We start from the raw sequence: 115,343 nt of genomic DNA on the forward strand, positions 1-115,343 counted from the left end.
CCATCTGACAGATGAACTGTATGAAAGTAAAATTGTGTATCGTACGGAAAAGTTTGAAGATAAGGTAAGAACATTTTGCATGAATCCCTACGGTATTGTTGTAAATGAGAATACAAACGGAATTGTGACAGTAAACGGTCATAGTTATGAAGATCCGAAGAAGCAGACGGAAAATACAAATTTTGCTCTTCTTGTGGCGAAACATTTTTCGGAACCGTTTAAAGACAGCAATGGATATGGAGAAAGCATAGCACGCTTATCCAATATGCTCGGCGGAGGCGTGATCGTGCAGCGCTTCGGAGATCTGACAAGAGGAAGGCGAAGTACGGCAAAACGTATTGAAGAAGGATTCGTGCGCCCGACACTGTCAGCGGAGCCGGGAGATTTAAGTCTTGTTCTTCCGAAACGTATTTTAGACGGAATCATTGAGATGATCTATGCTCTTGATAAGATTGCGCCTGGTACGGCGAATGACGATACGCTTCTCTATGGTGTGGAAGTGAAGTTTTATAATATGGAAGTGAAGTTAGATGAGCATCTTGAGACAAATCACAAAGGATTATATGTGATCGGGGATGGAAGCGGAGTGACTCACTCTTTGTCCCATGCTTCTGCCAGCGGAGTTTACGTTGCGCGTAGTATCGCAAAAAGGAAGTAAGAGATTATGATAAAATTACTTGCAATCGATATGGACGGAACATGTTTAGATCAGAGAAGCCGTATGACGGACAGAACGCTGGATGTACTGCGAAAAGCTGCGAAAGCCGGGATTACGGTTGTTCCGTGTACGGGACGAAATTTAGGGTGTATTCCGCACAGGCTGGCGGCAGGTGTGCTAAGGGAGAGCAAAACCGAAGATGACGAAAAAAACAAAGATCTGTTTCGTTATGTGATCACTTCAAACGGAGCTATGGTGACAGATGTAAAAGAAAAGAAGACATTGTTCAGGGCTCTGATAAAAAAAGAAGATGCGCTTTCGATCCTTTCCGACTGCCGAAAAGAAAAATTCGGCATTGCGGCGCATGTAAGACACCGCTATTTTGCTCAGGGAAAGCTTTTTACTTCGGCAGGCCGCATTGTTTACGGGAAAGATGCAGCGGCGGTTTGCTGCGTGAGAAACATGGAAGAGATTCTTTCAAAAAGTGATTGTGATGTAGAAGAACTTCAGTTTTATTTTCCTACGTCAAAAGAAAAGGAAAAATTAAAAGAGATCCTTTCGGTGTATCCTCAGGTGAAAGCTGCGTATACCGGGATTTATGCCGAAATATTTTCAAAAGATGCGTCCAAGGGGAATGGCCTGAAAGCGCTTTCTGCTCATCTTGGCATAGAGAAAGAGGAGATTGCCTGCATCGGAGACGGGGAAAATGATTCATTCATGTTTGAAGAATCCGGTTTAAAAATTGCTATGGGAAATGCAGAGGAAATGTTGAAACAACGAGCAGATTATGTAACGTCGTCGAATCGCCATGACGGAGCTGCGGAGGCGATTGAAAAATATATCTTATGAAAAGTTGGTTCTATAGTTGGATCAGGGTTCAGGCGGCAGTTTTTTATCGCCTGAACCCTGAACTGGCTTATTTTACGTTTAAAATAGATTTGACATGTTCGATTTCCTGCATAGATGCTTTTTCGGCAGGAACATAATAACTTTTTCCCGTGCGGCAGTGTACATTTTTTCCTGTGCCATCTCACACTGATTGCGGATCTGTTTTAAGCATTGTTTTAATTCTTTGTTTTCTGTCTGTGGGATCATATCTCCGAACATTTTCAGTTCACCGTTAATTCCTACAAGAGCATCTGAAACCAGTGTCTTTTCATCCATTGTGTTCACCTCGTTCTGTAATGATTTTGATTGTTTGTCTCATGAAAATTGTGGAAGATTACAGGAATTTCATCAGTTCCTGTTTATTTTTCATAGCGGAATCAGCCGCTTCCTGAAAAAGCTTTTTGATTTCCGGATCTTCGGCTTTTGAAGCATAATCTGTCATTTTACAGTGGGTAGTGGAATATCCGCCGATAAGATGACGAAGGTTTTGAAGATCAAGGATTGATATTTCTGTCATGAATATAACCTCCTTTATAAATAATATTTCAGGAAATAGTATGTCCGGAATCTTTGCTGTTTATAAGTGAATGTGCAATAAATTCATGGAAAAGAGAACGCATTTCAGGCGAGGTGCGATACATGCACTCGGGATGCCATTGAACTCCGAGGGCGAAAGGATGTCCGGAAAGTTCGATTGCCTCAATGACGCCGTCCGGGGAACGGGCGCTGACACAGACGTTTCTCCCGGGTGTTTTGACAGATTGATGGTGGAAACTGTTCACATAAATGCACGAGCCTACAAATTGTTTGAGCTTTGAGCAACGTTCGATTTTGATGCGGTGGCTGACATCTCCTCTGGATGCGGACTGCTGTGTGTGGTTGAGCGTCGGCTGTGGGATAAGGGAAAGATCCTGCCAGATTGTTCCGCCGCAGGAAACATTTAAAATCTGCATTCCTCTGCAGATTGCAAGGACAGGTTTTCGGGAAGCCAGAACGCGCTTCATGAGACGGATTTGAAAAAGGTCTACCGTAATGTCTGTTTTTCCGTTTCCGTTTTGCGGTTCTTCTCCGAATAAAAGAGGGGTGATATCTTCGCCTCCGCAAAAGAGAAATCCGTCGCATAAACTTACATAGTCATCGATCATCCTGTCGCTTCGCACAAGAGGGATGAGGAGAGGGATTCCTTTGGCGTAACGGACGGATTGAATATAAACATTTGGTACAAACTGCCGATTCTCATTGAATCCGCATATGATGATGCCGATTTTAGGATGCATATAGTCTCCTTTTGATGTATTATTTTGCAGAAGGCCGCCGATTGTACTGCGCTTGTGCTATAGTCAGAATATGTAAAAAGAGAACTGCTTATACATAAGAGAAGAAAATAAAAATTTGAAAAGAGGAAAAGCTATGAGATGGATCGATATGCACTGCGATACGGTGAGCGAGATTTATAAAAACAGAAAAGGAACGCTGATGAAAAATACATTGTGCGTAGATATGGAACGGCTTGAAAGAGCGGGAGCGCAGATGCAGTTTTTTGCGTGTTTTGTAAATTTAAAAGATTACAGAACAGATCTGCGGTATGCAGATGAAAAGAAAACAAAGAATCCGGGTATCTATATACAAAATGCAGATGGAACAGGTGAAGATAAGGAAAGTGAAGACAGAGCATATAAGGCGGTTCGCCGGATGATCTCATATGCCAAGGAAGAAATAGACAGATGTAATCAGGCGGATCGGAAAATAAAACAACAAAATACATGTTTTTTGAACCCTGTGCTGACGGTAGAAGAAGGCGGTGTCCTTGGAGGAAAAACAGAGCGGATCGATGAATTGTATGAAGAAGGCGTCCGTCTGATGACGTTGACATGGAATTATGAAAATTGTATCGGCAGTCCAAACAGTGCTAATAGAAAAGTGATGAGAAAAGGGCTGAAACCATTTGGAATAGAAACTGTCAGGAGAATGAATGAGCTTGGCATGATTGTGGATGTGTCACATTTGTCGGACGGAGGTTTTTATGACTGCGTTAAGTACAGTGAATTTCCGATCGTGGCATCTCATTCAAACGCAAGATCTCTTTGCCTGCATCCGCGGAATCTGACAGATGAAATGCTCCGCCTTCTTGGAAACAAAGGAGGAGTGGCAGGAGTGAATTTTTATTCTGCATTTTTAAGAAAAGAAGGAAGAGCGGAAATTTCTGATATTGTAAAACATATTTTGTACATGATCGATAAAGCCGGAGAAGATGCGGTTGCGCTTGGGACGGATTTCGACGGGTTTTCAAAAGAAGCGCTTCCGGGAGAGATTCGGGATGTGGAAGATATGTGGAAATTGTGGGAAAGGCTGGAACGCGCGGGATTGACGGGGAGACAGATTGAAAAATTTGCATCCGGAAACATTTTGCGGGTTATGAATGACGTGTTGCGGAAAAAGTAAAATTAAAGAAAACTTAGGATTTTGTTTAAAGAAAAGAAAGCTGTTTGCGGATATACTTTACGCTGTGAAGAAAAAACAGTAAGAGGGCGATAAAATGCGGAAAGAAAGCTTTGACAGAAAGAATGAAAAGTACGGTGCAGACAGAAGATTCCGAACACATCCCGCAGACAGAACAAAACGGCGGAACGTCGACGGAAGATATGAAGAGCAAAAGCCTAAGAAACGAAATGCAGATCGGGGCAGAGTAAACGAAAGCAGAAGAATAAAAAAACTTCGGAAGAGGAAAAAAGCAAGATTTCTGAGAAAAGCAGTGGCAGCAGTATTTTGCGTAGCTGCGGTCATAGCGGCAGTACTTTTTCTGAAAGAACGATTTTTGGATGAAAATTACAGAGCAGGAGGCTTAGGTCAGGCAGTCAATGGATTTCTGAAAGAAGGAAAAGAAATGTATAAAGCAAAAGAGGCTTATCAGTCTATTGACAAAACCGATGAGAATGCGGATACTCTCAAAGATCTCCTTGGTAAAAATCCTGAAACTTGGGAATTTGTAAAAAATTATTCTAAAATGAAAGATGCTTCTCCGGCAGATACGATCGGGGAAGTGGCTGCAGGAGAGATTCCGCTCCTGTTACAGTGGGATGAAAGATGGGGATATTCTGTTTATGGAGATAATATGATCGCAGTCAACGGATGTGGACCGACGGCGGTCGCTATGGTTGTTTCCGGACTGCTTTGTGATCCGTCCGTCACACCGTATAAGGTGGCAAAGTTTGCAGAGGAACAAGGATATTATGCGGGAGAGTCGGGAACAAGCTGGACGCTTATGTCGGAAGGTGTTCAGTCGTTCGGAATATGGGGCGAAGAGCTTGGTCTAAGCCGGTCGGAAGTATTTTCGGCATTGGAAAGCGGCTGTCCGATCATATGTAGTATGCGGCCCGGAGACTTTACGACGACAGGACACTTTATTGTGCTTACGAAGGTCGAAAACGGAAAAATAAAAGTGAATGATCCGAACAGCAGGATCAGAAGCGGGCAGCTATGGGATTATGAAAGACTGGAACCGCAGATTCAGAACTTATGGGCATTCTCGAGGATGTAGAGAGAATGAATAGAAAGACAGCGTTTTGCTTTGAAAATATTAAAGCAAGACGCTGTCCGATTTTATGACATAAACAAATTGTCGTATGGATAAATTTTATTTCTCGAGTTCCTGCATTTTCATTGCACGGACTTTTAACGGAAGACCGAACAGGTTGATAAATCCTTCTGCATCGTGGTGATCGTACAATTCGCCAGTTGTAAAGCTTGCGAGGGATTCGCTGTACAGAGAGTACGGAGATGTTTCGCCTGCTTTGATGATGTTTCCTTTATATAATTTGAATTTTACTTCACCTGTCACATATTGCTGTGTAACATCGATAAATGCCTGAATTGCTTCACGAAGCGGTGTAAACCATTTTCCTTCGTATACAATCTGTGCAAATTTATTGCCGAGATCTTTTTTGACTTCGTATGTAGCACGATCGAGAACAAGTTCTTCGAGTTGTTCGTGAGCAGCCATAAGGATCGTTCCGCCCGGTGTCTCGTATACGCCGCGTGATTTCATTCCGACAACGCGGTTCTCGACAATATCAACGATGCCGACACCGTGTTTTCCGCCAAGTGCATTCAGTTCGGTAATGATTTCGGAAACTTTCATTTCCTTTCCGTTCAGAGTTTTCGGAACGCCGGCTTCAAATGTCATTGTCACGTACTCGCCTTCGTCAGGAGCTTTTTCCGGAGTTACGCCAAGAACGAGCAGATCATCGTAATTCGGTTCGTTTGCAGGATCTTCTAATTCCAGTCCTTCGTGGCTGATGTGCCATAAGTTTCGGTCGCGGCTATAGCTGTGTTTTGCGTCAAACGGAAGATCGATTCCGTGCTGTTTACAGTATTCAATCTCTTCTTCACGAGACTGCATTGTCCAAACGTCAGTCATTCTCCACGGAGCAATGATCTTCAGATCCGGTGCGAGCGCTTTGATTCCGAGCTCAAAGCGGATCTGGTCGTTTCCTTTTCCTGTTGCACCGTGACAAATAGCTGTCGCGCCCTCTTTACGTGCTATTTCAACAAGTCTTTTTGCAATGACCGGACGTGCCATCGACGTACCGAGAAGATATTTATTCTCATAAACGGCGCCGGCTTTCACGCACGGCATTACATAATCGTCGCAAAATTCATCGATGATATTTTCAATATATAATTTGGAAGCGCCTGAAAGTTTAGCTCTTTCTTCCAGTCCGTCCAGTTCTTCGCCTTGTCCGCAGTCGATGCAGCAGCAAACTACATCATAGTCAAAATTTTCTTTCAGCCATGGAATGATTGCTGTCGTATCAAGACCTCCTGAATATGCAAGTATAACTTTTTCTTTGCTCATTTTAATTGCCTCCTGAAATATATTTTTCTTATTTAAAAGTTTGTTTTTGCTTTAACTATCCATACTATACACCTGATTTTATAAATATGCAATAGAAAAATGAAAAATTAAATAAAAATGCATAAAATATACAATAGATGCATAAAAATGCAAAAATGGAGTGGTAAATATACAAAAGATCACAAGTAGTATTATAAAAATGTAAAAATAGGGAGATTCAGAGGCGGAATTTGTGTTTCTTCTATATTAAATGTGAAAAAATGTAAAACAAAAGAGGTTGATTGTAACTTTTGTGATAAAAAAATAAAAAAAGCATAACTTTTTCATTAAAATTATCTAATGCAAAAATGCAAATGGATAAATAAAAAGTGCAAACTAATCAGGCGGGAATTTGGTATAATAAACTTCGTAAGCAGATTTACTCTTTAAGTGTTTTATTTTCTTAAAGAGAGCTTGTTGAAACGGCATGAGGAAAGGGGCTTTGACCTGTCCGATGAATGCTAATCTTAATAAGGAAGGAGGACACGAAAAATGCCAGATATTCGATTGACAAGAATTGACAATCGTCTGATTCATGGTCAGGTGGCAACACAGTGGTGTGGCGTTGTAGGCGCGAACTTGTTGCTTGTTGCGAATGATGCGGTTGCCGCGGATGAATTCCGTCAAGGTTTGATGAACATGGCTGCTCCGGCTTATGCGCAGACACGTTTCTTCACAATCGAGAAGACAATCAATATCATCCACAAAGCTTCTGCAAATCAGCATATTGCAATTATCTGCGAATCTCCGCAGGATGTGCTTAAGCTCGTAGAGGGCGGCGTACCGATCAAAAAATTAAATATCGGTAATATGCACATGGCTGAGGGTAAACGTCAGGTGGCAACTTCGGTTGCAGTTGATGACGACGATGTTGCAACATTTAGAAAGTTGCAGGATCTCGGTGTGGAACTGGAAATCAAACGAGTTCCTGATACACCGGCAGAAAGTACAGAAAAATTATTCAAATGATAATTAAGTTTTATCGGTTAATTGGAAAGGAGTAAACATGGGAGATATTTCAATCATCCAAGCTCTTCTGGTCTTCGTAGTAGCCTTTATCATGGGTATTGACCAGTTCAGCTTCTTAGAGTCCCTGTACCAGCCGATCGTTACTTGCCCGATTATCGGAGCAATCCTTGGTAACTTTGAGCTTGGTATCGTAGTAGGTGGTGCTTACCAGCTTATTCAGATCGGAAGTATGCCGATCGGTGGAGCACAGCCGCCAAACGCAATTCTTGGTGGTATTATGGCAACTATTTTCGCAGTTTCACTTGACATGGAAGCTACAGCAGACGGTGTAGGCGCAGCAATGGGTCTTGCAATTCCGTTCGCAGTATTCGGACAGTATGCAGTTACACTGACATTTACATTTATGTCCGGTATGATGGCTAAAGCTGACAAGTACGCTGAGGAAGCTAATGTTAAAGGTATCCGCAACATCAACTTCCTTGAGATGGCAGTACTTGGATGTCTGTTCGGAGTTCTTGCAGTAGCAGGACTTTACGGCGGAACAGCTCTTGGTGAAACACTGAAAGACTTCTCTTACCAGTTCTCATGGGTAATGGCAGGTCTGGATGCAGCAGGCGGCGCTATGAAGTTCGTTGGATTTGCTATCCTGATGAAAGTTATGATGTCCGGAGAAATGTGGGGATTCCTTCTTGCAGGTTTCGCAATGGCACTTATTTGTGCAGCAAACGCATCAACAGCAGGAGCAACACTTCTCCTTTGTGCATTCGTAGGTGCAGCTATTGCAATCTATGACTTCACAACACAGACAAAGATCAAACAGAATGCCGGCGCAGGAGCAGGCTTTGTAGGAGGTGACCAGGATGGCATATAATATTCCAGAGAAATATCAGGATTTGACTCCGGCACCACAGCTGGATAAAAAAACTTTGAACAAAATGGTTTGGCTGTCCTGTTTCTTACAGGCATCCTTCAACTATGAAAGAATGCAGGCTTGTGGATGGCTTTGGGGAATGCTTCCGGGTCTTCAGAAAATACATACAAACAAAGAAGACCTTAAAGCTTCCATGGCACACAACCTTGACTTTTTGAACACTCACCCGTTCCTCGTAACATTTGTAATGGGTATTGTTCTTTCACTTGAGCAGAACAAGGCTGATACAGCTACAATCCGTTCCGTACGTATTTCCGCAGCAGGACCGCTCGGTGGTATCGGTGACGCTCTTTTCTGGCTGACACTTGTTCCGATCACAGCAGGTTTGACAGCAAACATGGCGATGGAAGGACAGATTATCGGTGCGGTTCTCTTCCTTATCATCTTCAACGCTGTTCAGTTTGCAGTTCGTTTTGGTCTTATGTACTGGTCTTACGGACTTGGTACAAAAGCAGTTACACTGTTGACATCAAGCGCAAAAGAGTTTACTCGTGCAGCAAGTATCCTTGGTATCTTCGTTGTAGGTGGACTTATTGCTAACTATGGTGGAACATCACTGCGTATCGTTGTTGGCGATCCGGCAATCAACATTCAGGGACTTCTTGACGGAGTACTTCCGAAATTGATTCCGTTGTTGATCACACTTGGAATTTATGTTCTGATCAAAAAAGGCTGGACACCGGTTAAATGTATCATCCTTATCCTTGTAGTAGGTATCCTTGGTTGTGCATTCGGTATCTGGACAGGTGATTCTAAAGCTATGGACGCTGACGGAAACACAATTCCGGGAGGATATACACCGCTTGTTGAGTGGTATCAGCTTCCGGAGGAGCCGGCTGAATAAGTCGATTCATTATGAAAATGCCGATATAAATCTATATCGGGTATAAGTAAGGGGAGGGATTTTAATCCCCCCCTTACATTATTTTACAGAGAAATTAGGTGGCTGTTTGAACACAATAACAATTTTTATTATATTGATTGCCGCTGTCGGATATATTATTTTTCAGGGCATCAAAAATTTTCAACTGCATAATATGAATGTCGGACTTAAAAACAAGGACAGTGTCCTTGTGGAAAAAACGGCAGATATGTGGATCACGAGAAAACTTCTTGGAGAGTATGTCTGTGACCTCTATAAATTAAGAGTGTTATATGTGACGAAAGACGAAGAAAAATTCGAGAAAATGCTCATACATATGCTGGATACGACATATCCGCGTCCTGATGATAAGCAAAGCTTTTTGGAAACGTATTTTCATACATTCCTGATCAAAGGTAACAGGAAATATGCGGACTGGATCTTAAAGGAAATTAAGAAAACAGGGGACGAGGCATTTATTCATTACAACGAGAATGCATATGCGGTCATGCTTGACGGCAGAACAGATCTGATCGAGGAGATGGACGAGGATATCAATTCAAAGCGGTACTATGGATTTGCACTCGGAGTGATCTTGGTTATGATTTCAAAGCAATATTCTGCTCTGGGGGATGACAAAAATGCACTGATTTACATGCAGAGTGCAAAAGCTTGTTTACATCCCAAAGCTGTTTATATGCCCGTTGTCGATCGTTATCTTAGAGAGGCTGAGGCTCAGGAGCAAGATAGTTAAAGCAAAATACTGCAGAAAATGCAGACAGTAATATAGAACAGGAGAGATATTATGATAGGATTAATCGTTACAGGACATGCAAATTTTGGTTCGGGTATGACAAGCTCTGTGAATTTGATCGCAGGAGAGCAGGAAGCATACCGTTATGTAGATTTTCTTCCGACATATGGAACAGAAGAACTGACAGAAGAGATTGCGAAAGCAATGGATGAGTTGAAAGATTGTGAAGGAATTATTATCTTTACAGATCTGATGGGTGGATCGCCGTTTAACGTTGCTGCTTCACTCGGACACGGAAAAGAAAATGTACGCATTGTTGCGGGTACAAACCTGCCGATGCTCGTAGAGATCGTAATGTCGCGTAAATTCATGGACGATCTGGACGGACTTGTGGAGTCTGTACTTGAGACAGGAAAAGAGCAGGTAACAAAATATGAATTCAAGCAGGTAGTACAGGAAGAGTCTGAAGACGGAATTTAAATCGACTTTTTATAATGGCTGATATTCGCGGAAAAGACGATACAGCCGTAAGTCTGAATATTAACTGCATACTATAAAACACGCTGCAAAAAGCAGCACGAAAGGAGATAAATCATGAGTACAATTTTTGGTATTACAGAAGACAAAATGAAAGAAACATCTTCAACATTTACATTAACGGAGATCTATCAGCAGCCGGCGACATGGGAGAAGACATGCCGTCAGATCGAGGAGAACAAAGAAGAACTTCAGAAATTTATCGATCAGGTTATCAAATGTGATGATTTCGATGTGATCCTTACAGGAGCAGGAACAAGTGAATTTGTAGGAAATGCATTATTTGCACATCTTTCCGGTCTGCTGAATCACAAAGCAAAATCTTACGGTACAACAGATATTGTCGCTACGCCGGAAGCATATTTGTCTCGCACGAAACCGACTCTTCTGATCAGTTTCGGACGTTCGGGAAATTCACCGGAGTCTGTCGGAGCGGTAGATGCGGCAGAAAGCGTATGTGATAATGTTTATCACCTTTTTGTAACATGTAATAAAAACGGAGCTCTTTCCAAACGTGCGGCAGAGACACATAACTGCTACGCAATCAATCTGACAGATGAGACACATGATCAGAGCTTTGCAATGACATCAAGCTATTCTAACATGTATCTTGCAACATATCTTTGCTTCCACCTGAACGAGCTGGAAGAGACAGTTGAAAAAGTTCGCAAGATCGCAGCAGCAGGACAGAACTTCCTTGACAATCATTACAGTGTCGCTCAGCAGATCGTTGATGAATACAATTTTGAACGTATCGTATATCTTGGAAGCAACACATTAAAAGGAACATCTCAGGAATCTGCCCTTAAAATGCTTGAACTGACAGCCGGACGTGTTGTTACAATGTATGACACACCGATGGGATTCCGTCACGGACCGAAATCAATCGTTGACGATACAACATTAACAGTTGTATATTTGAGCGATGAAGCTTATACAAGACAGTATGAAGTGGACCTTCTCAAAGAAATGAGCGGACAGAGAAAAGGAAACAAGATCGTAGTTGTTATGAGCAGTGCAGATGAAGCTGTTTCAGCACTTGCAGACTACACAGTTGTATATGACATGAAAGAAGAGAATGAAAACATTCTTCTTGGATTGGATTATATCTTGTTTGCACAGACACTGGCAGTTCTTAAATCACTTTCACTTGATATCACACCGGATAATCCGTGTCCGACAGGTGAAGTAAACCGAGTTGTAAAAGGTGTTACACTTTATCCGTATACAAGAAAATAAGACTGACCGAAAGAATTACCGGAAATGCCAAAAGGTATATTTCGGGATTGTAAGCGGTCGCCAAGGTTTTGGAAAAGTCCGGACTTTGGTTTGTCACCGTTACAAAAAGAACATGGTTTGCCGAAAGGCAGACCATGTTCCGATAAGGAGGATAAAATATAATTATGGCTATTAACAGTGAAGTTATCATATGGACTTGTGTTACAGTTGCGGTACTTGTCGGCATCTGTGCAATCGTTCTGATCGCAATGTCTTCAAGAAACATGAAGAAAAACCGCGAAGCGATGCGCGATCTGCAAGGTGCAATCAAAGTTGGAGCGCGCATCATGTTCGCGGGTGGTATTTACGGAAAGATCGTTAAGATCAAAAACGATGTGATCGATGTGGAGATCAACAAAAGCACTGTGATCCAAATTTCCCGATACAGCATTCAAAACGTAATCACAGACTAAAATATCATTCAGATGTGATCAGGGTTTGTTTTGGCGGTTTTGGTTTTCGGCTGCTTTTCTGGCATAGTCGCTTGGCGTTGTGTTAAAATATTTTTTAAACAACCTCGAAAAGTAGTGGATAGAGCTGAAACCGAGTCTGTATGCGATCTCGCTGATTGTGTATTGATTCTCGCGGATCAGCTCTTTACTTTTTTGAAGTTTAATATTGAGCAGATAGTTCTTTGGCGAGGTGTTCAGGTGAGTCTTGAACAGCGCTTGCAGAGAAGAACGTGAGATAAAAAATTCATGACAGATGTCTTCTATCGTGAGCGGTTCGGTAAGACGCTTGTTCATGTAAGCAAGAATCTCAGACAGAAGGTCGTTTTGAGCCGATTTGCTGTCAGTTAAGAGTGTTTTATGGTTCATTGTCTCATAGAACTGCATGATCAGCAGGAGAACTTCCTGAAGATAGCAGACCATTAAAGTATGAGTATAGTAGGAATGTTCTTCGCTTTCGATCAAAAGTTTCCAAAGGATCTGCTGCATTTCGCTTGTACAGTGAAATGTATGATTAAGGATATGCAGAGAACGCCTGTGATTTACTTCAAATACGACTGTGAGATATGAGCAGCCGTTTTGTACGGATAAGTCGGCTTTGTCAGAGCGGTATATGATCAAGTCATGAGGCTGAAGTGTGTTCGTTCCGGAAGAGAGGGTGATATCCAGACTGCCTTCGTACACATAGATCAGTTCATATGATTTGTGTGCAGGCTGTACAATGTGGCATGCTTTGGACTGCTTTGTAAACCAGCAATCAAGGATTCGCCTTAAGTGGAACGGCACAGATACAGGCTGATATGTATACGGAGTTGACAGTGGTTTTGTAAAATCTGTCAGTTGCTGTTCTTTACAGCAGTTTTTCCCGATAAGGATATTCCACGTAAGAGAAGAGGCCAGTGGAATCACATTAAATGCGGTATTCGGAGCAAGTTTTAAATTGTGACGCAGAGGAAATGTTTTTAACTCCGTCATGTCAGGATCTGTAGCGATAAGCAAAAGTCCCAATCCGGCGGGGCATTCTATATATACTTCGCACGGAAAAAGAAAGAGAGTATCTAGTTTTTTTGAAGATGCAGAAAACTCCCATTGATTTAAATTATGTTTTTGAGTGTCGAGCGGTTCATCATAAAACGCCCCAAAAGGTTCAAATTTATTTGTTATCTGTTGATTTGTCATGATGGGATACCTCGGTTGTAAAAAACGATTTGTACTTTTTAAATAATACAACATTTTTTAACAAAAATCAAGATGTGGGATTTGTATGTCCCGCGAAAGACAGGAGGAATTGTAATGATTATTCAAAGTAAAAAAGTTTGGTTTGCAGATCAGTTTGTAGAAGCACAGATTGAAGTGAAAGACGGAAAAATTGTCGATATCTATGAGTACGGAACTCATCCGGTAGATTGTGATTACGGAGATAACCGTATTTTGCCGGGATTCATTGACGTGCACTGTCACGGAGCTTACGGCTTTGATACGAATGATGCGAAAGAAGACGGACTTCGTTACTGGGTGCGCAATATTGTAGATGAAGGAGTGACGGCTCTTCTTGCGACAACTATCACGCAGAGTGAAGAAGTGTTGACAAATGCCTTGAAAAATGTGGCGAAAGTTGTTGAAGACGGTTATGAAGGAGCAGAGATTTTAGGAGTTCACTTTGAAGGTCCGTATCTTGATATGAAGTACAAGGGAGCACAGCCGGAACAGTACATTGTAAAACCTACGGTAGAGCAGTTTAAGAAATATCAGGAAGCGGCAAATGGATTAATAAAATATATTACGATGGCAACAGAGACAGATGATGATTTCGCATTGACACGTTACTGTGCGGAAAACGGGGTAGTTGTGAGTATCGGACATTCGGCGGCAACGAGCAAAGAAGCGGTACAGGCATTTGCCCATGGCGCAAGATCGATGACACATGTATATAACGGAATGACACCGTTTAATCACCGTGCGAACGGACTTGTAGGCGCTGCATATAGAATGAAGAGCATGTATGGCGAGATTATTTGCGACGGCAATCATTCAACACCGTTAGCACTCCATCAGTTCTTTGAAGCAAAAGGACCTCATTACGGAATCATGGTCAGTGATGCGCTTATGGCAAAAGGATCACCGGCAGGATCGAAATTTATTTTCGGAGGAAACGAGATTGAGATTTATGAAGACGGAAGCGCACATCTGACGTCTTCAAAAGGTTTGGCGGGATCGACTCTTCATATCAATGAAGGACTGCGTATTCTGATCGAAGAAGCGCTTGTTCCGGTAGATACGGCAATTAACTCATGTACAAAGAACCCGGCTGCCTGCCTGAAGATCGATGATCGCAAAGGTTCTATTAAAGTGGGATTGGATGCGGACCTTGTTGTTCTTGACCGTGATTATCAGGTACTTCAGACATATTGCATGGGAAAAGCAATGTTAGATAAAAACTAGAAAATGAAAGATTGTGGAATGATTAAAAATGGCTAAGAAAAAATCGAAACCGGTGGAGAAGATCCGCCTTTCAGGAAGAAATATTTATACAGATAAAAAAGGACGGGTTATTTTTTACGATATGATTACCAAAAAAGGGTATCTCGTAGATAAAAAACATGAAAACTCGGCTCTGTTTTTTAAAAACCGTTTTGTTGTACTTTTGTTTGCGGCAATTTTGTTTGGGGCAACGTTTTTGACATGGCTTCAGGCTGCGGTTGCCTGGGCAGTGATGATGGCGATTGCGGAATTTGCTTTTCGGCGGGGATTTTTGAAAAAGCTGGAAGTGGTAAACGATGTGGATTTTGAACGTCGTGTTTCAGCGCTTCAATACATCGTGGAAAACAAAGCAAAAGGAAAAGTGATCGTTCTTATTGTTTTGTATCTCCTTTTAGCAGTGCTTGTAATATTAAATGCATATGTAGAAAAGTATTCTGTTGGGTTATGCGTACTCAGCGGAGGAATCGCACTTGTCGGTGTGTACTTTGCGATTTTGCATATCGTTGCTCTGACTAAAATGAAATAAATGTAGAGAAGATGAACATAAAAATACAGACCGGAGAAGTTTGAAATCTCCGGTCTGTATTTTTATGTTTTTGCAAAGGAGAAGCTTATGATTAAGCCTGTCCTTCAGATCCGCATACGCTGATTTTTTCTTTTACGAGAGCTGTAACATTTTCCATACCTGCAGCTCCGTATTTTTTCGGATCGAAACCGTCCGGATTTTCCGCAAGGTATTTTTTCACACCGTCGCTGTATGCGATACGAAGTTCTGTAGCAAAGTTTACTTTACAGATACCAAGGCGGATGGATTCGCGTACTGCGTCGTCCGGTACGCCGGAAGCTCCGTGAAGTACAAGCGGAATAGACACAACTTCGCGGATTGCCGCAAGGCGTTCAAAATCAAGTTTTGGTGTGCCCTGATACAGACCGTGTGCTGTTCCGATTGCAACTGCAAGTGAAGTTGCGTTTGTACGTTCTGCAAACTCTTTTGCCTGCTGAGGATCTGTATACGGAGAATCATTCTCTGCTTCAAGGTCATCTTCTTTACCGCCGACTTTACCGAGTTCAGCTTCTACGCTGATCTGAGAAGGAAGACATGCGTCTGCCACTCTGCGTGTCAGGGCAACATTCTCTTCAAAAGAGCCGTGAGAACCATCGATCATGATAGAAGTATATCCTGTGCGAAGAGCCTGCATTGCCAACTCAAAGCTGCTGCCATGGTCAAGATGGATCGCTACCGGAACGCTTGCGCGCTCAGCCGCTGTTCTTACCATTGCAAGATAATAATCAAGTCCTGCATATTTTACTGTGGATGGAGTCGTCTGCATGATGACCGGGGAGTTCATCTCTTCGGCTGCTTTAATAACCGCCATGACCATTTCCATATTTTCCACGTTGAATGCGCCTACTGCGTAATGTCCTGCCTGCGCTTTTTTCAGCATTTCATTTGTTGTAACTAATGGCATAATATCAACCTCGATTCTTTAGAATTTAATGTAATGATTACATTATTATTAATTATTTTCGGTATAAGTATAGCACAGAACATGTGATTTCGCATTTTCATTTTGCACTTTCTTAAAAAATGCAAATGATTGTTTAATTAATCCAAAGTAGGCGCAAATTGAAAGTGCTACGATAAATATAACAAAGCAAATTGAAAAGGAGAGTTTATCATGCGTCAAAATCCATTAAAAAAAATTGTTGAATTGCAGAAACAGGGTAAAAATGTCGGAATCTATTCTGTGTGCAGCGCTAACGGATATGTTATCGAGGCGGCATTTAAAAGAGGACTTTCAGACGGATCCTGTGTTTTGATTGAGAGTACGGCAAACCAGTGTGATCAAAACGGCGGATATACAGGTATGACACCTGCCGATTTTAAAAAATTTGTTCTTGAGATTGCTGATCGTAACGGATTTGACCGTAACAGAATCTTCCTTGGAGGAGATCACTTAGGACCGCTTACATTCGCGTATAAAGATGAAGCAGAGGCGATGGCTGATTCGGAAGAACTGATCCGTCACTATGTTGCAGCAGGATTTACAAAGATTCATATCGATACAAGTATGAAAGTAAACAGCGATCCGGAAGACGTTCGTCTGTCCGACGAGATCATTGCAGGACGCGGCGCTCATCTTGCAAAAGTTGCGGAAGAGACATATAAAGAGCTGTTGGAGCGTGATCCGGAAGCAATTCCGCCGGTATATGTAATCGGAAGTGAAGTGCCGATTCCGGGAGGAGCTGTCGGAGCGGAAGATAACGGAGTTCAGGTGACGAAAGTAGAAGATTTTAAGAACACAGTTGCGGCATTTGAGAAAGCTTTTGCAAAAGAAGGTCTTGACAAAGATGTATGGGAGCGTGTAATCGGAGTTGTTGTTCAGCCGGGTGTAGAAGAAAAAGACAGCGGATGTACAGAATATGATCGTGAGAAAGCAAAAGATCTGATGGCTGCGATCAAAGATTTCCCGACATTGGTATTTGAAGGACATTCTACAGATTATCAAACAAAGATCAAACTGCGCGAGCTTGTAGAAGACGGAGTCGGCATTTTGAAAGTAGGTCCGGGACTTACATTTGCTATGCGTGAAGCAATGTTCGCACTGGAAAATATCGAAAAAGAGCTGATATACGGAACTGATACAGAGCCGAGCAAATTTGCGGAAGTTCTTGATGCGGAGATGCTTAAAAACGATAAAAACTGGAAGAAACATTATCAGGGAACAGAGCTTGAGATCCGTCTGAAGAGAAAATATTCTTTCTCAGACCGCTGCAGATACTATATGCCGACACCGGCTGTAGAAGCTGCCGCAGATCGTCTGCTTACAAACTTGCGTACACTCGGAATTCCGCTGAACCTGCTCAGCCAGTTCATGCCGATTCAGTATACGAAAGTACGTGAAGGATACTTGAAAAATGATCCGGTAGAACTGATCGAAGACCGTATCATCAATACGATCGACGAGTACCTTTACGGAACACATCAGAACGAACTTCTCTAAAAAGAAGAACAGAAAAATAACGAAGCGTCTTGGAACAAAAAGTTTTGTTCCGAGACGCTTTTTTGATAAGAGAAAAACTCGACAGCTTTGACCTTAAAGACTCGAAAGTAAGAAACAGGCTGGCTTTGTGATAATATCACTGTCTCATATATGAAAAATATGTTATAAATTATTTAAAAAGAAAAGAAAACGTACAAAGCGAAGCAAGTACAAAAGAAAGACGGAAAGAAAAGATAAATAATAAAAAGAATGGAGAGAAACATATGGGATTTTCGATAGAAACCGGGATTTCGGCTTTTACAGTTTTTATGCAGGGGCTATTAAGCTTCTTTTCCCCTTGCGTATTGCCGTTAGTACCACTTTATCTTGGCTATTTGTCAGGCGGTTTGAATACTGCGGTCAGAACGGGTGAAAACAGTGAGAAGAACAAAGATCGGCTGAAACTGTTTTTAAGAGTTTTGTTTTTTACCGTAGGCATAGGAAGCGCATTTTTTATACTCGGTCTGGGCGCGTCGGCGGCCGGAAGTTTCTTCCATGAGCAGAGGATGCTGTTTGCCAGAGTCGGGGGAATATTAGTCGTATTATTTGGTCTGTATCAGCTTGGAGTATTTGGAAGTTCCAAAGTTCTCGGATCAGAACATAGATTTCCGATTCGGCTTGAAAAAATGACGATGTCGCCGATCACAGCTTTTATTATGGGATTCGCATTTAGTTTTGCATGGACGCCGTGTGTAGGCCCTGCGTTGACAAGCGTTCTCCTTATGGCTGGAAGTGCAGAGTCGGGAGCGAAAGGTTTTCTTTTGATCGGAGTGTATACGATCGGATTTATTTTGCCGTTTTTATTGGCAGGCATTTTTACTGCACGGCTTTTAGATCTTTTCAAAAAGCATATGAAGATCGTCCGTTATACAGTGAAAATCGGCGGAGTACTCATGGTGCTGATGGGACTGCTTATGTTTACAGGGAAAATGAATGATATTACAGGATATTTGTCTTCGGCAGGGCAGAAAACAGAATCGGGAAAGCAGGAAAACGGTAAAAAGCAGGATGAAAAGGATGCTTCAGGAGGGGATGAAGAGCAGACATCCGGAAAAGATACGTCCGGAGAAAATGCAAGTGGGAAAGCAGATAAAGAGGAAAAAGATCAGGACCCGGAAAAAGTCCGTGCACATATGGGTGAATTAAAAGATCAGTTCGGAAAATCTCATAAGTTGGAGGATTACAAAGGAAAGGTTATCTTCTTGAATTTCTGGGCAACGTGGTGTGGACCATGCCGCAGCGAAATGCCGGAAATACAGAAACTGTATGAAGAATACACCGTTATGGGGAATGATTCGGAAGTGGTGATCTTAGGAGTCGCGGGACCCGGAATCGGACAGGAAGGAACCGTTTCGGATATTACGAAATTTATGGAGGAAAACGGATATACATATCCGGTACTTATGGATGAAACGGGAGAACTGTTCGAGTGGTACGGAATTTCAGCATTTCCGACGACATATATGATCGATCGTGACGGAAATTTATATGGATATGTGACAGGACAGCTTACGGAAGATATTATGAGAAGCATTATAAAACAGACGTTAGAAGGAAAAGCACCGTAAGGAAAAGATAAGGAAGAGACGATGGTTATAATAGAAAAAGAAAATTTTTCCGTGTCGCAGATTTGTTCTTCGGGTCAGTGTTTCAGACTTGATCCGGCAGATGAAACGGGAAAAGTATACGAATTGACGGCGGGAGACAGATATTTAAAAATCGAGGTGGCGGAAGATCAGAAAAAAGTAAGATTTTACTGTACACAAGAAGAATTTGAACAATTTTGGAAAACGTATTTTGACCTCGATACATGTTATGCAGATTATCTTTCGCTTATAAAAGACGATGAATATTTAAAAAAGGCGGCAGGATTTGGAAGCGGTATCCGTATTTTGCAGCAGGATTTATGGGAAATGATCGTAACATTTATTTTATCCCAGCAGAGCAATATACCGAGGATCAAATCGATGATACAAAGAATCAGTGAACGGTATGGAGATAAAAAAGAAACCGGCGAAGGACATGTATATTATGCATTTCCGAGAGCAGAGCAGCTTGTACAGGCGTCCGAAGAAGAACTTCGGGCGCTTAAGCTCGGTTATAGAAGCAAATATTTATGCAATACTGCGGAAATGGTGGCAGAGGGAACTGTTAATCTTGAAAAAATAAAAGAGATGTCTTATGATGAAGCAAAGAAAGAATTGCTGAAACTTTCAGGTATCGGAAGCAAGGTTGCCGATTGTATCTGTTTGTTTGCACTTCATAAGCTCGATGCATTTCCGGTTGATACACATATACAAAAAGTAATTGACACCGTATATGCCGGGAAGTTTCCGTTTGAGAAATATAAAGGATGTGCGGGTGTGATGCAGCAGTATATTTTTTATTATGATCTAAAAGGAGGAAAGAAATGATGGAAAATTTTCAATATTATGCGCCGACAAAAGTTGTGTTTGGAAAAGGTACGGAAAATAAAGCAGGACAGCTTGTCAAAGAGCAAAACTGCCGGAAGGTGCTTATTCATTACGGGAGCGGAAGTGTAAAAAGAAGCGGCCTTCTTGATCGGATCTTCGCATCGCTTGATGAGGAAGGGATTTCTTATATTTCTCTTGGAGGCGTCGTTCCGAACCCCAGATTGTCGCTTGTATATGAAGGAATCGATCTGTGCCGGCGAGAGGGCGTAGATTTTATTCTGGCAGTCGGAGGCGGAAGTGTGATCGACTCGGCGAAAGCGATTGGATACGGCGTTGAGAACGAAGGGGATGTATGGGATTTTTACGAGAGAAAACGTCAGGCTTGCGGATGTCTGCCAATCGGAGTTGTACTTACGATTGCGGCGGCAGGTTCGGAGATGAGTGATTCGTCTGTGATCACAAATGAAAACGGGTGGCTGAAACGGGGATACAACAGCAGTTATTGCAGACCTAAATTCGCGGTTATGAATCCGGAACTGACAATGACGCTTCCGAAATATCAGACTGCAAGCGGATGTGTGGATATCATGATGCATACGATGGAGAGATATTTTAATCATTGTGACAATATGGAACTGACGGATGGAATCAGTGAACATCTACTTCGTACAGTGATGAAAAATGCGAAAATCCTCATGGATGAACCACAGTGCTATAAAGCAAGGGCAGAAGTAATGTGGGCGGGAAGCCTTTCACATAATGGTTTGATGGCGTGCGGAAATGATGGCGGAGACTGGGCGTGTCATCAGCTTGAACATGAGCTCGGAGGAATGTTTGATGTGGCGCACGGCGCAGGACTTGCAGCGGTATGGGGAAGTTGGGCGCGTTACGTTTGTGACGCTCTTCCGGATCGGTTTGAACAATTTGCGGTTAATGTTATGGGCGTGGAAAACGGTGATGACAAAAATGCAGTAATACAAAAGGGAATCGAAGCTATGGAAAACTTTTTCAGACAAATCGAAATGCCGACGGATCTTGGCGGATTAAACATTGAAGTAAGCGAAGATCAGATGAAGGAACTTGCTTTAAAGTGCAGCCATTTCGGAAAGAGAACAATCGGATGTGTGAAAAAATTAAATCAGGAAGATATTTATCGAATCTATCAAAAAGCCGCGGACTGAACGATTACGTTTAAAGATTGTTTTACGAAGAAAGGGTGGCATAAAAGTGTGATAGGTGATACAATAAGAAAAATTTGTAGTAGCTAGCCATAATAATGCGTACTGCCTGATGTCGGGCGGGAAGAAAGGAGCATATGATGGAATCATATATGGAAATGCTTGCAAACCATGCAAAACATGCGGCTGTCGCAGCGGCAAAACTGGGAACAGCGGAGAAAAATAAAGGACTTTGCGCAGTGGCAGACGAGTTGATCATGCAGCAGGAGCTGATCCTTGCCGAGAATCAGAAAGATCTGAAGGCAGCAGAGGAAAAAGGTGTGAAACAGTCTTTGATCGACCGATTGGCGCTTTCTGAAAAAAGAATTGCAGATATGGCGGAAGGACTCCGGCAGATTGCCTCTCTTGACGATCCGGTCGGAGAAATATTATCGATGAAAGTTCGCCCGAACGGACTGCGGATCGGGCAAAAGAGAGTTCCGCTCGGTGTTGTGGGAATCATCTATGAGTCAAGACCGAATGTGACAGCAGATGCTTTTGGCCTTTGTTTTAAGACCGGAAATGCAGTGATCCTGCGTGGCGGAAGCGATGCGATCTATTCAAATCAGGCAATCGTGCGCGTGATCAAAGCAGGATTGCGCAAAGAAAAACTTTGTCAGGATCTTGTTCTTCTTGTTGAGGATACAAGCCGGGAAGTTGTGAATGAAATGATGAAGATGCACGGTTTGATCGATGTGCTTATCCCGAGAGGAGGCGCAGGTTTGATCGCAAATGTTGTGGCAAACAGTACGGTTCCTGTTATTGAAACAGGAACGGGAAACTGTCATGTGTATGTGGATGAGACGGCAGATATCAGTATGGCGGCAGATATTATCGAAAATGCAAAGACACAGAGGATGGGAGTCTGCAACGCATGTGAATCGCTTGTAATTCACAGCGGTATGTTGGAAAAGGCGCTGCTGCCTATCGTTAAAAAGCTGAGTGAACACGGGATCGAGATCCGTGGAGATGAAAGAGTTCGTGAAATATGTCCTGAGATCAAAGCGGCTTCGCAAGATGATTGGGGAACGGAATATCTCGATGCGATTATTTCGGTCAAGACAGTGGATTCGATTGATGAAGCGATCAGTCATATTAATAAATATAATACAGGACATTCTGAATCGATCATCACAAATGATTATAATCATGCGTTGAAGTTTCAGGATGAGATCGATGCGGCCGCTGTATATGTGAATGCATCTACACGTTTTACAGACGGTTTTGAGTTTGGTTTCGGGGCTGAGATCGGTATCAGCACACAGAAGCTTCATGCGAGAGGACCTATGGGACTCGAGGCGCTGACTACAACAAAATATATTATATTTGGAAACGGTCAGATCAGAAAATAATTATAGCTGTTAAAACAAAAAAGAGAGTTAGGGCGCCTTCCTTGAGGAAGGCGCCCTAACTCTCTTTTATATTGCAAATGTCATTGGCTGATCACAATGCAAAATCAATGTCGAGCAGGAAAGAGGATGGGAAATTGGCATGTATCAACTGCCATAAATACATATCGACTTCATAAATGGATATTATTATAATTAGTGTAACAACAGCGAAAAGGTATGGAAGGAGGACAAGAGCTTGAAGATGCAGGAAAAATACAAGCAGTTATTAGAGGCTCTGTTGGAATCCTCAAAAGAATTTTTGAATTCACAAGAACTTGGGGAGTTGGCTGGAATTAGTCAGCGGACAGTAATCCGATATATGAAAGAATTAAAAGAACAATCTTTAAAATATGGATTTTTTATTCATACCGTAAAAGGAAGAGGGTATCGGTTAGAGATTATTGAAGAAGAAAAATTCAGGGATGCGTTGGCGGTTGAAGAAGATGTGGAAGTGACGAAAGTACTTTTTAAATTGTTTTTCGAGCGGACATGTAAGTTGGATGATCTTGCGGAACTTTTGCATTATAGCAGATCAGGTATGTCCAGAATTATAGAAAAAGTAGAGAAAAAGCTGGAAAGAGAAGGGCTCAGACTCTTAAACAAACCGTATGTAGGTTTTTTTATAGGAGGCAGTGAAGTTTATATACGAAACTATTTGTATAAATTGCTGAAGAAAAAGTCATTAGAAGAAACGGAGAAGATTTTTCGTGTTCCAAGAGAAATGCTGGCAAAAGTGAGAAGTGAGATTGATGCGGAGCTTGCGCAAAAATCAGTGCATAAAAGGAAAGAAAATGAACTGTTCTTTTTGAAATACTTACTGATACAAAAGCAAAGGATTGCGATAGGAAAGACGATTAAAACTGACTATTTTGCAAATATCAGTCAGACAGTTCATTTAAATCATGATATGGAAGTTGTTCGTAACATACAAAAGAGAATTGAAACATCAGTGTGTCCGAAATCTGATGAGGAAATAGAAAATATTTATCTTGCTCTTGTTTACAGGCAGGCTTTTTGGCAAAACGGATATGTAGACAGCATTAATGAAAAAAATCTTCAATTCTATCAGGATATGACAGAAAGAGCATTTCAGAGGATTAAAAATGATTACAAGGTAGATCTGTTTCAGGACGATATTTTAGTAAACGGACTGGTGCTTCATCTGGCATCGAATTTCAGCAGATATCTTTTAGGGATGGAAACAGAAAATCTGTTTTACAATGATGTCTTGGAAAGTTATCCGACAGCGTATTACTATGCGATGGAAGTGGCAGAAGAAATTTCGGTATGGACGAAGCTTTCATTAAGTAAATATGAAATCAGTTTTTTGGGCATGCATTTTGCATCTTATTTGGAGAGAAGTCTAAAGTCGAAAAAGTGGAAATGTGCGATTATTTATGGAAGCGGAATCGGATCGGCAAAATTATTGGAAAGCAGACTGCATAATAAATATCCACATCTCGAAGTAATAGGAACAGGCCTTTTGGAAGAGGCGGGAAAAAAAGCGGAAGAAGCAGACTTTTTTATTACGACATTTCCGGTAGAAGAGCCTGAAATTATGGGAAAACCGTGGGTGAGGCTGTCGCCGATGTTGGATATTAAAGAACAGATTGCATTGGAACAGCTTGTCGGAAATTTAGCGCGTCACCGGAAGTGGAGATATGAGAGCGTCTCAAAAATGTATTTGTATATTGATCAATATATGGAAAAAATCGAGCTGTTGAATTATTTATGTGACTTATGCAGAGAAAAAAGATTTATTACGGAACAAGAAGCAGAGGGAATTGTAGGACGCGAAAATTTGGTATCAACAGAAATAGTGGAAGGAATCGCAATGCCTCACGGTTTGATCGAAGGAAGCAGCTTTCTTGTGTTTGCATTATTGAAAGAACCGATTATTTGGGGGAGAACATCGGTAAAGTTAGTTGTTATGGGATGTTTTCAGCGGGGAGATGAGCGTATGAAAGAAGAATTAGAATATATATTTCATCTCTTTTTGAACTTAGAAGATAAGAACAGATTGTTGTCCTGTAAATCGGCGGAAGAGATAGAACGCTGTATGGAGGTGTATTATGGCAAATAGATTGAAAAAGATGCTGACGGAAGAAATGGTACGGTTAGATCCGCCGCTTTTGTCTACACCGGAAGAAGTGATCGAATATTGTGGGAATATTCTTGTAGAAAATAAAAAAGCAAAAGCAGGTTATGTAAAAGAAATGATCGATTCTTATCAAAGGTTCGGACCGTACATGGTAATGGCTCCGGGATTGGCATTGCCGCACGCAAGACCGGGCGGAAATGTAAAAGAACCGTGTATTAGTTTTGTGAAGTTAAAAGAACCGGTTTGTTTTCATCATCCGTGTAATGATCCTGTTTGGGTTGTGTTCGCGCTCGGAGGGGTGTCAGATGATGGGCATATTGAGCTTTTGCAGGATTTGAGTTCTTTGCTGGCAGGTGAACGGATGATTGAAAAACTGGCAGCCTTGAATACATATGAGGAACTGGAAAAATTAATGGAAAAGGAGGCGAGAAGATGAAAGTTGTAACAGTGTGCGGAATGGGGTTTGGAACAAGTCTTATGTTGTTGATGTCAGTGAAAGAAAGTGGAAGAAAGTATGGGATTACAGTAGAAGGTGAGGCAACAGATCTAGGTTCTTATAAAGGAAAAAGCTGCGATTTGATTGTGGCATCGTCAGAGATTGCAAAACAGATCGAAGCAGATGTTCCGGTGTTGGCAATTACAAATCTCTTAGATAAAGCGGAAATCGAAGAAAAGATCAGACCATATTTGAATAAGTAAGGAGGCGGTATATTATGGTGAATTTTTTTGTTAAATTTTTAAGTGAGCCTACAGTTGTATTAGGATTAGTGGCGATGATCGGTCTTATTGCAATGAAAAACAGACCGTCAACCGTGATTCAGGGAACGATGAAAACAATGTTGGGTTTTCTTATCTTGAGCGCCGGATCAAGTTTGATCGCATCTGCGCTGACACCGTTTAGCACAATGTTCAATGCAGCATTTGGAATGTCAGGTGTTGTTCCGGAAGATAACGCATTAGTAGCGGCAGTTCAGACAGTGCTTGGATTTGAAACGCCTATGATTATGCTTTTATCGTTTGTGATTAATATTATTCTGGCGAGAATTACTCCGTTTAAGTACATTTTTCTGACAGGGCATATGATGTTTTCGTTTGCGGGAACTATGGCGATCGTGTTGGATCAGATGGGGATTAACGGATGGATGGCAGTTGCCATAGGTTCTGTTGTCCAGGGAATTTGTATGGTCGTATTTCCTGCAATCGCTCAGCCTTATACAAGGAAAATTTTAAAGACGGATGAAGTTGCATTTGGATTTTGGGGAAGTTCCCTGATTGTTTTTAGTGGATTTGTAGGTCGGCTGGTCAGAAAGAAAAATCGTGATGAAGAAACAGATACATGGGAAAAAGTGAAAGTATCGAATAAACTGGACTTTTTAAAAGATATGTCGATTCTTATGAGTATCGTCATGATAGTAGTTTATATTTTCACGGCTTTGATGGCAGGAACAGAGGTTGTTTCAGAATTGGCGGGAGGACAAAATATAATAGTATATGCTGTTATTCAGGCAATGACATTTGTAGCGGGAGTACTCGTACTTCTTCAAGGTGTCAGAATGTTTCTGGGTGAGATTATCCCGGCGTTTAAAGGAATCAGCGAGAAGCTTATCCCCGGTGCAAGACCTGCTTTAGATGTTCCGATCTTTTATGCAAGCGGTCCGGTTGCTACAACAGTCGGTTTCCTCTGCGCGATGGTAGGCGGGATTCTTGCAACTTTGATTTCAACTCAGTTGAAAGTTGTCGTATTACCGGGAGTGATCGGATTGTTTTTCATGGGAGGCGCTGCCGGAGTATTTGGAGATAAATTAGGAGGAAAAAGAGGATGCGTCGTTGCTTCATTTCTGTTAGGATTTTTATTTACGTTGATAGTTGCGTTGGCATACCCGTTAATTGATGTGACAGGATATGGAGTGGAAGGTCTGTGGTTTGCATCAACAGATGCAATTCTGGTAAGTGTATTTATGCGTTTAATAGGAATGATTGCAGGAGTTTAAAAGAAAAGCGGAAAAATGAAGAAAGGCGGTATGAGAATGAAATTTGCAAGAACAGTTTGCGGAGATATTCAGGCAGAGGAGATGGGATTTACATACCCACATGAACATTTGTATGCAGTTCCGCCGACATGTCAGAAAGACAGGGATTTGGAAGTGAGCGATTATGAAGGCAGCGTAGCAGAATTAAAGCTGTTTAAGTCTGTAGGCGGACAGACATTAGTAGAGGCGTCTACGTTAGATTATGGGCGCAATCTGTCTCTTTTAAAAAAAATGTCTGAAGAGACAGGAGTTCATGTCATTGCAACGACCGGATTTAACAAACATATTTACTATCCGAATTGGGTAGAAGAAAAAAGTACAGAAGAAATTTCCGATATTCTCGCAGACGATATTTTGGAAGGGAGAGACGGAATCAGAGCAGGATTCATAAAAATAGGAACATATTACAATATGATCCATCCACTTGAAGAAAAGACGGCAGTTGCTGCGGCACAGGCGCAGAAAAGGTGTGGAGCGCCGATCTGGGGACATACAGAAGCAGGAACAATGGGAATGGAATTGTTAGATATTCTTGCTCGGGAAAATGTAGATTTTTCCACTGTTGCTTTAGGGCATTTAGATCGAAATCCGGATGAATATTATTTGTTAAAACTTGCTGACCGGGGAATCTATATTCAATTTGATGGACCGGGAAAGGTAAAATACTATCCTGACAGTATCAGAGTTGCATTAATTAAGTCATTGATATCTCACGGATATGCTGATCAGCTTCTTATTTCGGGAGATATGGGGAGAGCCTCTTATCTGGAAGGATACGGAGGAGGTCCGGGATTTCGATATATCAAGACAAAATTTATTCCAAGACTTCTGGACGAAGGGGTGGATGAGGACGTGATTCATAAAATTTTTGTTGAAAATCCAAAGCGATGGCTGGCAGTTTATTAGGGAGAAAATGATGTTAGAAAGTGCAAGACTTGTCTCGATTATTCGGGAAGTGGAAGAAAAAGAAATTATTTCGATCATAGAAGGCCTTGTGGAAGAAGGGATCAGATGGTTTGAGATTTCGCTAAGTGACGGAGAAAACGGCATGAAGTGTATCCGAACAAGCAGAAAGTATTTTGAAGGTCGGGATGTTTATATCGGTGCAGGAACAGTTAAGAAAAAAGAGGAAATTGATGTACTTTCAGATATGGGAGTGCCGTATATTCTGACTCCCGGATTTGATGAGCAGATTGTTCGATATGCATTGGAAAAGAAGATAGAAGTTTTACCCGGAGTGCTGACACCGTCTGAAGTTCAGGCAGCGGTAAATTGTGGAATCCATCTTGCAAAATTATTTCCTGCCGATGCGTTTTCCGATCGTTATATTAAAGCGTTAAAAGGTCCTTTCCCGGAGATGGATTATGTGGCGGTTGGCGGGGTAACACCGGAAAATGCAGTGAATTTCTATAGATTAGGATATAAAGGTGTGGCGGCCGGAAGTAATCTTGTTCCGAAACATGCAAAGAGGAGTGATTTGAAAAAGATCAGAGAAACAGCGCGAAAGTATGTGGAGGTGTCCCAAATATGAGCAATCAAGTAAAAGATATGACATGGCGGGAAGTGCAGGAGCGGTTACGTGAGTTTCCGGTAGTAATCGTTCCTATTGGATCAACGGAACAGCATGGGTATCATCTTCCTATTGGAACAGATGTTTATTTGGCGGAAGCATTGGCTGAAAAGACAGCAGAAAAAACGGGAGCGCTTGTGTATCCAAGTATTCATTTTGGGTATTCTTGGAGTTGGCGTGACAGAATCGGAACTGTAACGATCCGACAGGATATTCTTCGGGAAATATTGAAAGATGTTGTTCGTTCTGTAGAAAGATACGGGGTAAAAATTCTTATTTTTATGAACGGACATGAGGCGAACAGGTCGGTGATAAAATATGCGATACGGGAAATACAAGATGAAACAGATGTGAAAGTGTTGGGGATGTTTTATCCGGGAATGGAAGAAATTTATGATAAATATATGGAAACTCCGACATGGGGAGGAATGTTTCATGCCTGCGAGTTTGAAACGTCACTTATGCTGGCAGTAAAGCCGGAGACAGTTCATATGGAGCGGGCAGTGCAGGAATATCCTGTCAGACCGACTACGTACGGAATGGACAACACATCGATCGGAGAGTTGAGCGTTTCGGGAACATACGGAAATCCGGTACCTGCAACAGAAGAAAAAGGAGAGATGATGCTAGAACAGTTTACAGAAAATATATCTGCTGTTATAGAGGAATGTGTGAAGAAACTGGTTAGAGAAGAAACATAGAAAAAAATAATAGAAAGAAATATAAAAATATCGGAAATCGAACCGTAAGCTGAAGTTTAATTCGGAGAGCGTCTCGATTTCCGATATTTTTTGTAAGTGGATATAAGTTAAATACAGATTAATGTATTTGATAACAGAAAAAACTTGCATATTATGCAAGAATGATGTATTATTATGCAAAAAGAATGCATATTCATTTTATTTTTTGTGAAGAAATATTGAGACAGGGCAGGTTTGTGAAAAGCAAACAGCAGAGAGGAGCGAATAGATTATGATAAAAGTTGGAATTATCGGTGCAACAGGATATGCCGGAGGTGAACTGGTCAGAATATTGACAGGGCATAGAGAGGCGGAAATTAAATGGTACGGTTCGAGAAGTTACATAGATAAAAAATATGCGGACGTATATCAAAATATGTTTCAGATCATAGATGCGGTCTGCATGGATGATAATATGGAAGAACTGGCATCACAGGTAGATGTGATTTTTACGGCTACGCCGCAGGGATTATGTGCGTCTCTTGTAAACGAAGAAATTTTGTCAAAGACAAAGATTATAGATTTAAGCGCGGATTTCCGTCTGAAAGACGTAAAAATATACGAGGAATGGTATAAGCTCGAACATAAATCCCCACAGTTTATTGAAGAAGCGGTGTACGGATTATGTGAAGTTAATCGGGAAGATGTGAAGAAGGCCCGTCTCGTGGCGAATCCGGGATGCTATACGACTTGTTCCATTTTGACGGCATATCCGTTGGCAAAAGAAGGGCTGATCGATATGGACACCTTGATCATCGATGCAAAATCAGGAACGTCAGGAGCGGGAAGAGGAGCAAAACTGCCGAATCTTTACTGCGAAGTGAATGAAAATATTAAAGCATACGGAGTGGCGACACACAGACATACGCCCGAAATCGAAGAACAGCTTGGATACGCATCCGGGAAAAAAGTCGTTCTTAATTTTACGCCGCATTTAGTTCCGATGAACAGAGGAATTTTAGTTACAGAGTATGCAAAACTTACGAAAGAAGTAAGCTATGAAGACGTAAAGGCTGTATATGATAAATATTATGGCGGTGAAAAATTTGTGCGTGTGCTTCAAAAAGACGTATGCCCTGAAACGAAATGGGTGGAAGGAAGTAATTATGTCGATATCGGGTTTAAGATCGATCCACGGACAAATCGGATTATTATGATGGGAGCGATCGATAATCTGGTTAAAGGAGCGGCAGGACAGGCGGTTCAGAATATGAATCTGATGTTCGGACTTCCGGAAAGTGAAGGCCTTGAGCTTGTTCCGATGTTTCCTTAAGATGTATATCGTGCAAAAAGCAGCAGGGCAGAAAGTAAAACCAAACGGGAAAAAACAGAGGAGATGATGCAGTATGGTACGGATCATGACGATAGAAGATTATGAGGGGGTATATGCCCTTTGGAAAAAAATAAAAGGATTTGGTATCCGAAGTATCGATGATTCAAAAGAAGGAGTGGCGCGCTTTTTGAAACGAAACCCGACGACAAGTGTCGTGGCAGAAAAAGACGGTCGCATTGTCGGAAGTATTTTGTGCGGTCACGACGGAAGACGGGGGTGTTTGTATCATGTCTGTGTAGATGAAGATTACAGACGTCACGGAATCGGAAAAAGGATGGTTGTTTTTGCGATGAAAGCGCTGAAAGAAGAAAAGATTAATAAAGTATCTTTGATCGCATTTACGGAAAATGATATTGGAAATGCATTTTGGAATACAATCGGATGGACGGAGCGTCTGGATCTGAATTATTATGATTTTACGTTAAATGAAGAAAATATAACTGCATTTAACGGTCAATAGTCTGTTTGAATAAAGTTATCATATGAGAGTTATACAAAAAACAGAGCTGTACAGATCGGCAGCTCTGTTTTTTGTATAGACATCTTTATTCGTGGATTTTGATTCCTTCAAAAAACGCTTCATAAGGGACATTGTAGATTGTTTTTAAGCATACAAGATCTGTAACTTTAAGATTTCGTTTTCCGCGTTCAATATTTGCATAAGCAGCCCGGTGAATAAAAGTTCCCATCTCATTCATTGCATCGGTTAACTGTTGTTGTGTATATTCATGGGATGTTCTTAAGAGTGCGAGATTATCGGTGAAAGTAGGATGTCTAAGTAACATAGTTATCGAAGTTCGTGGAAGTGTGGCAGGAGAAAGACCGACAAAGAAATCAGAGTAAGGAATACGATAGATATTTTTTAAAATAACTAAGTCAAAAACTTTGATATTGCCGGAACCGGATTCAATGAATTTATAAACTTCACGAGTAATAGTACTCCCGCGTATTTGCATCTGGATAACTAATTTTTCTTGAGAAAAATGATGCTTATATCGTAAATACTTTAGTGTGGACGCAAAAATTTGTTTTGGATTTTGCATATAGCGTCTCCTTTCGAGTGGTAGTTTGCTGAGTTTTTAGCGAAATTTTGGCAATAGATAGTTACATTTTCTCTTGAGTCTATAGGTTTGTTATGCTAATATTGGTAATGTCTAGTTACTATATGGGATTGACAGATAAAATATTCCGAAAAGTAACTTTTTCTGAGGGGCAAAAAGGAAGCGGCTTTTTGTTTTTGCAACGACGACGAGCTAAAGTCCGGATTTGTCCGAGAACTTGGAAGCCGCCTGCAATCCAAGAATGCGTCTTTTGGCACTTTGGGTGAGTGGAACAGAGGGAGAGGAAAAGAGGCGATGTGAAGGGAAATTCTCACTAATATCTTCTGCTTTTCACAGCAGTATAGTAGAAAGGAGTTGGGATGCGATGAGCAGAACAATAGAGAAGATGGGGAGAGGAGTAGATAATGAATAAAATAAAAAGGGGCGTGTCACTGTTATTATGCAGTTTGCTATTTGGTTCTGCCGTAACATTGGGGAATGTGGCCGATGTACAGGCAGGCAAACAGATAAAGACAGAGACAAAACAAACAATAAATAATACGAAAACAAAGAAGAAAGTTTCCGACGATCAGACATCAGGTAAGACAGGGCGGAATGAGGAAAATAAAGCAGGGGAAGGAGCGCAGACTGATATTGCTGAATCAAAAGTAACTTTTTTTGTGTTGCCTGTTTATACACAAGGAACTACGGCAATCAGTATAGACAGAGATATAGGCATCGGGCAGATTATGGACGTTGGTTTTACAGATCGTAATTTTGCCGTTGCAGTTTATGATTCTTTGTTTGAAGCAGGATGGATGGGAACACCGGGGCAAAGCGTGAAAGAAGTTTTAGGGTCTTTTACGGGGATGATAAAAGCAGACGGATATGCAAGGAAAGTAACATATATAGCATCTGCACAGATGGCTACGTTTATTCCATCGTTTGAAATTAAGGATATATCAAAAGAATTTAATACGCAGGAAGAGGCAAACAAGTATCTGGAGTCATTAGTGGATGAGCCCGGAGCTGTGCAATATGCAAATAAGAAAGTTGAGAAAAAAACAGAACAGTTAGACACTCAGAAGCCGGAGAATGAATTGATCAAAAGTATCGAAGGAATCGAGTGGCTTAGAAAAGCCGGAATGATCGACTTAGAGAACAATGCCATTTCGGATTTGTCGCCTTTATCAATAAATTATTTGGAATCATTAGGTTCTGCGGAAGGATTGACCGATATTGATGAAGGAAAAAAGTGGTTTGGAGAGCAGCTTAGAAATACACATCTTAATATATCTTTAAATCCGGTGCGAAAATATCCGGTAATAGCCGGAGGGCGTTTGATCATAAAGCAAACGCTCGACCAGGCGTTTAAATTAGGAGCAGATCCGGTAATTTTGATCAAACCGGAAGATAATTCAGATGAAAATATAAAGAATATAAATCTGTCAATTCCTTATATTGAACGCGGTGGACTTCGTATTGAAATATTAAAAGACCAAGATGCTACGATGATTCAGTCTACCAATATCGATGGCGCTTATTTGGACTATGATAAACTGACAGATGAAATATTTCCGGTGCGTAATGTTTCGTCAAGTGGATATGTGAGATGCGGTTTGGGAACAGATAATGTGTTGTGGTATTATGGCACGGCGGAAAATGCGGAAACAGATATGTCGACGATCGGAAGTTCAAGCATGAAATTTTTAATTAATCATATGATCCGTATTTATGTAAAAGTAAAACCGGAACCCGCAGAAACAAAGCTTACTTTGACAAAAACGGTAGCAGGCACCGACGAAGGAAGATTCAGACCTGTAAAAGATGCAAAATTTAAGCTGTATAAAGCCGTTCGGGACGAGGAAGGCAATTTTGTAAAAGGAGAGCTGTATCAGCCGGATGAGTATATAACAGATGAAGAGGGAAAGATAAATTTTAGTACGGAGATTCCGAACGGAGACTATTGTTTTGCAGAAACAGAAGCTCCGGAAGGTTTTGAGTTAAACAGTGATCCTGTCTTTTTCTCGGTTGGGGGCGGTGAAATGGAAATCACAGGCGGAGAACAGACGGTAACGCCTACAGAAGGAGAATCCACATCAGCCGGGGAAAACAGTACATATATCGATCGATATTCGCCGGATGTAAATATTAAAGTTACTCCGGGAACAGGGATGGTGTTAGATCAGATCATTGTAACGTATTTTGACCGGAAAACGCAGAAGAATACCGGGAAGACCTTTACAAATGAGACGGGAGAAGCGGCAAAAAACGCCGCTGAGTTTATTAACAAAGGAAAAGGTGATGAAAAAGAGGCCGGGGTGATTGACGGTACGGTAACAGTTCAACCGATTTACAGATTGAAGGCGAATCTTACAGTCGGAAATGACAGAGAAAAAACGGACTTTGTTTTTAAAAAGGTAAGCGCAGAAGATCAAACTGTGATGGAAGGAGTTCGGTTTAAACTAACATGTAATCATAAACATGATAAAAAGTGCAAAGGCTTGATTTCACCGGAGTCTTGTACACATGCACATAACGATAAGACGGGATTTGTGGATGAACAAGGATGTACATGGAGCGCGGAAGAGGTAAGCAAGGCTGATGGAATCGTGAAGTTTTCAGAACTTGTATCCGGCGAATACATATTATCAGAAGAGGCGACATTGGATGGATTCATTTTGCCGGAAGGAACATGGACAGTAACCGTCGATGCACATAAAGATGAAGTTAAAGTAGAAAAAACAGAAAAAGACGATTCCACAGTTCCGCAGTTCGAAAAAAAAGATGGAATTCTTCAAGTGGAAAATGAACCTACAGTCCCGTTTTCCTTCATAAAAGTAGATGAAAAAACAGGAAATGAGCTTGCGGGCGCGGAATTTACCCTTTATCAGGGTGATGAGAACGATGCCGACAAATGGAGCATTGTAGGAGGTCCGGTTGTATCATCAGAAGAAGGAATTGTTGATTTCGGTCGGTTGAAACAAGGGGAATATTTTCTTAAAGAGACAAAAGCTCCGAAAGGATATTTGAAACCGACGGGATATTGGAAGGTGACTATTGCTGTTACAGATGATGCCAGTAAGAAAGTCACTTTTGAAGCAAGAGGCGACGTACCGGCAATCAGTGGAAATCATATAGAAGGATTTAAGGTTTCTAACAGAGAGACAAGCCTCCTTCCGAAGATGGGAGGAAACGGTACGAAGATTTTTGTGTTCAGTGGATTTATGATCATCTGTTGTTCACTTGTATTATATTTTAGATTCAAAAGAAAAGGAGCTTAAAATTATGGGAAAGATTTTGAAATATATGACAACGATAGCTCTGGCAGCAGTAATGTTGTTTGGAACAATGACGACGGCGTTTGCTGTGGAAAATAGCGGACAAGTAGTGGGTAATGACCAGAAAGGTTCTATTACGATTCATAAATATAAGATGCCTGATGCAGAAAATGCGTTTGAATCAAACACAGAAAACGGCGGTATTGAAATGGATAGTCTTCCTGAAACGGCAGAACCGCTGGCAAATGTTAAGTTTCAGGTTACAAAAATGGAGCAGGACCAAGCGGGAAAATGGAACGAAACGACAATATCTCGTACGGTAGTTACGAATGAGTCCGGAGAAGCAGTTTTGGAAGATCTTCCGTTGGGCAGATACAAAGTAGAAGAGTTAGGTTTGGATTCATCCGATGGAAGTGATGCGGTTCTTCCGAATGAGAAAGATGATGCGATGGTAGGAAAAGCATTTTATGTTGATGTTCCGATGACGCAGGCAGACGGTCAGACACTTAATTATAATGTACATGTATATCCAAAGAATGAAGTGCTGTCTATTGAAAAGGATGTTACATATGCAGGAAATAAGCATGATTCTTTTGATATGCAAGAGAATCAGACGTGGATTATCCATACGGCGATTCCGGGTAATATTGCATTGACAAATGATAACGGCAGCTATGATACCGCAAAATTATACAAAGTGACAGATAAAATCGATTCTCAGCTTACATATAAAGGGAACATTGTTGTTAAAGCGGTAGATAAGGATTATAAAACGGTAATAGATGAGTTAGAAAAAGATACGGATTATTCAGTGGAAGAGCCGGCAGAAGGAAATGAGAATACATTGATAATAAGTCTGACCGATGCGGGAAAAATAAAATTGAAAAAAGCGATTAATAATCCGGATGCTCAGGCTGCATTTCTTCAGATCCGTTTTGATACGATGATCAATAAAACGGCAAAAACAGGGGAAGCAATTTATAATGACGCAGATTTGAAATTTACAACTGCAAAGGGTACGGCTGTTGATGTAAGCGTGCCTGAAAACGAGCGGCCGGAAGTACATACCGGAAAGATTGCCATTAAAAAGGTTGGGGAAAAGGCAGACGGAACACCTTTAAAAGATGTTGAATTTATGATTTTCGACAGTACGGAAAAAGCACAGGCAGCAGTAAAACTTCTCCAAAATAATAAGGCGGGAGAAATTACAGGAGCTTTGAAGGTATATGATCCGAATCAAAAGGAATTTACTACAGTTGTAAAGACGAACGATAAGGGCGTTGCAGAGTTTAGAGGTCTTGCATATTATACAAATAAGGCGAATGAAGAAAATAAAGTTCAAGGTGACGACGCAGCTACCGGAGCAAAGAAGTATTATCTTGTAGAGACAAAAACGGTAAAAGGATATCAGCTTCCGAGTAAATATTTTGAAGTGACAGTGAATCACGATTCATCTACTGCTACGGTTCCAAGCGATACGATCATAAACACAAAACCGAGTAAACTTCCGGCAGCAGGTGGAAATGGAACGATCATTTTTACGGCAGTCGGTCTGACGGTTATGGCAGCGGCGGGCATTATTATTTTTATGTCCAGAAAGAAAAAAGATCGCTGATCAATAGAAAGCAGATTGAAAGACTAAGAAGGAAGAGGGAGGGAGTCTTAGAAGACGAACCTCCCTTTAGGTGATTATGAGCAGAAGTAAAAAGCTAATCGTAACGGCTCTTTTTCTGATCGGAGCATGTATACTGTTGTATCCGGCAGTCAGTAACAAGCTTGCAGAGCGGCACCAGGCAGAGATGATCAGTCGTTATGAGCAGACGGTTGAAGAACTTCCGAAGACAGATATGAAATCAGAGTGGGAAAAGGCTGTAAAGTATAATGAATCTGTTACGGGAATGTCTGTAGAAGATCCGTTTATATTAGGAAGCGGCTCTGTTTTGCCCGGTAATTATAAAGATGTGCTCAATGTAGAAGAAAAAGAAGGAGTGATGGGATATATTGAAATTCCGGCGATCGACGTTATGCTCCCGATCTATCATGGAGTCAGTGAGAGGGTGTTGAGACGGGGCGTCGGACATATGGAAACAACGGCTCTTCCTATAGGCGGAAAAGGTACGCATTCGGTTCTTGCATCCCACAGAGGATTGTCTACTGCAAAATTGTTTACAGATTTGGATCGAATGAAGGAAGGGGATTTGTTTTATATCCATGTATTGGATCATCTTCTTACTTATGAGGTAGATCAGATTTCAGTGATAGAGCCGGAAGATACAGATGCATTGCGTCCGATAGCGGATAAGGAATACATAACGCTCTTAACGTGTACGCCGTACGGGGTAAACAGTCATAGACTGCTTGTCCGGGGAGAAAAAATATGTGATGAAATCGTGAAGGAAAGCGAAGAGAAAGAGTCGGATACGGCGAAAAAAGAGCGGGATATAACGGAGATGATCGCATATGGCGCAGCGGTATTTGCCCTCGTCAGTTTATTCGTTGCTGCAGTGGCGGTGTGTGTAAGGAAAATGAAGAAAAAACGAAGGACAAGGGGCAGAAAGAAAAAAGCCGGGAAGAGAAGTCTAAAAAGGAGAAAAAGATGAAAAGAGTGAGAAAACAAAGAAAACTTTTTATTTTCGGTCTGATTCTTCTTTTGATCGGATGCGGGATTCTGCTTTATCCGCATATTCTTCAGAAATTTTATAAGATAAAGACAGAGAGTATGTTTCGTCAGTTTGAAGAAACGACGGAGAATGTCCGGGATGCGAATCCTGAAAAATATGCCCGGCTTTATGAAGAAATGAAGAACTATAACGAAGAACTTATAAAAAACAATCAGGAAAATCTGGCAGATCCGTATGCATATGCAAACCCGGCAATCCGTTTGGAAGAGTACGGAGTAGAAGATGGAATTGCAGGATATATTAAAATTCCGGTTATGGATCTTGAGCTTCCGTTATATTTGGGCGCTAACGAAGAAAATATGTCAAAAGGAGCTGCTCAGCTTACGGAAACGTCGATGCCGATCGGTGGGAATAATACGAATATGGCGGTTGTCGCACATCGGGGATACAGTTATGCAAAGATGTTTCGTGAGATTGAAAAATTGAAAATCGGGGATGAAATATTTATTACAAACTTCTGGGAAACGATGACTTATAAAGTGGAACGGATAGAGGTGATATCTCCGGATGAGATTGATAAGATCAGAATACAGGAAGGCAAAGATATGGTGACTCTTGTGACTTGTCATCCATATCCTCACAATTATCAGCGGTATTTAGTTTATTGTGAGAGAGTTTGAATCCATGTCCGGTAATTTAAAAATGATTCGTATAGCCCGTAATTCAAAAGATGAAATAGTTGACAAAACAGATTTTATTTCATAATATAATAGCTAATAATATTTGCGTATAGAATTTAGACGGTTAGATGATTTAAAACAATCGTCGACACAGAAAAAGGCGGGGGGAGAACAAAAAACAGAAATACAGACGTTTTGATAAAGAAACGGTTCTTCTTTCATTAAAGTGAAATCGCGGATTGACTTCGCCTCTTTTAAGAGGCGGAGTTTTCTTTTATAGAAGAAACTTTGACAGAACATATAGGGTACAAAAAGGAGAGGACAAAATGAAAGTGATCGATGGCGGAGTAACAGCGGCAAAAGGATTTCAGGCAGCGGCAGCGGCAGCGGGCATCAAGTATAAAGACCGTACCGATATGGCGCTGATCTACAGTGAAAAGCCGTGTAAGGCGGCGGGAACTTTTACAACAAACCTTGTGAAAGCGGCTCCTGTAAAGTGGGATCGCGCGATCGTGGAGTCAAAGCGGAAACCACAGGCAGTGATCGTAAATTCCGGCATTGCAAATGCATGTACCGGAGAAGAGGGAATGAAATATTGTGAAGAAACGGCAAAAGAGGCGGCTTGTGTTCTTGGCGTAGAGGCGGAAAGCGTGCTTGTCGGTTCCACAGGAGTGATTGGTATGCAGCTTCCGATGGACCGGGTGAAATCGGGAATCAAAATGCTGGCAGAGGCAAAGAACAGCAGCAAAGAAAAGGGAACAGAGGCAGCAAAAGCGATCATGACAACGGATACAAAGAAGAAAGAAGCGGCAGTTACCTTTGAGATCGGAGGGAAGACCGTGACGATCGGCGGGATGTCAAAGGGATCGGGAATGATTCATCCAAATATGTGTACAATGTTAGCCTTTCTGATAACGGATGCCGCAATTACAAAAAAAGCGCTTCAGTGTGCGTTAAGTGAAGATGTGGAAGATACTTACAACATGATTTCCGTAGACGGAGATACATCTACAAACGATACGGTTCTTTTGCTGGCTAACGGAATGGCAGATAATAAGAAGATTAAATATGGAACAAAAGAATACGAACAGTTTAAGAAAGCTCTCCATTATGTCAATGAAACGCTTGCAAAAGAGATGGCGGGAGACGGAGAAGGCGCGACGGCGCTTTTTGAAGTAAAAGTCGTAGGCGCGAAGACGAAAGAGCAGGCAAAGGTTTTGTCGAAATCGATCGTCTGCTCAAATTTGACGAAAACGGCAATAGCAGGTCACGATGCGAACTGGGGCAGAATCCTCTGTGCGATGGGATATTCGGGAGCACAGTTTGATCCTGAGAAGGTGGATTTGTTTTTTGAAAGTGCGGCAGGAAAGCTTCAGATCATTGAAAACGGTGTTGCGCTAAATTACAGTGAGGAAAAAGCAACGGAAATTTTATCTGAGCCTAAGGTGACTGCGATCGCCGATCTGAAAGAAGGTGATGCCGCGGCAACGGCATGGGGATGCGATCTGACTCATGAATATATCAGCATTAATGCAGATTACAGAAGCTAGAACATGTCAGTGAAAAAAGAGTTATTTGCAGGATCAAAGATACGAGACAAAAAGATTGGAGAGAGAACATGAATAAAAACATGCAGCAATATCTTGATAAAGCAGAAGTTTTGATTGAAGCTTTGCCGTATATCCAGCGGTTCAACCGAAAGATCATCGTTGTGAAATACGGCGGAAGCGCTATGATCGACGAAGAATTGAAAAAGCGCGTTATTGAGGATGTGACGCTTTTGAAGCTTGTCGGATTTAAGCCGATCATCGTACATGGCGGCGGAAAAGAGATTAGCAAATGGGTTGAAAAAGCCGGTATGGAACCGAAGTTTATCAATGGGCTTCGTGTGACAGACAAAGATACGATGGAATTAGCCGAGATGGTACTTGGAAAAGTAAATAAAAGTCTTGTTCAACTTGTTGAGAGCCTTGGCGTGAGGTCGATCGGTATCAGCGGTAAGGACGGAGCTTTGTTAAAGGTGGCGAAGAAATACTCTGACGGTCAGGATATCGGATATGTAGGAGAAGTTACAGAGGTAAATGAACAGATTATTTACGATCTCCTGGAAAAAGATTTCCTTCCCATCATTTGTCCGGTCGGTATGGATGAAAATTACCATACATATAATATTAATGCAGATGATGCGGCGTGTGCGATCGCGCGCGCGGTGAAAGCGGAAAAATTAGCGTTTTTGACTGATATCGAGGGAGTGTATAAAGATCCGGAAGATCCGTCTACCTTAATCTCGGAACTTTGTGTAAAAGAGGCGGAAAAACTAATGACAGAAGGTTATATCGGAGGGGGAATGCTTCCGAAACTTCAGAACTGTATCGATGCGATCGAAGCAGGTGTTTCAAGAGTGCATATTCTTGACGGAAGGATTCCGCATTGTCTTCTTCTTGAGATTTTCACTAATAAAGGGATCGGAACAGCGATTTTAAATAGTACAGAAAGCAGGTATAATCACGATGAACAGTAAGATACAGGCGGCAGAGGAAAACCTTATTCATGTATATAATCGTTTTCCGATCGCACTTGACCATGGAAAGGGAATGTATCTGTATGATACAGACGGAAAAGAATATCTTGATTTTGCGGCAGGCTTCGCAGTGACAGGGCTTGGGTATGACAATAAAGAATTAAACGAGGCGCTGAAAAAACAAATTGATAAATTATACCATACGTCCAACCTTTATTATCATGAAAGCTGCGGGGAAGCGGCGGAAGCGCTGAATAAAGTCAGCGGAATGGATCGGGTATTTTTTACAAACAGCGGCGGCGAAGCAAATGAAGGGGCTTTAAAAGCAGCGAGACGATATGCATATACAAAAGGATCGGGACGATATGAATTTATCGCTATGGAAAACTCGTTTCACGGCAGATCATTTGGAGCGGTATCGGTTACAGGACATGATTCTTACAGAGAACCTTTTGAGCCGCTTGTTCCGGGGGTAAAGTTTGCAAAATTTAACGATCTTGACAGTGTGAAGTCGCTTGTGAATGAGAAAACGTGTGCGATTATTTTAGAACCGCTTCAGGGAGAGGGCGGCATTCATCTGGCGACACAGGAATTTATGGAAGGGATCAGAAAGCTCTGTGATGAAAACGATATCCTTATGATCTGTGACGAAGTACAGTGCGGCATGGGCAGAACAGGTACGATGTTTGCATGGCAGGGGTACGGAGTAAAGCCGGACATCCTTACGATGGCGAAAGCGATCGGAAACGGCATTCCGGTCGGCGCGTTTGCAATGACGGAAGAGGTTGCCGGATATTCTCTTAAACCGGGAGATCACGGGGCGACATACGGAGGAAATCCGCTTGCGTGCACGGCGGTAAAGACAGTTCTTTCCATTTTTGAGAGAAAAAATATTGTAGGACATGTCAATGAGATAGCTCCATACTTTACAGAAAAATTAGAAGAACTTAAAGCGGAATTTGACTGTGTGACAGAGCGAAGAGGAAAAGGTCTGATGCAGGGTCTTGTGATCACAAAGCCGATCAAAGAGATCAATGATCGTGCGATTGAAGAAGGTCTGCTTATCATACAGGCGCAGGGAAACGTAATCCGTTTTGTTCCTCCGCTGATCGTAGAAAAAGAGCATATCGATCAGATGGTTGAGAAGATGCGCAGAATACTTGCATAAAAGTGTTTCCGTAAAGATATTTCTCCAATGTTTTCATAAGAGAAAATGTTACATAAATAGACAGAATAAGAAACCGGTCGAAGGACATACTAAAGGAAGTTAGAAAAATTGTTTGATCTAAACAGTTCGGAGGTATGTATATGATCGGTTTTTTAATTGCTCTTTTGTCCGGAGCGCTTATGAGTATTCAGGGAGTATTTAACACACAGGTTACGAAGACAACAGGAATGTGGGTCGGAAACGGCTGGGTACAGTTTACGGCTTTTGCGGTTTGTCTTGCGATGTGGTTTTTTACCGGAAGAGATCAGGTTTCACAGCTTATGGAAGTACAGCCGAAATATATGCTGTTAGGCGGTGTGATCGGCGCAGGGATCACATGGACGGTTATAAAAAGTATCGAAGCGTTAGGGCCTGCGCGTTCAGCTCTTCTCATTGTGATCGCACAGCTTACGGTTGCTTATCTGATCCAGCTTTTCGGATTGTTTGGAATGGATCGGGAGCCGTTCTCATGGAGAAAAGCAGGTGGTCTCCTTCTTGCGGTTGCCGGCATAGCAGTTTTTCAATGGAAATAAAAGTAATAAATCTGTAATATATATGTTTTTTTGTAAAGAAAAAGAAAGTTGTCCTTAATAGGTTGACAGAGATGTAACAAGACGTTAATTGTCTATTGTAATTTTAGTAAAAATTCGTTACAATATTAATGTCCGACATAAAGGGGTAATTCTCCCGGCAAAGCTGAGGAGAAGAATATGCAAGACAATCAGAAAAAATACAGAAAAAAATACGCTGTCATGACAGTGTTCTTTCTTATTTCGGCAAGTTTCCTGTTTGGGTGCGGGAACAAAGATTCGGCCGTTCCTGAAACAGAAGAATTTTTATTTTCTGCGGAAGAAGAAAAGTCGGATCATACATCACAAAAGAGCGAAGAGCCAGCAGAGAAGGCAGAAAGAAAAAAGGCGGAAGCGGACAGCGGTACAGTGGAAGAAAATCCGGAGCGTAAAAAAGTATTCGTATATGTTTGCGGAGAAGTTCAGGCTTCGGGCGTATATGAACTGGAACAGGATTCCAGAGTGTTTGAAGCGATTGCGAAAGCGGGCGGGCTGACAGAAAACGCTGCGGCGGAAGCGGTTAATCAGGCGAGGGTTGTCGTTGACGGAGAACAGATTTATGTGCCTTCTTTAGATGAAGTGAAAGGCGCAGGGGTTGTATCGGAAGTGACCGAACGTACGGACGATGGGAAGATAAATATTAATACAGCCGAAAAAGAGGAACTCATGACGCTTACAGGAGTCGGAGAGGCGAAAGCGCAAAGTATAATCGCATATCGGGAAGAACACGGCGGCTTTCAGTCAATCGAAGAATTGATGCAGATTGAGGGAATCAAAGAGGGAGTATTTAATAAAATAAAAGAAGACATAACGATCTGACATAAGAGAGCGGTTTTGTATACCGCAGTGCATAAGGAGTCGAAAAAAGAGGAGTATGGGTAAGAGAATTTTAGTTGTTGATGATGAGAAGCTGATCGTAAAAGGAATCCGCTTCAGCCTCGAGCAGGAAGGCATGGAAGTAGACTGCGCCTATGACGGCGAGGAGGCTTTGGAATACGCAAAGGCATGTGAATATGATCTTGTCCTTTTGGATGTGATGCTGCCGAAACTGGACGGTTTTCAGGTGTGTCAGCAGATTCGGGAATTTTCGGATATGCCGGTTGTGATGCTGACGGCAAAGAGCGAGGATATGGACAAGATACTGGGACTGGAATACGGTGCGGATGATTATATAACGAAACCGTTTAACATTTTAGAGGTGAAGGCGAGGATCAAAGCCATCATGAGGCGGACGTCGAAACGGAAAGAACCGGCAGGCGGACCGGTGCTGATCAAAGGAAGCTTAAAGATTGATTGTGAGAGCAGAAGAGTATTTATCGGAGAGAGAGAGATCAATCTTACGGCAAAAGAATTTGATGTTTTAGAGCTTCTGGCAATGAATCCAAACAAAGTATACAGCAGAGAAAATCTGCTGAATCTGGTGTGGGGATATGATTACCCGGGAGATGCAAGAACAGTAGACGTACATATCCGAAGGCTTCGTGAGAAGATTGAGATGAATCCGAGTGAACCGAAATATGTACATACAAAGTGGGGAGTGGGTTATTATTTCCAAGATTAAATATCAATTTGTATCCAACCGTAAAATTATCGGGAACATGCGTTTTTGTGTGATTCTTTGTACAATGCTGGCAGGGCTGATACCCTGCCTTGCAACACTTTTCGGAATCGTAGCATTTTACGAGTCGCGTGCGGTCGAACTTCGGACTGCGGAAATCCAAAATCAATGTACAATATTAAGCAATCAGCTCTCGGCATACGGATATCTTTCCGATCCGACTTCGGAAGTGATCGATTCTAATCTGACGCAGCTGACGAATATATATAACGGCAGAGTTATGATCATGGATGAAGATCTCTGCGTAATTAAAGATACATATAATCTCGATGAAGGAAAGACGAATGTATCGGAAAGCGTCGTTCGGTGCATGCGCACAAAGCCGACGAACCACTATGATAAAAAGAATCATTATATCGAAGTGACTTCACCGATCAATATCCCGGGGAAAAAGAAGATAGACGGTGTGATTTTAGCAAGTGTCTCTACAGACAGTATTGAAGTTACAAAACAGGTATTTTATACGCATGGAGGTGTCGTAGTAGGAATAGCGGCGATTTTCTTGGCTGTTTTCGGGGTGGCCCTTGCCAATAAACTTGTAAAACCGATTCATAAGATTACAGGGGCGATTGAAAATGTGAGTGAAGGATACAGTGACGATGTGCTGCACGTAGACACGTTTGCGGAGACAAGTCAGCTAAGTGAAGCGTTCAACAAAATGCTCGGCAGACTAAAGCAGCTGGACGACTCCAGAGAAGAGTTTGTCTCAAACGTTTCCCATGAACTGAAAACTCCGATGACATCGATGAAAGTGCTGGCAGATTCGCTTCTTGAGCAGGAAAACCTTCCTGTGGAAATGTACCGTGAATTTATGGAAGATATCGCGAAAGAAATCGACCGGGAAAATCAGATCATAACAGATCTTCTTTCTCTTGTGAAAATGAATCGGACCGGTCAGACGATGAACATTCAGCAGGTGAATATCAACGACTTGCTTGAACAAATATTAAAGAGGCTGAAACCGATCGCGGAAAAGAAAAATGTTGAGATGGTCATGGAAAGTTTCCGTCCGGTGAGCGCAGAGATTGATGAGACGAAATTTACACTTGCCGTTTCAAATCTTGTGGAAAATGCGATTAAATATAATCATGAAAACGGATGGGTTCATGTGTCTTTAAATGCCGATCATAAATATTTTTATTTAAAAGTAGAAGATTCCGGTCTTGGAATCCCTCAGGAAGATCAGGCACATATATTTGAGCGGTTTTACCGGGTAGACAAGTCTCATTCCAGAGAAATCGGCGGAACGGGACTGGGGCTTGCGATCGCCAGAAACGCAGTGATCGTTCACAGAGGATCGATCAAAGTGCATAGTAACGAAGGCGAGGGAACGACATTTACAGTTCGGATTCCGCTGATCTATACAACAGTGCCGGAAGGAGTGGGGAGATGAAAAGGAACAGGAAACTTGCGGTCGTAATATGCATTTGTCTTATTTTGTCCTTGTGTCTGCCGTTTTTCCTTTCAGGCTGCCGGAAGAAGAAAATAGATTCGGAGATGTCAGTCTATTATCTTAATGAAGACAGAACAGGACTTGTTAAAGCGCCCTATGAAACCGGGAAAACGGCAAAAGGCAAGAAGATGACGGACAAAGAAATCTGCGGTATGGCAGAGGATATACTGGAAACGCTTCGGAAACCATCGGATAAAATCGAAAATGTTCCTCCGATTCCGAATGAAGTATCTGTACAAAAATGTGAACTGCGGGGGAGTATATTAGATATCGACTTCAATAAAGCGTATTTAAAAGTAAACAGTCTGGAAGAAAAGCTTATGAGGGCATCTATTGTATGTTCGCTTTCGGAAATTGAAGGGGTCAACGCAGTACTGTTTACGATCGACGGAGAGTCGCTTAAAGACAGTGACGGCAATTCGATCGGACTTATGACAGAAGATGATTTCGTAGAAAACACAGGATCGTCACCGAGCGCCTACCAGACGGTAGAATTAACGCTTTATTTTGCAAATGAAAGCGGAGATAAGCTTGTTCCGCAAAAAGTTTCGGCAAGGTACAGCAGTAATTTGTCGAAAGAGAAAATGATCGTTGAGAAACTGATGCAGGGTCCTGAAAGCGGAGCTTATCCGACGATCAACCCGAATGCAAATCTGTTGGGAGTGACGATCAAAGATGATATTTGTTATGTGAATTTCGATAGTACGTTTCTGAACGGAGAGTATGATATCCTGCCGAAACTTACGATTTATTCAATCGTAAATTCGCTTGTTGAGGGAACAGAGGCGACGCAGGTTCAGATTACGATTAACGGAGAGTCAAAAGCTAAGTATATGGGCACTGTGGATCTTTCACAGCCGCTGAAAGAAAATTTAGAGTTGGTCGCAGCCGATGACAAAAAATGAAAAGACGACCATTATGTATATTTTGCGTACTGTTTCTTACAGTACAGGCGATAAGGGTGCTGTTTTTCGGCGCGGGAGATTACACTTCCGCGCTTGGGCAGATCGTAAACCGAAACAATAAAGGAGAAATCAATCTTATATTGACGGGAACGGCAGATAGGATTGATGAAAAAGAATCTGTAACGGCAGTCCGTGTAAAGGGGAATGCCGTCTCTTTTTATAGTGGCAGCGATCGAAAGATCGCAAGGCAGTCTGTATTCGGAAAAAGCGACGGGCATCGTTCTTCCTATGATTTCAGTCAAGAGCTGCCAAGAAAAATATGGGAAGAGAAAGTGCTTGTTTATCTTGAAAAAGAAGATGCGGCACATATCAAAATCGGAAATAAACTAAAAATAAAAGGAAAGGCGTCTGCATTTGAGACTGCACGTAATCCGGGCAATTTTGATCAGAGAGCTTATTACAAAAGGCAGAAAATAGGCGCATATGTATGGGCGGATGAAGTCGGTATATTATCCGGGCAGACTGAATGCATCAGACAATTCCTGCATGAATTCAGGCAAGGTTGGAAGAAACTCCTTGTAGGGTGTTTGGGCAGTTATTATGGAAACACGATAAGTGCGATCCTTCTCGGAGAAAAAGGAGACCTTGATCCATATATGAAAAAGTTGTATCAGAAAAACGGGATCGGTCATCTGCTGGCCATATCAGGTGTTAAGACTCTAAAGTTGGGTATCCCCCTAGTGCCTGCAACCCGCATAAACTGGGCATTTGTGTCACTACATATCGCTATAATTTACATTCTAAAACTGTGCTTAGACGAGGAAATTATTCCCCGTTGTCGTTTCCCTTGTTCAAGGGGGTATCTCACAAAATGTATAAATTGGCAAAAGAAGCAATAATTCAGCGTAAGTTTAATCTTATGGCAGAAGTCTAAAAAATGGCAAAAGGAGAAGACGAATATGGCATATAAAAAATATAGAGAAATGAAGGTTTATGAAGCAAGTGGATATCAGTACAGGCGGACACCGAGCATTGTGTTGAAAGGAAAATGGCTCTCAGAACTAGGATTTGACATTGGGGAGCAGATTGAAGTGAAGTGCGAGGATGGACGCCTGATTATAACTAAAGCAAACGAAATATGGCAATGCGAATAGGAGCGTTTTATATATTCAAAGCAGAAAGAAAAAGTGCTTGAAACTGTTCGCAATCTCGAATATAATAAGAGTGTTGAATTGTAATTTTTCCTGTCCACGGAGGGCTAAAAATGGATTACTTAACATCAGCAGAAGTAGCAGAAAAATGGAATATATCACAGCGAAGAGTCGCTATATACTGTAAAGAGGGAAGAATTGATGGTGCAGTCTTAAAGGGACGAATGTGGATGATTCCTTCGGATGCAACAAAACCAGAGGATCCTAGGCGCATTCATAAAATAGAACACCAAAAGGGCATGAGATAATATGCGAATAGGAACTCTACGGGTAGATATGCACATTGATATTTAAACGATTTATGCTGAGAGTTACATAAAATATGACAAAGGAGCATAATCGAAGATGGGAAACAAAAATACAAACTTGCAAATGGCCAAGAATGCCAAGGACGATGAGTTTTACACAACATATGAGACTGTCGAAAAGGAGATGGCACATTATGTGCAACATTTTGAAAGAAAAACGGTCTTGTGTAATTGTGATGATCCATTTGAATCAAATTTTTGCAAGTTCTTTTTGAAAAATTTTAATGTCCTAAAACTGAAAAGGTTGATATGTACTTCCTTTAGTTCATCAAAAGTTATGGGTACTCAGGTCGCTCTTATGGATGATGATAGCGAAGTGCTGACTAAAGGAAATGGATATGTTCTGGATATTACCGGAATATGCGAGGGACAGGGTGAGTTGTCGGATGAGTATGTTACTCAATTTTTGCTGCAGTCTAAAGTTATAAAAAAATTAAAAGGAAATGGAGATTTTAGAAGTGACGAATGTCTCCAGTATTTGGCAGAATGCGATATAGTAGTTACGAATCCCCCTTTCTCGCTGTTTAAAGAAATTGTTGCAGAGATTGTTAAATACAAGAAGAATTTCCTAATTATAGGAAATCAGAATGCATTAACATACAAAGAAATATTTCCGTTGATTCAAAATAATGAAGTATGGACTGGATATCAATTTGGAGAGATGAAATTTAGAGTTCCGGATTCTTCTGAACCACGGTCAACCAGATATTGGGTCGATGAGACGGGGCAAAAGTGGAGAAGCCTAGGCAATGCAATGTGGCTTACCAATCTTGATAATGATAGAAGGCATGAAAGACTGAATTTAACGAAAAAATATACACCAGAAGAATATCCAAAATATGATGATTATGATGCAATCAATGTCAGAAGGATAACGGATATCCCATATGATTATCCCGGAATTATGGGAGTGCCAATAACAATAATTAATAGGTATAATAGTGAGCAGTTTGAAATTGTAGGGGAAGCGAATCACGGCTCGGATAATGAGTATGATTTGTTTAAGCCTACGATTAAGGGAAAATTACTGTTTAAAAGAATACTGATAAAAAATAAGCAACCAATGAAAGAGGAAACTCCAATGTTTAGAATACTAGATTTGTTTAGCGGAGCAGGTGGAATGTCATATGGAATGGAAAAAAATGAGCATTTCACAACTGAAGTTGCATTGGATTTTAATGAAAAGGCACTTCAGACATTTAAGCACAATATGCCAGATACAGAAACTGTATGCGGGGATATTACAGATGAAAAAATAAAAGCCAAGGTCATAGAATTGTGTAAAGCAAAAAAAGTGAATATGATTATTGGTGGTCCGCCATGCCAAGGATTTTCATTAAAGGGTAAAAAATTAGGACTGGATGATCCAAGGAATTTTCTTTTCAATGAATATTTACGTTTTGTAGAAATATTAAAGCCAGAGGTGTTTGTGATAGAAAATGTGAAAGCATTATTATCTACATCAGCCGGGTGGTTTAAAGATCAGATAATTAAAAAAGTAACGGAAATGGGATACCATGTCGAATATGGAGTATTAACAGCATCAGATTTTGGTGTGCCACAGGCGAGACAAAGGGCAATTTTCATTTGTTCAAAAAATAAAAGTATTCCACTTCCGGCAGCCACATGTGAAACTCCTGTTACAGTTAGAGATGCGATATACGACTTGGCTTATTTAAATTCAGGCGAGGGAGAATTTGAACAGGATTATATCACAGAACCAAGTAGCGAGTATCAAAAACAGATGCGAAGAGGAAGTAAGAAATTATATAATCACAAGGCATCAAATCATGCGGCGATTGCAATAAAAAAACTTGAGATGATTCCGCCAGAGTGCGGGAAAGAACATCTTCCATCGGATATGGTTGGTAATCAGCAGTTTTCAGGAACATGGGGAAGATTAAAGTGGGATGCAGTGTCACCGACTATAGATACTAGATTTGATGCATCTTCAAATGGAACGAATAATCATCCGTTTCTGCATCGAGCAATTACGCCAAGAGAAGCTGCAAGAATACAATCATTTGATGATAAATTCGTATTTATCGGACAAAAGCTATATATTAGGCAGCAGATTGGAAATGCAGTGCCACCTTTAATGGCAAAAGCAATTGCAGATCAAATAGACAATATTTTGCAAAAATAGTACATGAATGCATTGGGATGAAAGGAGACTTTTATGAATATTGAAATGGCTTATATGCTTGGAATGATTCTTGGAAATGGTGAGATACAGCAGAATGCTACCGAAACAACAGTGACCATAGATATTCCATATAAAAATTTGTATACTGATGATTTAAAAGATGTAGCTGTTTATGTTAAGGCAAGTATAGTAGATATTAGATCTATTGTAGAACCCTTAATAGGACATGCGTTAAACATTACTGAAGCACCGCATTCTACCAAAATGTCATTTACAAAGCCGAATGAAGAATATGTAGTAAGAGAAATGCTGAGACTTATTGGCGGTGGACGTCACCATTCTACTATGAAAATGAATGCCGAACTTTTTTCTATTACTACAGATCAAAAGAAGGCTTTATTGCGTGGTATCGCAGATGTAACAGGATATATAAGAAAAAGTAATATTGCTTTTGGTCAGGATGGAGCACATAGAGTCTATATAGAGATTCCGGGAAATTGGTATATGGTAATTGATATTGCCAATATGCTAAAAGATGTTGATGTTCCAGTCCAGACAATTGATTTCGGCCATCCGAATTTTAGAGATGGAAATTTGGTTAAGTATAACGCCGGAAAGCCAAATTTCTGGAAGAAAGAACATCAGGTAAAGATATTTGCAAATGAGTTTTTACCTGTGGGATTTAACATTAAGCATAAGCAGGATGCTTTGGAGAAGTATGCGGATGAGTTGCTGGAATTCATTGATCCTGTTAAAACACATAAATTTTATTGGGAAAAAAGAGTACGCAGGGCGAACAAACCTATCCATCCCGGCGAAAATGATCCGTCATTGCCAGAAGAAATCAGAGGAAAGCATTTTGACTCGTGGACTGATTTAGCGGGGTTCTTAGGATATGGCGAATAATGTAAAAAAAGAATTTGAATTATATGAGCCTATGAGATTATGGCTTCAGCAGTATTTGGAAGACAAATATAAAAACGCAACGGTAATTACAGTAGATTCTCATGCAAGAACTTTAGATTTATTTCTTGAACAATACGATGTGATAGATTATTATCCACAGACAATAGGACTCGATATACAGATAGATGTGCTTGGAATTGTAAAGAAAAATGGAAAACCACAAATATTTTTTATCGAGGCTAAAAAGACGCAGTTGAATTTGCATGATTTAGGACAGTTATGGGCTTACTGTAAATTGTGTGATCCAATGGAAGCATTTCTGTTATCCTCTGCAGGGCTTGGTAGCCTAAATAAAATAATGAATAATTTGCACAGGACAGATTTACTAGAGTTTGGAGATGGAAAGAAAATCAAAAAGATGCAAATTGGTAAATGGGATGTGGGGAAAAATTCAATTGATTATCACAGTCTTGTTCCGAAAATGTAGGTATTTATAATATATATCAAGAGGTAGAAGATGATAGAAAAAATTTTAGATAAAAATAATATAGCATATAAGGTTATTGATGGCGAGGGCAATACAACTATTATAAAAATAAATGGGAAATTACATATGCTTTATATACATAATAAAGGAAATCAATTTCAAGTGGAAAGGGATTTCTTTGAGTATATAGACGGAAATTCTATTCCATATGTTATTTTGTGTGAAGATGACAATACCCATGTATTATATTATTTGAAATTGAATAAAAAGGCTAACTGGGTCAAATCATGTTTTGATACATGCGATAAGGACGTTATATATTTAGGAAAGCAGGTTTTAAATTCTAAAGTTACAGAGACCGATTTGATTAAAGAACTGAAGAAATACTAGACAAAAGCATTTTGACATCGGTGATTCATCTCCTGTTACAGAACGAAAATTACGGAGGCATTAAGATATGGCATATGGTAAATCAATAGAATTATTTCTAGTTAATGGCACTGCTGATAGCTTAATAACGGCAGAATTGTCAAATTGGAATGGTAAAGCTATTAAAATTCCACGAATTGAAGTGCCTACATGCAGTAGGGAAGATATTAAGCAAGCGGGTGTTTATTTTTTGTTCTGTAAAGAAGATAACGGGAAAGATTCTGTGTATATAGGAGAGGCAGAGAATGTAAAAGAGCGGTTGATTCAGCACCTAAGAGATGCACAGGCTGAGAAGGAAAAATATTACTGGAATACTGCAGTTATATTTATAGGAAGAGACCTTAATAAAGCGTTGATTAGATATCTCGAAAACCGTTTTGTAGAAATTGCACGACAGTGTAATAGATATGAGGTTCTTACAAAAAATACATATAAAAATACTGTGCTAAAGGAATCCCAAGTTGCAAGTATGGAAGAATTTGTTGATAATGTAAGGATACTGATTAATGCACTTGGTTATAAGGTTTTGGATGCATACACTAATGCTATTCCAAAAGAAAATCCAGTTGGAGATACGGAGAAAAAAGAAGATATAAAGTTGTATTTGGAGCGTGTCATAAAAAATGTAGGAAAAATAGAGGCACAGGGTACAATCACATCTGAAGGATTTATTGTATTAAAAGGAAGCCAGATATCTCCAGTGGATGACAATACTGTTCCTGACACAATAAAAGAACAAAGGTGTATCAGTAATATCATAGATGGTATATTACAAGAAGATATGCTTTTTTCAAGTCCGTCAGGTGCGGCAATGTTTGTCGTCGGTAAAAGTGATAATGGTTTGACACGATGGAAGGATGAAAATGGTCGCACTTTAAAAGAAATTGAAAATCATGAAATGATGAATGAAAATTAATGTTTTGTAAGTGGAGCGTAATGACATTATGGTTATTTGTCCAAAATGCAAGTCAGACAGGACTGCACCAATATTATATGGTTATCCGTCACATGAGGCATTTGAAGCTGCAGAACGAGGAGAAATTCTTCTCGGAGGATGCGAGCTGATAGACAGCATGCCACACGAGGATTATGGTTGCCTCGAATGCGGATACTGCTGGTCAAAAGAACTGCTTCCTGCAACGAAAATTACAAAGATAAGATATAAAGTTGCTGAAAATGGCCCGTGTACATTAGACAGCCGGAATGTGCGAATATACGAAGTCTATCTTGATGGAAAGTGCGTAGAATATTTATATCAGGGGCAATGTCGGAGATATCAATTTAAAACAGAAGAGAAAATATCCAATCAAAGGGTTTATAAATTAGCATGCCGTCTTCAGAAAATTATTGGTGCTCCATTGTGGGAGAAGGATATTGTAGAAGGTCAAGTATGCGATGGATGCAGTTATGAACTCCAAATAACTTATGCGGATAAGCGGAAAGAGGTTATCAAAGGGGATGTGGCTGGCGGAACTTTCGATTCTATGTTAGAAGAATTTATACATAGTGTATTTAACGATGAGAGATAATAGTCGGCAGTTAGAAAAGAGGTGTGACGCATATGGATTGGAATCTGTTTTGGTCGGCATTCGGTGCAATTGGCGGTACTCTTGGTGCTGTTGCTACAACAGCAGCAGTTGTGGTTGCATTATGGCAAACCAAATATAGTCAAAAGAAAATTATAAAACTTGCTTTTTCGGATAATTTTCAATTGTATAATCCTAATACGGGAGAGTCGGTCAAATTTATCGGGTTAAGTGTTACTAATATAGGTAACAGAAAGGTTATCATCCGTACATGGGGAGTGCATCTTAAGGAGGGGAGTGCCATTGTAATGCCACCTATGGATGCGAATGGAATAGAAAAAATGGCATATACAAAGTTGCCACAAACACTGGATTTGGAAGAATCCATAGATCTGCAGTGGCAGAAAGATAAATTTCAATTATTTTTGGAAGCTAATGAGGATAATATAGAGAAGAATAAGCCGTTGGTCTTTTATGTGAATGATAGTACAGGAAAACAATATACGGTAAAAACAAAAAAGAATGCTTCGTACTATTTCAAACAATAGGACTATTGACAAATCGAACAAACGTTCTTATAATTAAAGCATCGCTACGTTAGGATACATATCGCAGAGTAACACTATCAGGTTGGTTCACTTTCCCTTGACTGACCACAGTATTAGGAGGCGATGGTTACATGACATTTGAAATCGGGTCGACAGCTTATATTGTCGAGAGCAACCGGATCATCCGTGAAGTGACTATAGTTAAGCGGAACGGAGATTTTTATATAATCCGGTTTGGCACAAGAGGCGGCATCCAAGTGAGAAGCAACAGGCTTTTTGCAAGCTATGAAGATGCGGATTCTTTCATACATAAAAAGACAGAAAAAATGACGGGATATCGTTCTCCATATGACTACATACACTAAAGTGAATAGAAGGGGATAATTTTGAAAAAATTTGATTGACAACCCCCTTCAAATTTTATATACTCTAGTTAGCAAGTTAGCGAACAAGCAAGCACGCTAATAAATGAACACCGATATAAAAAGTGAAAATGCGAAAAAGTTAAAAAGCGAAAAACAAAGCGAAAACGAAAAGAAAAGTGAAAACAGAGAAAAGGTGAAAATTATGATGTATGCGAATTTTGGAGAATTTATAAGCAAGAAGAGAGTTGAAAAGAAAATCACACTGAGGAAAATGGCTGATATGTTAGGCGTATCCGCACCGTTTTTAACTGATGTAGAAAAAGACAGACGCAACCCCTTCGATATGGAAAAACTTACACAACTCGCACAGATACTGAATTTGTCAAAAGAAGAAAACGCACAGATGCTTGACCTTGCTGGAAAGAAGAGAAATGCCGTAGCACCAGACCTTCCAGAGTATATTATGGAACGGGACTATGTCAGTGCAGCTTTGAGGACGGCAAGGGACTTGGATGCAGGAGAAGAAGAATGGAACCAGTTTGTCGAGGAACTGAGAAAGCGAAAGGGGTAAGAACCTATATATGTATAGACCTGAAATTAAAAGAAAGAGATCTGGGGCACCAGTGTTAAGCAGAAAAGAGATTGATGTTATCGGACAGAATATTGTCGGGGATTTTATGCCGGAAGCATTAAAATCTCCACAGGAAATAGATATCGATTTGTTGGCACAGGATTATCTGGGAATGGATCAGGACTTTCAGTACCTGTCGCACTGCGGTGTTTATCTTGGTATGACGGTATTCAATGACACGGACAAAGTACCCGTGTATGATCCGCAGAATAACTGTGCGGACTATATCAGTGCAAAAGCACATACCGTGATAATCGATAAGACGCTCTTGGAAGAAAATCAGGAACACAGATATCGTTTTACGATGGGACACGAGGCAGGACATGAGTTTTTACATAAAGAATATTTTGCCTATGATCCTGACCAGATAACACTGTTTGACCTGATGGGAGAAACTCCGGCACCAATGGTTCAGTGCCGTGTGGACACAAAGAAGATGGACTGCCGGACATCGAAAAGCTGGACAGACAGGGACTGGATGGAATGGCAGGCAAATGCGTTATCATCTGCAGTTCTGATGCCTGTTTCAATGGTACGGATGGTAGCTGAAAATTTTAAACGGCCCGGACTGCAGCAGATTTTTTGCCATTATGCATTGGCTGAAGAAGTGGCTTCCATATTTAATGTTTCATTTGAAGCAGCAGGATACCGATTGAAACAGCTTGGATATATTCCACAGGAGACACAACTGAGTACAGATATCCTTAACATGATTTCTTTTGATTTGGCTTGTAATTACTAGCAGAAGGTTGAAGTATGCGGATTACAGAATGATCCGCATATTTTTTTATCCTAAGTGTTAGCAAGTTAGCGAACAAATGAACACAAAAGAAAATATGAATATTATGTTGATTCATGGAATATATTACAGGGTTAATCAGTATAACAATAATATAGGTTTCAGAATAAGATATGAAGAAACTTAAAAAATATGAATACTTTTTGTTATAACTTTTCGACACGGCGCATATGATAAAAAGAAAAATGTCAGATTATGGAAAGAAGGTGAGAACACATGGCAAATGGAGTGATACATAGATGCACCAAGGAGTGCCCATACAACAAAAAATGCTTTGTATGCAAAACAGAGACGGAAGTATCAGGGAATGTTGTGGTGCTTCATAAATGCACGGTTACGAAAGAGGATATTCCAGTTCAGATTGGAAAAGAAGAAAATGCCTGTGTTTTATGATGGGCAGAACAGTAAACTTAATAATCGGACTAGCTTGTAAAGACAGCCACTAGGATGTGCTGATATTACAGTAGCCTACGAAACAGGGATGTTAGTAGAATGCTGTAAAAAATCAGGGGTTCTAGTGGCTTTCTTAAAGTCAGCCATTTTTAGCCAACAGCCTGTTTGTGTGACAGACTGTTGGCTTTTTTTGTTTCAAAAAAATGGAAAGCTGACGGATTAGGTTAATTACACAGGTAATTTTCTCCATTGCAGTGAACAAAGAATTAAAGATTTTCAGGAACAAAAGGGAGAACAAGTATATAGATGCCTGATTACGATACGCATTTGGATAATATTGATGTTCTTCTGATCGATGACATTCAGTTCAGCATTGGATGTAAAAATACCTAACCTTATATATTCTCTGCACACCTGATTTTATTTTACGAAAAATCTCAAATCACGAGGAGAATAAGTCATTAGGCATAAAAAGATGAAGTTTTGATGTATCTGAAAAAATTTTTGAAATTTATTTTTAATCGTGCAAAAAGTCTGCACCTTAAAAAATTATTCTTTAGTCACAAAGCAAGGGAACAGAAAGGAGGTGAGCGAGAGATGGCAAAGAAAAGCATGACACCAAGTGAGCGCAGGGAAGCAATCTTAAAAGTTCTGTGTCAGAGAAGACAGGACAAGATTGATAATCTGGCATTTGAGTTTGGCGTTTCAGTCCGGACTATAAAAAACGATATCGAAGAGCTGTCTCTTGCTTACCCGATTGAAACAGTTCGTGGCAGATACGGTGGAGGTGTAAAAGTGGCAGATGGATATTATGTCGGCCGCAATTACCTGAAACCGAAACAGCAGGAACTGCTCAAAAAGCTGCAAAGCACCCTTCAGGGTGACGATCTTGAGGTGATGAACAGTATCCTTCGTGATTTTGCTTTGTAAGAACTATATTTACGAGAACCCCACGGCCATGAGAGCCGAATGAGAAAGGATGAATTATTATGATGAAAATCTTTATCTGCAGCCCGTATCAGGGCAACATCGAGGAAAACAAAAAGAAGGCAGCATATTACGCAAAGATCGTTGCCAAATCTGGGAATGTCCCAGTTGCACCACATATCTATTTTCCAACCTTCCTTGATGAGAAGAATCCCAACGAGAGAATGACAGGAATTGAAATGGGACTGGAACTCATGGATACATGCGATATGGTCTATGTTTTCGGTTTTGAGATTACGGAAGGCATGAGATTCGAACTGGAACATGCCAAGGAAATGAAGAAGCCTGTAAGACTTTATGACAGAAATTTTGAACAGATTTGTGTCAAAACGCTTCCGATTGATGACCGTGCCAGTGATGAGTACCGTTCCCTGATCAAGGGGCAGAAGCTCATGAGATAGGAGATCCGCCATGTCAGGAAGAGTAAATGTCCGTTATGGACTGAATCAGGGTGCCCGAATTATGGTCACTCGTGGAAAAGAGAAGAAAAAAGCAGCCGTTGTAAAGGAGTACCCGTTCCATATTCTGATGGATTGGGGAAAGTACAAGTCCAGTGTAAACAAAGTTGATGTGTATACAGGCGATGTGAAATTGGCACGCATTTGAAAGGAGAGAATGCCATGAGCGAAGCATTATTATTGGTAGCCGAGGGCTACGAACAGATTGCTGCCGGAATCAGAAAGATGGTCGCAGCACAGAAAGATACATCTAAAAAGGAAGAGAAGCCTGTGAAGAAGGCAGAAAAGAAGGAAACTCCTGTGGCAGATACACCGAAAGATGAAGCTGCTCAGAAGGGGACAGCCGTTGACAGAAAGACGGTCCGTGCTTTCCTTGCGGACAAGTCCAGATCAGGAAAGACCTCCGAGGTAAAGAACCTGATCGAGCAGTTCGGTTTCCAGAAATTGTCGGATGTTCCTGATGAAAAACTGTCGGAACTGTATGAGAAAGCACAGGTGCTTTAATGGGCGGCCACGCAAGGTACTCGCCTTCGTCAGGCAAGAGACGTCTGGAATGCCCTCCATCGTTACTGTTGGAGGAGCAGTTCCCGGATGAAGAGTCACCCTTTGCAGCAGAGGGTACTGCCGGACATGCGATGGCAGAGTATCTCATCAATAAATATCTGAAGAAAAGAACCAAAAGACCTGTATCTGATTATTATTCGGATGAGCTGCTTGAAGCAGTGGATGATTATGTGGAATATAACATCTGCCAGATCGAACAGGCAAGAAAGGATTGTGATGACCCATTCATCGGAGTGGAACTGAAGGTCAGCCTTGCACACAGAATCAGGGACTGCTTTGGTACTGCAGATATGGTGGTGGTTGATTCCCATAAGATCCACATTATCGATCTGAAGCTCGGCAAGGGCGTGGTGGTCGATGCGGAACAGAATGTCCAGCTTATGATCTATGGACTTGGAGTTCTGGACATGCTTGGTTTCTTATATGAGATCGACACGGTGGAACTTACCATCGTCCAGCCGAGGATCGAACATTTTTCCACTTGGGAGATATCAGCCGAGGAGCTGCTTGTATGGGGAAAGGATGTTCTTGAACCGGGAGCAGCAAAGGCTCTTGCCGGAGAGGGAGAGTTTAAAACCGGAGACCACTGCCGATTCTGCAAGGCAAGATTTACATGCCGTGCAAGGGCAGAGGAATACCTGAAACTTGCCCAGATGGAATTTGCCGAGCCGGCCCTTATGTCGGATGAGGAAATTGCAGAGGTTCTTTCCAAGGCAGATGCCCTGAAGAAATGGGCAGAAGAAGTTTACACCTACGCACAGAATGAAGCAGTGGTCAACCATAAGGAATGGCCCGGATACAAACTTGTTCTGGGAAGAAGCAACCGTAAATATACGGACGAAGATGAAGTGGCAGAGGCAGCACAGAAAGCCGGATACACGGATATCTATAAAAAGAACCTGATCGGCATTACCGAGATGGAAAGGCTGATGGGCAAAAAGAAATTTAATGAAATCCTTGGTTCACTGGTGTACAAGCCTGACGGCAAGGTCACACTGGTGCCGGATTCAGATAAAAGAGAAGCAGTTAAAACAGCAACCGCAGAAGCGGATTTTAAGGAGGAATAATCTATGACAACAGCTAATTTAACCAAAGTGATCGTACCTTGCAGACTCAGCTATGCACACCTGTGGGAGCCGGACTCCATCAACGGAAGCGAACCGAAGTATTCCGTATCCTGCATCATCGACAAGAATGATAAGGAAACCATCGCCAAGATCAAGAAGGCAATCGAAACCGCTAAGGATGAGGGAAAAGGCAAGTGGGGCGGTAAGATCCCGGCGAACCTGAAGACTCCGCTCAGAGACGGTGACATCGACAGACCTGAAGACGAGGCGTATGCGGACAGCATGTTCCTGAACGCTAACAGCAAACAGGCCCCTCAGATCGTGGACAGACAGGTACAGCCAATCCTTGACCAGAGTGAGGTATATTCCGGCTGCTACGGAAGGGTATCCATTACATTTTACGCCTACAATTCAAACGGCAACAAGGGCATTGCTGCCGGACTTGGAAATGTGCAGAAGTTAAGGGATGGAGCGCCTCTCGGTTCCAGAGCAAATGCCAAGGATGAGTTCGAGGCAGTGGATGCAGAGGATGATTTCCTCGCATAGGAGCATAACGGCAGTATTAAACCGGGCGGTGGTTTCCACCGTCCGTGTACATAAAGGAGATGTTATTTCATGGAAGAACTGATGAAGGAACTTAACAGCATAAAAAAATATATCCCGTATAACACATACCGCACCATTAAGGGGCAGATGAAGTCCGGCAATATGGCAGCAGCAAGAACGGGAATCAACAGAATAAAGAAAAGAGTGGAGGGACAGGCTTATGGACACGCTTGCAATTGATATTGAAACTTACTCAGATGTATCGCTCCCAGACTGCGGGGTACATAGATATGCAGCATCGGAGCAGTTCGAGATTCTTTTATTTGCATACAGTCTGAATGACGAACCGACAAAGATCATTGACATTGCATCCGGGCAGACGATGCCGGAGGAGATCATGGAATGCCTTATGGATGATTCCGTGGTAAAAACAGCATTCAATGCTGCCTTTGAGCGTAACTGTATCAACCGATTCTTCGGACTTTCTTTAAAGCCGGAAGGATGGAGATGCACGGCAGTTCAGGCATCCATGCTGTCGCTTCCGCTGTCACTGGAAGGCGTGGGCGAAGCACTGAACCTTGATAAGAAAAAGATGTCAGAGGGAAAAGACCTCATCCGATATTTCTGTATGCCGTGCAAGCCTACCAAGGCAAACGGGGGCAGAACAAGAAACCTTCCGTCCGATGCTCCTGAGAAGTGGGAGCTGTTCAAGACATACTGCATCCGTGACGTGGATGTGGAAAAGCAGATCAGAAACAAGCTGGCAAAATTCCCGATACCAGACAGGGAACAGGAACTTTATTGCATGGACCAGAGGATCAATGACCGTGGGATCATGGTTGACCGTGAACTGATCAGCAATGCAGTAGCGTGTGACCTTTTATATAAGGAAGCAGCATCCAAGAGGGCATATGAGATATCAGGACTGGAAAACCCGAACAGTGTATCACAGCTTAAGGACTGGCTGAATGAAAAAGGCATCGAGGTGGATTCCCTTGCCAAGGCTGCAGTAGAAGAACTGGTGGAGAAAACGGAAGGGGAAGTATCCGAGATGATGAAGCTCAGGCTTTCCATGTCAAAGACCTCGGTAAAGAAATATGAGGCGATGGAACGCTCCGTCTGCCCAGATGGAAGGGTGCATGGATTATTACAATTTTACGGGGCCAACCGTACAGGAAGATGGGCCGGCAGACTCGTACAGATCCACAACCTCCCGCAGAACCATATGGAAGATCTGGAACTGGCACGCTCCATCGTAAAGGAAGGCAGATATGACCTTGTGGAGCTTTTATATGATTCCACCCCGGAGGTGCTGTCGGAACTGATCCGTACCGCATTCGTGGCAAAGCCGGGATGCAGATTCATTGTCAGTGACTTTTCCGCAATCGAGGCGAGGGTCATGGGATACCTTGCCGGAGAGGGATGGGTTATGGAGGAGTTCCGTGGTGCAGGAAAGATCTATGAGCAGACGGCATCCAAGATGTTCCATATCCCGATCGAAGAAATCACAAAAGGAAGCCCGTACCGTGCAAGGGGAAAAGTGGCATCACTCGCCTGTCAGTATGGCGGTGCGGAAGGTGCGCTTGTCAGCATGGGAGCATTAAATTTTGTGGAAGAAGAGGAACTGAAGGGGCTGGTACAGTCGTGGCGGACAGCAAATCCGCACATCGTGAATTACTGGTATGAAATTGACGGTGCGGTAAAGGCAGCCGTGAAGGAGCGGAAGATGACCACGGTCGGAAGGGTGACGGTATATTACCAGTCCGGGATGTTAAAGATTGCACTGCCGTCAGGAAGGGTGCTGTCCTATGTAAGACCGAGGATGACCGTGAACCGATTCGGTTCGGAGAGTGTCAGCTATGAAGGCGTCGGCACGAACCGCAAATGGACGAGGATCGAATCTTACGGGGCAAAATTCTGTGAGAATATCGTTCAGGCAACCGCAAGGGATGTACTGGCAGAAGCAATGCTCCGTCTGGAAAAGAAGGGATTTGATATCGTGTGCCACATTCATGATGAAGTGGTGCTTGAAGTACCGGAGGGGACATCTTCGGTGGAAGAAGTAAATGAGATCATGGCGGTATGCCCTGACTGGTGTGAAGGGCTTCCGCTTAAGGCTGCCGGATTTGAAAGTCCGTTTTACAAGAAAGATTAGGAGGAAGAAACATGTTTGTATCAATCGGAAACTCAAGAATGGATAAAAAGTTTAACTGCACGGATATGACATACGAAGATTTTGTCAGCCGTCTGTCCAAGACAAAATATACTGCGGAGACAATGGAGCAGTATAGGAAGATGCCGAAAGGGCAGCAGGACAATATCAAGGATGTCGGAGGTTTCGTGCTTGGAAAGCTGAAGGGCGGACGCAGGAAGAAAGACTGCGTAATTTCCAGATCTGCCATCACGCTTGATATGGATTACGGAACGCAGGGCATCATTGATGAACTGGAAATGTTCTTTGACATGAAGATGGTGGTGTATTCCACACATAAGCATACGCCGGAGAAACCGAGGCTTCGTATCATCATATTTCTGACAAGGGATGTGACACCTGATGAGTACGGGGCAGTCAGCCGTATGCTTGCATCGGATATCGGCATCGAGCTTTTTGATGATTCGACCTATGAACCATCAAGACTCATGTACTGGCCGAGCACTTCCAGTGACGGTGAGTATGTGTTTCAGGAAATCGAAGGGAACGAAGTTAATCCCGATGAAGTGCTGTCACGTTATAAGGACTGGCATGATGTATCAGCATGGCCGGTGAGCAACCGTCAGGCATCCGTTGTGCAGAGGGATATCAAGAAACAGGCTGACCCGCTTTCCAAGGACGGGCTGATCGGGGCATTCAACCGCACATACACGGTAACACAGGCAATCGACAAATTCATCCCGGATGTGTACAGGCATTCAAGGGCAATCCCCGGAAGATACGATTATATCCCGGCGGACTCTGCTGCCGGAGTCGTGGTCTATGATGACCTGTTTGTATACAGCCACCATGCAACAGACCCATGCTGCGGAAAGCTGATGAATGCATTTGATGTGGTAAGGCTTCATAAATTCGGTGACAAGGATGCAAGGGCAGCCGAAGGGACAGAGCCGGGAAAACTCCCATCTTTTAAAGCCATGCAGGATTTTGTTTCTGCAGATGAAGAAGTGAAGAACACGCTTGCCAAGGAAAGACAGGAGCTGGCGGTGCAGGAATTTTCCACAGAGCCGGATGAGGACTGGCAGAACAAGCTGGCACTTGACCGCAGGGGAAATATCAAGGATACACTGCAGAACATCGCACTGATCATCCGCAATGATGAGAATTTCAAGCACATCGTGTACAACGAGTTCAAGGATACCATTGATGTCATCGGTCCTCTTCCGTGGAAACAGGTAAAGCCCGGATGGAACGATTCTGACCTTGCGAATGCAAAGGTGTATTTCGAGAGGGTGTACGGGATCTGGTCACCGACCAAGTTTAAGGATGCACTGCTTGCCGTGGTGTCATCCGACAGGCTCTACCATCCGATCAAGGACTATTTTGCAACACTTCACTGGGACGGACAGGAGCGTATCGATACACTGCTCATCGACTATTTCGGTGCGAAAGACTCACCATACACAAGGGCGGTCATCCGCAAGACACTGGTGGCTGCGGTAGCACGTATCTATAAGCCTGGAGTAAAGTTCGACTCCATCCTCGTGCTGAACGGTCCGCAGGGAATGGGAAAATCCACCTTTTTTGCCATCCTTGGAAAGCAGTGGTTCTCGGATTCTTTATCCATTTCGGATATGAGGGATAAGACTGCTGCCGAGAAGCTGCTCGGAAACTGGATACTTGAGATCAGTGAGATGAACGGTATCCGCAAGACGGAAGTCGAGGTAGTAAAGTCCTTTGTCACCCGTCAGGATGATAAGTTCCGTCAGGCATACGGAGTCAATGTAGAGTCGCATCCGAGAAAATGCATCATCGTGGGAAGCACCAACTCCGAGGGCGGATTCCTGCGTGACGTGACAGGAAACAGAAGATTCTGGCCAGTGCATGTGCCGGGGACAGGAAAACACCATCCGTGGGAGCTTGACTGTGTCGACCAGATCTGGGCCGAGGCAATCCATCTGTATAACGAAGGTGAGGAGCTGTTCTTAAAAGGTGCGGAGGCAGAGGAAGCATATAAGATGCAGCAGGAGGCAATGGAGTCGGATGACCGTGAGGGCATCGTGCAGGACTATCTTGACAGACTGCTGCCGGACAACTGGTCATCAATGGATATCTACCAGAGAAGGGCATTCCTTGGCGGAGGAGAGTTCGAGACGGTAGGTGTCAAAGGGACGGTCATGCGTGAGCGTGTGTGTATCATGGAGATCTGGGTGGAGTGCTTCGGCAAGGAGCGCCAGAACTTAAAGAAGGCGGATTCCTATGAGATCGAAGGCATTTTGAACAAGATCGGGGGATGGAAGAAGTATGATTCCAATACCACTGGTAAGACCAAAGTCCCCCTTTACGGAGTGCAGAAGACTTTTGTGCGGATGGATGAGAAACCAGAGGAAACCCGTTAGGCGGTTTCCGAGGTTTCCCAGATGCAGATGGGCAACGGTAGTCGGAAACCGTGCTGACACCTTGGAAAATAAGGGGTTGCGGTTCTTAGTTTCCCAGTTTCCCATTAAATCCAGTTGAGAATTAAAAATAAAGATAAAAAGAGCAATTCATGTATATATGCGCGTATAGGAGTTAAAGGCATATGGCAACCGCAATCGGCAAAGGAGGTATCTGGTTTTGCTAGAAAGTACAGTAGAGAGACATTTGAGGGAAGAAGCTAAAAAGCGGAAAGGCATGGCGCTGAAGTTCGTATCACACAGTATGAATGGAGTGCCTGACCGCATCGTCCTGATGCCGGACGGGAAAATGGCATTTGTGGAGCTGAAAGCACCGGGGAAGAAGCCGAGACCGCTTCAGCTAAAGAGAAAGAGGATGCTTGAGAGGCTAGGCTTTCCCGTTTATGTAGTTGATAATATCGAACAGATCGGAGGTATCCTTGATGAAATACAAAGCACATGATTATCAGCAGTATGCAACAGATTTTATAATCAGACATCCCGTGAGCTGCCTGATCCTTGACATGGGACTTGGAAAAACGGTCATCACGCTTACGGCACTGTGGCTTCTGCTGTTTGACTATTTTGAAGTAAGACGGATCTTGGTGATAGCACCGAAGCGTGTGGCAGAGACCACATGGCCGGTAGAGATAAAAAAGTGGGAGCATCTTTACGGCATGACATTTGCAGTGGCAATGGGAACTGCAGAGCAGAGAAAGGAAGCACTCCTGTCAGGAGCCGATGTGACGATCATCGGAAGGGACAATGTTTCTTGGATGACAAAAAATATATTTTTTGATTTTGATATGGTCATTATTGATGAGCTGTCGAGCTTCAAGTCCCCGAAGGCACAGAGGTTTAAAGACCTGAAAAAAGTAAGGCCGATGGCAAAACGTGTGGTCGGGCTTACGGGAACACCGGGAAACCTTATGGACTTATGGGCAGAGATCGGAATCCTTGATATGGGGCAGAGGCTTGGAAGATATATCGGCGGCTACCGTGACAGGTTCTTTCTGCCGGATAAGCGGAATCAAGAGATCATCTTTTCGTATAAGCCGAGGGAAGGGGCAGAAGAAAAAATATATGAACTGATCTCCGATATCAGCATTTCCATGAAAGCCGTGGATTATCTTGATATGCCGGAATGCGTAAGCAACCGGGTGTCCGTTTCCATGTCGGAATCCGAACAGGGGCTTTATGACAGGATGGCAGATGAAATGATCCTTGAATACGGGGAAGGACAGGACATCGATGCGGTAAATGCAGCAGCCTTAAGCAACAAGCTCCAGCAGATGGCAAATGGTGCAGTCTATGATGAATCCGGCAATGTCCGCAATATCCATGACAGAAAACTGGATGCTCTGGAAGACCTGGTCGAATCGGCAAACGGGAAACCGCTTCTGGTTGCATACTGGTTCAAGCATGACAGGGAGCGGATATTAAAACGGTTTCCGGCAAGGGATATCAATACCAAGAAGGATATCGAGGACTGGAATGAAGGAAAAATCCCGGTGGCACTGATCCATCCGGCATCGGCAGGACACGGACTGAATCTTCAGGAAGGCGGTTCAACCATTGTATGGTTTTCACTTACATGGTCCCTTGAACTGTATCAGCAGTTGAATGCCAGACTTTACAGACAGGGGCAGAAACACACGGTCATCATAGAGCATCTGGTGACAGAGGGAACGGTCGATGAAGATATCCTCCGGGCAATCGAAAAAAAGGATAATACACAGAATGCAATGATAGAAGCAGTAAAGGCAAGGATTGGAGGTATGACGGATGACAGCAGAAGTAATGATGAAGGAATATAAGAACATGAAAAAGGAACTGACCGTGACTGAGTTCCAACTCCGTCAGTTTCAGGGAGTGAGCGAACAGGACATGATCGATTCCATTCTTTATTCCCATCAGGAAGGGGAAAGGGTGCAGACGAGCACTCTTTCCGATAAAACGGCAAACATAGCGATCAAGTATAAGGCAGCAATGGAACGGGAGAATGACGAGTGGTACGATTTCCTTTTCCACAGATATATGTTCCTGAAAGAAGAACTGGATTTTTTCGAGCATGCAGTGAACGGACTGGATGAAAGACATAGAAGCATTATCACGGATCTTCTGGATGAGGATATGACATGGGACATCATGATGGAAAGATATCATGTGAGCCATACGATGATTGGGAAATACAGAAAAGCAGCATTGAAGGAACTCGATAAACAGTATGAACTGAGGGACAGACAGGTGGAAGCCTTTGTCCTCGGATAGGAGGTTTTTATGTGTAAGCGTGGCGATATTTATTATGTGGATTTTGGAGAGAAGGCCGGAAGCGAACAGGGCGGTGTCCGTCCGGCACTGGTGGTAAGCAATAATAAGGCAAATAAGCATTCCCCTGTGGTTACGGTCATTCCGCTTTCTGCAAGGGTTTGGAAAAAGAAGTATCTTCCGACCCATGTGCAGATCCCGCTGAAGAAAAGCAGCGGTCTGAATAAACCGAGCATGGCACTGGCGGAACAGGTGGAGACCCTTGATAAAACAAGGCTCGGAGAAAGAATCGGGGAAGTGCTGGATGACATGGTCATGGAGCAGATCACCGTAGCACTCCAGATACAGATAGGTGCATATGCAGAGTACAATTAAGGCAGTCAGACGGCTGTCTTTTTTGTTCGCACTATGGTAGAATTGATTTTGACGGGGGTGCATGATGAAGATAAAAATAGATTTTTTTAACAAAAATATTATAGGTGCAATCGGTGCTGGAATATATCAGGTATCGATAATGAATAATGGAAAAGAAGAAGTTTTATATATTGGAGAATCCGTGTTTGTGCTTGTGCGCTGCGGGTCGCATTTATTTGAACTTAAGAAGACTCCAGAATATTTCGGTTTTAATGATGAAACTATAAATAATGAGAATATTATCTTGAAATTTGAACTGTTGGAAGCTATTAGTAATATGGCGGATAGAAAACATAAGGAAAAAGAATTGATACAGAAAAAGAAGCCTATTTTACAAAGCGGAATCAGTGACAGAATGAAATCAGTAGAAGAAAAAGTACAGGCACTTACGGCTTTTCTGGAAGGAGAATGATAAATGGCAGAGAAAAGAACAGCAAATACTAATGTGACAAGATATGATAAAGCACATAAAAAATTTATGGATAAGCTGAATGTTTTAAAGGACAATGTAAATCATGGTTATGATTCTTTGAAAGTAGTACATAAACAGACGGTAGATTCATCTGTCAGTTTTAAGGAGACCGTAGATAAAGGTCAGGAACAAGAAAGAAAAGATCTTTATGATATTATAAAGACCTCGGAAGATGAGAAAAAAATCCAATGGGCGAAAGAGCGTATTCAGGAACTTGATCGTATCAAGGAAAAAGAAATAGACGGACATAACGAATTTTTGAAAGAAGAAGGAGATACGACAAAAAGAAATATCGTAGGTGGTATGATGCTGATTGCTGTTTCTGCAAAACTTATTTCCAGTAAACAAGTAAGGCAGATGGGTGGGAAAGCTATCAGTTCTGTTGGCAAGAGTCTGCTTCGATTAAAGAAATAAAAAGGTGGTGTACTAGAGGTTTACTAAAGGTGCACTAATGGTTTACTGACTTTTTAATTTACATCTGCTATGATTAAGATGGCAAAAAAGAAAGGGAGCGGAAACGCTCCTTTTTATGTTGCCGTAAGGCGGTGTCTTTCCAATCCTTTCACACCGCCCGTGTACATAGAAGGGAGGAATGGCGGATGCCGATGAAACCAAAGAAGCCGTGCAGACACCCCGGATGTCCGAAGCTGACAGACGGACTGTACTGCGAGGAGCATGAAGCACTGCACCGTGGTGACAGGGCGAGCAGCAGCAAACGTGGTTACAATAGGCAGTGGCAGAAGGCAAGGGCAAGATACCTGAAGGCACATCCTTTGTGTGTTCAGTGCTTAAAGGAAGGTCATGCAGTGACAGCAACCGTGGTCGATCATATCAGACCGCACCGTGGCGATCCCGTCCTGTTCTGGGACGAGAAGAACTGGCAGAGCCTTTGCAAGCCCTGTCATGATAAAAAGACATGGAACGAAGATAACAATCCGGAGTATCGGTTCTGACGGCAGACCGTGGGGTATCTGAATCTCTACAGGCTGAGCTGCTGAAGACCGATGGCCCCCTTTGCGTGAATTTTCGCAGAATTAAACAGGGGGGATATAAAAAGGGTATGGTAATTTTCGCAGAATGTACTTAAAACACGGCAAAAAGGGGTATTTTCTTTTGCCGGAAAATCAGGAAAAAAGCATTATTTAAGGCTGGAAAACAGTGTAAAAACATTGTTTTTCCGGTCTTTTTTTGTGTGCCGGAAGGAGAGTGGAAAGGATGACGGACGCACAGGCAAAGCAGATCAATGAGATGCGGATGAAGGGGATGGGCTATAAAGCCATCGGGATGGCAATCGGACTGTCCCGTGACATCGTAAGGAATTACTGCAAGAGACATAACCTTGCCGGATACGCCACGGTGGTTTCAAAAAATATGAAACTCATGGTGGACGGTAAAGAGGTGTGCCACTTCTGCGGTAATCCGATCACGCAGCCGAAGACCGGCAGACCGAGAAGATTCTGCTGTGAAAAATGCAGAAGGGAATGGTGGAAGGCACACCCGGAAGCAGTGAAGAAAAGCGAGAAGGCTTCCTACACGCTTGTATGTGAGCAGTGTGGGAAGCCTTTCATTTCCTATGGAAACAAGAACAGAAAATACTGTGGCCGTGAATGTTATTTCCGGCACAGATTTTTAGCAGAGGAGGATATGGAAGATGCAGTTTCAGAGTTATAAAATAGCAGACCTTATCCCGGCTTCCTATAATCCGAGGAAGAAGTTAAAACCGGGTGATAAGGAATATGAAAAAATCAAGAACTCCATTAAGGAGTTTGGTTATGTCGAGCCGATCATCATCAACTCAGACATGACCATTATCGGAGGACACCAGAGAGCCACGGTCCTTGCAGATCTCGGATACACGGAAGTGGAATGTATCGTGGTCGATATCGACAAGACCAAGGAGAAGGCACTCAATGTAGCACTCAATAAAATTACGGGCGAATGGAACAAGGAACTCCTAGCTGACCTTATCAAAGACCTTGAGGATTCGGATTTCGATGTCGGCATCACGGGTTTCGAACCGCCGGAGATCGAACAACTTTTTAATTCCGTACATGATAAGAAGATCACGGAAGATGATTTTGATGTGGAAGCGGAGCTTGCAAAACCGACCGTGGCAAAGACAGGTGATGTATGGCTGCTTGGAAAGCACCGTGTCATCTGCGGTGATTCCATTCTGCCGGAAACTTACGATAAGCTGATGGATGGACAAAAAGCAAATCTTGTCCTGACGGATCCGCCATACAATGTAAATGTCGAGGAGACGGCCGGCAAGATTAAAAACGACAACATGCCGGATGAGGATTTCTATAAGTTCCTGTTTGCAGCATTTGTAAATATGGAGCAGTCGATGGAACAGGATGCTTCCATTTATGTATTTCATGCGGATACGGAAGGGCTGAATTTCAGAAAGGCATTCAAGGATGCAGGTTTTTATCTCTCCGGGTGCTGCATCTGGAAGAAGAACGCACTGGTTCTTGGAAGAAGCCCGTACCAGTGGCAGCATGAGCCGTGTCTGTTCGGATGGAAGAAAGGCGGGAAGCATCAGTGGTATTCCGACAGGAAACAGACCACCATATGGGAATATGACCGTCCGAAGGCAAGCAAGGACCATCCGACCATGAAGCCTGTGGCGCTTATGGCTTATCCAATCCAGAACTCCTGCATGAGCAACTGCATCGTGCTTGATCCGTTCCTTGGTTCCGGCTCTACGCTGATCGCCTGTGAGCAGACACACCGTATCTGCTACGGTATTGAACTGGATGAGAAGTTTGTGGATGTGATTGTAAACCGCTACATTGGACAGTGCGGTTCGGATGCGGATGTATTTGTCATCCGTGACGATATGAAAATTTCATATCAGCAATTATGCAGGGGAGGGCAGTATAATGAAACAGATGACCTTCCTTGATCTATGTTCCGGCATCGGCGGCTTCAGGCTCGGTCTTGAAACTGCCGGCCATAAATGCATCGGGTACTGTGAATATGATAAATTTGCAAGAGCCTCATATGAGGCAATGTATGATACGGAAGGAGAGTGGAAAGCTCATGATGTCACAAAACTCAAACCCGGAGATGTCCCCTATGCAGACATCTGGTGCTTCGGATTCCCATGCCAGGACATCTCCGTTGCCGGAAAACAGCGGGGACTGGTCGGAAAAAGAAGTGGAATATATTACAACATTATTGACCTCCTCAAAGGCAAAGAGGAAAGTTCTAAACCCTCATACCTACTTGTTGAGAACGTTAAGAACCTGTTATCGATCAATGCAGGATTCGACTTTGCCTCAGTTCTGTCTGAAATGGACGAAGCAGGGTATGACTGTCGGTGGCAGGTGCTTAACTCCAAAAACTTCGGAGTCCCGCAGAACCGTGAGCGTGTGTTCATTATCGCAAATCTTAGAAGCAGAGGTAGACGAGAAATATTACCTCTCACCGGAGAAAACGCAGCAGCTCTTAACCAGCTTATAGGAGGTATGCAGGGCTACCGTGTTTATGGGACGGACGGCATTTCCGCAACCCTTGTGGGGAATGCGGGCGGTGTCGGGGCCAAGACGGGTCTTTACTTCATCGACCAGAGCAACCATGATCCGAAGATCACGGATACGGCAAGATGCCTGACAGCGAGGTACACAGCCGGGATGACCAACCATACCGCCATGAACTCAGCCGTGCTGGAAGTCCACCCGGTGCTTACACCGGAGCGGATGGAGAAACGGCAGAACGGAAGACGGATGAAAGAGGACGGAGAGCCGATGTTCACCCTGACCTCTCAGGACAGGCACGGTGTGTATGTCTGTGAAAAGGTGGATTCCGTCAAAGTAAAAAATGCCACGAAGGCAGGATATGAAGTGGCACGGGAAGGGGACGGTATCAACCTTGCCTACCCAGACAGTGAGACAAGAAGGGGACGGGTCGGAAAAGGATGCTCCCAGACACTGGACTGTTCCGGGCAGATGGGAACGCTCATGAGGGGCGGCCGCATCAGACGGCTGACTCCGAGGGAGTGCTTCCGCTTACAGGGATTTTCTGATGAGCTTTTTGACCGTGCCTCTGCCGTCAACTCCGATGCACAGCTTTATAAACAGGCCGGGAATGCAGTCACCGCAACAGTCGCTTATGCGGTTGCGATGTCACTTCCGGAGTCCAGAAGCTGACATTACATTTTCTTTTGGAAAGTACCATTATCTGCTTGACTATACGGGCATTCAGAGTGATATATGGTACTACCAAAAGGAAAGGAGACCAGCAGAATGGAAATTATTACAAACGCTGAGAACAGGAAAGAATTAGTAAAAGCCTTATCCGGACATTTCGGACAGAGGTCAGAATACCTTGGACCGCCATCCTTTGCATACCGCATCGGAAGCATCACGGTGGACAGGGACGCAAAGGTCATACTTGAAGATGACAGCATGGAAGACGAGGTGAGAAGGGTGCTTTTCCAGAATGACGTGGCAGAAGAGCCACAGGAAACACAGACGGAAGAACCGGAAGCAGAGATCAAAATACCGATCGGCAGAATGACACCACAGGGCATCATCAACCTGATAAACATGATGCATTCCAAACAGTACCTTATCAACAGGGCAGTCGGAAGGGAGTGCATTTCCATAGCAGACAGCCTTGTAAATGCCCTTGCCGAAAGTACCTTCGAAGATACGGAGACGGCAGCAGGGTTCATTACGGAACAGGGCGGATGCAGCGGTGTTACCTTTGCAGACGGGAACATTGAGTTCACGGGATTTCCGCATACCGATGACATGATGGAATACTGCAGACTTGCATCGGCAATGGTAAAGAAAGCATCGGAACAGAAACGTGTGAATCCGAAACAGACCATTGAAGAGAATGAAAAATATTACATGAGGGCATGGCTGGTATCCATCGGATTTGGCGGGAGCGAAGGAAAGGAAACAAGGTCCTTCTTCCTTAAGGGACTGAAAGGTCATACGGCATTCCGGACCCCAGAAGATGCGGAAAAGTGGAAAGCCAACCGCAGGGCAGAAAGGGGGTCAACGGTATGTTCGGAGTAAACAGACAGACACTTGAGAGACTGAGGAAGGAATATCCTGCGGGAACCAGGGTGGAGCTTATCCGCCTTGATGATCCCTACCGGAAGATTCCGTCAGGAACAACAGGAACCGTGGAATATGTGGATGACGCAGGACAGCTCCACACGGTATGGGACGGACACGGATCGCTGGCGATGATCTACGGAGTGGATGAATGGCGTAAAATATAGTCATAATATACACAGTTTTCCCTTGAAATCTTTGTGTAGTTTATGGCTCACATATAACTGGATATATGTGTGTTTTAGAGCGAATATGTACCTACCGAAAGGGAAGAAAACAAACGGAGGTACAAGCCATGAACGAAAGGATTACAAAGCAGATCGAGGAAATGAAGAAACAGACCATCGGGGTCGAGGTTGAGATGAATAACATCCGAAGGGATAAGGCTGCAGAACTTGCAGCGGCATTCTTCGGAACAGGAAGATTTGAAAACACGGCTTCCAGAAACGGATATTATACATGGTCCGCATGGGATGCAAGCGGAAGGGAATGGAAATTCCAGAAGGATGTCAGCATTGCGGGACCGGATGATAAAAAATGCGAGCTGGTCACACCGATCCTTCACTACGAAGACATCGAACTTCTTCAGGAACTGATAAGAAAGCTCAGACATGCGGGAGCCAAGAGTGATGCAACAAGGGGATGCGGAGTCCACATCCACATCGGAGCAAATGGACACACACCGCAGACTTTACGAAATCTTGCAAACATCATGGCGGGACACGAGAACCTTTTAGCGGATGCCTTAAACCTCGACAGCTGGCGGATGAACCGCTACTGCAAAACGGTAGACCCAAGATTCCTTAAGGAACTCAATAAAAAGAAACCAAAAACGATGGCAGCCCTTGCAGACATCTGGTACACGGCAAACGGGGCAAGCTACGGAAGAGACCACCATTACAATGACAGCCGATACCATATGTTAAACTACCATGCAACATTCACAAAGGGAACGGTCGAGTTCAGACTTTTCCAATTTGATGCTCCGGCTGACGGAAAGCTGAACGGACTGCATGCGGGACAGCTGAAAAGCTACATCCAGCTCTGCCTTGCCTTAAGCCAGATGGCAAAGGAAGTAAGGACGGCAAGCCCGAAACCGCAGCAGACAGAAAATCCGAAATATGCAATGAGGACATGGCTTTTACGCCTCGGATTCATCGGGGATGAATTCAAGACCGCAAGGGACATCCTTACAAAGAGACTTGCAGGAGACACCGCTTTCAGAAACGGAAGGGCTGCTTGAAGAGAACAGCCTTCTGCCACCTTGGAGCACTGACCGCCATGAGCGGTCTTAAGGTGGTAGAAGGGTGTTCCCTTCAGAAAGGATGGAAACAATATGAAAAGATATTACATTGCTTATGGCAGCAACCTGAACATCAGACAGATGCGGATACGATGCCCTCACGCAAGAGTGATTGGTACTGCAGTTATACACGATTATGAGCTTCTCTTTAAAGGAAGCCGTACGGGAGCCTATCTTACCATTGAGCCGAAGGAAGGCAGCGAGGTTCCCGTGGCGGTATGGGAAGTCACGGAGTCGGATGAGGCGGCACTTGACCGCTACGAAGGATATCCGGCGTTTTATTACAAAAAAGAAATGGAACTCGATATCAGAGGCATCCGTACGGGGAAGATACGCAGAAGGAAGTGCTTTGTGTACATCATGCATGAAGAACGGAAGATAGGAGTACCTTCCCTTTCGTATGTCAGCACATGCCTTCAGGGGTACATCAGCTTTGGCTTTGACGAGCAATACCTTTCCGAGGCACAGATCAAAGCAGTGGAGGTGGCAGGACATGAAGAGTGAAACACTGCACATACGGATATGCCCCCGCTGTGGGGCAAGATACGCAAGGACACCCGCCCTTTCAAGGGCAGACGGCAGAACGCTTATCTGCCCGGACTGCGGAACCCGTGAGGCACTTGCAAGCATGGGCGTGAGCAGAGAAGAACAGGAAGAAATTATAGAGACCATACACAGGTCAAACAGATAGTGGTTATGTAAAAAGGCTTCTTCGGGAGTCTTTTTTGTTGCCATTTTTACAGGGAGGTGAGGACAGTGGCACAAAGAGGAAGAAAACCAAAACCAACGGCAGTCAAGGTGCTTGAGGGAAATCCGGGCAAGAGAAGCCTTAATACAGGCGAACCAAAGCCGGAGAAAAAGGCCCCGCGCTGTCCGGCATGGCTCGAGGATGAGGCAAAGAAAGAATGGAGAAGGATGGCGAAACAGTTGGAGCATCTCGGCATCCTGACAGAAATAGATATGGCAGCATTCGCAGGATACTGTCAGGCATATGCGAGATGGAAAGAGGCAGAGGAGTTCATTACACAGCACGGGACCATCGTAAAGACCCCGAGCGGATACTGGCAGCAGGTACCGCAGGTATCCATCGCACAGACATATTTGAAGATCATGAATAAGTTCTGTGAGCAGTTTGGACTGACCCCGTCTGCAAGAAGCCGTATCTCCACGGACAGCATGGAAGATAAGCAGAATGATGAAATGGAGCTTCTGCTTGTGAAAGGCGGTGCAGGATAATGTTTGATGAGGCAAAAGCAGACCATGCAGTCAATTTTATAAACTGCCTGAAACACACCAAAGGAAGGTGGAGGGGAGTTCCGTTTGAACTTCTCCCCTGGCAGGATGAGATCATCCGTACCCTTTATGGGACAGTAAAGGAAAACGGATACAGGCAGTACAATACCTGTTACTGTGAGATACCGAAGAAAAATGGAAAATCGGAGCTGGCGGCTGCCATTGCACTGTATATGACATGCGGTGACGGTGAATGGGGAGCAGAGGTTTACGGCTGTGCTTCCGACAGGCAGCAGGCTTCCATCGTATTTGATGTTGCGGTGGATATGGTAGACCAGTGTCCGGCACTGAAGAAAAGGATCAAGCCTGTCATGTCCGTAAAAAGGCTTGTATATAAACCGACCAACAGCTTCTATCAGGTGCTGTCGGCAGAGGCATACACCAAGCACGGTCTGAATGTCCATGCGGTCATATTTGATGAGCTGCATGCACAGCCGAACCGGGAACTGTTCGATGTCATGACCAAAGGTTCTGGTGATGCCAGAACACAGCCATTGTTCTTCCTGATCACAACAGCTGGGACAGACAGGAATTCCGTGTGTTTTGAACAGCATCAGAAGGCTCTGGATATTATTGAAGGAAGAAAGATCGACCCGACTTTTTATCCGGTAATTTATGGGGCTTCTGATGAGGATGACTGGTCGAGTGAGGATGTGTGGTATAAGGCAAATCCGTCACTTGGATACACGATTGATATTGAGAAAGTGCAGAATGCATATATCAGTGCAAAAGAGAATGCGGCAGAGGAGAATGTGTTCCGGCAGCTCCGTCTGAATCAGTGGGTGAAACAGAGCACCCGGTGGATGCAGATGGATAAGTGGGATGCCTGTTCCTTTGCAGTGAATGAAGAGGAGCTTCTCGGAAGGGAATGCTATGGCGGACTCGACCTTTCAAGTTCTACGGATATCACGGCATTCGTGCTTGTGTTCCCGCCAAGGAATGATACCGAGAAGTATGTGATCCTTCCGTATTTCTGGATACCGGAGGATAACATGAAACTGCGTGTACGAAGGGATCATGTTCCGTATGATGTCTGGGCAGCCGAAGGGTGTTTAAAGACTACGGAAGGAAATGTCATCCATTATGGATTCATTGAACAGTTTATTGATGAACTTGGTACGAAATTCCATATTAAGGAAATCGCCTTTGACCGATGGGGAGCAGTACAGATGGTGCAGAACCTTGAGGGCATGGGATTTACCGTTGTTCCATTTGGACAGGGATATAAGGATATGAGTCCACCGACCAAGGAGCTGATGAAGCTGACGCTGGAAGGGCGGATCGCACATGGCGGTCATAAGGTGCTGCGGTGGATGATGGATAATGTGTTTGTCCGTCAGGATCCCGCAGGAAACATCAAAATGGATAAAGAAAAATCTACGGAGAAGATCGATGGGGCTGTTGCAACCGTTATGGCACTTGACCGTGCAATCAGAAACGAAGGCAGTGACGGAAGTGTATATGATGACAGAGGAATTATAATATTTTAACAGCGGAGGTATCGTATGGGAATTAAGAGTTTATTTGGATTTGGACAGGCGAGGGATAAACCTGTGGACAAGGCAGCAGATGCGGGATATTCGTTTCTGTTCGGAAGGACAACAAGCGGAAAGCCTGTAAACGAAAGAACTGCAATGCAGACCACGGCAGTATATGCCTGTGTCAGAATCCTTGCAGAAGCAGTGGCGTCTTTACCGCTTCATGTATATGAGTATCAGGATGACGGTGGCAAGAAGCTGGTGCATGACCATCCTTTATATTATCTGCTCCATGACGAGCCGAACCCGGAGATGACTTCATTTGTGTTCAGGGAAACACTGATGAGTCATCTTTTAATATGGGGAAATGCGTATGCCCAGATCATAAGGGACGGTGCTGGAAGGGTGCTTGGGCTTTATCCGCTCCTTCCAGATAAGATGGATGTGCAGAGGGATGACCGTGGAAACATCTATTATGTGTATTCCAGAAACAGTGATGAAAACCCCATGTTCAAGGAATATGGAGATATCAGGCTGAAAGCCGAGGATGTGCTTCATATACCCGGACTGGGATTTGACGGGCTGATTGGATATTCTCCGATTGCGATGGCAAAGAACGCTGTCGGCATGACGCTTGCCTGTGAGGAATACGGGGCGAGTTTCTTTGCGAACGGGGCAAATCCGGGCGGTGTTTTGGAGCATCCGGGAGTTCTGAAAGATCCATCAAAGGTGAGGGAATCCTGGAACTCCGTATACCGTGGCGTGAATAACGCACACAAGATAGCAGTGCTTGAAGAAGGCATGAAGTATCAGCAGATAGGCATCCCGCCGGAAGAAGCACAGTTTCTTGAGACAAGGAAATTCCAGATCAATGAGATCGCAAGGCTTTACAGGATACCGCCGCATATGGTCGGTGATCTTGATAAGTCGAGCTTTTCCAATATCGAGCAGCAGTCCTTGGAGTTTGTAAAATACACACTTGACCCGTGGGTGATCCGGTGGGAGCAGTCTTTACAGAGATCACTCCTTCTGCCGGGAGAAAAAGGAAAGTATTTTATCAAACTGAATGTGGATGGTCTGCTGAGAGGGGACTACCAGTCAAGGATGAACGGCTATGCGGTCGGAAGGCAGAACGGGTGGTTTTCTGCCAATGATATCCGTGAGATGGAGAACATGAACCCAATCCCGGATGAGCAGGGAGGAAACCTGTATCTGATAAACGGAGCAATGACCAAACTTGAGGATGCAGGGGCTTTTGCAAAGACAGATACAGGACAGCAGAACACTCCGGCACAGGAAAACAGCGGAAAGAGAGGTAAACGATGAAGCGGAAGTTTTGGAACTGGATAAGGAATGAAGATGAGAGCGTGCCTGACATGGAAAGGACGCTCTTTTTAAATGGCATGATTTCGGATGAAACATGGTACGGGGATGAAGTCACCCCGCAGCTTTTCAAAGATGAGCTGAATGCCGGAAATGGAAATATCACGGTGTGGATCAATTCACCGGGCGGTGATGTGTTTGCAGCAGCCCAGATCTATAACATGCTCCGTGATTATAAGGGAAGTGTGACGGTCAAGATTGATGGTATTGCAGCTTCAGCAGCATCCGTGATCGCTATGGCAGGAGATACGGTCTGTGTATCCCCGGTGGCTATGATGATGATCCATAATCCTGCAACGATGGCAATGGGTGAGGCGAAGGATATGCAGAAAGCAATCGCCATGCTGAATGAGGTCAAGGAATCTATCCTGAATGCCTATGAATTCAAGACGGGGCTTACCCGTGCAAGGCTCTCACACATGATGGATGACGAGACCTGGTTCAATGCAAAGAAGGCGGTGGAGCTTGGCTTTGCGGATAAGATCCTTTTTGATTCCGATGAGGATGAGAAAAAGAAAAAGCCGGATGAGCCGGAAGAAAAGCCGGAGAAAGGAAGCAATGGAGAGAAAGGGGACGGAGAGGGCGATAAGGACAAAAACGGGAAAAAGAAGCTCCCGTTCCAGCAGGATTCCATGATGTTTTCCACCAAGGCGATGAATGAGTCGTTCCTTTCCAAGGTGTCCGATAAGGATGCCATGATACCGGTCAACCAGTTGGAGAAGAGACTGAGTCTCTTAGCACATTAAGGAGGATATGAACTATGAGTAAGATTTTAGAATTAAGAGAAAAGAGAGCGAAGGCATGGGAAGCTGCAAAGGCATTCCTCGATGCCAAGAGAACACAGGAAGGTTTTGTATCTGCAGAAGATGCAGCCACCTATGACAAGATGGAAGCGGATGTCGTAAATCTTGGAAAAGAGATCGAGAGACTGGAAAGACAGGCTGCCATTGATGCAGAGCTTGCAAAGGCAACAAGCACCCCGATCACAAACCAGCCGCATGCCGGAACTGGCGGGGAGGTAAAAACAGGAAGGGCAACCGATGAATACAGAAGAGCGTTCTGGAATGGTATGAGAAACAAAATGTCATACGAAGTACAGAACGCTCTTTCTATTGGTACGGATTCCGAGGGTGGATATCTTGTGCCGGATGAGTATGAAAGAACACTGGTGGAAGCCCTGAATGATGAAGTATTCTTCCGTAATCTGGCTACTGTTATCAAGACATCGAGCGGTGACCGTAAGATTCCAATCGTCACATCAAAGGGTGAGGCAGCATGGATCGATGAAGGAGGTCAGTTTACAGAATCCAATGACAGTTTTGGGCAGACAACCATTGGTGCTCATAAGCTGGCAACCATGATCAAAGTTTCAGATGAGCTTTTAAATGACAGCGTGTTTAATATCGAACAGTATATTTCCAGGGAGTTTGGAAGAAGAATCGGTGCAAAGGAAGAAGAAGCATTTTTCATCGGTGACGGAGCAGGAAAACCTACAGGTATTTTCAACGCAACAGGCGGTGCTGAAACAGGAGTGACAGCTGCAAATACCACCATTACGTTTGATGATGTCATGGATCTTTACTATTCCCTTCGTGCTCCATACCGTAACAAAGCGGTATGGCTTCTGAATGATTCGACCGTTAAGGCGATCAGAAAACTGAAGGATGGAAATGGAAATTATATCTGGCAGCCCTCTGTAAGGGAAGGAGAGCCGGACAGAATCTTGAACCGTCCTTACCGTACATCCATTTATGTGCCGGAGCTTGCAGCAGGAAAACGTGTGATGGCATTCGGTGATTACAGTTATTACTGGATCGCAGAACGCCAGGGCAGAAGTTTCAAGAGACTGAATGAGCTTTATGCTACAACGGGACAGGTTGGATTTCTCGCTTCCGAACGTGTTGACGGCAAGCTGATCCTGTCTGAAGCAGTGAAAACACTCGATGTGAAAGCTGCCGGAAAGTAGGTGGACTGAATGTTTGTAACGCTTGAGGAAGCCAAAGGGTATCTGAGGGTGGATTCGTCAGACGAGGATAGTTTTATCCTCGGTCTGATGGAAACTGCAAATGCCCTGATTAAAAATGTAACAAGACGGACTCCGGCAGTACTTAAGAAGCATGAAGCAGTTGTGCGGACAGCGGAGCTGTATGTGATCGCTTATCTTTATGAGCACAGAGAGGAAGCTGACCATAAGGCCATGACGGAGACCGTGAAATATCTGCTCTTTGGCATACGGAAGGAGAAATTTTAATGATCGAACTGATGCGTGACCGGATCACGATCCAGAAAAGTTCCGTGAAAACAGATAAGATCGGAAACCATGCGGCAGTCTGGGAAGATGTGTATTCCTGTGCTGCTTATGCCAATAACCTGTCAGGAAAAGAATACTGGGCAGCAAAGCAGTTGAATGCCCAGTCTGAACTGGACTTTATTATCCGGTACTGCAGTGAGGTGGCAGCCCTGGACAGCGAGCATTACCGCATCAGGTTTCGTGGGGATCTTTATAATATTACGTTTATTGATAACGTGCAGTATAAAAACAAATCCGTCAGGATCCGTACGGAACGGGTCAAACGGTGAGGTGAATTGAAGATGGCAAAGAAAATCAAAGCAGATGCCCTTGCATCGGAAGTCATGAAGGAGCTGGACGATTATTCCAGTCTGACTACGGAAGTGATGAAGAAGGCGGTCAGGAATGCCGGAAAAACAGTCCGGGAGGAGATCGCAGACACAGCACCGAAAAAGACCGGAACTTATGGAAAAAGCTGGGCGGTCAAAAAGACCGGGGAAGACAGTAAGTCCCTGCAGGTAACGGTACATTCCAAAAACCGATACCAGATCGCTCATCTCCTGGAGCATGGACATGCAAAAAGGGGAGGCGGCCGGGTAGCAGCAAGACCGCATATTGCACCTGCAGAGGAGAATGGAATCCGGCAGCTTGAGGAAGAAATCGAGAGGGGGATCCGGAATGGATGATCTGGTTAAGATGATGGAAGAAACAGGACTGCCATTTGCCTACGACCACTTTGAAGAGGGGGAAGCAGCAGAGCCACCGTTTGTATGCTATCTTCTTCCGCAGAGTAATCATTTTTCTGCGGACGGGAAGGTGTATCTGAAGATTACGGAAGTCCATATCGAACTGTATACCGACTGTAAGGACTTGTCGGCAGAACAGAAAGTAGAAGCCGTGCTGGATAAGCAGGGTATTTTTTATGAGAAATCCGAGGTATGGATTGAAAGCGAGAAATTGTATGAAGTCCTGTATTCATTTGAGATGGAGGTTTAGACATGGGAAATAAAGTAAAATATAATCTGAAAAATGTCCATGCAGCAAAGCTGAAGGAAACAGTGAGCAGCAGCGGTGAGACAACATTTTCTTATGAAAATCCAAAGGCAATCCCCGGAGCAGTCAGTATCAGCTTGGATGCGGAAGGGGAATCCACACCGTTTTATGCAGACGGTATCGTATATTTCCGTTCCGTGACCAATAACGGATACAGTGGTGATCTGGAAATTGCACTGATCCCGGAGTGGTTCCGGACGGAGATCTTACAGGAGAAGCTGGATGGAAAAGGCGTGCTTGTGGAAAGTACAAACATCGGGGAAAGTGTAAAATTTGCCCTGTTATTTGAATTTGACGGGGATGTGAATAGTATTCGCCATGTGATGTATAACTGTACGGCATCCCGCCCGTCCATCGAATCCGAAACAAAAGAGGATACGATCGAACCTGGAACGGAGAAGCTGTCACTGACGGCTGATCCGAGAAGTGACGGACTGGTAAAGAGCCGTACCGGAGATACCACGGATGCAGCGACATATGCGAACTGGTATAAGTCCGTATATATTCCATCAGAAACAGAAGAAAGCAGTGCGAAAGGATAAGGTGAAAGGATATGTTAAAAAGAGAAATTGAAATCTGTGGGAAAAAGATCCCGTTCCGGTCATCTGCGACCGTTCCGAGATTATACCGTGCAAAGTTCAAGAGGGATATTTTTAAGGATCTGTCGAAATTGGAAAAATCCTATAAGTGTAAGACCGAGGATGGGGATGAGTTCCAGATTGATGACCTGGAGATCTTTGAGAATGTTGCATATATCATGGCCTACCATGCGGATAACAGCATCCCGGCATCCATTGATGACTGGCTGGATCAGTTTGATATGTTTTCCATCTATGAGGTACTGCCTCAGATCCTGGAACTGTGGGGCGATAATCTTGCAACAGAGGTGGCAGCAAAAAAAGGCCTGGCAGAAGTGAACGGGAAATGACAACACCGCTGTTCCTTCTGCGCAGCGTAGAGATTGGAATATCTATATCGGATCTGGATCTTCTGACGGTGGGGCTGGTGATCGACATGTGGACGGAAAAAGCAAATGATAGCGTGAAATATAATAAGATCGCCACGCAGGATGATTTTGATAAATTCTGATAGCAGCATCAGAAAAATCATGTTATTATGATATTGTATAATTTCTGTTTGAAAGAATACAGAAATTATTCTCCACTCCTGAGAAAATAATTATGCAGGGATAATCCTTGGAAAATATTCTATGGATTCAGCTTAGAAGGTGACAAAAAGTGTCCGCTATCTTCTGCAGGTTGTTTAATGGGATCAGGAAGAAAGGAGGATAACTATGGCTAAGAGAAAAGTAGTATCTGGTAAAACTCATACGAAACAGCAGCTTAATGATTATGCCAATCAGAATAATCCGAATAATAAGGCATACCGGGCGAGAAGAACAAACGAAGAAAAAGCCCGAAAAACAAGGAATCACTTTGACCAGGATATGATCTATTATGAGCCGGATCTTGGTTTTGGCTGGTGTGATGACTAGGATTTGAGAAAGGCAGGTATTTGTATGGGAAACTTTTTTTATAACCTGTTTAATGGAAAGACGGGCTATACAATATCGGATAGCATGGCAGTGGATGAAGATGGTGATCTTTTAATGAGGTTATCTGATCATACGGTTATGGATATGGATACAGGGGAAATTGATATTTTATCATCGGCAGGAAATCTGTTTGATGAGGAAGATGAATGGTAATGTAAACCTGATATGACGAATGGAAAAGCATCGCATTTTGCGGTGCTTTTCCTATACTTAGAAAATTATGTTTTTATGAAAATGGAGCATCGATCATTTAGTTGTGATCGGTGCTTTTTTTCTGCCATGACGAGGGAGGTGTGTGCAGGTGGCAAGCAGGATTAAAGGAATCACGGTCGAGATCGGAGGGGATACCACTGGTCTTGACAAAGCCCTGAAAAATGTAAATGCAACGATCAGGACGACGCAGTCCTCGTTGAAGGATGTCAATAAGCTGCTGAAACTGGATCCGGCAAATACAGAGCTGCTTGCACAGAAGCAGAAACTTTTAAAGGATGCCATCGGTTCTACCAAAGAAAAACTGGATGCTTTAAAAACAGCACAGGAACAGGCAAAGCAGCAGATGGAGAACGGGGATCTGGGACAGGACAAATATGATGCCCTTCAGAGGGAGATCATCGAAACGGAACAGGAACTCCAAAAGCTGGCACAGGAAGCGGTAAATTCCAATGCTGCCCTTGCGAAAATCGAAGAGGTCGGTGGGAAACTGGAGTCAGTCGGAAATAAGATATCCGGTGTCGGAACAAAAATGCTTCCCGTTACAGCGGCAGTTGCAGGTCTTGGTACGGCAGCAGTGAAGACTACGGCAGATTTTGATTCTTCCATGAGCCAGGTACAGGCCACGATGGGAATTACGGCTGATTCCATGTCAAAGGTGGATGGACAGTCCGTAAATACGATGGATACCCTGCGTACCCTGGCGAAGCAGATGGGAGAGAAAACATCCTTTTCTGCAAGTGAGTGTGCACAGGCACTTAATTACCTTGCTTTGGCGGGTTATGATACACAGCAGATGTGTGATACGCTTCCAACGGTACTGAATCTGGCAGCCGCAGGAGATATCGATCTTGCATCTGCATCGGATATGGTAACGGATGCCATGTCAGCCCTTGGCATGCAGACGGATGAAGCCAATACAATGGTCGATCAGATGGCAAAAACAGCATCGACCACGAACACATCCGTGGCGCAGCTAGGGGAAGGAATCCTTACCATTGGTGCAACTGCTAAATCCGTAAAAGGCGGTACGGCAGAATTAAATACAGCCCTTGGTATTCTGGCCAATAATGGTATCAAGGGAGCAGAGGGCGGAACACATCTTAGAAACGTGATCCTTGCATTACAGAGTCCGACCGATAAGGCAGCTGCCTGTATGGAGAGTCTCGGTCTTCAGGTTTATGATTCGCAGGGAAACATGAGGAGTCTGAACGATATCCTTTCTGACCTTAATAAGTCTATGGATGGCATGACCTCTGCCGAGAAGAATAATATCATCAGTACGATCTTTAATAAAACGGATCTGTCATCCGTAAATTCCCTGCTTGCAAATACCGGGGATACCTGGGACAGCCTTCAGAAGTCCATTATGGAATCCGGTGGTGCTGCACAGCAGATGGCAGATACACAGCTTGATAACCTGTCCGGTCAGATCACCATCTTAAAATCAGCGGTGGAAGGTCTGGCCATTTCTTTTGGAGAGGCGCTTATGCCTGTGATCCGGAGTCTTGTCTCAAAGATACAGGGATTTGTAGATAAGCTGAACAGCATGGATGAATCCCAGAGAAACCTGATCATCCGTGTTGCAGCGGTGGTTGCAGCCATCGGACCGTTCCTGATCATTCTTGGAAAAACAATCTCAACCGTAGGGACAGCGATGAAAGGCTTTTCTTCCCTTGCCAAAGGGATCGCAAGTCTTGGAGTAAAGATCGCAGGAAGCAGCGGTTCGGTAACCGGGCTGGCAAGCGCACTTGGGGCGGTAGCAGGACCTGTGCTGGCGGTTATTGCCGTGGTGGCCGTTTTAGTGGCTGCATTTAAACATCTGTGGGATACCAACGAGGAATTCAGAAATGCCATGACAGCGATCTGGGAAGGTATTGTCAAGAAGATACAGGCATTTGTTGAAGGAATCAAGGAAAGGCTGGCAGCCCTTAATATTGATTTTACTGCAGTGGCAAATACACTGAAAAAAATCTGGAATGGTTTCTGTGAACTTCTGGCACCTGTGTTTGAAGCAGCATTCAGTATCATTTCAACAGTTCTTGGTACAGTATTTGATGTACTGACGGGACTGCTTGATGTGTTTATCGGACTTTTCACGGGAAACTGGGAGCAGATGTGGTCAGGGATCAAGGAGATATTCTCCGGCATCTGGAATGGGATCACTGGAATCTTTACGGCAGCATTGAATCTTATCCGTGGAATTGCGGATACAGTCCTTGGATGGTTTGGTACAAGCTGGAATGCAGTATGGACTTCCGTATCTACGTTCTTTACGAATATCTGGAACGGGATCACGTCATTCTTTACCGGAGTATGGGAGACCATCAAGAATGTGGTACAGGTAGGAATCCTGTTTATTGGTTCGCTTTTGGAAGCAGCATTTAATATCATTACACTGCCGTTCCGCTTTGTATGGGAGAACTGTAAGGAGACCATTATTTCCGTATGGAATACGATAAAAAGCACGGTTTCGACTGTGATCAATGCCGTGGCATCGGTGATCTCTACAGTCATGAATACCATAAAGACTGTGATCAGCACAGTCTGGGATGCAGTCAGTACAAAGATATCTACCGTGCTGAATGCCATTAAGTCAGTGGTAACCACGGTATTCAATGCAGTAAAAACGGTAGCGGTTACGGTGTGGAATGGAATCAAAACCGCAATCAGCACGGTCGTTGACGGCATTAAAAGCAAGGTGTCTTCCGTATTTGAGGCTTTGAAGAATACACTTTCTTCTGTTTTTAATGGAATCAAATCGACAGCGGTATCTGTTTGGAACGGGATCAAGAGTGCAATCGTTACACCGATTGAGGCAGCACGGGATACTATTAAAGGAATCGTGGACAAGATCACGGGTTTCTTTAATAACATGCATTTGTCGCTTCCGCATATCAAGTTACCGCATTTCAGTATCAGTGGGAAATTGTCACTTGCTCCGCCAAGTGTACCGCATCTGAATATCGATTGGTACAAGGAAGGCGGTATCATGACAGGGCCGACCATCTTTGGCATGAACGGGTCGAGTCTTATGGCAGGAGGGGAAGCCGGAAAAGAAGCGGTTCTTCCACTGAAAGGCTTTTATGAACAGCTGGAAAATATCCTGACAAACAGGCTGAATACTTCGACAATGGAGCAGTATCTGGCTGTGATAGCAGAAAACAGCGGAAAGGGCATCTATCTGGATGACGGAACGCTGATAGGAAAACTGGCACCTGGGATCAATCAGAAACTGGGCATGCAGAAATTTAAAGCAGAAAGGGGCATGGTCTGATGAGCGAATATACAACCGCAGGATTTGGGGCAACGATCAATGGAAAGCACACATGGAAAGATTATGGTCTTGTGATCGGCAATACGGATATCGTAAGTGAGCCATCCCCGAAAACTAATTATATTGAAGTGCCTGGAAGCAGTATCAGAATTGACCTTACGGAAACGCTGACAGGACAGGTGGAATATGAGTCCAGACAGCTTAAGTTTTCTTTAGGGAAAATGGAAAGGGAAGATTTGTGGCCGGTGTTTTACCGGACATTTCTGAAGGCATATCAGGGCAAAGAAGTACGGGTTGTTCTGGATCAGGAGCCGGATGTGTATTATCACGGACGTGCAGAAGTTTCGGGGTTTTCCAGAAATGGAAGGCTCGGTACATTTACCCTGACGATAGATGCGGATGCGTATAAATACGAAATTAATGTGTCAAGCGAGGATTGGCTGTGGGACGTATTGAATTTTGAAACAGGGATCATCCGTGATTACCGTGGGATCAATGTCTCTGGAAGCAGCAGTAAACTTCTGGAAGGAAGCGGTATTCCAGTTGTTCCTGCATTTCTTGTCAGCAACCTTGATGAAAGCGTTTCGAACTATATTACTTTTAATGGGACGAGGTACACTCTGCAGGAAGGCCGGAATCGCTTTGCAGATCTAATCATTTCGGCAGGAGGTGGAAGACTCTATTTTTACGGAAAGTATACAGTAAATATTGAGTTCCGGGGAGGGAGTCTGTAAATGTATAAAGTATTTTGTGACGATCAGCTTTTGTATCTTCCGGGAGATCAGGAACTGGTCATTTTTAATACCAAGCTGGAACTGGCAGATAACAAATCCGGTTCATTTGAGTTTGATATCCCGGCAGTAAACCCGATATATGACAGGATGAAAAAGCTGACTTCCGTCATCCGGGTGGAAAAAGATGGGGACAGTATTTTCTACGGACGCATCCTTAGTATGGAGAAGAACTTTTATAATACCCGGACAGTGGTGTGTGAAGGGGAGCTTGCATATCTTCTGGATTCGATACAGGAACCGAAGGCATACCACAGCTATACTGTGCGTAGTTTCTTGAACGCATTGCTTGCTGTCCATAATATGCAGACAACAATGGAAAAACGGCTTGCTGTCACATTTAATTCCAAATGTGCAGGAGAAAGCGGTTCTTTTGATAACCTTTCCCTATTCTATAAGTCTGGAAGTACGGTATATGCCGTTTTTGCAAAGAAAAGGGCTAATGATGTGGCAGGGAAAACATTTATTGTACCTGCAGGAGATTTTTATGTGTACTGGCATACGGATGCATCGGTTAATAACTATTATGGATTTTCCATAGACAGTGTGGAGTTTACAAGTGGAATTCCAGGTACGGCAACGGTATCATCACTTCCATCTTATACGGCAGTGGAAACGAAGAAAGTTTCTGATATGCAGAGTGCCCATAATCCATATGCTAACAGTTCCAATCTTCTGTGGCATTACACCCATACATTCGACAGGAAAGACCTGTATCCGAAGATGTTTGTTACTGGGATGGTGACGGTGGAAGATAGCAATGACAGCATCTACCGCTACACAAACTGGGAAAATACGCTGGATGATATTCAGGATAAGCTGGTAGACAGACTTGGAGGGCATTTACGGATCCGGCATTCCGGCACGACCCGTTACCTGGATTATATCGCAGATTATGATAATACCAATACACAGGTCATTGAGTTTGGCAGCAATTTGCTTGATTATACGGAAAATGCGGATGCATCTGAGATTGCAACCAGGGTGATCCCGCTTGGGAAAAGGTTAGAGGAAAGTTCGATTGAAGGACTGGAAGAGTATACCACGATTAAAAGTGTGAATAATAGTGTCCCGTATATAGAATCCACGGATGCCGTAAAAGTGTACGGTGTGGTGACAAGGACTGTGAGTTTTGAGGATGTCGGAGAGCCGGCCAATTTGAAGAAGAAAGCAGAGAAATATCTGTCAGATATTCAGTTTGAGAACCTGTCTTTGACCTGCAATGCCGTGGACCTGAACATGGTGGATGTGGATATCGAACGGATCAAACTGGGGGATTCCATCCGGGTCGTGTCAAAACCACACGGAATGGACCGGTATTTTCCGGTTACTGCACTTACCATTGACCTGCAGAATCCACAGAATAATACGGTAACGCTTGGAACAAGTGTAAAGGCAGGAATTTCAGAACGTACAACAAATCAGAACGACTCGCTTGTACAGAAGATCCAGTCACTGCCGCCACAGTCTGATACCCTGCGGATGGCGATAGAAAATGCAACAGCCCTGATCACGGCAGCAACCACGGGGCATGTGGTGACAAGACCGGAAGAGATCCTGATCATGGATACTGCAGATAAGGATACCGCAAAAAAGGTGTGGCGATGGAATTTAAATGGTCTGGGATATTCCAGTACGGGATATAACGGGACGTTTGGAACAGCCATTACGATGGATGGAAAGATCGTAGGGAAATATATTGCTGCCAGAAGCATTTATGCAGATTCCTTTATTGCAGGAGAACTACAGACTGCGTGGAATGGAATCACGGATTATATCCAGCTAAAGAACGGGGAACTGCAGGTATTTAATACTTCTGATCAGCTGGTGTCAAAGTTCAATTATAATGGGGAGCATTTTTACAGGGACGGCACTTATGTAGGTAAGATTGGAACTAACAAGTGGTCAAGCAATGCAGCACACAAAGGGCTGGTGTTTGATCTGGAATATACCGGAAAGTATATGGCATGGTGTTATCAGAAAACAAGCGGAGCTTCATCCTATACCACGATGCTGTGTTTTTCACAGGGAAACAGTATCTATACGGAACAGGGGCTGCATCTGGGCTGTGATTTTTATGGGGAGTGGAATACGCTCTACAACATTAAACTTTCGGGTGTTTCTTCTGGCGGATACAGTGCATTTACTGGAACGATCCCAATCATCATGAATATTACGGATAAAGGAAATGGGGCAATCAGCTGGACTTACAGTAAGCTTCAGGTAAAAAACGGCATCATAGTCGGATACTGGAATTAAGGAGGTATAAAGTGGAAAAAGAAATCGAACTGGAACTTCCCCGTGGGGAAAAGCCAAAGGAAGGAAAAACAGAAATGGCAGAAAAAACAGTGGAACTGATGTCTGGCTCACCGCTTGAAATGAAGCTGGAAGAAGTTTTAGGTAAGGTTACTGCTATGGAATCAGCTATGACAAAAATGACAGCATTGTTTGAGGGAGGTGCATTTAGTGGAAAAGCAGGAAAAGAATAAAACAGAACAGAATCCCATGCCTCTTGGCATGATTCTGGATCATGCAAGGGAGGACATGACAAAATCAGTGGTTGCACTGCAGCAGAAATACGGGCTTCCGGCAAGTCTTCTTGATGTGATCCTGACAGGCGTGCTGTCAGAAGTACGGGAAATGAAGTGTATGGAGTACAGGCAGCTGAAGGAGGGAGAAAAAGATGGCAAATGTCACAACGTATCTGAATAAGATCCTGTCTGCGGTATATGGAAAAGATGTCAGGCAGAGTATTTATGATTCCATCAATGCAATCAATACACAGGTGGAAGGGTATGTATCTGCTGAGAAAAGCCGTGTGACAGCGGAAGCTAATAGAAATAGTGCTGAAAAAATCAGGGTATCAAACGAGAACGATAGGGAAGCCGCTGAAGAGGAACGTTTAACAAATGAAGCAGAAAGGCTGGAGATATATGATGATCTGTGCTCTCAGGTAGCTGATATGCTGGATGAATTGAAGAATGTGGCAGAGGGGAAAATTACATTTTCTGCGATTTATCCTGTGGGTAGCATTTATATGTCCGTGAATAATACCAGTCCGGCATCCTTGTTTGGCGGCACATGGCAGTCATGGGGAAGCGGACGTGTTCCGATTGGCGTAAACACATCGGATTCAGAATTCTCTACAGTGGAAAAAACAGGTGGAAGTAAGTATCTGCAGAGTCATACCCATACTTTTACCGGAACAGCGGTCACGGTGACAGGTGGGTCACATTCCCATACGCTTCCATATCCTGTTCCTTCAGAACCGGGTTATGATTACGAAGGAGAATCTTATAATGCTCCTTTTGGTACTTATAGTCCGCAGAGTGAACTGATAGAGGAGACAGATTCAGAAACCCACAGCCATACTTTTACGGCAAAAGGTACACTTAGTTCAACCGGAACAGGAAACGGTCAGAACCTCCCGCCTTATATCACCTGCTATATGTGGAAGCGTATTGCATAATTTTAGTAACTGGTATCTCTTAGGAGGTGCTTTTTTTATACCCAAAAATCAAAGGAGGAACTCATTATGAAGGAATTTTGGAACACGGTACAGTTTGTTTTTACAGCAGTAGGAGGATGGCTTGGATATTTCCTTGGCGGATGCGATGGTCTGATCTATGCACTGCTTGCATTCGTTGTGATCGATTATCTCACGGGAGTGATGTGTGCGGTCAGCGATAGGAAGTTATCCAGTGCAGTAGGCTTCCGTGGAATCTGCAGAAAGGTCCTGATCTTTCTGCTTGTCGGAATTGCAAACATCCTGGATGTGCAGGTGATCGGTACGGGCAGTGTGTTACGGACAGCGGTGGTCTTCTTCTATCTTTCCAATGAAGGCGTGAGCCTGTTGGAAAATGCATCGCATCTGGGACTTCCTGTGCCGGAAAAAATCAAGGAGGTTTTGGAGCAGCTCCATGACCGTTCAGAGAAAGGAGAATAACCGCTATGAACAAGAAAGAATTTATCACAGCGGTTGCAGGATATGTGGACAAGTATGCTTCAGCGTATGGCATTCTTGTCCATTCTTCTGTTATTGCACAGGCAATTTTGGAATCCGGCTGGGGGAAAAGCACCCTGGCTGCGAAATATCATAACTATTTTGGATTGAAATGCGGAACAAAGTGGAATGGTGGTTTAGTCAATCTTTCAACTAAAGAAGAATACACACCCGGAACACTGACGTCAATCCGTGACAACTTCCGTACCTATTCTTCGATGGAAGAAGGAGTAAAGGGATATTTCGAATTTATCCAGCTTTCCAGATATCAGAACCTGAAAGGCATTACGGATCCAAGGAAGTACCTGGAAACTATCAGGGAAGACGGTTTTGCGACCAGTTCTGATTATGTGAAGAACTGTATGGCTCTGGTAGAGCAGTATGAGCTGAGAAAATATGACAATGCAAAGGAGCGAGAGACTATGGCAAAAACAGCAGCAACATTGATTGCACAGGCAAAGGCATGGGTCGGATGCCGTGAGGCAGACGGATCCCATAAAAAGATCATTGATACTTATAATGTACACAGACCATTGGCAAGAAATTATTCGGTAAAATATACCGATGCGTGGTGTGCCACGTTTGTATCAGCATGTGCCATTAAGACAGGTATGACGGATATTATCCCGACAGAGTGCGGATGCGGTCAGATGATCGCCCTGTTCCAGAAGCTGGGGGAATGGGACGAAAATGATGCAAGAGTTCCAAGACCGGGGGATATTGTTTTTTATGACTGGGATGATTCCGGTAAAGGTGATAACACCGGATGGCCGGATCATGTCGGAATTGTAGAAAAGGTATCCGGAAGTACGATTACGGTAATCGAAGGAAATAAAGGAAATGCAGTAGGGCGGAGAACCCTGCAGGTAAATGGAAAATATATCCGTGGATATGGAGTACCGAAATACAACAGTGGATCTTCACAGAATACTTCTTCTGGGAATGCCAGCGGGAGCAGCAGTTCTGGCGGTATCAATAAAACACCGAAATGGGTAGGGAAGGTTACGGCTTCATCCTTAAATGTCCGCAAATGGGCAGGAAAGGAATATGGCCGGATCAAATCTTATCCATATCTGTACAGAGGGAATCTGGTAGATGTCTGTGATACCGTAAAGGCGTCAGACGGAAAAGCGTGGTATTATATCCGCATTGCAGGAAAATACTATGGATTTGTTTCTTCAGATTATATCGTGAAGGCATAGGAATATGGCTGATGGTCAGTAATGGCTGTCAGCCGTATTTTTTTCAGTTTATGCCAAGGAAAGAAAGGTGAAAGGGTATCCAAGAAAACACTTGCTATTATTGGCTTTCAGAGTGATATATAGACTACCAAAACGGAAGGAGGTATGGCTTGTGGAAATTCAGATCAGGGAAGGCAGCAGGGAGCAGAAAAGAAAATTAAAAGTCTGTGCATACTGTCGTGTATCGACAGATGCGGATGAACAGGAAAATTCGCTGGAAAATCAGGTCAGGCATTATGAGACGGTCATAAAAGCCAATCCAGATTATGAATATGCCGGAGTTTACAGTGATTTTGCCATATCGGGATTTAAAGAAAAGAGACCCGGTCTGCAGAAAATGCTTGCCGATGCAGAAAAAGGTAAGATAGACCTTATATTAACAAAATCAGTATCACGTTTTGCAAGAAACACCTCAATCGTTCTGGAAGCTACACGAAAGCTGAAAGAACTGAATGTAGGTGTTTTTTTTGAACTTCAGAATATCAATACGCTGTCAGGGGAAGGGGAGCTGATGCTTACGATCCTTGCAGCATTCGCACAGGCAGAAAGTGAAAGCGGAAGTGCTGGTGCAAAGATGGTTTACCAGCGAAAGTACGAGGCAGGAATTCCCGTACAGTACCTTGAGCGGTCTTTCGGTTATACAAAAGACGAGAGAGGAGTATTTGTTGCTGACGAAGCTGAAGCTGTATGGGTAAGAAAAATCTATAAGATGGCAGCAGAGGGATATACTCCTGCATCGATCAAACGATACCTGAATGAAAATGGGATAAAGACGGTAGGCGGTGTGCAGTGGGTAGACAGTACCGTGTTCCGTCTTCTTGAAAACGAGATTTACAAAGGCGATTACATCATGCACAAGCATTTCGTGAATGAAGAGAGAAAACTGGTCAGGAACAGGGGAGAAGTGGATGCATGGTACATCGAAGATGACCATGAAGCTATTGTTTCCCCGGAACTCTGGCAGAAAGCACAGGATGCATTGGCTGCAAAGAGGGATTATCTTGCGGAAGGCTCGGTGATAGAGGAGTTCACAGAAGAAAATTATCCTTATATGAACAAAATCTACTGTGCGAAATGCGGGTATCCCCTTTATAAACGCATTTACAGTAAGGGTAACAGGCTTAATTGGGGATGCAGCGGGACGAAGCGGTATGGAAAGAGCTTCTGTGATGGCATCAATATCCCGGATGGTGTGCTTCGGAGTGCATGGCATTTTGAAGAAAATACTTATATCGATGAGAAAGCATCAGATAAGGGCGTGAAGGAATTTACTTATTTAAAAGAGCACTCATGGAAGAGACGGCATAAGAAGAAACAGCCGTCAGCAATTCCTGAAAATACGGAAACAGAGTATCCATACAGAGAGAAGATCTTCTGTGCGTTATGCGGAAGCAGACTTGTAAGGTATGTGAATCCCCAGAACCATAAAGTCACCTGGGTATGTAACCGAAGAAAACGGAAGGGAAAAGAAGCCTGTGATGGGACAAGGGTTCCTGACACCGTCATAAAGGGATGGGGAGAAATCAAGAATGATATTTATATTCAGAGAAAGGACAATAAGAATGGCAAGAAGCGTTACAGTTATACCAGCAAGAAACCGTCAGGTATCAGGGTATAGGGCGGCACCGCAGAAGAAGATACGGGTTGCAGCCTACTGCCGTGTATCAACGGATCAGGAAGACCAGCTTCACAGTTTTGAAGCCCAGGTCGATTATTATACGAAGTACATCAATGACCATGAAAATTATGAAATGGCCGGCATCTATGCGGATGAGGGTATTTCGGGAACCAATACGAAGAAGAGGGAGCAGTTCAAACGTATGATTGCGGATTGTGGGAAGGGAAAGATCGATCTTGTCATAACAAAATCCATCAGCCGTTTTGCCAGAAATACGCAGGACTGTCTGATGTATTCCAGAAAGCTGAAGAACCTCGGAATCGGCATTATTTTCGAGAAGGAAAATATCAATACACTGGATTCTACGGGTGAGCTTTTATTTACGATCTTAAGCTCCCTTGCACAGGATGAATCGAGAAACATTTCAGAGAACTGCAAATGGGGAATCCGGACAAAGTTCAAGAACGGTGAGATGCATCTCAATACATTCAAATTCTTGGGATATGATAAGGATGAGAATGGAAAGCTCATCATCAACAGAGAACAGGCAAAGACGGTAAGACGCATTTACAGGGATTTCCTCTGGGGGCTGAATCCTGCACAGATTGCAAAAGAGTTGGAAGATGAGCAGGTGCCGGGATGCCTTGGACAGACTAAGTGGTATGCAAGCACGGTGATCGGAATCCTGAAACAAGAAAAGCACATGGGTGATGCGTTACTGCAGAAAACTTATACGGCTGATTTCCTTACCAAGCGTCAGGTAAAGAATAACGGGGAAGTCGCACAGGTCTATGTAAAGGACAGCCATAAGGGAATCATTGATAAGGAAACATGGAATGCGGTTCAGGAAGAATTTGAACGCAGGGAGAAATTCATGCAGAAGCATGGGACAGACCGCTACAGTTACGGTTCAGAATGTTATCCCTTCTGCGAAAAGATCTTCTGTGGGGAATGTGGAAGCCTTTTTACAAGACATTCCTGGAAATCAAGGGGGATCATACAATGGCAGTGCAAGAATCACCGTAAGGATGGAAAGGTTGCATGCACCAATGCTTATGTAGATAATGCGGATTTGGAAAAGGGATTTGTAAAGGCATTCAACCGATTGGTCGGTGAACGGGAAAAGCATATAGAAAGATGGAATTCCATGAAATTAGATGGGACTCCGCTTGAGAAGATAAGGGCGGGGCAGATGATGGAAGCAACCGAAAGCGGACAGCTTCAGCAGTATGTTCCTGAAGCCGCACAGCTTGTTTTGGAAGAAATAACAATATTCGGTGCAAAGAAATATGAGTTTGCATTCTTGGAAGGCAGCAGGGTAAAGGTTTCCGTATGATCATTCGGAAACCTCCTCCTCATCATCCAAGCCAAATAAGTCAAGCTGCCCGTTCTGCGGCATATCATCAGTTTCTTCTTCCTGTTCTGTTTCATCAGCTTTCTTCTGTGGGAGTTTATGCGTGTAGAGCTTATCCCACGGAAGCGGATTCCTGCATTTTTTGTTATATCCGATAAGGATTGCTTCTGCAAATCCAAGAGAGCCGGAACGCCTGTCCTTTGCAGTACGAGCCAGTTCCTTAATGGATATTCTTCCCAGTTTTTCTTTAAAAATATCATCTTTGATCGCATCGCCATAGGCATTCAGAAAACGTGCCAGCCCATTCATCATGTTTGCACTGAAGGACTGGGCAGCACCTTCCCATGTTGCGACAATCAGGCGGATCACATGATCGAGCATGTGATAGCCGTATTTGTCGTGGATGGTCTCAAGGGTAGCAACGGCACAGATACCGCCAGGAACAGAAGAAGAGGTGATGGAAAGGTCATAAGATTCTACTAGATCACGGATGATAAGCTGTTTATCATTCCCAGCCTCAATGTTTGCCATGAATATTTCATAGGGAAGCAGGGGCTTTACATACTTCATCTGATTAGCAAAAATATCGGCTTCGTGTTCGTAAACGAGGTCATCATAGACCATGCACCATACAGGAGTCTCTCTTGAACCGGAGACGAGTGCCACGATTTCAATGGTGTGCTGCCCGTTAAAGACATAGTTGATGCCGTTACGGCGGCTGACTTTTACGGGATTTATCTGGTACAGATCGAAGTTCGCAGCGGCACGCTGGACATGATTCTGTGAAAGATTTCTCTGATATTCCTGGTTGGATACAAGATTCCTGATGGGAATCTGCTCAAAGTGTACTTTTGGAACATACTGCATGAGATCAGTTTGTTCCGATATTGCTTGGTCATCTGTCATTTTAATCCTCCTCCAACTGCGTCAGCAGTCTGTTTATTTTTCGTGTAAGGTTTATGATCTGTGTCCTGACTTCTTGCCGGGCAGAAGCGGATGTGGAAGGAAAATCCGTAAGTTCCATTGTCCTTGATATGGTTTTGGACCATGAAGGAATGGTAAATTTAAGGCTTGCCAGTTCTGCATCTGGGTCAATGACGGGCATCTGTTTGATGCCAGCCTCGGCACTTTCCCTTTCACGTCTGCGCCTTCGGGAATCCGGTTTTCCTGTAGGAAGCCGCTGCCATCGCAGTTCATGCCGTAACTGCGAGTAGCCGATGCGGTCGATCGAACCGCTGTTGAGCAGTCTTTTAAGTCCATTGATATCTTCGATGGGAAGTCTTGACAGTTCTATGACATTTTCATGGGATACACGGAGACTGCCGTTTAATATTCTGGATGTTATTTCCGGTTCTTTTATGCGGAGTTCATCGAGTGCTCTTGCGTACACATCGTATTTTGTAACAGTGGAAAAGCTGAAGTTATATTCTTTTCCGATAATGGCTGCAATCTCCGTTTTCTGTACATACTTCTGGGATATCTGTCCGTCTGCGTTGAGCTGTTTCTCAGGATGATTTTTCAGAAAATCAGCACTGGCAATATTCATGTCTGCCCGGAAGCGCCTGCCAATAAGATATTTTTTGTATTCACTTGTGAGGTCCTTCCGTTTAAGCTGCTCTGTACATATGTAGGCTTCCGCTTCGTCACGGCTCTGGAAGAAGAGTCTGCGTATATTGAAGTGGATATCCCACTTCCGGCAGATGGAATAACGGAGATGTCCATCGATGAGGATATTTCCCCAGACACATATAGCTTCATCACAGCCATGATCGAAGATATCTTCTTCGAGATCTTCTATATATTTTTCTACTCTTGGCTGGATGAGCTGCAGAAATTCAGCATCGGTTTCAAAATCTGGAATCTGATGATTACTCATACGATTTCACCTATTCTGACAGATTCATCCACGAGGATACATTCCTGCATGGAAAAGCTTGCCAGTCCTTCTTTTTTATTTATTGCACCATAGATGCGGTAGGATCTGTTATTGGAAAGTTCCGCATTGGTCTGTTTTAAAGTCTGGAGCAGTTCACGGCTGTATAATTCGTAACTGTTTCGAATGTCGGAATAGCATGCCCTGACATGGTGGGCAAGGTAATCCTGACGGACGCTTTTCCTGACGGCAATCATATGGGTGTCGGGATTTACCAGAAGCTGGATATATTCTGGATCACCGAGCATATGAAGAGTATGTTTGTGTATTCGGATGCGGTTTTTCTTTAAGTCAATGCATAGGATTGGCTGTGAAGAGGGATGATTGTTCATAGTGTGTTTCCTCCTTTTGTGGTTCGGCTGGATTTTTGGGTTCTTCTGGCGGTGTGTTCTCTGAAATTCCAAAGACAGCATAGCCGTCAAACATATTGATCTGTAAGTTGCTCTGGTGTTCCTCAACCGGCACACCGAATTGGTTCTGCCATTCCGCTGGATATGTAGGTGTCCGGGATGTCTTTATCTTTCCATCGTCTTTTGCTGTACGCACATATATTTCGGGCGTGGTAAGGTCAAAGACGAATAAGAGTTCATTATCAGACCGTATCAGTTTGCCGAGCAGTTTATAACGGTAACTGGAATTCCATCCCATCAAGGTTATTACCTTGGCAAAAAAGATCCGGCATGTGATCTGCCTTGGGGAACGCTTCTTTGTAGCAGAGCACCATCGGAAGGAGTCTTTTTCATCTTCCTGGCATGGGCGGACGGCAAGTTTCTTTTCATCCGGGTTCACAAGGATCTGTACAAAATCTGTCTTAGGCAGCTTTTTGATGCATGCAGTATTTACGGATACTTTGTTGGCATTAAATGTAAAGGATGGTTCATAGGTGTGGGCGAAGAATTCTCCACGCACTACCTGATAACCCTCATAGCTGAAGGCATCGTCCTCGATGATCTGTAAGTCCCTTGAAGAGGACTGGATTAAGGTTTCATTGTTTGGCTGTTCATTCATTACGGTTCTCCTTCATGTCAGACATGAGTTGTTCTATGCTTTTTTCTACTTCATCAGGACTGGTCACCTGTATGTCTGAATCTTTGTATGCAACTGCTTCGTTGGAAAGGGTGTTCTGGTCATTGAATCTGGCAAATTCCTGTGCCTGTGCATGGCAGTAGTAGTTGCTGCCGAAAGTGTCAGCCCAGTCAGGCGGATAGGCACGGACATTTTTTTTGAGATTGTCAGTAAATGGTTTTACGTCCGTTGGTGCATCTGGTAGCTGCTGTTCATCGATCACATCATTTGGAATAAAAATTTCAGTTTCTTCCAGATTGAAGATAAGGACAGCATCCGATCCGTTTCCACGCTTGATTCCTGTTATGCGGTATCTGCAGTCTGCGTTCCAACCGAGAAGTGCATAGATGGTAGGCATAAAAGCTGTACCGCTGATTGCCCTTGGGGTAGAAATATTCCCTCGCTTTTTTGCCCACTGCATGGCGTTTCGATGCGTTTGTGGGACGATCCTTACGGCAAAGAGATGTTTGTTCGGATGGATCAGAAGTTCTACCAGTGTGCTGTTCAGTTTTCTAACGGCAGTGGTTGAAAATTTAATATCATTAAGACTGAATGTCACGATAATGCGATCAGTGCTGTCAAAAAACTGTGAGCGTGCAATTTCATAACCACGCAGGTCAAAGTCCCCAGACTGCACTTTCACGGGTGACGAGGGTGGGAGAAACTGTTCTGTACCGCCATATACACTTAGGGAAGCATTGATATAATCATCCTCTTTAAAGCCGGCCCATCGTGGATTAATGGATACAAAGCCTTTCAATACTCCATCTGGCAGGACCTTTAACTCCGGCAGTATTCCCTTATTTCCATACTTGGCATTGCTGATGAGCCGTTGTACGGCAATGAAATCGTCACGGGACACAATTGCTTCATGGTGATTACGTTTCCTGTATTGCGGGCGGTTCTGCATGTTCTTTTTTGATTTGTGATTCAGGTAATTTGGAGTATAAGTCTTTCGGGCAAGAACATCACCGCAGTGTCGTTCATTCTGCAATATCTGAAGGATTGAGCCGGGAGACCATACGGTATTCCCTTTTTTAGTTTCACACTCCAGTTCCGTCAGGGTATCAGCGATTTCCTGACAGGTGCAGCCGTTTAAGTACATCATAAATATGAGACGTACAATCTTTGCTTCCGCTTCATTGATTACAAGGTTTCCATCTTCATCATGGTCATAGCCGAGAAGCGTGGGAGTGAGGAATATCCCCCTTCGAAACCGCATCTCAATGGAAGCATTCATAATCTCACTCTTGGTATGGCTTTCTTCCTGTGCGAGGGTAGCCATGAAGGAAAGTACCATTTCGCTTTTCGGATCAAAGGTATTCAATCGCTCTGTCTCGAAAAAGACACCGACCGGATGCGGGAGAGCCAGCAGTTCACGGACATATCCGATGCAGTCTACAACATTCCTGGCGAAACGGGACACGCTCTTTGTAACGATAAGATCGATTTCTCCTTTTTTACAGTCTTCAATCATCTGTTTGAACTGATCACGATGCTGCAGAGAAGTGCCGGATATGCCTTCATCCGCATAGATCTGTACAAGTTTCCAATTCGGACTTTTGCTGATGACATCGTGGTAGTGGTTTTTCTGTAACTCATAAGAAGATGTCTGTCTTGGATCGTCTGTGGATACTCTTGCGTAGACGGCTACCCGCTGTTCATTTTCAACAGCGAATATATCTTCCTGTGGAAGTGCCGGAATTACATCAAGTTCATCAATGCTGACTCCTTTATATCGTTCCCTGATTTTGTTTTTCTGATCCGCAATGGAGCCGGATTTCTGTTCGTTTTCTCTCATGTCTTACCACCTTTTTCTTATGATGTGGTTTATTATAAAATTTTCATAAGAAAATAAAATAGACCATACGGACAGGCATATCCGCATAGTCTATTCCAAAGCAATTTTTTATGTGTGAAAATAGTGTGCCGCAGCATCTATGCTTCGTCAGCCGAAATATGCCATCCGTTTTTATGCATGCTATCAATGCTTGCTTTTACCATTTCATAAATGAAGCGTTTCTCATTTTCTGTGCATTCAGCCATCAGCAGATCTAGGTCAGTTTGGTAAGCGGTAGGGTTGTGGAGCTGTACTCCAGCGAGCAGCTCATCGACCGTTATTCCCAGGGCATTTACAATCCGGATAATGGACTCAAGACTGGCCTTACGTTTGGCATTTTCAATATGGCTTATGTAGGAGATGGAGAGTTCCGTTTCCTCTGCAAGCTGTGCCTGTGAAAAATTGTTCTGTTCCCTGACTTCCTTAATGCGGTATCCTATCTGTTTATGATTTACAGATGCAAGTGATTCATTCATAATGTTACCTCCTGTTTCTTTTTCTTACGCAAATAGATTATCCGTCAGCGAGTGGTAAAAGGTTATGTAATTTAATAAAGTAGAGTGGAGTATTGCCGGATAACAAGGTGTCAATATATGTAGACATTTGTCGAACGATTTTGATTGATGGGCAGTATAAAAGATGCTATGCTGATGATGGAACTGATAATATGGAAGTGAAAGAAACAAGGAAAAACAAGGAATTATAAGAAATACATATTGAACTGCGGTGTGCTGCTGTTCATATTTTTTTACCCTTATAGTAAAGTGTAATGGAGTAAATTACTAAAGAAATATGGTTCTAATATTTATTCTGGTTTGCGGTTAAAATAAATGTATCGCAGAGCAGAAGAGAGGTGTAATTTACTTGCGTACAGAGGACTATATCCCGAAAAGGGTAAAAGAATTATGCAGCAAGCATAAGGTTTCCAAGTACCGACTCGCACAGCTCACTGATATGTCACAGACCGCTTTAGGGAATATAATCAAGAAAGAGAGCATTCCAACGATACCGACTTTGGAAAGAATCTGTGATGCATTCGGAATTTCACTAGCACAGTTTTTTGCCGGGGACGGCATGAGACCAGATCTGACAGATGAGCAGGAAGAGATATTGGAAACATGGGATAACCTAAATGCTGATGAGCGGAGAATTTTAATGAACTTCGTGAGATCTTTGAAGAAATAGGGGAAGCAGTTCAATTGTATCTGATTGATTGTTTCCCCTTTTTCTATGCGCTTTCCACGGCAGAAGAAAGCAGTGAGGATACAGAATGAGTGTAAAAGATGAGGAGTTCAAAACAAAAATCTACGATCTGATGAATGGAAGCTACAATCTTGAGGAATATCCGGTTGCAGAAAGTAGCCTGGTAAAAGACGAATTTGCAGAAGGGGAATACTGTGAAAAATTATATTCGCAGATGCTGGAAGCCTATGAGAGGGTATGCAGAAGACTTGGAAAGCTAGGCACAGAAGATGAAGATGTGGAGATTATCATATCGAACCTCATGAGCATAGGCAGACATCAAAGTATGAAGATGTTTGACTATGGGGTGCTTTTTACAGAAAGAGAAAATAAACAGTAATGTAACTGTAAAATGGTGTGGCTGTGATTGGATGGCTGCACCATTTTTTGATATAATCGAATGTAATCAAATGTTGACGAAGGGAGATAAAAAGTAGATGAACGGAATGAATGATTTGCCACTGGATAGAATAGTTGAGATTTTGGCTGTTAAAGGGCGTGAAGGCGAATATTGGGACTATAAGCAGGAGTGGCATGAGAATATGGCAGATTTGTTAAAAGATATTATTTGTTTTGCCAATACTCCACATGATGCAAACTGTTATCTTCTCTTTGGGATTGATGATGACGGACATATTGTTGGAATGAAAAAGAATAGACGTAAACAGGCAGATATTTTAGAAGCAATGGATAATCTTTGGTTTATCGGGGACGTTAGACCTGAAATTTCTGTGGAAACTGTTGTGGTAAATGAAATAGAGGTGGATGTTCTTACTGTATATGATACGCAGAAGACACCTATATATTTAAAAAGAAACTATGGAGAAATGCTTGCCGGATGCATTTATATGAGAAATGGGGATAAAAACACTCCGAATAGAGGAATGGCAAGTATTGATGATGTAGAAAAACTCTGGAAAAAACGGTTTGGTTTATTGCAGACACCATTGGAGTATATTATCGGAAGACTGCAGTACCAGACAGAGTGGAAGCAGCAGGATCATATTTATTACAATATGTATAGACCTGAATATCAGTTGAAAATACTAAAGGGTGACGAAGACTATTTAATTCCGGAATTTTATGCTTATACGATGTCAAATAAAAGTACATCGTATGAAATGCTTCAGATTATTGCTGGAGACACGATATTAGAAGAATATCAAATTGTAGTATTGGACAGTGGAAGATATAAAACTCCAGTACCAGAATGGGGATTTGCAGGATACGACAGGTATAGAATTGATCATAAATTCACATATAAGTATTTTGTAAAAGGAAGTACGGAATATAGATTGCAACAGTTCTTTTTGGACGGTGAAAATGAAGAAGCAATATATGCTAATCGTAGACTGATGGAAGTGGTTTTACTTTATGAAACCGAAGATGAAAAGTCTGCGTTTGAAGCATATATTGAGGATAACCAAGAAGAAATAATGGAAAGAATTAGTAAAAAGGATAGGTATTCATATATTCAAGCTACAAATGAACTGGATACTAAAGAATGCATAAAAAGGCTTAATACAGGATTAGTTTTAAATGAAATGCTGCGTGAGTGGCGGAAATAGAGAATATCCCAGGGGAGCATATCCCACAAGGGGTTATCCCCCAAAAGGGTGTGGGTGAATATCTCTTTTTAATAAGAAGTTATGCCATCTATAAATGACAGGGGAAAACCCTAGACGGGGCTTCATATGTCCTTTATCGGAAGCGGTCTTTATGGATTTCTGAGAAAAAGAGGAGTGGGATTTCCGGTGTCAGGAGCTGTCGGAACGATTGTTTTGCTTTTTTATACAGTAATGACCGGAGCGAGTATTTCAGCTTTAAGAGCGCTTATTATGTTTTCCGTTCGGATGGGCGCTGAAGTGACAGGAAGAGATTATGACCTTCCCACAAGTCTTGCTGTGGCAGCGGCGCTGCTTAGTGCAAAAGATCCTCTCTGTCTGTCAGATGCAGGATTTTTGTTTTCTTTTGGATCACTTTGCGGAATTTGTATGCTGACGCCTTTGTTTGAATGTTTGTTCGGGTGTGGTACGGAGAAAAAGAATATATGGACGCATATGGGGAAAGCGGTGAGCGCAAGTTTGGCAGTGAATCTGTTTTTGCTTGGTCCTATGCTGTACTTTTATTTTGAAATCCCGCCGTACTCGGTTTTTTTAAATTTGTTTGTGATCCCGGCTCTCCCGGTTATTATGGGAACGGGGCTGTCGGGTTCTGTGATGATCCTGCTTGTAAAACCGATCGGTATTATTTTGCTGAAAAGTTCCGGCGTGATACTTTGGGCGTATGATCGATTGTGCTCTGCGGCAGTTATGCTTCCGTTCGGGCGGATAACGGCAGGAAAACCGAGCGTACAATTACTTGTCGCTTATTATGTGATATTGTTCGCGTTATATGGAATGTATCGGCGTTTTCCAAAGAAAATATGGGGGTATATGCTTTTTGTTTCGGCGGCGTTTTTGATTGTTTTATGCGGAGCAAAAACCCGGGATATTGAAGGAATAAAAATAACAGTGCTGGATGTGGGGCAAGGTGATGGCATTGTTCTTTCGGGAAAAGGGAAAAACTATTTGATAGACGGGGGCAGCAGTGATGTAAAACAGGCAGGCGCTCAACGGATCGAACCGTATTTGTTGTCGGAGGGCATCGGATGCCTTGATTATGTATTTGTGACTCACGGAGATGAGGATCATATCAGTGGAATAAGAGAACTTCTGGAAGGGCAGAAGCTGGGAGTTCGTATTGACACGCTTGTGCTTCCTCCCGAAGAATATCATGATGAAAAGTTGGCAGATCTGGCGCGCATAGCGGTAGAAAACGGAACGCGTGTCGTTTCTGTGAAAACAGGAGCAAATATATATGGAAGAGGAGAAAGGCAGACAGAAAAAAACGATTCAAAAGAAGTGATGCGGTTGAGATGTATCGGCCCGCTTACGGACATACCGCAGGGGCTGACAAAACCAAAGGCGGGAAATGAGGCGTCTCTTGTGCTTGAGTTTTCTTATGGGAATTTCGATATGCTTTTTACCGGGGATGTGGAAGGTGCGGGAGAGGAACTTCTTGTTAAAAGCGATGTTTTGAGAAAATATGAAATTTTAAAATGTGCCCATCATGGATCGAAAAACTCGGGTACAGCTGCATTTCTTGAGAAGACAGATCCAAGAGCGGCTATCATCTCGGCAGGAATTGATAATCGGTACGGACATCCGCATGAAGAGACGTTAAATAGGTTGAAAAAGAGAAAAGTGAAAACATATAATACTCAGACAGACGGGGCTGTCACAATAAAGTCTGACGGAATACAGATTAGTATTGAGAGTTTTCTCTTGTCAAAATGATTGTTTTTCCTTTATAATACAAGAGTTATGAAAAGCTTAAATGAAGATTTGAAAACGGGACAATTTAAACAGATTTATCTTCTGTACGGAGAAGAGTCATATTTGAAGCGACAGTATAGGGAACGGCTTGTCAGAGCGATGATTCCGGAAGGCGATACGATGAATTATGCCGTCTATGAAGGAAAGAACATAGATATAAAAGAGGTAATCGATCTGGCGGAGACATTGCCGTTTTTTGCATCGCGCCGTCTTATTGTGTTTGAAGATACAGGCTTTTTTAAAAATGCAGGAACAGATCTGGCAGATTATATTACGGACATCCCGCCTACTACTTATTTTTTATTTATAGAAAAAGAGGTAGATAAGCGAAACAGGCTGTATAAAGCGGTAAAGGCAAAAGGTCATATTGTCGAGTTGACGGTTCAGGATGAAAATACGCTGCGGCGCTGGGTGCTTGGTCTTGTAAAGAAAGAAAAAAAGCAGATGGAAGGCGCAGATGCGGCATATTTTCTGAATAAGGTCGGCACGGATATGGAGAATATCACACAAGAACTGGAAAAACTGTTTTGTTATACGATCGGAAAAGATCGGATTACAAGAGACGATATTGATCAGATCTGTGTCACTCAGATTACGAACCATATATTTGAGATGGTCAATGCGGTTGCAGGAAAAGACCAGAAGAGGGCGTTGGATCTTTATTATGAGCTACTTGCCCTGAAAGAACCGCCGATGCGTATTCTGTTTTTGATGACGAGAGAATACCGCCTTTTATTTCATGTCAAAGGTCTGATGGCGAATGGATACGGGAAGAAGGAAATCGCTTCAAAGGCAGGGATCCATCCGTTTGCTGCGGGAAGGTATATGGATGCGGCGAAACGATATGAACTCGGAGAGCTGAGAACTGTTATGGAAGAAGGGGCGCAGTTAGAGCAAAATGTTAAGACCGGACTTATGACAGATACTTTGGCTGTGGAACTTTTTATTGTGAAGAATTCGGGAAAGCAGTGAAGTTTATCACAAAATCAAATACAGAAATCATATAAAATATGCAAATAATGGAGGAATGAAATTGTCAGTTATAGATCAGAGTAAAATAAGAAATTTTTGTATTATCGCGCATATCGATCACGGAAAATCTACGTTAGCAGACAGGATTATTGAACAGACAGGCCTCTTGACGAGCAGAGAGATGCAGTCTCAGGTGCTTGACAACATGGAGCTTGAAAGAGAACGCGGAATTACGATTAAAGCACAGACGGTTCGTACCGTATATAAGGCAGACGACGGGGAGGAATATATGTTTAACCTGATCGATACGCCGGGACATGTAGACTTTAATTACGAAGTTTCAAGAAGTCTGGCTGCGTGTGACGGAGCGATTTTAGTAGTTGACGCAGCTCAGGGAGTAGAAGCACAGACATTGGCGAATGTATATCTTGCGTTGGATCATGACCTTGATGTGATCCCGGTGATCAATAAGATCGATCTTCCGAGTGCAGATCCGGAGAGGGTGAAAGAAGAAATTGAGGATGTGATCGGTATTGAAGCGGAAGATGCCCCGCTTATTTCAGCTAAGACAGGACAAAATATCCATGACGTATTGGAGCAGATCGTGAAAAAAGTTCCTGCGCCTCAGGGAGATCCAAAGGCTCCGTTAAAAGCGCTGATCTTTGACTCCGTCTATGATTCTTACAAAGGGGTCATTGTATTTTGCAGGATAAAGGAAGGAACGGTGAAGAAAGGAACTCCGATGCTTATGATGGCGACAGGCGCTCAGGCAGATGTTGTGGAAGTCGGAACTTTCGGAGCGGGAAGATTTATACCATGTGAAGAGTTGAGCGCCGGAATGGTCGGATATATTACTGCCAGCCTGAAGAATGTAAAAGAGACGCGGGTGGGCGATACAGTGACTGATGCGTCAAGACCGTGTGACTCGCCTTTGCCGGGATATAAAAAAGTAAATCCGATGGTATACTGCGGACTTTATCCGGCAGACGGAGCAAAGTATCCGGATCTTCGAGACGCTCTTGAAAAATTACAGCTCAACGATGCGGCGCTGCAATTTGAAGCGGAAACATCGGTCGCTCTTGGGTTTGGATTCCGCTGCGGATTTCTCGGACTTCTTCACCTTGAGATTATCCAGGAACGTTTGGAGAGGGAATATAATTTGGATCTCGTAACAACGGCGCCGAGTGTAATTTACAAAATCCATAAAACAAACGGAGAAGTGATCGATCTGACAAATCCGACGAATATGCCGGATCCGGCGGAGATTGATTATATGGAAGAACCTATGGTAAAAGCGGAGATCATGGTTACATCGGAATATATCGGTGCGATCATGGATCTTTGTCAGGAACGCAGAGGCATTTATCAGGGAATGGAATATATCGAGGAAAAACGTGCCGTATTGAATTATCATCTTCCGCTGAATGAAATCATCTATGACTTTTTCGATGCATTGAAGTCAAGATCAAGAGGATATGCGTCATTTGATTATGAGATGATGGGATATCAGAAATCTGAACTTGTGAAGCTTGATATTCTTATTAATAAAGAAGAAGTGGATGCATTGTCGTTTATTGTATTTGCAGGAAGCGCTTATGACCGCGGAAGAAAAATGTGCGCGAAATTAAAAGAAGAAATTCCGAGACAGCTTTTTGAGATTCCGATACAGGCGGCAGTCGGAAGTAAGATCATCGCTCGTGAAACAGTAAAGGCAATGAGAAAAGATGTGTTGGCAAAATGTTATGGCGGTGATATTTCACGTAAGAGAAAACTGCTTGAAAAGCAGAAAGAGGGAAAGAAAAGAATGCGTCAGGTCGGCAGCGTAGAGATACCGCAGAAAGCATTTATGAGCGTACTGAAGTTGGATGACGAGTGATTTTTGTTGTCGATGTATAAGTGAAAAAGTGATGTTTAAAACATCTTAAAGAGGTAAAGGAAAATATGAAAAAAGAACTGGAACTGTATGTGCATATTCCTTTTTGCGTAAAGAAATGTGCGTATTGTGATTTCCTTTCGTTTTCTGCAAAGCAAGAGGAGGTTTCTGCTTATGTGGAAGCTCTTGCGGAGGAGATAAAAGGAAAAAAAGAACAGTTTTCGGATTATTGCGTGACAACGATTTTTTTAGGCGGTGGAACTCCTTCTATATTAGAGGGAGTATACACTGCCTCTATTTTTCGTGCTTTGCGGGAAAGTTTCGATATTGCGGAGAATGCGGAAATAACGATGGAAGTAAATCCCGGAACTGTGTCGGAAGAAAAGATAAACATGTGGAAAACATGCGGAGTGAACCGGTTAAGTATCGGTCTTCAATCGGTCGATGACGGAGAACTGAAAATGCTTGGACGTATCCATACATATGATGAATTTCTCACTACATGGAAGATGGTAAGAAAAGCAGGATTTCATAACGTTAATATCGATTTGATCTCGGCGATTCCCGGGCAGACAAAAAAGAGCTGGGAAACAACGCTTCGCACAGTTGCGCAGTTACAGCCGGAACATATTTCCGCATATAGTTTAATTATAGAAGAAGGAACTGTTTTCGGTACGATTTACGGGGAGGATGGGGAGCGGATATGCCAAAAAGAACTGTTGTCCCGCGAGAGTAGTATGCCGGAAGTATCAGATAAAGACGGTAATATAAGAAAAGACAGACAGATACTTCCGCTTCCCGATGAAGATACAGAACGGGCGATTTATGAAATAACAGAGAAGATCCTTCGGGAATACGGGTATGAGAGATATGAGATTTCAAATTATGCAAAACCGGGATATGAGTGCAGGCATAATTTAGGGTATTGGGAGCGAAGAGAATATCTCGGACTGGGACTGGGGGCGTCCTCTCTGATTGCCGAACACCGATTCTGCAATACAGATAAAATGGATGTTTATATAAGACTGAATAAGACTGTAGATCCGGACGGCAAAAAAGAAGAGAGTAAAAAAGCGGTATGGGAAAAAGCAGAAGAAGTAAGTGTACTGTCAGTGCAAGAGCAAATGGAAGAATTCATGTTTCTCGGACTGCGGAAAACAGATGGAGTGTCGGAAAAAAGTTTTTTTGAAACATTCGGGGTGCAAATAGATACGGTTTACGGAGAAACGATCGGAAAACTTGAAAAAGAACGTCTTTTGATAAAAGAAAAAGGGCAGATCCGCCTGACAGAGCGGGGAGTTGATATAAGCAACTATGTAATGAGTGAGTTTTTGTTTTGAAAAAGCGGATGCTGTGATTCTGCCTCTTTCGGATAATAGGAAATTCAGATAGAAGACATCGTTTCGGATGTACAGAAATAAATAAAAAAATAATAAACACTGTTGACAAAAGGAAAATGCAGTGCTATCTTAATATACGAAAGGTGTTAGCACTCGAAAGAAAAGAGTGCTAATAGCGAGAGAGGAGGAAAAGCTGTGGCGGTCGATACGTCGTTAAGTGAAAGAAAACTTACTATATTAAAAGCGATCATACAGAATTACCTTGAGACCGGAGAACCGGTTGGCTCGCGGACACTTTCTAAATATACAGATCTGAATTTAAGTTCCGCGACGATCAGGAACGAGATGGCAGATCTTGAAGATCTCGGTTATATTTTTCAGCCGCATACGTCGGCGGGAAGGATTCCTTCGGATAAAGGATATCGGCTTTATGTTGATATGCTGATGGAAGAAAAAGAACAAGAGATTGCAAAAAGAGAAAGCGCGATGTTGGAGAAAACCGATAAGGTTGAGAAAGTATTACAGCAGGCAGCAAGAGTTTTGGCGACGAATACGAATTATGCGACGATGGTATCGTCTCCGATTAACAATCGGAATACGCTGAAATTTATTCAGCTTTCTCAAGTTGATGCAGAACAGATCGTAGCGGTTATCGTACTTGGCGGTAATGTAATCAAGAATAAGATCATCGAAGTAGGGGAAATGTTAAGTAATGAGAATCTTCTGAAGTTAAATATGCTTCTTAATACTACATTGAACGGACTTCCGATCGATCAGATCACACTTGGATTGATCGCAAGGCTGAAAGAGCAGGCAGGCATTCACAGTGAGGTTGTCGCTCATGTACTGGATGCGGTGGCAGAGACGATCCATGTAGAAGAAGATATGAAGATTTATACAAGCGGAGCTACGAACATCTTTAAGTATCCGGAGTTGAGCGATAAGCAAAGCGCACAGGAGATCATCAGTGCATTTGAAGAGAAGCAGCAGCTCGCCGATCTTGTGACAGAGACACTGGCAAGTGAGGATAGTCACGGAATACAGGTTTATATCGGAGATGAGACTCCGGTTAAAACAATGAAGGACTGCAGTGTCGTGACAGCGACGTATGAACTTGGCGAAGGCATGAAAGGAACGATCGGCATTATCGGACCGAAACGGATGGATTATGAACATGTCATGAAGACGCTGAAAATTCTGCAGGGAGAGTTGGATGCGATTTATAATAAAGATCCAAAAGGATAGAAAGGTGGAAAGCCGGTGGGTGACAAGATGAGCAAAGAAGATATGATAAAAGAAGCTGTCGAGGAAGCAAAGGCAGAAGCGGCAAAGATGGAAGACGAAGCGGCTGCAGATGAGCAGGACGAGGCGGCAGAGACGAAAGGATCTGTTGAGGAGGAAGCTTCAAAAGAGACGGAAGAGTCTCAGGATACAAAAGATACAGAATCAAAAGAAAAGAAAAAGTTTTTCGCAAAGAAAGAAAAAAAAGATAAAAAAGACGAGAAGATTGAAGAATTGACTGATCGTCTCACCCGTCAAATGGCAGAGTTTGATAACTTCCGCAAGCGTACAGAGAGAGAAAAATCTCAAATGTATGAAATCGGAGCGAAAGATATCATAGAAAAAATTCTTCCGGTTATCGATAATTTTGAACGTGGTCTTGCAGCCGTGCCGGAGGAAAGTAAGGAAGATCCTTTTGTAGAAGGAATGGAAAAAATCTACAAACAGATCATGACGACTTTGGAAGGGGTCGGTGTAAAACCGATCGAAGCGGTAGGCCAGGAATTTAATCCTGATTTCCATAATGCGGTTATGCATGTGGAAGATGAGGAAGCGGGTGAAAACATCATCACGGAAGAATTTCAAAAAGGCTATATGTATCATGACAGCGTCGTAAGACACAGTATGGTAAAAGTAGCAAATTAGTAGAAAAGCAACTTTATTTCAGAATAATAAAAAGCGATAAGAAGCAGGAGGAAAAAATCATGGGAAAAATAATCGGTATTGACCTTGGTACAACAAACAGTTGCGTAGCTGTTATGGAAGGCGGACAGCCGACAGTGATCGCAAACACAGAAGGCGCAAGAACAACGCCGTCAGTCGTAGCGTTTACAAAGACAGGAGAGCGTCTCGTAGGAGAGCCGGCAAAACGTCAGGCAGTTACAAACGCAGACAAAACAATTTCTTCTATCAAAAGAGAGATGGGAAGCGATTTTAAAGTGACGATCGATGAGAAAAAATATTCTCCTCAGGAAATTTCCGCAATGATCCTTCAGAAATTGAAAGCGGATGCAGAAGGTTATTTGGGAGAAAAAGTAACGGAAGCTGTTATTACAGTTCCGGCATACTTCAACGACGCGCAGCGTCAGGCTACAAAAGATGCAGGAAAGATCGCAGGTCTTGATGTAAAACGTATCATCAACGAGCCTACGGCAGCGGCTCTTGCTTACGGCCTGGACAATGAGAAAGAGCAGAAAATCATGGTATACGACCTTGGAGGTGGTACGTTTGACGTTTCCATTATCGAGATCGGCGACGGCGTGATCGAAGTTCTCTCAACAGCAGGAGATAACCGTCTTGGCGGTGATGACTTTGACCAGAAGATTACAGATTATATGCTGGCAGATTTTAAGGCAAAAGAAGGCGTTGACCTTTCAACGGATAAGATGGCTCTTCAAAGATTAAAAGAAGCGGCAGAGAAAGCAAAAAAAGAACTTTCTTCCGCAACAACAACAAATATCAACCTTCCGTTCATTACGGCAACTGCCGAAGGACCGAAACACTTTGATATGAATCTGACAAGAGCAAAATTCGATGAGCTGACAAGAGATCTCGTAGACAGAACGGCAGAGCCGGTAAGACGCGCTCTTTCCGATGCGGGACTTACAGCGGCAGATCTCGGTCAGGTATTGCTTGTAGGCGGATCTACACGTATTCCGGCAGTACAGGAAGAAGTAAAGAGACTGACAGGAAAAGAACCGAGCAAATCTTTGAATCCGGATGAATGTGTTGCTCTTGGAGCTTCTGTTCAGGGAGGAAAACTTGCAGGAGACGCAGGAGCAGGAGATATCCTTCTTCTTGATGTTACACCGCTTTCTCTTTCTATCGAAACAATGGGCGGAGTTGCCACAAGATTGATCGAGAGAAATACAACGATCCCGACAAAGAAAAGCCAGATATTCTCTACAGCGGCAGACAACCAGACAGCGGTAGATATCAATGTCGTACAGGGAGAAAGACAGTTCGCAAAAGATAATAAATCACTCGGACAGTTCAGACTTGACGGAATCCCGCCGGCTCCGCGTGGAATCCCGCAGATCGAAGTTACTTTCGATATTGATGCAAACGGTATCGTCAACGTATCTGCAAAAGATCTCGGAACAGGAAAAGAACAGCATATCACGATCACAGCAGGTTCTAATATGTCAGATTCCGATATTGATAAAGCGGTAAAAGAAGCTGCTGAGTTTGAAGCTCAGGATAAGAAACGTAAAGAGGCGATCGATACAAGAAATGAAGCTGATGCAATGGTATTCCAGACAGAAAAGGCAATCAAGGAAGTCGGCGATAAACTGGATGCCAACGATAAAGCGGCTGTAGAAGCCGATATGCAGGCGTTAAAAGACGTGCTGGCAAAATCAACTCCGGAAAATACATCTGAAGCCGATGTGGCTGAGATCAAAGCTGCGAAGGAAAAACTGATGGAAAGCGCACAGAAACTTTTCACAAAGATGTATGAGCAGGCAGGCGCAGCGGCAGGTGCAGGTGCAGCAGGACCGAATCCAGGTCAGGATGCAGGACCGGCTCCGGAAGGATTCAACGGAGATGATGTCGTAGACGGAGATTATAAAGAAGTTTAAGATATCAGAGGAAACGAGATAAAAGCTTGAAATATCAGGCAAAATGTAAAATAAAAATTCTACGGGATCGTGTAAAAAGCGGTTTCGTAGAATTTTCTTGAGGAAAGGTAGAGTATTCGTATTATGGCAGAGTCAAAGAGAGATTATTACGAGGTGCTCGGCATCGGGAAAGATGCTGATGAGGCGGCGATCAAAAAAGCATACCGTGTACTGGCAAAGAAGTACCATCCCGATATGAACCCGGGGGATGCCGAGGCGGAAAAGAAATTTAAAGAGGCATCAGAAGCATATGCTGTTTTAAGCGATCCTGAAAAACGACAGAAATATGATCAGTTTGGTCACGCGGCATTCGATGGCGGCGCGGGCGGCGCAGGCGGTTTCGGAGGCTTTGACTTTAGCGGTGCGGATTTCAGTGATATTTTCGGCGATATTTTCGGCGACCTGTTCGGCGGCGGAAGACGAGGCGGAAGAAGTAACGGACCGATGCGAGGCGCAAATGTCAGAAAAAGTATAAGAATCACATTTGAGGAAGCGGTTTTCGGATGTGAAAAAGAATTAGATCTTATTTTGAAAGATCCATGTGAAACATGTAATGGAACAGGGGCAAAACCCGGAACATCTCCCGAAACATGCCCGAAATGCGGGGGCCGGGGGCAGGTTGTCTATACATCCCAGTCTTTTTTCGGAACAGTTCAAAATGTGCAGACATGTCCTAACTGCGGAGGCTCCGGTAAAGTGATTAAGGAAAAATGTTCAAAATGCGCAGGAAGCGGATACATTGCAAACCGAAAGAAGATCAAAGTGTCTATCCCGGCAGGAATTGATAACGGCCAGAGCGTTCGTATCAGAGACAAGGGAGAACCGGGAGTAAACGGCGGACCACGGGGAGATCTTCTTGTAGAAGTGAATGTTTCGGCGCATCCGTCGTTAAAACGACAAGATATTCATATTTTCTCTACGCATCCGATTTCATTTGCGGTAGCGGCGCTCGGAGGAGATATTCGTATTCCTACGGTAGACGGAGATGTGATTTATAATGTAAAACCGGGAACGAAAACAGATACAAAAGTGCGCCTTAAAGGAAAAGGAGTTCCGTCTCTTCGTAATCCACAGGCAAGAGGAGATCATTATGTGACGCTTGAGATCCAGACTCCGGAAAGATTAAGTTCGGAGGCGAAAGAAGCGCTGCGAAGATTTGATGAATTGACGGGAAATACACTTCATGAACATGATGAGACAACAGGGAAAGTCGAGAAGAAGAAAAAGAAAGGCTTCATGGAAAAAATGAAAGAGATGAAAGAAGCCTTGGAAGACTAACAGGTAAGAGGATGTCAAAATAAGGCATCCTCTTATTGTATAGACGGAGAAAATGGGAATCGTTTGCAGGGAGAATGATTTTGATGCCAAAGCGGCAAAAATAAAGGAATAGAACTTCTGCTTATATATATCTATAATAAACGATAATAGCAGGCATATGAAAGAAAGTATTGACTTATCGCCGGGAACTCCTTATCCTTTATAAGGTGAAAGATAAATAGCAGAATGAATTTGATAAATTTACAGGAGGCACATAGAAAATGGGTGGATTTTTCGGAGTTGCATCAAAAAAAGACTGTGTATTGGAGTTATTTTACGGCGTGGACTATCATTCTCACCTCGGAACGAGAAGAGGCGGAATGGCTGCGTATGGAAACGGAGAGTTCTGCCGTGCGATCCATAATATAGAAAATGCTCCTTTTCGTACAAAATTTGACAGGGATGTAGATGAGATGAAAGGCAATCTTGGAATCGGATGTATTTCTGATTACGAGCCGCAGCCGCTTCTTATACAGTCGCATCACGGAAGTTTTGCGATCGTTACGGTTGGAAAGATCAATAATGAAGAAGAACTTTTAGAAAAAGTGTTTGAAGAAGGGCATTCCCATTTTCAGGAGATGAGCGGAGGTAAGATCAATGCGACAGAGCTTGTGGCATCTTTGATCTGTAAGAAAGAAACGCTTGTGGAAGGAATCCGTTATGCGCAGGAAACTGTAAACGGCTCTCTTACGCTGCTTCTTATGACGAAAGACGGAATTTATGCGGCGCGTGACAGATATGGAAGAACTCCGGTTGTTGTCGGTAAGAAAGAAGAGGCGTACTGTGTTTCTTTTGAAAATTCAGCGTATATTAATCTCGGTTATGAAGCGTACAAAGAATTAGGGCCGGGAGAGATCGATCTGATTACTCCGGAAAGCGTGGAACAGTTGGTAGCTCCGGGAAAAGAGATGAAGATTTGTTCTTTTTTATGGGTTTATTATGGTTATCCGACTTCCTCTTACGAAGGCGTCAATGTAGAAGAAATGCGTTATAAATGTGGAAGTATGCTTGCA

At 43.1% G+C, this 115,343-nt stretch carries 123 protein-coding genes and 1 pseudogene (2 of these 124 running past the window's edge); 111 read left to right on the forward strand and 13 right to left on the reverse strand.

All coding sequences use genetic code 11. From position 1 onward, the window contains the following. Both RUMTOR_RS02810 and RUMTOR_RS02815 read left to right on the forward strand, forming a co-directional pair. On the forward strand, positions 1-658 hold the 3' portion of the coding sequence (locus tag RUMTOR_RS02810) for an NAD(P)/FAD-dependent oxidoreductase (protein ID WP_004845560.1). It extends 716 nt beyond the left edge of the window; the window shows 658 of its 1,374 coding nt (coding positions 717-1,374); the start codon falls outside the window, past its left edge; its stop codon occupies positions 656-658. Positions 659-664: 6 nt separating this feature from the next. Further along, positions 665-1,507: a Cof-type HAD-IIB family hydrolase gene (locus RUMTOR_RS02815; RefSeq protein ID WP_004845561.1), complete on the forward strand. Its 843-nt coding sequence runs from the start codon at positions 665-667 to the stop codon at positions 1,505-1,507. Positions 1,508-1,574: 67 nt separating this feature from the next. Here the strand turns inward: RUMTOR_RS02815 and RUMTOR_RS02820 are convergent. From RUMTOR_RS02820 to RUMTOR_RS02830, 3 genes and pseudogenes are all read right to left on the reverse strand, one after another. Next, positions 1,575-1,822, reverse strand: a pseudogene (locus RUMTOR_RS02820) (spore coat protein). A 58-nt stretch (positions 1,823-1,880) separates the two neighbouring features. Beyond that, positions 1,881-2,063: a ferritin family protein gene (locus RUMTOR_RS02825; protein WP_004845564.1), complete on the reverse strand. Its 183-nt coding sequence runs from the start codon at positions 2,061-2,063 to the stop codon at positions 1,881-1,883. Between the two features lie 28 nt (positions 2,064-2,091). Continuing rightward, positions 2,092-2,823 (reverse strand): gamma-glutamyl-gamma-aminobutyrate hydrolase family protein, encoded by a 732-nt coding sequence (locus RUMTOR_RS02830; protein WP_004845565.1) that lies wholly within the window; start codon positions 2,821-2,823, stop codon positions 2,092-2,094. 133 nt (positions 2,824-2,956) lie between these two features. Here RUMTOR_RS02830 and RUMTOR_RS02835 point away from each other — a divergent pair, with 133 nt between their 5' ends. Continuing rightward, entirely contained in the window at positions 2,957-3,988 is a 1,032-nt protein-coding gene (locus RUMTOR_RS02835; protein ID WP_004845566.1) for a dipeptidase, read from the forward strand. Between the two features lie 94 nt (positions 3,989-4,082). Beyond that, entirely contained in the window at positions 4,083-5,084 is a 1,002-nt protein-coding gene (locus RUMTOR_RS02840) for a C39 family peptidase (protein ID WP_004845568.1), read from the forward strand. Positions 5,085-5,180: 96 nt separating this feature from the next. Here the strand turns inward: RUMTOR_RS02840 and RUMTOR_RS02845 are convergent, their stop codons facing one another. Next, positions 5,181-6,401 carry an argininosuccinate synthase gene (locus RUMTOR_RS02845; protein ID WP_004845569.1) on the reverse strand — a complete coding sequence of 407 codons (1,221 nt, stop codon included), beginning with the start codon at positions 6,399-6,401 and terminating at the stop codon, positions 5,181-5,183. A 531-nt stretch (positions 6,402-6,932) separates the two neighbouring features. On the opposite strand from RUMTOR_RS02845, the gene agaB reads away from it, so the two are divergent. From agaB to yajC, 7 genes are all read left to right on the forward strand, one after another. Beyond that, the gene (agaB, locus tag RUMTOR_RS02850; protein ID WP_004845570.1) at positions 6,933-7,409 is read left to right on the forward strand and encodes a PTS galactosamine transporter subunit IIB; all 477 of its coding nucleotides are present in this window, start codon (positions 6,933-6,935) and stop codon (positions 7,407-7,409) included. Positions 7,410-7,446: 37 nt separating this feature from the next. After that, positions 7,447-8,280: a PTS mannose/fructose/sorbose/N-acetylgalactosamine transporter subunit IIC gene (locus tag RUMTOR_RS02855; protein WP_004845571.1), complete on the forward strand. Its 834-nt coding sequence runs from the start codon at positions 7,447-7,449 to the stop codon at positions 8,278-8,280. Beyond that, entirely contained in the window at positions 8,270-9,184 is a 915-nt protein-coding gene (locus tag RUMTOR_RS02860; protein WP_004845572.1) for a PTS system mannose/fructose/sorbose family transporter subunit IID, read from the forward strand. Before RUMTOR_RS02855 ends, RUMTOR_RS02860 begins: the two co-directional genes overlap by 11 nt. 106 nt (positions 9,185-9,290) lie before the next feature. Beyond that, a complete protein-coding gene (locus RUMTOR_RS02865) occupies positions 9,291-9,956 on the forward strand; it encodes a hypothetical protein (protein ID WP_009242279.1) in 666 nt (221 codons plus the stop codon). Between the two features lie 51 nt (positions 9,957-10,007). Further along, entirely contained in the window at positions 10,008-10,436 is a 429-nt protein-coding gene (gene agaF, locus RUMTOR_RS02870) for a PTS galactosamine/N-acetylgalactosamine transporter subunit IIA (protein ID WP_004845574.1), read from the forward strand. Positions 10,437-10,550: 114 nt separating this feature from the next. After that, complete coding sequence (locus tag RUMTOR_RS02875) at positions 10,551-11,732, forward strand: SIS domain-containing protein (RefSeq protein ID WP_004845575.1); 1,182 nt, start codon at positions 10,551-10,553, stop codon at positions 11,730-11,732. Between the two features lie 164 nt (positions 11,733-11,896). Further along, the gene (yajC, locus tag RUMTOR_RS02880; RefSeq protein ID WP_004845576.1) at positions 11,897-12,184 is read left to right on the forward strand and encodes a preprotein translocase subunit YajC; all 288 of its coding nucleotides are present in this window, start codon (positions 11,897-11,899) and stop codon (positions 12,182-12,184) included. Positions 12,185-12,202: 18 nt separating this feature from the next. Here yajC and RUMTOR_RS02885 read toward each other — a convergent pair whose 3' ends face one another. Next, positions 12,203-13,399 (reverse strand): AraC family transcriptional regulator, encoded by a 1,197-nt coding sequence (locus tag RUMTOR_RS02885; RefSeq protein WP_004845577.1) that lies wholly within the window; start codon positions 13,397-13,399, stop codon positions 12,203-12,205. A gap of 114 nt (positions 13,400-13,513) precedes the next feature. Between RUMTOR_RS02885 and nagA the strand changes: the two genes are divergently transcribed. Together nagA and RUMTOR_RS02895 are read left to right on the forward strand one after the other, a co-directional pair. Next, positions 13,514-14,662, forward strand: a complete 1,149-nt coding sequence (gene nagA / locus RUMTOR_RS02890) for an N-acetylglucosamine-6-phosphate deacetylase (RefSeq protein ID WP_009242278.1) — start codon at positions 13,514-13,516, stop codon at positions 14,660-14,662. Positions 14,663-14,690: 28 nt separating this feature from the next. Then, complete coding sequence (locus RUMTOR_RS02895; RefSeq protein WP_009242277.1) at positions 14,691-15,227, forward strand: hypothetical protein; 537 nt, start codon at positions 14,691-14,693, stop codon at positions 15,225-15,227. 91 nt (positions 15,228-15,318) lie between these two features. On the opposite strand, the gene fba is transcribed toward RUMTOR_RS02895, so the two are convergent. After that, positions 15,319-16,170, reverse strand: a complete 852-nt coding sequence (fba, locus tag RUMTOR_RS02900) for a class II fructose-1,6-bisphosphate aldolase (protein WP_004845580.1) — start codon at positions 16,168-16,170, stop codon at positions 15,319-15,321. A 210-nt stretch (positions 16,171-16,380) separates the two neighbouring features. Here fba and RUMTOR_RS02905 point away from each other — a divergent pair, with 210 nt between their 5' ends. From RUMTOR_RS02905 to RUMTOR_RS02970, 14 genes are all read left to right on the forward strand, one after another. After that, the gene (locus RUMTOR_RS02905) at positions 16,381-17,706 is read left to right on the forward strand and encodes a class II D-tagatose-bisphosphate aldolase, non-catalytic subunit (RefSeq protein WP_004845581.1); all 1,326 of its coding nucleotides are present in this window, start codon (positions 16,381-16,383) and stop codon (positions 17,704-17,706) included. A 263-nt stretch (positions 17,707-17,969) separates the two neighbouring features. Next, a complete protein-coding gene (locus RUMTOR_RS02910; protein WP_004845583.1) occupies positions 17,970-19,313 on the forward strand; it encodes a cytochrome c biogenesis protein/redoxin in 1,344 nt (447 codons plus the stop codon). 21 nt (positions 19,314-19,334) lie between these two features. Beyond that, on the forward strand, positions 19,335-20,159 hold the full coding sequence (locus tag RUMTOR_RS02915; RefSeq protein WP_004845584.1) for a DNA-3-methyladenine glycosylase family protein: 825 nt from the start codon (positions 19,335-19,337) through the stop codon (positions 20,157-20,159). Next, positions 20,159-21,340 carry an iron-containing alcohol dehydrogenase gene (locus RUMTOR_RS02920; RefSeq protein WP_009242276.1) on the forward strand — a complete coding sequence of 394 codons (1,182 nt, stop codon included), beginning with the start codon at positions 20,159-20,161 and terminating at the stop codon, positions 21,338-21,340. The genes RUMTOR_RS02915 and RUMTOR_RS02920 overlap by 1 nt, the downstream gene beginning before the upstream one ends. A 137-nt stretch (positions 21,341-21,477) precedes the next feature. After that, the gene (locus tag RUMTOR_RS02925; RefSeq protein WP_009242275.1) at positions 21,478-22,728 is read left to right on the forward strand and encodes a glutamate-5-semialdehyde dehydrogenase; all 1,251 of its coding nucleotides are present in this window, start codon (positions 21,478-21,480) and stop codon (positions 22,726-22,728) included. Between the two features lie 241 nt (positions 22,729-22,969). Continuing rightward, positions 22,970-24,850 (forward strand): BglG family transcription antiterminator, encoded by a 1,881-nt coding sequence (locus tag RUMTOR_RS02930; RefSeq protein ID WP_004845587.1) that lies wholly within the window; start codon positions 22,970-22,972, stop codon positions 24,848-24,850. Beyond that, positions 24,840-25,304 carry a PTS sugar transporter subunit IIA gene (locus RUMTOR_RS02935; protein WP_004845588.1) on the forward strand — a complete coding sequence of 155 codons (465 nt, stop codon included), beginning with the start codon at positions 24,840-24,842 and terminating at the stop codon, positions 25,302-25,304. Before RUMTOR_RS02930 ends, RUMTOR_RS02935 begins: the two co-directional genes overlap by 11 nt. Next, positions 25,301-25,567, forward strand: coding sequence for a PTS sugar transporter subunit IIB (locus tag RUMTOR_RS02940; protein ID WP_004845589.1), 267 nt, complete (start codon positions 25,301-25,303; stop codon positions 25,565-25,567). The genes RUMTOR_RS02935 and RUMTOR_RS02940 overlap by 4 nt, the downstream gene beginning before the upstream one ends. A gap of 14 nt (positions 25,568-25,581) precedes the next feature. Further along, positions 25,582-26,859 carry a PTS ascorbate transporter subunit IIC gene (locus RUMTOR_RS02945; protein ID WP_004845590.1) on the forward strand — a complete coding sequence of 426 codons (1,278 nt, stop codon included), beginning with the start codon at positions 25,582-25,584 and terminating at the stop codon, positions 26,857-26,859. A 36-nt stretch (positions 26,860-26,895) separates the two neighbouring features. Then, on the forward strand, positions 26,896-27,804 hold the full coding sequence (locus RUMTOR_RS02950) for a phosphotriesterase family protein (protein WP_009242271.1): 909 nt from the start codon (positions 26,896-26,898) through the stop codon (positions 27,802-27,804). A 7-nt stretch (positions 27,805-27,811) separates the two neighbouring features. Beyond that, complete coding sequence (locus RUMTOR_RS02955; RefSeq protein WP_004845592.1) at positions 27,812-28,429, forward strand: bifunctional 4-hydroxy-2-oxoglutarate aldolase/2-dehydro-3-deoxy-phosphogluconate aldolase; 618 nt, start codon at positions 27,812-27,814, stop codon at positions 28,427-28,429. After that, positions 28,426-29,169, forward strand: coding sequence for a creatininase family protein (locus tag RUMTOR_RS02960; protein ID WP_004845593.1), 744 nt, complete (start codon positions 28,426-28,428; stop codon positions 29,167-29,169). Before RUMTOR_RS02955 ends, RUMTOR_RS02960 begins: the two co-directional genes overlap by 4 nt. Before the next feature lie 271 nt (positions 29,170-29,440). Then, the gene (argC, locus tag RUMTOR_RS02965; RefSeq protein ID WP_004845595.1) at positions 29,441-30,481 is read left to right on the forward strand and encodes an N-acetyl-gamma-glutamyl-phosphate reductase; all 1,041 of its coding nucleotides are present in this window, start codon (positions 29,441-29,443) and stop codon (positions 30,479-30,481) included. 73 nt (positions 30,482-30,554) lie between these two features. Next, positions 30,555-31,001 (forward strand): GNAT family N-acetyltransferase, encoded by a 447-nt coding sequence (locus tag RUMTOR_RS02970; RefSeq protein WP_004845596.1) that lies wholly within the window; start codon positions 30,555-30,557, stop codon positions 30,999-31,001. An 85-nt stretch (positions 31,002-31,086) separates the two neighbouring features. Here RUMTOR_RS02970 and RUMTOR_RS02975 read toward each other — a convergent pair whose 3' ends face one another. Next, on the reverse strand, positions 31,087-31,584 hold the full coding sequence (locus tag RUMTOR_RS02975) for a helix-turn-helix domain-containing protein (protein WP_004845598.1): 498 nt from the start codon (positions 31,582-31,584) through the stop codon (positions 31,087-31,089). A 422-nt stretch (positions 31,585-32,006) separates the two neighbouring features. On the opposite strand from RUMTOR_RS02975, the gene RUMTOR_RS02980 reads away from it, so the two are divergent. From RUMTOR_RS02980 to RUMTOR_RS03330, 72 genes are all read left to right on the forward strand, one after another. Continuing rightward, on the forward strand, positions 32,007-34,865 hold the full coding sequence (locus RUMTOR_RS02980; RefSeq protein WP_004845600.1) for a prealbumin-like fold domain-containing protein: 2,859 nt from the start codon (positions 32,007-32,009) through the stop codon (positions 34,863-34,865). 4 nt (positions 34,866-34,869) lie between these two features. After that, positions 34,870-36,477 carry a SpaH/EbpB family LPXTG-anchored major pilin gene (locus RUMTOR_RS02985; protein WP_004845601.1) on the forward strand — a complete coding sequence of 536 codons (1,608 nt, stop codon included), beginning with the start codon at positions 34,870-34,872 and terminating at the stop codon, positions 36,475-36,477. Positions 36,478-36,553: 76 nt separating this feature from the next. Then, complete coding sequence (locus RUMTOR_RS02990) at positions 36,554-37,462, forward strand: class C sortase (RefSeq protein WP_004845602.1); 909 nt, start codon at positions 36,554-36,556, stop codon at positions 37,460-37,462. Beyond that, the gene (locus RUMTOR_RS02995) at positions 37,459-38,163 is read left to right on the forward strand and encodes a class C sortase (RefSeq protein WP_004845603.1); all 705 of its coding nucleotides are present in this window, start codon (positions 37,459-37,461) and stop codon (positions 38,161-38,163) included. Before RUMTOR_RS02990 ends, RUMTOR_RS02995 begins: the two co-directional genes overlap by 4 nt. Positions 38,164-38,489: 326 nt before the next feature. Continuing rightward, positions 38,490-39,713: a bifunctional glutamate N-acetyltransferase/amino-acid acetyltransferase ArgJ gene (argJ, locus tag RUMTOR_RS03000; RefSeq protein WP_004845606.1), complete on the forward strand. Its 1,224-nt coding sequence runs from the start codon at positions 38,490-38,492 to the stop codon at positions 39,711-39,713. A 68-nt stretch (positions 39,714-39,781) separates the two neighbouring features. Beyond that, positions 39,782-40,684, forward strand: a complete 903-nt coding sequence (argB, locus tag RUMTOR_RS03005; RefSeq protein ID WP_004845607.1) for an acetylglutamate kinase — start codon at positions 39,782-39,784, stop codon at positions 40,682-40,684. Next, positions 40,674-41,852 (forward strand): aspartate aminotransferase family protein, encoded by a 1,179-nt coding sequence (locus tag RUMTOR_RS03010; protein WP_004845608.1) that lies wholly within the window; start codon positions 40,674-40,676, stop codon positions 41,850-41,852. The genes argB and RUMTOR_RS03010 overlap by 11 nt, the downstream gene beginning before the upstream one ends. A gap of 140 nt (positions 41,853-41,992) precedes the next feature. Next, positions 41,993-42,424, forward strand: a complete 432-nt coding sequence (locus RUMTOR_RS03015; protein ID WP_004845609.1) for a DMT family transporter — start codon at positions 41,993-41,995, stop codon at positions 42,422-42,424. 177 nt (positions 42,425-42,601) lie between these two features. Then, positions 42,602-43,279 (forward strand): ComEA family DNA-binding protein, encoded by a 678-nt coding sequence (locus RUMTOR_RS03020; RefSeq protein ID WP_004845610.1) that lies wholly within the window; start codon positions 42,602-42,604, stop codon positions 43,277-43,279. Between the two features lie 55 nt (positions 43,280-43,334). Then, positions 43,335-44,021, forward strand: a complete 687-nt coding sequence (locus RUMTOR_RS03025) for a response regulator transcription factor (RefSeq protein ID WP_004845611.1) — start codon at positions 43,335-43,337, stop codon at positions 44,019-44,021. Then, on the forward strand, positions 43,978-45,471 hold the full coding sequence (locus RUMTOR_RS03030) for a sensor histidine kinase (protein ID WP_004845612.1): 1,494 nt from the start codon (positions 43,978-43,980) through the stop codon (positions 45,469-45,471). Before RUMTOR_RS03025 ends, RUMTOR_RS03030 begins: the two co-directional genes overlap by 44 nt. After that, the gene (locus RUMTOR_RS03035) at positions 45,468-46,436 is read left to right on the forward strand and encodes a GerMN domain-containing protein (protein ID WP_004845613.1); all 969 of its coding nucleotides are present in this window, start codon (positions 45,468-45,470) and stop codon (positions 46,434-46,436) included. Before RUMTOR_RS03030 ends, RUMTOR_RS03035 begins: the two co-directional genes overlap by 4 nt. Continuing rightward, positions 46,433-47,335 (forward strand): ComEC/Rec2 family competence protein, encoded by a 903-nt coding sequence (locus RUMTOR_RS03040; RefSeq protein ID WP_004845614.1) that lies wholly within the window; start codon positions 46,433-46,435, stop codon positions 47,333-47,335. The genes RUMTOR_RS03035 and RUMTOR_RS03040 overlap by 4 nt, the downstream gene beginning before the upstream one ends. A gap of 60 nt (positions 47,336-47,395) precedes the next feature. Beyond that, positions 47,396-47,590, forward strand: a complete 195-nt coding sequence (locus RUMTOR_RS03045; protein ID WP_004845615.1) for a SymE family type I addiction module toxin — start codon at positions 47,396-47,398, stop codon at positions 47,588-47,590. A 110-nt stretch (positions 47,591-47,700) separates the two neighbouring features. Continuing rightward, positions 47,701-47,895, forward strand: coding sequence for a helix-turn-helix domain-containing protein (locus tag RUMTOR_RS03050; protein ID WP_004845616.1), 195 nt, complete (start codon positions 47,701-47,703; stop codon positions 47,893-47,895). 97 nt (positions 47,896-47,992) lie between these two features. Then, the gene (gene dcm, locus RUMTOR_RS03055; protein ID WP_004845617.1) at positions 47,993-50,101 is read left to right on the forward strand and encodes a DNA (cytosine-5-)-methyltransferase; all 2,109 of its coding nucleotides are present in this window, start codon (positions 47,993-47,995) and stop codon (positions 50,099-50,101) included. 33 nt (positions 50,102-50,134) lie between these two features. Further along, on the forward strand, positions 50,135-51,007 hold the full coding sequence (locus RUMTOR_RS03060) for a hypothetical protein (RefSeq protein WP_004845618.1): 873 nt from the start codon (positions 50,135-50,137) through the stop codon (positions 51,005-51,007). Next, entirely contained in the window at positions 50,997-51,494 is a 498-nt protein-coding gene (locus tag RUMTOR_RS03065; RefSeq protein WP_004845619.1) for a hypothetical protein, read from the forward strand. Before RUMTOR_RS03060 ends, RUMTOR_RS03065 begins: the two co-directional genes overlap by 11 nt. A gap of 30 nt (positions 51,495-51,524) precedes the next feature. After that, the gene (locus tag RUMTOR_RS03070; RefSeq protein ID WP_004845620.1) at positions 51,525-51,884 is read left to right on the forward strand and encodes a hypothetical protein; all 360 of its coding nucleotides are present in this window, start codon (positions 51,525-51,527) and stop codon (positions 51,882-51,884) included. Between the two features lie 67 nt (positions 51,885-51,951). Continuing rightward, positions 51,952-52,839 (forward strand): GIY-YIG nuclease family protein, encoded by an 888-nt coding sequence (locus RUMTOR_RS03075; protein WP_004845621.1) that lies wholly within the window; start codon positions 51,952-51,954, stop codon positions 52,837-52,839. 28 nt (positions 52,840-52,867) lie between these two features. Continuing rightward, positions 52,868-53,452 carry a hypothetical protein gene (locus tag RUMTOR_RS03080; RefSeq protein ID WP_004845622.1) on the forward strand — a complete coding sequence of 195 codons (585 nt, stop codon included), beginning with the start codon at positions 52,868-52,870 and terminating at the stop codon, positions 53,450-53,452. Between the two features lie 32 nt (positions 53,453-53,484). Continuing rightward, positions 53,485-53,997: a hypothetical protein gene (locus RUMTOR_RS03085; protein ID WP_004845623.1), complete on the forward strand. Its 513-nt coding sequence runs from the start codon at positions 53,485-53,487 to the stop codon at positions 53,995-53,997. A 131-nt stretch (positions 53,998-54,128) separates the two neighbouring features. Next, positions 54,129-54,362, forward strand: a complete 234-nt coding sequence (locus RUMTOR_RS03090; protein WP_004845624.1) for a hypothetical protein — start codon at positions 54,129-54,131, stop codon at positions 54,360-54,362. Between the two features lie 202 nt (positions 54,363-54,564). After that, entirely contained in the window at positions 54,565-54,933 is a 369-nt protein-coding gene (locus RUMTOR_RS03095; RefSeq protein ID WP_044997959.1) for a helix-turn-helix domain-containing protein, read from the forward strand. Between the two features lie 52 nt (positions 54,934-54,985). Continuing rightward, positions 54,986-55,735 (forward strand): ImmA/IrrE family metallo-endopeptidase, encoded by a 750-nt coding sequence (locus RUMTOR_RS03100; RefSeq protein ID WP_242647676.1) that lies wholly within the window; start codon positions 54,986-54,988, stop codon positions 55,733-55,735. 1,047 nt (positions 55,736-56,782) lie between these two features. After that, positions 56,783-57,115 (forward strand): HTH domain-containing protein, encoded by a 333-nt coding sequence (locus RUMTOR_RS03105; protein ID WP_021943358.1) that lies wholly within the window; start codon positions 56,783-56,785, stop codon positions 57,113-57,115. A gap of 59 nt (positions 57,116-57,174) precedes the next feature. Beyond that, positions 57,175-57,573, forward strand: coding sequence for a DUF7768 domain-containing protein (locus RUMTOR_RS03110; protein ID WP_004845631.1), 399 nt, complete (start codon positions 57,175-57,177; stop codon positions 57,571-57,573). Positions 57,574-57,583: 10 nt separating this feature from the next. Continuing rightward, positions 57,584-57,778 carry a hypothetical protein gene (locus tag RUMTOR_RS03115; RefSeq protein WP_004845632.1) on the forward strand — a complete coding sequence of 65 codons (195 nt, stop codon included), beginning with the start codon at positions 57,584-57,586 and terminating at the stop codon, positions 57,776-57,778. A 14-nt stretch (positions 57,779-57,792) separates the two neighbouring features. Continuing rightward, positions 57,793-58,134, forward strand: coding sequence for a hypothetical protein (locus tag RUMTOR_RS03120; RefSeq protein WP_004845633.1), 342 nt, complete (start codon positions 57,793-57,795; stop codon positions 58,132-58,134). After that, positions 58,134-59,261 carry a DUF2800 domain-containing protein gene (locus RUMTOR_RS03125; protein ID WP_004845634.1) on the forward strand — a complete coding sequence of 376 codons (1,128 nt, stop codon included), beginning with the start codon at positions 58,134-58,136 and terminating at the stop codon, positions 59,259-59,261. The genes RUMTOR_RS03120 and RUMTOR_RS03125 overlap by 1 nt, the downstream gene beginning before the upstream one ends. A 3-nt stretch (positions 59,262-59,264) precedes the next feature. Further along, positions 59,265-59,807, forward strand: coding sequence for a DUF2815 family protein (locus tag RUMTOR_RS03130; RefSeq protein ID WP_004845635.1), 543 nt, complete (start codon positions 59,265-59,267; stop codon positions 59,805-59,807). 69 nt (positions 59,808-59,876) lie between these two features. Further along, a complete protein-coding gene (locus RUMTOR_RS13095) occupies positions 59,877-60,047 on the forward strand; it encodes a hypothetical protein (RefSeq protein ID WP_004845636.1) in 171 nt (56 codons plus the stop codon). After that, on the forward strand, positions 60,028-61,962 hold the full coding sequence (locus RUMTOR_RS03135) for a DNA polymerase (RefSeq protein WP_004845637.1): 1,935 nt from the start codon (positions 60,028-60,030) through the stop codon (positions 61,960-61,962). Before RUMTOR_RS13095 ends, RUMTOR_RS03135 begins: the two co-directional genes overlap by 20 nt. A 38-nt stretch (positions 61,963-62,000) precedes the next feature. Continuing rightward, on the forward strand, positions 62,001-64,358 hold the full coding sequence (locus tag RUMTOR_RS03140; RefSeq protein WP_004845638.1) for a virulence-associated E family protein: 2,358 nt from the start codon (positions 62,001-62,003) through the stop codon (positions 64,356-64,358). Positions 64,359-64,575: 217 nt separating this feature from the next. Next, a complete protein-coding gene (locus tag RUMTOR_RS03145) occupies positions 64,576-64,857 on the forward strand; it encodes a VRR-NUC domain-containing protein (RefSeq protein WP_044997918.1) in 282 nt (93 codons plus the stop codon). Beyond that, the gene (locus RUMTOR_RS03150; protein WP_004845640.1) at positions 64,838-66,211 is read left to right on the forward strand and encodes an SNF2-related protein; all 1,374 of its coding nucleotides are present in this window, start codon (positions 64,838-64,840) and stop codon (positions 66,209-66,211) included. Before RUMTOR_RS03145 ends, RUMTOR_RS03150 begins: the two co-directional genes overlap by 20 nt. Beyond that, the gene (locus RUMTOR_RS03155; RefSeq protein WP_004845641.1) at positions 66,195-66,665 is read left to right on the forward strand and encodes a hypothetical protein; all 471 of its coding nucleotides are present in this window, start codon (positions 66,195-66,197) and stop codon (positions 66,663-66,665) included. The genes RUMTOR_RS03150 and RUMTOR_RS03155 overlap by 17 nt, the downstream gene beginning before the upstream one ends. A gap of 9 nt (positions 66,666-66,674) precedes the next feature. Then, complete coding sequence (locus tag RUMTOR_RS03160; protein WP_004845642.1) at positions 66,675-67,037, forward strand: type II toxin-antitoxin system PemK/MazF family toxin; 363 nt, start codon at positions 66,675-66,677, stop codon at positions 67,035-67,037. Between the two features lie 61 nt (positions 67,038-67,098). Beyond that, a complete protein-coding gene (locus tag RUMTOR_RS03165; RefSeq protein WP_004845643.1) occupies positions 67,099-67,488 on the forward strand; it encodes a hypothetical protein in 390 nt (129 codons plus the stop codon). Between the two features lie 3 nt (positions 67,489-67,491). Next, positions 67,492-67,962 (forward strand): hypothetical protein, encoded by a 471-nt coding sequence (locus RUMTOR_RS03170; RefSeq protein WP_004845644.1) that lies wholly within the window; start codon positions 67,492-67,494, stop codon positions 67,960-67,962. Between the two features lie 185 nt (positions 67,963-68,147). Then, on the forward strand, positions 68,148-68,501 hold the full coding sequence (locus tag RUMTOR_RS03175; RefSeq protein ID WP_004843274.1) for an HNH endonuclease: 354 nt from the start codon (positions 68,148-68,150) through the stop codon (positions 68,499-68,501). Between the two features lie 262 nt (positions 68,502-68,763). Beyond that, positions 68,764-69,219, forward strand: coding sequence for a hypothetical protein (locus RUMTOR_RS03180; protein ID WP_004843272.1), 456 nt, complete (start codon positions 68,764-68,766; stop codon positions 69,217-69,219). Further along, a complete protein-coding gene (locus RUMTOR_RS03185) occupies positions 69,200-70,456 on the forward strand; it encodes a site-specific DNA-methyltransferase (RefSeq protein WP_004845645.1) in 1,257 nt (418 codons plus the stop codon). The genes RUMTOR_RS03180 and RUMTOR_RS03185 overlap by 20 nt, the downstream gene beginning before the upstream one ends. Then, positions 70,434-71,702 carry a DNA cytosine methyltransferase gene (locus RUMTOR_RS03190; protein ID WP_004845646.1) on the forward strand — a complete coding sequence of 423 codons (1,269 nt, stop codon included), beginning with the start codon at positions 70,434-70,436 and terminating at the stop codon, positions 71,700-71,702. The genes RUMTOR_RS03185 and RUMTOR_RS03190 overlap by 23 nt, the downstream gene beginning before the upstream one ends. A 96-nt stretch (positions 71,703-71,798) precedes the next feature. Then, positions 71,799-72,581 carry a hypothetical protein gene (locus RUMTOR_RS03195; RefSeq protein WP_242647678.1) on the forward strand — a complete coding sequence of 261 codons (783 nt, stop codon included), beginning with the start codon at positions 71,799-71,801 and terminating at the stop codon, positions 72,579-72,581. Then, the gene (locus RUMTOR_RS03200) at positions 72,569-72,790 is read left to right on the forward strand and encodes a DUF4314 domain-containing protein (protein WP_004845648.1); all 222 of its coding nucleotides are present in this window, start codon (positions 72,569-72,571) and stop codon (positions 72,788-72,790) included. The genes RUMTOR_RS03195 and RUMTOR_RS03200 overlap by 13 nt, the downstream gene beginning before the upstream one ends. A gap of 128 nt (positions 72,791-72,918) precedes the next feature. Further along, positions 72,919-73,866, forward strand: coding sequence for an amidoligase family protein (locus RUMTOR_RS03205; protein ID WP_044997922.1), 948 nt, complete (start codon positions 72,919-72,921; stop codon positions 73,864-73,866). Positions 73,867-73,959: 93 nt separating this feature from the next. Continuing rightward, the gene (locus RUMTOR_RS03210; protein WP_004845650.1) at positions 73,960-74,430 is read left to right on the forward strand and encodes a gamma-glutamylcyclotransferase family protein; all 471 of its coding nucleotides are present in this window, start codon (positions 73,960-73,962) and stop codon (positions 74,428-74,430) included. Between the two features lie 252 nt (positions 74,431-74,682). After that, positions 74,683-75,162, forward strand: a complete 480-nt coding sequence (locus RUMTOR_RS03220) for a phage terminase small subunit P27 family (RefSeq protein ID WP_044997925.1) — start codon at positions 74,683-74,685, stop codon at positions 75,160-75,162. Beyond that, on the forward strand, positions 75,162-76,709 hold the full coding sequence (locus RUMTOR_RS03225; RefSeq protein ID WP_004845652.1) for a terminase large subunit: 1,548 nt from the start codon (positions 75,162-75,164) through the stop codon (positions 76,707-76,709). Before RUMTOR_RS03220 ends, RUMTOR_RS03225 begins: the two co-directional genes overlap by 1 nt. A gap of 15 nt (positions 76,710-76,724) precedes the next feature. Continuing rightward, entirely contained in the window at positions 76,725-78,023 is a 1,299-nt protein-coding gene (locus RUMTOR_RS03230) for a phage portal protein (protein ID WP_004845653.1), read from the forward strand. Next, complete coding sequence (locus tag RUMTOR_RS03235; protein ID WP_004845654.1) at positions 78,020-78,826, forward strand: head maturation protease, ClpP-related; 807 nt, start codon at positions 78,020-78,022, stop codon at positions 78,824-78,826. Before RUMTOR_RS03230 ends, RUMTOR_RS03235 begins: the two co-directional genes overlap by 4 nt. 14 nt (positions 78,827-78,840) lie before the next feature. Then, complete coding sequence (locus RUMTOR_RS03240; protein WP_004845655.1) at positions 78,841-80,046, forward strand: phage major capsid protein; 1,206 nt, start codon at positions 78,841-78,843, stop codon at positions 80,044-80,046. Positions 80,047-80,055: 9 nt separating this feature from the next. Next, positions 80,056-80,331 carry a head-tail connector protein gene (locus RUMTOR_RS03245; protein ID WP_004845656.1) on the forward strand — a complete coding sequence of 92 codons (276 nt, stop codon included), beginning with the start codon at positions 80,056-80,058 and terminating at the stop codon, positions 80,329-80,331. Beyond that, the gene (locus RUMTOR_RS03250) at positions 80,331-80,660 is read left to right on the forward strand and encodes a phage head closure protein (protein ID WP_004845657.1); all 330 of its coding nucleotides are present in this window, start codon (positions 80,331-80,333) and stop codon (positions 80,658-80,660) included. The genes RUMTOR_RS03245 and RUMTOR_RS03250 overlap by 1 nt, the downstream gene beginning before the upstream one ends. Positions 80,661-80,672: 12 nt before the next feature. Further along, on the forward strand, positions 80,673-81,056 hold the full coding sequence (locus tag RUMTOR_RS03255; protein ID WP_004845659.1) for an HK97 gp10 family phage protein: 384 nt from the start codon (positions 80,673-80,675) through the stop codon (positions 81,054-81,056). Continuing rightward, entirely contained in the window at positions 81,049-81,366 is a 318-nt protein-coding gene (locus RUMTOR_RS03260) for a hypothetical protein (protein WP_004845660.1), read from the forward strand. Before RUMTOR_RS03255 ends, RUMTOR_RS03260 begins: the two co-directional genes overlap by 8 nt. Before the next feature lie 2 nt (positions 81,367-81,368). After that, entirely contained in the window at positions 81,369-81,965 is a 597-nt protein-coding gene (locus RUMTOR_RS03265) for a major tail protein (protein WP_004845661.1), read from the forward strand. An 11-nt stretch (positions 81,966-81,976) separates the two neighbouring features. Then, the gene (locus RUMTOR_RS03270) at positions 81,977-82,351 is read left to right on the forward strand and encodes a hypothetical protein (RefSeq protein ID WP_004845662.1); all 375 of its coding nucleotides are present in this window, start codon (positions 81,977-81,979) and stop codon (positions 82,349-82,351) included. Further along, a complete protein-coding gene (locus RUMTOR_RS13100; RefSeq protein ID WP_004845663.1) occupies positions 82,348-82,512 on the forward strand; it encodes a hypothetical protein in 165 nt (54 codons plus the stop codon). The genes RUMTOR_RS03270 and RUMTOR_RS13100 overlap by 4 nt, the downstream gene beginning before the upstream one ends. A gap of 205 nt (positions 82,513-82,717) precedes the next feature. Further along, complete coding sequence (locus RUMTOR_RS03275; RefSeq protein WP_004845664.1) at positions 82,718-82,918, forward strand: hypothetical protein; 201 nt, start codon at positions 82,718-82,720, stop codon at positions 82,916-82,918. A 24-nt stretch (positions 82,919-82,942) separates the two neighbouring features. Further along, positions 82,943-83,131 carry a hypothetical protein gene (locus tag RUMTOR_RS03280; RefSeq protein WP_004845665.1) on the forward strand — a complete coding sequence of 63 codons (189 nt, stop codon included), beginning with the start codon at positions 82,943-82,945 and terminating at the stop codon, positions 83,129-83,131. A 148-nt stretch (positions 83,132-83,279) separates the two neighbouring features. Further along, positions 83,280-86,465, forward strand: coding sequence for a phage tail tape measure protein (locus tag RUMTOR_RS03285; RefSeq protein ID WP_044997926.1), 3,186 nt, complete (start codon positions 83,280-83,282; stop codon positions 86,463-86,465). Beyond that, the gene (locus RUMTOR_RS03290) at positions 86,465-87,199 is read left to right on the forward strand and encodes a hypothetical protein (protein WP_004845667.1); all 735 of its coding nucleotides are present in this window, start codon (positions 86,465-86,467) and stop codon (positions 87,197-87,199) included. The genes RUMTOR_RS03285 and RUMTOR_RS03290 overlap by 1 nt, the downstream gene beginning before the upstream one ends. After that, positions 87,200-89,515, forward strand: coding sequence for a phage tail spike protein (locus tag RUMTOR_RS03295; protein WP_004845668.1), 2,316 nt, complete (start codon positions 87,200-87,202; stop codon positions 89,513-89,515). It begins immediately after the preceding gene. A gap of 11 nt (positions 89,516-89,526) precedes the next feature. After that, entirely contained in the window at positions 89,527-89,745 is a 219-nt protein-coding gene (locus RUMTOR_RS03300; RefSeq protein ID WP_044997927.1) for a hypothetical protein, read from the forward strand. Further along, on the forward strand, positions 89,723-89,968 hold the full coding sequence (locus RUMTOR_RS03305; protein WP_044997928.1) for a hypothetical protein: 246 nt from the start codon (positions 89,723-89,725) through the stop codon (positions 89,966-89,968). Before RUMTOR_RS03300 ends, RUMTOR_RS03305 begins: the two co-directional genes overlap by 23 nt. After that, positions 89,940-90,725 carry a phage baseplate protein gene (locus RUMTOR_RS03310; RefSeq protein WP_004845672.1) on the forward strand — a complete coding sequence of 262 codons (786 nt, stop codon included), beginning with the start codon at positions 89,940-89,942 and terminating at the stop codon, positions 90,723-90,725. Before RUMTOR_RS03305 ends, RUMTOR_RS03310 begins: the two co-directional genes overlap by 29 nt. Before the next feature lie 66 nt (positions 90,726-90,791). Further along, the gene (locus RUMTOR_RS03315; RefSeq protein WP_004845673.1) at positions 90,792-91,202 is read left to right on the forward strand and encodes a phage holin family protein; all 411 of its coding nucleotides are present in this window, start codon (positions 90,792-90,794) and stop codon (positions 91,200-91,202) included. A gap of 5 nt (positions 91,203-91,207) precedes the next feature. Further along, positions 91,208-92,461 carry a glucosaminidase domain-containing protein gene (locus RUMTOR_RS03320; RefSeq protein WP_004845674.1) on the forward strand — a complete coding sequence of 418 codons (1,254 nt, stop codon included), beginning with the start codon at positions 91,208-91,210 and terminating at the stop codon, positions 92,459-92,461. Between the two features lie 151 nt (positions 92,462-92,612). Further along, a complete protein-coding gene (locus RUMTOR_RS03325; protein WP_044997930.1) occupies positions 92,613-94,118 on the forward strand; it encodes a recombinase family protein in 1,506 nt (501 codons plus the stop codon). Next, entirely contained in the window at positions 94,063-95,454 is a 1,392-nt protein-coding gene (locus tag RUMTOR_RS03330) for a recombinase family protein (RefSeq protein WP_004845676.1), read from the forward strand. Before RUMTOR_RS03325 ends, RUMTOR_RS03330 begins: the two co-directional genes overlap by 56 nt. On the opposite strand, the gene RUMTOR_RS03335 is transcribed toward RUMTOR_RS03330, so the two are convergent. From RUMTOR_RS03335 to RUMTOR_RS03360, 6 genes are all read right to left on the reverse strand, one after another. Further along, positions 95,455-96,378, reverse strand: coding sequence for a DUF6551 family protein (locus RUMTOR_RS03335; protein WP_004845677.1), 924 nt, complete (start codon positions 96,376-96,378; stop codon positions 95,455-95,457). It abuts the gene before it with no gap. Between the two features lies 1 nt (position 96,379). After that, positions 96,380-97,348, reverse strand: coding sequence for a ParB N-terminal domain-containing protein (locus RUMTOR_RS03340; RefSeq protein WP_004845678.1), 969 nt, complete (start codon positions 97,346-97,348; stop codon positions 96,380-96,382). After that, positions 97,345-97,653 carry a hypothetical protein gene (locus RUMTOR_RS03345; RefSeq protein WP_004845679.1) on the reverse strand — a complete coding sequence of 103 codons (309 nt, stop codon included), beginning with the start codon at positions 97,651-97,653 and terminating at the stop codon, positions 97,345-97,347. Before RUMTOR_RS03345 ends, RUMTOR_RS03340 begins: the two co-directional genes overlap by 4 nt. 43 nt (positions 97,654-97,696) lie before the next feature. Continuing rightward, entirely contained in the window at positions 97,697-98,413 is a 717-nt protein-coding gene (locus RUMTOR_RS03350) for a hypothetical protein (protein WP_004845681.1), read from the reverse strand. After that, positions 98,406-100,271, reverse strand: coding sequence for a recombinase family protein (locus tag RUMTOR_RS03355; RefSeq protein ID WP_004845682.1), 1,866 nt, complete (start codon positions 100,269-100,271; stop codon positions 98,406-98,408). The genes RUMTOR_RS03350 and RUMTOR_RS03355 overlap by 8 nt, the downstream gene beginning before the upstream one ends. A gap of 137 nt (positions 100,272-100,408) precedes the next feature. Continuing rightward, on the reverse strand, positions 100,409-100,786 hold the full coding sequence (locus RUMTOR_RS03360) for a helix-turn-helix domain-containing protein (RefSeq protein WP_004845683.1): 378 nt from the start codon (positions 100,784-100,786) through the stop codon (positions 100,409-100,411). A gap of 478 nt (positions 100,787-101,264) precedes the next feature. Here RUMTOR_RS03360 and RUMTOR_RS03365 point away from each other — a divergent pair, with 478 nt between their 5' ends. The 12 genes from RUMTOR_RS03365 to RUMTOR_RS03420 form a co-directional block, all read left to right on the forward strand. Beyond that, positions 101,265-101,495, forward strand: coding sequence for a helix-turn-helix domain-containing protein (locus tag RUMTOR_RS03365; protein WP_004845685.1), 231 nt, complete (start codon positions 101,265-101,267; stop codon positions 101,493-101,495). 85 nt (positions 101,496-101,580) lie between these two features. Then, positions 101,581-101,892, forward strand: coding sequence for a hypothetical protein (locus RUMTOR_RS03370; protein ID WP_004845686.1), 312 nt, complete (start codon positions 101,581-101,583; stop codon positions 101,890-101,892). A gap of 97 nt (positions 101,893-101,989) precedes the next feature. Further along, on the forward strand, positions 101,990-103,120 hold the full coding sequence (locus RUMTOR_RS03375; RefSeq protein WP_004845687.1) for an AlbA family DNA-binding domain-containing protein: 1,131 nt from the start codon (positions 101,990-101,992) through the stop codon (positions 103,118-103,120). Between the two features lie 126 nt (positions 103,121-103,246). Continuing rightward, positions 103,247-104,890, forward strand: coding sequence for a ComEC/Rec2 family competence protein (locus tag RUMTOR_RS03380; protein WP_004845688.1), 1,644 nt, complete (start codon positions 103,247-103,249; stop codon positions 104,888-104,890). A 27-nt stretch (positions 104,891-104,917) separates the two neighbouring features. After that, the gene (gene holA / locus RUMTOR_RS03385) at positions 104,918-105,901 is read left to right on the forward strand and encodes a DNA polymerase III subunit delta (protein ID WP_004845689.1); all 984 of its coding nucleotides are present in this window, start codon (positions 104,918-104,920) and stop codon (positions 105,899-105,901) included. Positions 105,902-105,962: 61 nt separating this feature from the next. Continuing rightward, positions 105,963-107,777, forward strand: coding sequence for a translation elongation factor 4 (gene lepA, locus RUMTOR_RS03390; RefSeq protein ID WP_009242258.1), 1,815 nt, complete (start codon positions 105,963-105,965; stop codon positions 107,775-107,777). A 65-nt stretch (positions 107,778-107,842) separates the two neighbouring features. After that, on the forward strand, positions 107,843-109,114 hold the full coding sequence (gene hemW / locus RUMTOR_RS03395) for a radical SAM family heme chaperone HemW (protein WP_004845691.1): 1,272 nt from the start codon (positions 107,843-107,845) through the stop codon (positions 109,112-109,114). A 195-nt stretch (positions 109,115-109,309) separates the two neighbouring features. Beyond that, positions 109,310-110,359, forward strand: a complete 1,050-nt coding sequence (gene hrcA / locus RUMTOR_RS03400) for a heat-inducible transcriptional repressor HrcA (protein ID WP_009242257.1) — start codon at positions 109,310-109,312, stop codon at positions 110,357-110,359. Positions 110,360-110,386: 27 nt separating this feature from the next. After that, positions 110,387-111,040 (forward strand): nucleotide exchange factor GrpE, encoded by a 654-nt coding sequence (gene grpE, locus RUMTOR_RS03405; protein WP_004845693.1) that lies wholly within the window; start codon positions 110,387-110,389, stop codon positions 111,038-111,040. Between the two features lie 59 nt (positions 111,041-111,099). Next, positions 111,100-112,974, forward strand: a complete 1,875-nt coding sequence (gene dnaK / locus RUMTOR_RS03410) for a molecular chaperone DnaK (RefSeq protein ID WP_004845694.1) — start codon at positions 111,100-111,102, stop codon at positions 112,972-112,974. 123 nt (positions 112,975-113,097) lie between these two features. After that, complete coding sequence (gene dnaJ, locus RUMTOR_RS03415) at positions 113,098-114,291, forward strand: molecular chaperone DnaJ (RefSeq protein WP_004845695.1); 1,194 nt, start codon at positions 113,098-113,100, stop codon at positions 114,289-114,291. Between the two features lie 260 nt (positions 114,292-114,551). Then, positions 114,552-115,343 carry the 5' portion of an amidophosphoribosyltransferase gene (locus RUMTOR_RS03420; RefSeq protein ID WP_004845696.1) on the forward strand. It continues 621 nt past the right edge of the window, so 792 of the gene's 1,413 nt are visible here — the first part of the coding sequence; the start codon lies at positions 114,552-114,554; its stop codon lies beyond the right edge, outside the window.

This window comes from [Ruminococcus] torques ATCC 27756, assembly GCF_000153925.1.
GTDB lineage: Bacteria > Bacillota > Clostridia > Lachnospirales > Lachnospiraceae > Mediterraneibacter > Mediterraneibacter torques.

Coding starts and splice junctions, on each gene's coding strand:
- RUMTOR_RS02815 (WP_004845561.1), top strand. CDS start 665: ATGATAAAATTACTTGCAATCGATATGGACGGAACATGTTTAGATCAG.
- RUMTOR_RS02825 (WP_004845564.1), bottom strand. CDS start 2,063: ATGACAGAAATATCAATCCTTGATCTTCAAAACCTTCGTCATCTTATC.
- RUMTOR_RS02830 (WP_004845565.1), bottom strand. CDS start 2,823: ATGCATCCTAAAATCGGCATCATCATATGCGGATTCAATGAGAATCGG.
- RUMTOR_RS02835 (WP_004845566.1), top strand. CDS start 2,957: ATGAGATGGATCGATATGCACTGCGATACGGTGAGCGAGATTTATAAA.
- RUMTOR_RS02840 (WP_004845568.1), top strand. CDS start 4,083: ATGCGGAAAGAAAGCTTTGACAGAAAGAATGAAAAGTACGGTGCAGAC.
- RUMTOR_RS02845 (WP_004845569.1), bottom strand. CDS start 6,401: ATGAGCAAAGAAAAAGTTATACTTGCATATTCAGGAGGTCTTGATACG.
- agaB (WP_004845570.1), top strand. CDS start 6,933: ATGCCAGATATTCGATTGACAAGAATTGACAATCGTCTGATTCATGGT.
- RUMTOR_RS02855 (WP_004845571.1), top strand. CDS start 7,447: ATGGGAGATATTTCAATCATCCAAGCTCTTCTGGTCTTCGTAGTAGCC.
- RUMTOR_RS02860 (WP_004845572.1), top strand. CDS start 8,270: ATGGCATATAATATTCCAGAGAAATATCAGGATTTGACTCCGGCACCA.
- agaF (WP_004845574.1), top strand. CDS start 10,008: ATGATAGGATTAATCGTTACAGGACATGCAAATTTTGGTTCGGGTATG.
- RUMTOR_RS02875 (WP_004845575.1), top strand. CDS start 10,551: ATGAGTACAATTTTTGGTATTACAGAAGACAAAATGAAAGAAACATCT.
- yajC (WP_004845576.1), top strand. CDS start 11,897: ATGGCTATTAACAGTGAAGTTATCATATGGACTTGTGTTACAGTTGCG.
- RUMTOR_RS02885 (WP_004845577.1), bottom strand. CDS start 13,399: ATGACAAATCAACAGATAACAAATAAATTTGAACCTTTTGGGGCGTTT.
- nagA (WP_009242278.1), top strand. CDS start 13,514: ATGATTATTCAAAGTAAAAAAGTTTGGTTTGCAGATCAGTTTGTAGAA.
- RUMTOR_RS02895 (WP_009242277.1), top strand. CDS start 14,691: ATGGCTAAGAAAAAATCGAAACCGGTGGAGAAGATCCGCCTTTCAGGA.
- fba (WP_004845580.1), bottom strand. CDS start 16,170: ATGCCATTAGTTACAACAAATGAAATGCTGAAAAAAGCGCAGGCAGGA.
- RUMTOR_RS02905 (WP_004845581.1), top strand. CDS start 16,381: ATGCGTCAAAATCCATTAAAAAAAATTGTTGAATTGCAGAAACAGGGT.
- RUMTOR_RS02910 (WP_004845583.1), top strand. CDS start 17,970: ATGGGATTTTCGATAGAAACCGGGATTTCGGCTTTTACAGTTTTTATG.
- RUMTOR_RS02915 (WP_004845584.1), top strand. CDS start 19,335: ATGGTTATAATAGAAAAAGAAAATTTTTCCGTGTCGCAGATTTGTTCT.
- RUMTOR_RS02920 (WP_009242276.1), top strand. CDS start 20,159: ATGGAAAATTTTCAATATTATGCGCCGACAAAAGTTGTGTTTGGAAAA.
- RUMTOR_RS02925 (WP_009242275.1), top strand. CDS start 21,478: ATGGAATCATATATGGAAATGCTTGCAAACCATGCAAAACATGCGGCT.
- RUMTOR_RS02930 (WP_004845587.1), top strand. CDS start 22,970: ATGCAGGAAAAATACAAGCAGTTATTAGAGGCTCTGTTGGAATCCTCA.
- RUMTOR_RS02935 (WP_004845588.1), top strand. CDS start 24,840: ATGGCAAATAGATTGAAAAAGATGCTGACGGAAGAAATGGTACGGTTA.
- RUMTOR_RS02940 (WP_004845589.1), top strand. CDS start 25,301: ATGAAAGTTGTAACAGTGTGCGGAATGGGGTTTGGAACAAGTCTTATG.
- RUMTOR_RS02945 (WP_004845590.1), top strand. CDS start 25,582: ATGGTGAATTTTTTTGTTAAATTTTTAAGTGAGCCTACAGTTGTATTA.
- RUMTOR_RS02950 (WP_009242271.1), top strand. CDS start 26,896: ATGAAATTTGCAAGAACAGTTTGCGGAGATATTCAGGCAGAGGAGATG.
- RUMTOR_RS02955 (WP_004845592.1), top strand. CDS start 27,812: ATGATGTTAGAAAGTGCAAGACTTGTCTCGATTATTCGGGAAGTGGAA.
- RUMTOR_RS02960 (WP_004845593.1), top strand. CDS start 28,426: ATGAGCAATCAAGTAAAAGATATGACATGGCGGGAAGTGCAGGAGCGG.
- argC (WP_004845595.1), top strand. CDS start 29,441: ATGATAAAAGTTGGAATTATCGGTGCAACAGGATATGCCGGAGGTGAA.
- RUMTOR_RS02970 (WP_004845596.1), top strand. CDS start 30,555: ATGGTACGGATCATGACGATAGAAGATTATGAGGGGGTATATGCCCTT.
- RUMTOR_RS02975 (WP_004845598.1), bottom strand. CDS start 31,584: ATGCAAAATCCAAAACAAATTTTTGCGTCCACACTAAAGTATTTACGA.
- RUMTOR_RS02980 (WP_004845600.1), top strand. CDS start 32,007: ATGAATAAAATAAAAAGGGGCGTGTCACTGTTATTATGCAGTTTGCTA.
- RUMTOR_RS02985 (WP_004845601.1), top strand. CDS start 34,870: ATGGGAAAGATTTTGAAATATATGACAACGATAGCTCTGGCAGCAGTA.
- RUMTOR_RS02990 (WP_004845602.1), top strand. CDS start 36,554: ATGAGCAGAAGTAAAAAGCTAATCGTAACGGCTCTTTTTCTGATCGGA.
- RUMTOR_RS02995 (WP_004845603.1), top strand. CDS start 37,459: ATGAAAAGAGTGAGAAAACAAAGAAAACTTTTTATTTTCGGTCTGATT.
- argJ (WP_004845606.1), top strand. CDS start 38,490: ATGAAAGTGATCGATGGCGGAGTAACAGCGGCAAAAGGATTTCAGGCA.
- argB (WP_004845607.1), top strand. CDS start 39,782: ATGAATAAAAACATGCAGCAATATCTTGATAAAGCAGAAGTTTTGATT.
- RUMTOR_RS03010 (WP_004845608.1), top strand. CDS start 40,674: ATGAACAGTAAGATACAGGCGGCAGAGGAAAACCTTATTCATGTATAT.
- RUMTOR_RS03015 (WP_004845609.1), top strand. CDS start 41,993: ATGATCGGTTTTTTAATTGCTCTTTTGTCCGGAGCGCTTATGAGTATT.
- RUMTOR_RS03020 (WP_004845610.1), top strand. CDS start 42,602: ATGCAAGACAATCAGAAAAAATACAGAAAAAAATACGCTGTCATGACA.
- RUMTOR_RS03025 (WP_004845611.1), top strand. CDS start 43,335: ATGGGTAAGAGAATTTTAGTTGTTGATGATGAGAAGCTGATCGTAAAA.
- RUMTOR_RS03030 (WP_004845612.1), top strand. CDS start 43,978: ATGTACATACAAAGTGGGGAGTGGGTTATTATTTCCAAGATTAAATAT.
- RUMTOR_RS03035 (WP_004845613.1), top strand. CDS start 45,468: ATGAAAAGGAACAGGAAACTTGCGGTCGTAATATGCATTTGTCTTATT.
- RUMTOR_RS03040 (WP_004845614.1), top strand. CDS start 46,433: ATGAAAAGACGACCATTATGTATATTTTGCGTACTGTTTCTTACAGTA.
- RUMTOR_RS03045 (WP_004845615.1), top strand. CDS start 47,396: ATGGCATATAAAAAATATAGAGAAATGAAGGTTTATGAAGCAAGTGGA.
- RUMTOR_RS03050 (WP_004845616.1), top strand. CDS start 47,701: ATGGATTACTTAACATCAGCAGAAGTAGCAGAAAAATGGAATATATCA.
- dcm (WP_004845617.1), top strand. CDS start 47,993: ATGGGAAACAAAAATACAAACTTGCAAATGGCCAAGAATGCCAAGGAC.
- RUMTOR_RS03060 (WP_004845618.1), top strand. CDS start 50,135: ATGAATATTGAAATGGCTTATATGCTTGGAATGATTCTTGGAAATGGT.
- RUMTOR_RS03065 (WP_004845619.1), top strand. CDS start 50,997: ATGGCGAATAATGTAAAAAAAGAATTTGAATTATATGAGCCTATGAGA.
- RUMTOR_RS03070 (WP_004845620.1), top strand. CDS start 51,525: ATGATAGAAAAAATTTTAGATAAAAATAATATAGCATATAAGGTTATT.
- RUMTOR_RS03075 (WP_004845621.1), top strand. CDS start 51,952: ATGGCATATGGTAAATCAATAGAATTATTTCTAGTTAATGGCACTGCT.
- RUMTOR_RS03080 (WP_004845622.1), top strand. CDS start 52,868: ATGGTTATTTGTCCAAAATGCAAGTCAGACAGGACTGCACCAATATTA.
- RUMTOR_RS03085 (WP_004845623.1), top strand. CDS start 53,485: ATGGATTGGAATCTGTTTTGGTCGGCATTCGGTGCAATTGGCGGTACT.
- RUMTOR_RS03090 (WP_004845624.1), top strand. CDS start 54,129: ATGACATTTGAAATCGGGTCGACAGCTTATATTGTCGAGAGCAACCGG.
- RUMTOR_RS03095 (WP_044997959.1), top strand. CDS start 54,565: ATGATGTATGCGAATTTTGGAGAATTTATAAGCAAGAAGAGAGTTGAA.
- RUMTOR_RS03105 (WP_021943358.1), top strand. CDS start 56,783: ATGGCAAAGAAAAGCATGACACCAAGTGAGCGCAGGGAAGCAATCTTA.
- RUMTOR_RS03110 (WP_004845631.1), top strand. CDS start 57,175: ATGATGAAAATCTTTATCTGCAGCCCGTATCAGGGCAACATCGAGGAA.
- RUMTOR_RS03115 (WP_004845632.1), top strand. CDS start 57,584: ATGTCAGGAAGAGTAAATGTCCGTTATGGACTGAATCAGGGTGCCCGA.
- RUMTOR_RS03120 (WP_004845633.1), top strand. CDS start 57,793: ATGAGCGAAGCATTATTATTGGTAGCCGAGGGCTACGAACAGATTGCT.
- RUMTOR_RS03125 (WP_004845634.1), top strand. CDS start 58,134: ATGGGCGGCCACGCAAGGTACTCGCCTTCGTCAGGCAAGAGACGTCTG.
- RUMTOR_RS03130 (WP_004845635.1), top strand. CDS start 59,265: ATGACAACAGCTAATTTAACCAAAGTGATCGTACCTTGCAGACTCAGC.
- RUMTOR_RS13095 (WP_004845636.1), top strand. CDS start 59,877: ATGGAAGAACTGATGAAGGAACTTAACAGCATAAAAAAATATATCCCG.
- RUMTOR_RS03135 (WP_004845637.1), top strand. CDS start 60,028: ATGGACACGCTTGCAATTGATATTGAAACTTACTCAGATGTATCGCTC.
- RUMTOR_RS03140 (WP_004845638.1), top strand. CDS start 62,001: ATGGATAAAAAGTTTAACTGCACGGATATGACATACGAAGATTTTGTC.
- RUMTOR_RS03150 (WP_004845640.1), top strand. CDS start 64,838: ATGAAATACAAAGCACATGATTATCAGCAGTATGCAACAGATTTTATA.
- RUMTOR_RS03155 (WP_004845641.1), top strand. CDS start 66,195: ATGATGAAGGAATATAAGAACATGAAAAAGGAACTGACCGTGACTGAG.
- RUMTOR_RS03160 (WP_004845642.1), top strand. CDS start 66,675: ATGTGTAAGCGTGGCGATATTTATTATGTGGATTTTGGAGAGAAGGCC.
- RUMTOR_RS03165 (WP_004845643.1), top strand. CDS start 67,099: ATGATGAAGATAAAAATAGATTTTTTTAACAAAAATATTATAGGTGCA.
- RUMTOR_RS03170 (WP_004845644.1), top strand. CDS start 67,492: ATGGCAGAGAAAAGAACAGCAAATACTAATGTGACAAGATATGATAAA.
- RUMTOR_RS03175 (WP_004843274.1), top strand. CDS start 68,148: ATGCCGATGAAACCAAAGAAGCCGTGCAGACACCCCGGATGTCCGAAG.
- RUMTOR_RS03180 (WP_004843272.1), top strand. CDS start 68,764: ATGACGGACGCACAGGCAAAGCAGATCAATGAGATGCGGATGAAGGGG.
- RUMTOR_RS03185 (WP_004845645.1), top strand. CDS start 69,200: ATGCAGTTTCAGAGTTATAAAATAGCAGACCTTATCCCGGCTTCCTAT.
- RUMTOR_RS03190 (WP_004845646.1), top strand. CDS start 70,434: ATGAAACAGATGACCTTCCTTGATCTATGTTCCGGCATCGGCGGCTTC.
- RUMTOR_RS03195 (WP_242647678.1), top strand. CDS start 71,799: ATGGAAATTATTACAAACGCTGAGAACAGGAAAGAATTAGTAAAAGCC.
- RUMTOR_RS03200 (WP_004845648.1), top strand. CDS start 72,569: ATGTTCGGAGTAAACAGACAGACACTTGAGAGACTGAGGAAGGAATAT.
- RUMTOR_RS03205 (WP_044997922.1), top strand. CDS start 72,919: ATGAACGAAAGGATTACAAAGCAGATCGAGGAAATGAAGAAACAGACC.
- RUMTOR_RS03210 (WP_004845650.1), top strand. CDS start 73,960: ATGAAAAGATATTACATTGCTTATGGCAGCAACCTGAACATCAGACAG.
- RUMTOR_RS03225 (WP_004845652.1), top strand. CDS start 75,162: ATGTTTGATGAGGCAAAAGCAGACCATGCAGTCAATTTTATAAACTGC.
- RUMTOR_RS03230 (WP_004845653.1), top strand. CDS start 76,725: ATGGGAATTAAGAGTTTATTTGGATTTGGACAGGCGAGGGATAAACCT.
- RUMTOR_RS03235 (WP_004845654.1), top strand. CDS start 78,020: ATGAAGCGGAAGTTTTGGAACTGGATAAGGAATGAAGATGAGAGCGTG.
- RUMTOR_RS03240 (WP_004845655.1), top strand. CDS start 78,841: ATGAGTAAGATTTTAGAATTAAGAGAAAAGAGAGCGAAGGCATGGGAA.
- RUMTOR_RS03245 (WP_004845656.1), top strand. CDS start 80,056: ATGTTTGTAACGCTTGAGGAAGCCAAAGGGTATCTGAGGGTGGATTCG.
- RUMTOR_RS03250 (WP_004845657.1), top strand. CDS start 80,331: ATGATCGAACTGATGCGTGACCGGATCACGATCCAGAAAAGTTCCGTG.
- RUMTOR_RS03255 (WP_004845659.1), top strand. CDS start 80,673: ATGGCAAAGAAAATCAAAGCAGATGCCCTTGCATCGGAAGTCATGAAG.
- RUMTOR_RS03260 (WP_004845660.1), top strand. CDS start 81,049: ATGGATGATCTGGTTAAGATGATGGAAGAAACAGGACTGCCATTTGCC.
- RUMTOR_RS03265 (WP_004845661.1), top strand. CDS start 81,369: ATGGGAAATAAAGTAAAATATAATCTGAAAAATGTCCATGCAGCAAAG.
- RUMTOR_RS03270 (WP_004845662.1), top strand. CDS start 81,977: ATGTTAAAAAGAGAAATTGAAATCTGTGGGAAAAAGATCCCGTTCCGG.
- RUMTOR_RS13100 (WP_004845663.1), top strand. CDS start 82,348: ATGACAACACCGCTGTTCCTTCTGCGCAGCGTAGAGATTGGAATATCT.
- RUMTOR_RS03275 (WP_004845664.1), top strand. CDS start 82,718: ATGGCTAAGAGAAAAGTAGTATCTGGTAAAACTCATACGAAACAGCAG.
- RUMTOR_RS03280 (WP_004845665.1), top strand. CDS start 82,943: ATGGGAAACTTTTTTTATAACCTGTTTAATGGAAAGACGGGCTATACA.
- RUMTOR_RS03290 (WP_004845667.1), top strand. CDS start 86,465: ATGAGCGAATATACAACCGCAGGATTTGGGGCAACGATCAATGGAAAG.
- RUMTOR_RS03295 (WP_004845668.1), top strand. CDS start 87,200: ATGTATAAAGTATTTTGTGACGATCAGCTTTTGTATCTTCCGGGAGAT.
- RUMTOR_RS03310 (WP_004845672.1), top strand. CDS start 89,940: ATGGCAAATGTCACAACGTATCTGAATAAGATCCTGTCTGCGGTATAT.
- RUMTOR_RS03315 (WP_004845673.1), top strand. CDS start 90,792: ATGAAGGAATTTTGGAACACGGTACAGTTTGTTTTTACAGCAGTAGGA.
- RUMTOR_RS03320 (WP_004845674.1), top strand. CDS start 91,208: ATGAACAAGAAAGAATTTATCACAGCGGTTGCAGGATATGTGGACAAG.
- RUMTOR_RS03330 (WP_004845676.1), top strand. CDS start 94,063: ATGGCAAGAAGCGTTACAGTTATACCAGCAAGAAACCGTCAGGTATCA.
- RUMTOR_RS03335 (WP_004845677.1), bottom strand. CDS start 96,378: ATGACAGATGACCAAGCAATATCGGAACAAACTGATCTCATGCAGTAT.
- RUMTOR_RS03340 (WP_004845678.1), bottom strand. CDS start 97,348: ATGAGTAATCATCAGATTCCAGATTTTGAAACCGATGCTGAATTTCTG.
- RUMTOR_RS03345 (WP_004845679.1), bottom strand. CDS start 97,653: ATGCTCGGTGATCCAGAATATATCCAGCTTCTGGTAAATCCCGACACC.
- RUMTOR_RS03350 (WP_004845681.1), bottom strand. CDS start 98,413: ATGAATGAACAGCCAAACAATGAAACCTTAATCCAGTCCTCTTCAAGG.
- RUMTOR_RS03355 (WP_004845682.1), bottom strand. CDS start 100,271: ATGAGAGAAAACGAACAGAAATCCGGCTCCATTGCGGATCAGAAAAAC.
- RUMTOR_RS03360 (WP_004845683.1), bottom strand. CDS start 100,786: ATGAATGAATCACTTGCATCTGTAAATCATAAACAGATAGGATACCGC.
- RUMTOR_RS03365 (WP_004845685.1), top strand. CDS start 101,265: ATGTCACAGACCGCTTTAGGGAATATAATCAAGAAAGAGAGCATTCCA.
- RUMTOR_RS03370 (WP_004845686.1), top strand. CDS start 101,581: ATGAGTGTAAAAGATGAGGAGTTCAAAACAAAAATCTACGATCTGATG.
- RUMTOR_RS03375 (WP_004845687.1), top strand. CDS start 101,990: ATGAACGGAATGAATGATTTGCCACTGGATAGAATAGTTGAGATTTTG.
- RUMTOR_RS03380 (WP_004845688.1), top strand. CDS start 103,247: ATGTCCTTTATCGGAAGCGGTCTTTATGGATTTCTGAGAAAAAGAGGA.
- holA (WP_004845689.1), top strand. CDS start 104,918: ATGAAAAGCTTAAATGAAGATTTGAAAACGGGACAATTTAAACAGATT.
- hemW (WP_004845691.1), top strand. CDS start 107,843: ATGAAAAAAGAACTGGAACTGTATGTGCATATTCCTTTTTGCGTAAAG.
- grpE (WP_004845693.1), top strand. CDS start 110,387: ATGAGCAAAGAAGATATGATAAAAGAAGCTGTCGAGGAAGCAAAGGCA.
- dnaK (WP_004845694.1), top strand. CDS start 111,100: ATGGGAAAAATAATCGGTATTGACCTTGGTACAACAAACAGTTGCGTA.
- dnaJ (WP_004845695.1), top strand. CDS start 113,098: ATGGCAGAGTCAAAGAGAGATTATTACGAGGTGCTCGGCATCGGGAAA.